The following is a 113,508-nucleotide window of genomic DNA, read 5'->3' as shown; positions in this document are numbered from 1 at the left end:
CACCACCGTCGCGCTGGCCGTGAAGCCGAAGCTGCCGGCGCTCGTTGTCAGCGCGGCGCAGCCTGGTGCGAGCAGCAAGAAAAAACCATAGGTGAGCGAAGTCTGGCTCAAGGTCTGCGAGTACGTGGTGCTGGCGTTGCCGGTCGTGGGTACAGTTGGCTGATTGGCGGTGATCTGGCCGTAGAAGTTCACGGATGTCGTCGCGGTATTGCCGGTGACCGGCTTGTTGAGAGTCACCGAAATCGGTGTGGTGCCGAGCGTCGTCGAGCCCCATGGGAGCGAAAGGGCGGCGTCCTGATACAGGTTGTATTGCAACTGGTTGGCGCCGATCGTCAGCGCACGTGGGGTCGTGCCGCCCATGTTCAGACACACCTGCACGCTCGGCGTCAGCGTAACCGCAGGCCACGTGCACGAAATGCTGACTGTGCCGGTCGCAGCCACGGCGCTCAAGCCGATCGGGCTGACGTTGCCGAAGCTCAACGCCGACGGGCTCGCCGTACAGGTTTGCGCACTCGCACGCTGCGGCAACACGCCGAGCAGCGTGCATAGGGCGAGGAGCAGGACGAGCCGTCTCATCGCGTTGCCGCCGTGCCGGCAGCGGCTGTACTGCCGCACGTCAACGGTCCGAGCGTCGGCAGCGAGCCGTCGGCCGGACGCTGGTAGGCGAACTCGACGCTGCAATGGGTGGAGCCGGTGTCGATCTCGAGATGATTGTCGCGCTGCAGATTCTCGATGAAGGTCAGGCCGTCGTAGCCGACGATCGTATCGCCGCCGCTTTCGACGTGATGCACGCGTGTGCCCGGCGGTAGCAGCTTGCCGTCGGCGCCGCGCAGAATCACCGAAGCAGCGCTGTAGCGCGTCACGGGAAAATTCGCCAGCACGCCCGTCAGCGACTTCGGTACGAGATCCATGGAGGTCGTGGCGATGCGCGCGTCGGCAGGCAGGTTCATGCTGTCGATCGCGACTTGGTTGTGCTGGTACGCGTTCAGGTCCGGTATCAGCAGATGGCCGTTGCGGTCGGTCGTGCCGATCACGCGATTTTCGTGCAGCACCGGCACGCCCGCGACGCCGTCGGTGGACACCAGCGCGAAGCCGTCGTCGATCCGCCGCGCCGGCTGGATGCTGTGATCCATCAGCACGATCGCGCCGCTTACGTCGAGCGAGGCATTCGCATGCCGGTCGACGTCCTGCGCGAGCGCCGTCACCTCGCCGTAGTTGCCGAGATACTGCGCCTGCGCCTGGCGGTACGGCACCGCGCCCGAGCCGCCCGCCTGCACGCCCCAACCCCAGCCGCCGGCATAGTCGGGTGGGCGCTGCGCATTGAGGTTGTAGGTCGACTGGCCGTTCTGACGGCCGACACTGGCATTGATCGCGGTGTTGTTGCCGAGGCCGAAGCTCGCGGTCAGAAATACGCCTTGCGCGTTGTGCTGCAGAAAGTCCTTGTAAGTGCTGAGCGTGAGCGAGGCCAGATTGCCGAAGTTCAGCGTGTACGAGAGCGAGCCGATCCGCGAGGCAGGAATGCCCGGGAAACGGTAGCCGATGTAGCTGACCGACACAGTCTGGCGGCTGAAGAAGGGTAGCGCCAGCGTCACGCGGTCGGTCGCGGTGGGCACCGGTGTGCCGTCGCGCGCGGCCAGGTCGCCGTAGTTGCCATAGGCGCGCAGCGTCTGCGCATCGATCGAAAAGTGCGGCTCGATCAGCTGATAGCCGAGACCGAGCTGGGTGCCGGTCAGCTTGCCGGCGCTCGCGGACAATGAACCGTTGATCACGCCGGCCATGCCCATGCGCACCAGCGCACCGGCCCCCGCATTGACGAGGCCGCCGGTGGCTTCCGCATGCCCTTCGAGTGTCAGCGTGTCGCTCATGCCGCGCCGTGCTGTGGCGCTGACCGCCGGGCGCGGATCGTAGGAAAACGAATCGATGCCGTACGCGCGGCGCAGAAATCCCGCTTCGAACGAATAGCTCGACAGGCCCGCTGCCAGCATGCGCGTATCGACGTAGAGCGGCAGCGAAGTCGAAATGGTGCGGCCGAGCGCGTCGTGCGTAATGACCGTCGCCACGCCCGCGCCGGTGATGCCCGGCACGTTGTTGACGATGAACGGCCCACTCGGCACATTGCCGCTGAATTGCCGCACATTGTTGATGTACAGATCCACCGCAGACGGCACGACGGCCGTGCCCGAGAGTGCTGGTACCGGAAACGTCACAAGGTCGGGGCGCAGCGCAAAGTTGCTGCGCCACTGGAAGCCGCCGATGCGTATCGAACGGCTCCAGTCGAGCGAGGACGAAATGGTGTCGCCGAACTGCGTGGTGCTGAGCGTGGCCGGATTCGAGGTGCTCCACGCGGTGTCGTAGCGCACGTAGCGATGCAGATCGCGGTATAGATACGCGATACCGGTATTGCTCAGTACACCGGACGGGTCGAAGTAGCGCTCCTCGCTCCACAGGGCGAACTGCGCATTGGTGTCCGTTTGCACGAACGCGTCGTAGTTGATCAGAAAGCCGCGCGATGCGGCGGCGTTCGGCGTTTGCGCTAACTCGCGCGTATCGAACGTGTACGGCTTGCGGATCGCGTCGGGCACCTGCAGATCGATGGTCTGGAGCGACGCGTCGTATTCGTAGCGCAGGCCCGGGATCTGGTCGAGTTCGATCGATGCGGTGTCGGCGGCGCCGAGCTTGTCGGTGGCAATGCCGATTTCGCTCAGGTCTTTCCCCGTGGCGCTGAGCCGGCCGCCGATGTCGCGAAAGTGCGCGATCAACGAGGTGCGCTGGCCGTTGAGCATGACTTCAAGATACAGATCACGGCCTGCCGCGGCGTCCGGCGCGGTCTTTGCCGCGATACGTTCGGCAGAGGCCTGACCGGAGGCTGGCGGCGCCATCGCTTGCGCGCCCGCCCGATTCACGCTCAGCAAATTCAGCGTTGCCGCGAGCGTGACGGCATGCAGTCTCCATCCATGGCGTATTCGCCGTCGTGTCATTCTCATTGATTGCGTGGCGGTGCATCATGTGTGTTCCTGGCGACCCCGGCGCGATCTTGATCGGCCTTGCGTGCCTTTCGTCAGCACGTGTGTCGGCCCTTGAACCCTCGTGTGTTCACTCGACATTCACCGTCGCTTCAGCCGGCAGCGAATTGACCGCGGCACGTACCTTCAGCGGGCCGTTCTGGCCGGCGTTATCCGGCAGCGTGACCGGCCAGTGGCGTTCGCGGCCGGCCAGCGCGTAGCCAAGCAATCCTCTGTTGATCACGTAGGCGTTTCCTGCGTTGTCGATCAATTGCACGGCGGCGATCTGCGCGCGCTTTTTGCCCGCGTTGTCGACGCGCAGCAGCCAGCCTTGCGCGCCGCGTGACAGATGCCAGGACAGCTTCGGCTGACCGATGTCGACGGACGGCTCGACGAACACCGGCACCGAGTAGCGCAGACGGATCGTCACGCCGCTGGTGGGCGCGGCATCAGGCTCGGGCAACTCGTCGATCAGCACGCGGTAGCCCTGTTCAGCATTCGATGGCTGCGCAGTCGTGCGCACCAGCCTCACCAACTGATCGGCATGCGCGCCGATCTGGATCAGCGGTGGGCTTGCGACCAGATCCTGAGTGGGCGTGAGCGTGTCTTCGCCGCTTGCCTGATCCCAGCGGAACACGCGAACCTGGCCAAACAGCGGCTTCTCGCCGGGGTTCTTCAACGTGATGCCGGTCGCGTTGGCATCCGCCGACATGTCGACCATCACCGGCGAAATTTGCAGCGTCGCGGCCTGCGCGGGTGGGGCCGTCAGACACCATGCGAATGCGCTTGCCGTCAGCAGGCGAAGAGGTCCGTTTATGGCGCCCGCGAAGGGCGTGTTTGCAGACCACGTCCTTGCGAATCGCGTCCGTGCAGACCGCGTCCTTACTGACCGTATCAAAAGTAGACCGTGGCAGTGATGGTGGTCTGATAGGTGTCAGGTTTCGGGGTAGTCTGCGCCGGCACCTGGCCGTACACGACAATCGATTGCGCCGAGCCAGTGCCGGTGCCGCTGGCTGTGTTGGTGCCTTGCGTGTTGCCCCACAGGGTCGTATGGCCCGCATCCTGATACAGCTGGAACCCGACGGTGGTGGCGGTATTGCCGGTGGCCGTGCCGGCCATCAAACGGCTCGTTACGGTGGAGCCGGTGACCGTACCGGCGTCGAGCCCGACGTTGTACGGCGTGGTGTTGGTGCAGGTCACGGCGACCGTGGTCTGCTGGTTGATCGCGGTGCCGAGCACACCGTTGCTGCCGAAGTTCAGCGGGTTGGCGCTGATCGAGCAGTTGGCGTTCAACGTGAGCGTGACGGTGAAGGTGGTGACGGCGGTGCCGTTCGAATAGGTGGCGGCGCGCGCGAGCTGTAGAGGCAAACCGAACATCAAAGCGACGATGAGGCTGGACGACAGCAGTTTTTGTTTCATTACGAGACCTCGCAAACCGACAGGACGCGGATTTTCCAATTGCGCGGGCAGTTTGAAATTTCACTGGCTAGATTGTCGGTCTATTTGCCGGATATTTCAGTGGAGCGTAATTGTGTTATGCAATGACCATCGCAATTGATGAAATTAAGTCTACACCAGACTTTCTTCATAATACAAATTGTTGTGTTGGGAAATTTATTCGAAATATCTGGCGTGGGCAGTGTGGGCGAAGCAGGGAAATTGAGGAATTAGGAAATTATTTCTATGTGCAGGTTCGGGAAAATACCTAATTCAGGTAGTTTTTTCTAATAAATGCGAATATTTTTTGATGTGCGGAATTTGCATGATTGTGTGCGTTGAGTGGCCTATTTAATGCTAATTGACTTATTTGAAATTCGCGCGATTAAATCTCCGGCTGGTGTAAATGTCACGCAATGTTAATTATTGCTTTCAGTCAGCGCGTGCGCGGCGTCATTCGCCAAGCGCGAGCACGCGCTTGCGCCGCAACAGCGCCGAGCCGATCGACACCGTCACGCCGATGCAGCCCATCGCGACCGAAAGCGCCACGATCAGCAGGCCGGTTTGTGCCCGTGCGGAAAACACACCGACCAGCAAGCCCGCGAGTGGTTGCGTCATGTTGTTCAACAGGATCACCACGCCGGTTGTCTTGCCGTAGTCCTCGGGCGGAATGATTTTCTGCCGTGCGCTGCGGATGTAGACGTTGAACATCTTGTCGAAGCCGACAATCAGCAGGAAGCCGAGCGCATAACCCCAGGGCGCGGCGCTCGCGCCGGCGATCACGCCGCCGGCACAGATTGAAATGAAGGCGACCCGGCCGAGTGTCTGCGCAGGCCAGGCGTTGCGTGCGATCGTCAGGAGAATCAACACCGTCGCCACGGCGCCCGCGGTTTGCAGGCCAGCATAGTAACGGTTCGATTGTGCGTGAAAGCCGGTCACCATCGCGGCGGATGTCGCGAGCGTCACGCCGATCACCAGGTTTTCGGCGGCGGCGAGCAGCACGACTTTTTTCAGACCGGGCAGCATCAGCACATGGCGCAACGCGGTGCGCAGGGGCATCGTCCAGTGACCGGGTGCAGCGCGAGGTGGATCGCCGGCGCGGAAACCGCTGGTGCGTTGCCACAGCAGCAGCGCCCCATCGGCAAACAGAAACAGCACGCCGGTTGCACCGACCACCCATTCCCAGCGCCACAAGCCGAGCAGCAGTGCGGCCAGCATCGGGCCGAGTACGAAACCCAACTGGTCGGCCAACTGCGAGTAGGCGAGGACACGCTGGAATTGCTGTGTGCTGAAGATTTGCGGCAGCATCACTTCGCGTGCGACCAATCCTTGGCTCGTGAGTACACCGCACAAGGCCGACAGCGCGATCAACCAGCCGATGCCGCCAAACAGCACATACGCCAGCACGCCACCGAAACACACCAGTGCCCGTACGGTCTGGCTCACGCGCATCAGCTTGAGCGGCGAGATGCGGTCGCACAAGGCGCCGAAGAAAGGAAAGACCAGGTAGCGCGGCAGGGTTTCGATAAAAAACGCGAGCCCCGACCACGAGACCTGGTGCGTCGTCTGAAACACGACGAGTGGAACGAGGAACAGCAGGACCTGATCGGCGAGACGCGCGACAAACAGCGAGCAGAAGAAAGCCTGATGGTTGACACGCACCGTTCATGTCCCGCCGTTTATGGGTCGAGACCGATCCTATCAAAGATCGAAGGGCCCCAACTTATTGCTTGCCGCACTCCGCGCCTTGCATCCCCTGCATGCCTTCCTGAATCTGTTCCGGCGTCAGGTCGCGCTTGTGCGTGGCGAGCGACCAGCTGTGGCCGAACGGGTCCTTCAACTGACCGTAGCGGTCGCCCCAGAACATGTCGGCAGGCGGCATGACGACGGTCGCGCCGGCCTCGACGGCCTGCTTGAAACTGGCGTCGACATCCTCGACGTAGTAGTGAATCGTGACCGGCGTGCCTTTCAGCGCGTTCGGGCCCAGCGCGTTGTGGTCGGGCCATTCGTCGGTCAGCATCAGCATGGAGTCGCCGATCTTCAGGCTGGCGTGCATCACTTTGCCGCCGGGACCGGGCAGACGGTGTTGCTCGACGGCGTTGAAAGCCTTGATGTAGAACGCGATGGCTTCCGCGGCGTTGGCGCAAATCAGATACGGGGTAAGCGAGTGCATCCCGTCCGGGATCGGTTTGACAGCAGGGCTGGACATGACGGCGACTCCTTGAATTAACAGGTTCGTGAGTTGAAAGACCGGCTGCGCGAGCCAGGCCTTCAACGTTACGACGAGTGGATCACCGTCGAATCGACACTCCGGGAAAAATATTTTTTGAGCACGCCCGTGCGGTGTGGTGCGATGAGTCAGCCGGCCGGATTGTCGTCGTCCGGCGGTGCGGCGGGTGAGGAAGGGGTCGCCGGCGTCGCCGCGCCGCCGCCCGGCGCGCCGAGAATGCTGATCTGGAACGTCGGCGTGGCCGCGAGCGATTGCAAGGTCGCGTCTTCCGGGATGTGCTCGAACAGCGGCAGGATCACCGAGCCGCCGATCACCGCGCGCCGGCTATTGTCGGCCGGACGCAAGCCCCACACGTCCTGGTAGACCACCGGCACGGCCATGCCGTTGCGGGTCGTGTTGCCGATGTACAGCATCACATGCCCTCCAATGTAAATCAGCGTGCGTAGCGGTTCACCATGCTGGGCGAGGTAGTCGAGCCGTTGCGCCGGCGTCGACGCGGATAGATCGATCATGCGTCCGGCGCTCATCTGCGTCGACGAATGGCGCGGCAGCCACACGCCGAACGCCGCGAAGATGCTTTGCAGTTCCGACGAACAGTCGTTGTAGAGGCCGCTATTGCCCCAGCCGTACGGCCGGCCGATCAGCGTTTTCATCAGCATTGCCAGATGCCGCGGGGTGGCGGCGAGTGGCGTCGGAGCGATCTGGGCATCGCTCAGTTGGGCGGTGCGGATGATCGCGTGGCCGTCCACATCGCGGGCCGGGACGAGGAGTTTGCGTGCGGCGGTGGCGCTGGCAGCTTCGCTCGCGGGTTTATTTGCCTGAGGTGCCAGCCGCATGGCGTTGTCCGGGGCGAGCGGCAGCAGCGTACCGGCGGGCGCGTCGAAACGGAACACACCGCGGCTGTCGCGCACCGGCGCTGAGGCGACTATCACGGCGCCCAGAGACTTCGCGGTGGCGGCGCGCCACGTGTCGACGAAGGCGTCGTCAGTCAGGCCGACGCCTTCTGTGCGCACCCAGCCTTGCACGTCGGGCGTCTGCACGTAGCGCCACGCGCCGTCGACGCTGCTGCCCAGCACATACAGCGGCGTGCCAGGGCGGACGGCGGAGATCTGCAGGTTGTCGAACGGATAGCCTTCGCCGGCGAGGTGGTGATCGTAGAACGACGGGTCCGTGGTTGGCAGTTCGCGCACCATCAGGTTGCCGGTGGCGATCGCGCGGCGCTCGGGCTGGTAGACGGCCTTCTGCGTGAACTGGCCGACGTCCATGTTTTGCGCAATGGCGTCGATCCATGCCTTATCGTGCGGACGGAAATTCTCGCCGTAGCCGAGCGCCGCACCGCTCTTGCCGGTGTTGTCGAACTTGTCGATGCGGCGCTGCTGCAGCGCGACAATGTCCGCGCCTTGCTGGCGATAGACGCGCATCGCCACGTAAGCGGAATTCCATGGCGACGGCGCGCTCGTGCCGGTGCCGAAATAGCGCGCGTAGAGGGCGCTGAAGTGTGCCTGCTGATCCGCGGGACTCAGGAACGGCTGGTCGTAGCCGGGGTTATCCGGTTCGAGCCAGTGGTCGACGTTCTGGTCGTAGTTGGCGATCGGGAACAGTGCGACGGTGTCGACGCTGGTATGGGCATCTCGGGTCGGCGCTGGATTGCTGCAGGCGGCGAAGGTAGCGGCGGCTGCGAGCGCGGCGCATAGCGTGGCGGCACGGCGGGCCTGCGGCAAGCGGGCGGCGAGGCGTGCGGCAAAGCGGGGCAGAACAGCGACAGGCATGGAGTTCGACGGTGATGGTCCAAGGGCCCGATGATACGGTGTCGCGCGGTGGCCGCGGCGCTATGAGTGTATTTACACAACGCTTATGTGGTTTCATTGGGGTTCGAATCGTCAATAGCGGCTGTGCCATACCGCACTTCACGTGCGAGCGACCACACATGCCGAGCGTTTCCTTACACTCGACACATTGCCTCGAAGCGTCTTTCACGAGGCTCCACAACCAGGAGAACAACATGCAAACCAGCGCACGCAATCAATTCGCCGGCGAAGTCGCCGAAGTCAAACACGGTGCCGTGAACGACGAAGTCACGTTGCGCACCCCGGACGGTCTCGAGATCGTCGCAATCATTACGCACGGCAGTGCGACGTCGCTCGGCCTCGCTGCCGGCAAGAAAGCTTTTGCGCTGGTCAAGGCGTCGTCGGTGATCGTGATGGTCGACGTCGCGAAGAGCCAGGTGTCGGCGCGCAATTGCATCGCCGGTACGGTGTCGGCAGTGACCAAGGGCGCGGTGAATTCGGAAGTGACCATCAGCGCGGGCGGCGCGCAGATCGCCGCGATCATCACCAATGAAAGCGTCGACCGCCTCGGCCTCGCGAGCGGTAAGGCGGCGACGGCGATCTTCAAGGCATCGAGCGTGATCATCGGCGTCGAATGACGATCGATGCATGGCGTTGTTTGCAGGCTTGACGTCTGGACAACGCTTTATCAGGGCGCTCGTGGATCGAACGGAAAGAGGGCAGCATGCGCAGCGCGGCGCGCCGTGAAGGAAACGGCGGCTTGATTTACACTGCACGCCTCGCTCTTCCTCTTTCCGCTTTCATTACGGACGCCGTCATGTTCGAAGTCTCCTCCGCCTCGCATCTCCCCAAAGCCGCGCAATACGAAGAACTGGTCGCCCAGGCGCGCGCGCTGCTCGCCGGCGAAACCGACTGGATCGCCAACGCCGCGAATTTCTCCGCGTTCGTGTTCCATTCCCTGAGCGATCTGAACTGGGCCGGCTTCTACTTCCACGACGGCCGCGAACTGGTGGTCGGACCTTTCCAGGGCAAGCCCGCTTGCGTGCGCATCGCGCTCGGCAAGGGCGTGTGCGGCACGGCGGCGCAAACCCGTCAGACGCAAGTGGTGCGCGACGTGCATGAATTCCCCGGTCATATCGCCTGCGATTCGGCGTCGCAATCGGAAATCGTCGTGCCGCTGGTGGCGGCGGATGGCACGCTGATTGGCGTGTGGGATGTCGACAGCCCGGTCGTCGCGCGCTTCGATGAAGAAGACGCGAAGGGCATGGAAGCACTGTGCGCAGTGTTTATCGAAGCCGCGCTGCCGCGCGCAGCATAGGCGTTTCAGGCGGCGCTGATCCAGTGGTGCGGTGGCACCCTATGCATTTTCATACATAGACTAGATGCATTTCAGGGGATGGGTCGGCGGACCTCATCCCGCTATCGTTCTCTCCACGCGCTCAGGAAAACACATGAGCGCGACGAACCCCCACCAGGTTTTGGAGACATGCATGAGTTCCGCCACCGCTACTGCCACCGCCGCCACCACCAGGCCGCTGACATTCCAACGTTCCCCCGCTTTACCCCGCAATTGCACCTTCGATAGCCACGACTGGGAGATTCTCAGCCGCTACTGGCATCCGGTGGTGTTCGCTGCCGAGGTGACTGACAAACCCATCAGTGTGACGCTGCTCGACGAGCCTCTGGTCGTATTCCGCTCGAACGGCCAGTTGGTAAGCGCGCGCGATATCTGTCCGCATCGCGGCGCGCCGCTCAGCCAGGGGTGGGTCGATAACGGCAATATCGTGTGCCCGTATCACGGCCTCGCGTACGGCAACGACGGCAAGTGCAAGCACATTCCGTCGCAAACGGACGGCCCGATTCCCGAGCGCCTGCATCTTGTCACGTATGCGACGCAGGAAGCGTACGGCCTCGTGTGGGTCTCGCTGGGTGGAGGCACCGAAGCGTTGCCCGCGTTTCCCAACTGGGACGATCCCGACTTCCAGCAGATCCTGCCGCCCTCTATCGATATCAACGCTTCGGCGGGACGTCAGACCGAAGGCTTCATCGACGTCGCGCATTTCGCGTGGATCCACCACGACAGTTTCGCAGACCGGCATAACCCGGTGGTACCGCAGTATTCGGTCGAGCGGCGCGAACGCGGCATGCACGCGGAGTACGTAAGCACGGTCAGCAACTTCCCGAAGTCGATGCAGCATCGCGCACCTGAGGGCTATCTGTGGCATCGCTTCTTCGACGTGGACGTGCCGTTCTTTGCGCGCCTGACCGTGCACTTTCCCGACAACGGCCGCCTGTCGATCCTGAATGCCGCGAGCCCGGTGTCGGCGCGCAAGACCCGTCTGTTCGTGCCGATCGTTCGCAACTTCGATAAGGATTTACCGCTCGAGGACGTCTACGCGTTCAACCGTCAGGTGTTCGAAGAAGACCGTGCGATCGTCGAACAGCAGCGCCCGGAAGATCTGCCGATCGATCGTGCGGCGGAAGCGCCGATTCTCGCGGACCGGTCGTCTGGTGCCTACCGTCGGGCGTTGGCCGAGATCGGCCTCGGCCAGGCCTATGTGCGCTAGTTCGCGGTGCGGGCTCGTGATGGGTGATTGGTGATTCGGGAGAGAAGTCATGAAAGTATGGGAATGCGTGATCTGCGGCTTTCGCTATGACGAAGCACTGGGTCTGCCGGAAGCGGGCATTGCGCCGGGCACGCGTTGGGAAGATGTACCGGACGACTGGTTGTGCCCCGACTGCGCGACCGGCAAACACGACTTTGAAATGCAGGTGATCGCATGACGGCCGCTCAGCATGAAGACAAAGGACAGCCGGTGGTGATCGTCGGTACGGGCATGGCGGGCTATACGGTTGCGCGCGAATTGCGCAAGCTCGATAGCACGGTGCCGATCGTGATGATCAGCCGCGACGACGGCAGCTTCTATTCGAAGCCGATGTTGTCGAATGCACTGGCGATGAAGAAAGAGCCGCAGGCGTTGGCGAGTTGCGACGCCATGGCGATGGCGGCGCAACTGGGCGCGTGGATTCGTGTCAATCAGCGTGTGGAGCGCATTTTGCCGGCCGAGCACACGCTGGTGGTCGACAACGCGTTGCTCGGCTACAGCAAGCTGGTGCTGGCCATGGGCGCGGACCCTCGGCGCCTGAAGGTGGCGGGTGATGGCGCGGCCGACGTGATGTCGATCAACGACCTTGGCGATTACGCGCGCTTCAGATTGGCGCTCACGCGTTGCCGCTCGGTGGCGATTCTGGGCGCGGGTCTGATCGGCTGCGAGTTTGCCAACGATCTGGCCGCCGCCGGTTATGCGGTCAACCTGATCGATCCGGCTTCCACGCCGCTGGCTCGCTTGCTTCCGCAAGATGTGGGTGAGATTTTCGCCCGCGCGCTTGACGATGGCGGCATCCGTTTTCATCCTGGCCGCAGTGTGGATCGTATCAATCGCTTGTCGGACGGTTATCGGCTGACGTTCGCCGACGGTGAGCCGATCGTTGCGGATCTGGTCGTGTCGGCAGTCGGCCTTGTGCCGCGTACGGCGTTGGCGGCTGCTGCGGGTCTCGAGATCGATCAGGGCATTCGAACCGATGCGTGGTGCCGCACCAGCGCACCGGATATCTACGCACTCGGCGACTGTGCCGCGATCGACGGCAAGGTGCAGCCGTATATCCTGCCGATCATGCACGCCGCGCGAGCGCTCGCGCGCACCCTGGCCGGGCAGCCGACCCGCGTCGCTTTTCCGGTGATGCCGATTACCGTGAAGACGCCCGCGAGTCCCGCCGTCGTCGTGACGCCCGAGGGCGAGGGCGCGTGGTCGATCGAAACCACCGGCGACGCCGTGAAACACGCGGCGCGCGCCGTGTGCCGGCATGCCACCAGCGAGCGTCCGTTGGGCTTCGCCTTGCTCGGCGCGGCGATCGAGGGCAAGGCCGCCCTGATCAAGGCCATGACAGAGGGGCCATTAGCGACTAGCTGACCCATAACAACGTTCCGTCTGACCGACCTCACTTTGTGATCGCTCGGTGTTTTAAGGGCCTGTCACCTGCAACACATCCGATGATCGCATTCGCGCCGCAAGCTCTGCTTGCGGCGTTTTTTTGTCTGCTCGAAAGAGGTGCGCGCCCTTGGCGAACGCTTAGGAAGCCAGATCTTTCGCGACGTTGGCTATCAGCCTGCGCAACCAGATCGCGGCGACGCTGCGATGCGTGCGGTCATGCCAGAGTTGATAGTAGGTGAGCGCCTGTGGTTCGCCGGGAATCGGCTCGATCCGCAGCGGCAGCATCCTGGTGTAGTGCGTGGCGAGCGCACGCGTGGTAGTGAACAGCAGATTGGATCGCGCTAAAACGTAGGGCGCCATGCCGAAGTAGGGTAGCGTCGTAGTGACGGTGCGCGACAGACCATTGCGCGCGAGTTCGACGTCGACCGTGCCCCACGACGTCGTGTTGTACGTCATCACCGCCAGATGTTCGGCCTCTTCGTAGACAGGCTTGCTAAGCCGTCCCGGTTTGATGGGATGACCGTTGCGCATCAGGCACACCAGTTCGTCCTTGCACAGCGGCTGCAAATGCAGATGCTCAGGTGGCGTGCGCCAGTTGCCGATCACCAGATCGAGAAAGCCGCTTTCCAGGCCGTGTTCATAGCCGCCGTCCACCATCATCAGATGCCGGAACTCGAGCTTTGCACCCGGCGCTTCGCGATGAAACGCATCGACCACGGCGGGGACGAAGAATGCATCGAGATAATCGGGCGAACCGATCCGAAAGGTCTGGCTGGTGGTGGCCGGATTGAAGGACGAGGTGGGATGCAGAATGGCCGCGATACTGTTTAGCGCCTGCGCCGTGGGTTCGATCAGCGTGAGTGCGTGCGCGGTGAGAACCATCCGGCTGCCGCTGCGGACGAGCAGCGGATCGCCGGTCATGTCGCGCAGTTTGCGCAGCGCCACGCTGACGGTCGGCTGCGATTGTCCGAGCAGCGTTGCGGCGCGCGAGACGCTCGATTCGGTCAGTAGCGTGTGCAGCACCTTGAGAAGGTGCGAATCGATGACTTCCTTGGACATGAAAAACGGGACCCTGTTTCGTGCGGATCCATGCAGTGGGGCAGTGGTTTTGTCGAAGGATCGCGAGCGAAATATATCGACGGATATAGCGGTCGTCAATCCGGCGAAGCCCTGTGCGAAGGCGTCGAAGGCCGGCGCACGTTGAGTCATAGGGCGCGGAGTATCCCGGTAATAGCCAGCGCTTTATGATGCACGCGATGACGGGCGTGCCGCTGCCCGAATCGGGGAATACACCAAGGGAAACGATTGCCGCGAAGAACGTGCGGCTGGTGCGGTGGACCCGGCCAGGAAAGCCGCTATCATACGAACGTTACCCGGCGGATCGGACCGAAACCGCCGGGTTTGCCGGTTGCGCGGTGCGCGTCAGGAGAGACGCTCATCCGCTTTCCTCATTCGCTTCTAATATCCAGGAAATTCAAAGGCCGGCGCGATGCAAGTTCACCCCTACGCCGAGACGCGCACACGCGACGCCGCGCTTGCGGCGGCGCCTTACGGCATGTTCATCTGCACAGCCGACGGCACGTTCGACTCCGTCAACGCAGCTTTCGAGAAGCTGACCGGTTTTACCGCCGAAGAATTGATCGGCCGGCGCACTTTTGAGTCCTTGCTCGACCCGGCCGAACTCGCGAGGCGGCGCGCCGAATTGCCGCCGCTGTCGGCGCTAGGCTCACGCTATGAAGACGAATGGTCCTATGTGCGGCGCAACGGCACACCGATTCGCGTGGTGTTCGCGCTGGCGCCGCTCGCCGCCGAGCCGGCACATCCCGGTGGTGTAGACACGGGGCCGGCCCGTTATGTCGGCATTGCCATCGACATGACGCGCTACGCGCAGTCCGAGGCGCGCCTGTGGTACGTCTCGCATCACGACGGCGTGACCCGCCTGCCCAATCAGACGCTTTTCACCGAACGCCTCGAGTTGACGATCGCGCGCTGCCAGCGCAACGGCGATGGCTTTACCGTGTTGATCGCGGAACTCGATCATTTGCGCAAACTGCGCGATGCGCTCGGTTTGCATGCGGCTGAACTGGTGTTGCAGATCGTCGGCGAACGGCTGCGCGGTCTCTTTCCCAACGACGGTACGATCGCCTCGATCGGCGGCACGCAATTCGCGCTGCTGATCAACGAAACCGGCGCGGCGGCCGATGCTTTTGCCGCTGAGGCGCTGGGCCGCATCGCCGAATCGATCGACTACGCGGGTACCGCGCTGAACATCACGGCGAGTATCGGCGTCGTCGCCTATCCTGCGGACGGCGCCGATGCCCCGACGCTGATGCGTCGCGCGGGTGTGGCGTTGTCGGCGGCTTCGGCGGTGAACGGCAATGCAGTGCGGCGCTTTTCCACCGCGCTCGAAGGCCAGGCGGCGCGACGCTTCGAACTGGAGACGATGCTGCGCGAAGCGCTCGAGCGTCAGCAATTGCACCTCGTGTATCAGCCGCAGGTGACGCTTTCCAATGGCCGCATCGCGCAGGTGGAGACGCTGCTGCGCTGGAATCATCCGCAGCGTGGGCTGATCAGTCCGGTCGAGTTCGTACCGGTTGCTGAAGAGTCGGGCCTGATCGAGCAGATCGGCGAGTGGGTGATCCGTACCGCGTGCCGCGACGCCGGCAAATTGTTGCGGCTCACCGGCACCTTGCCGCGGGTCGCGGTGAACGTGTCCCCGCAGCAGTTCCAGCGGCACAATCTGTTCGAGACGATCCGCGAGGCGCTCGAAGATGCCGCGCTCGACCCTTCGTACCTTGAAGTGGAAATCACCGAGGGCGTGCTGCTGGGCGACACCGAGCTGGCACTGCAGACGCTGCATGCGTTGCGCGAATTGGGCGTTGAAGTCGCGGTGGATGATTTCGGCACCGGCTATTCGAGTCTCGCTTATCTCACGCGCTTCCCGCTGAATCGCCTGAAAATCGATCGCTCGTTTGTGATGCGCATGAGTACCGATCCGCAGTGCGCGGCGCTCGTTGGCGCCATTATCGCCATGGCTCATGCGTTGAAATTGCGGGTGACGGCTGAAGGTGTGGAGACAGCCGAACAGGCTGCGCAACTGGAAGCGCTCGGCTGCGACGAGGCGCAGGGATTCTGGTTCTCGCGACCCATTACCATCGCAGCGTTGCGCAACTTGCTGAAGCCGTTGGGCACGGGTTGACGATCGGTGGTTGATGTCGGCATCCCGTTGCCAACTTGAAGTCGGTCGCGGTCCTTCAGTCGCCGCAGCGCGCCGTACTTCGCGCAAGACGCGTGTCGCCAAAGCTAACCGGAAAAGAGAAAGGGGCCGAATGGCCCCTTTTCGTCTGCTCGCGTTACGACACGAGACTTATTTTGCTGCGTCGTCTGCGGTGGTGAGCGCTGTGCCGGCCATACCGGATGCGCGCTTGATGCTGTCCTGCACCACATTGCTCGAATGAATCATCGAGGCCATCACGGATTGCATTGCCCCGAATGCGCTATCCGAGCTGAACGGCGTGGTTTGGCCGAAGCCCGAACCGAGTTGCGCCACGTTGGCGCCGAACTCTTCGCGCAGTGATTCGCCTGCCTTGGTCAATGCGGCGGTGAATTGCGCGTCAATTTCTTTGACGTGCTGCGCGTACGACAAGGTACGTTGCACCAGTTGCTGCTGCAAATCGGACACGCCGGCGAACGGCGCGGTGTTGAACTGGCCGGCCGACAATGCGCTCTTGCTTTCGGTGACGGATGCCTTCAGTGCCGCGAGATTGAGTTCGCCGAGCTTTTGCAGACATGCCAGCCCATCGAGCTGCAGGTTGGTGAAGATGTCGAAAGTGCGTTGGCCGAAGGCTGCGCTATGTTCGATCGCGGGGCTGTGCATAAGTGATCTCCAAAGTGACCCGGGGCAGGCGCCCAAAGGATTTCGGAGGCCAGGTCTCACACGAGACAGCAGGTCGACGCGGCGCAGTGATTTTGCTGCGCTGCAACATGAGCCACTTTATACCTTTGCGGCAGGATGTACAGCGTTTTCGTCAAAATGATTCGTCAGTCGAATGGCGCTTACTGTGCGCCTTATGTACGCGGATGCGCGAGGAAGAAGCGCAGCATTTCGGCCGTCGCATCGGGGCCGGATGGGTCCGTGTACGTGCCGCGCTGACTGCCGCCGGCCCATGCGTGGCCCGCGCCATGGATCGACCAGTACTCCGCTTCGGCTCCGTTCGCCGCGACGAACCGTTGCACCGTGCAAGCACGCTGGCCGCTCGCCGTGCCTGCGGCGTGCGACAGCGGGTTGAGTGTCGTGACGCCGCCATCGAAGCCCGCTAAGAGCGCGGTGGCGTTCGAGGGATGCACTGTCGTGTCCGCGTCGCCATGAAACACGATGAGCGGGCGTTGCGGTTCGACGCGTGAGCGGCTGCGATGCGCTTTGCCGCCCTTCATGGCGGCGAGCGCCGAAGGCAGATCCTTCGCGCTTCCGTAGGCGAGGCCGGAATGCACACAGGCCGCGGCGTACAGATCGGGCGAGGTTTTGAGCATGACGTCCGCCATGGCGCCACCTGCCGACAGACCCGCCACATAAACCCGCGCCGGATCGACGCGATAACGCGCCATCACCTCACGCGTGATGCCCGCGATCAACGACGGTTCGCCGTGATCGCGCTGCTGGTCGGCCGGCTTGAACCAGTTCCAGCAGGTCGACGGATTGGCGGCTTGCGACTGATTCGGATACACGACGATGAAGCCATGACGCTCGGCCATTTCGTTCATGCGCGTACCGGCTGCGAAGTCGTCGGCGTTTTGCGTGCAGCCGTGCAGCATCACGATGAGCGGCAACGGTTCGCTCTTGTAGACGGCGGGGACGTAGAGTTTGTATTGGCGTTGGCCCGCGCTGTTGCTGAAGGTGTGGGTGCTGAATGTGCCGGGGGTGTCGGCGTCGAAAGTGCGCTCGGCAGGGGCGTGCGGTGCGGCGTTGGCGTGGGATTGCGGCTGCGTCCACGCTTGTGCCCATTCGTTGACACTCTGCGGCATGGGCGGAGTTTGCACCTTGCCTGCGTCGGCCTTGCTGCCTGCGAGTGCGCGCTGAACCGCGGCGGTCGCTTCCTTCGGCCCCTTTGTGCGCAGCAGGTCGAAGGCTTCTTTCATCGACTTCAGGAAATCTTCATTCATTTTCATGATCGGCAGTGACTGCGTTGACTTACATTGCGCGTGACGGAGTCAGGCGATGAGCTTCACGGCCTCAGCATGGCTTCAACCAACGAATCAGCCATGCCGGGCACGCCTACCTGATGCGTCCGGCGAGCGCCGCCTTGACCGCGGGCGACGCGTGAAACGCGCCGAGCACCATCACCGATGCGATCGTGGCCGCCGCAAGTTCCGGCGGCACATCGGCTGCGATGCTGGCGAGGCCGAGCACGTGAATGTCCAGCCGCTCGTTGGCGGCTTGAGCGGCTTCGAGGTCCTGTTTCGAGAAGTGTTGCAGGCCGAGCACCAGCGCGCGCCGGGTCACCGTTTCCGTGACGACCTGCGCGTGGATGGCGAGCTGGTTGCGGATCGCCGTGCGAATCAGGTCGGTGCGGTTCGAGTAAAAGCCTTCTTCGACGAGCAGGTCGATCTGGCCCAGGTCGATTGGGCCGAGATTGATGGTGATCTTTTCGGTCTCACCGCCTTTGGGGCGGGAGGTGTCGATGAGTTTGAGGTTGGCCATTTCCATTCCGTTCGGCGTTCGTTCAACATCCGTACGCCATCCAAATAACATCCAATGGGATGGTTATACGCGCATCGTTCGAACGGCGTCAATGAGGAAATTGAGGGCCGGGAGAGATGGGGAACAGAAATCCGAGGCTGTTTGCGCGGCAGGCACGGTTTGCGGAAGGGCGTGAGCAAAACCTCAGCCCCCAACGACCCGCGGTGACTGCCGGCTTCGAAGTGACGTGCAGACTATTTCGCCTACTCAAGCAACGTCGACGAGCGGCTGCTTTTGTGGATCGGGTGGGCCTCTGAACGGCAGATCTCGGGGAAGCGGTTTTGCCGGCGGCTCCAGCGGCGGTTCTGGAGGCGTGCTCGAGATGGGCCCGACAGGCGAATCGTCCTTGGCCGGATTGAACCTGACTTGCATGGCAACCTCCATGTGTACCGGAACGTTCAGGGCGCTCAAAGGCGCTTATTTACTATGCCCCTTGCTGGTCCGGGACCCGTGCAGGTATTCCGTGGGCGGAAACCAGAAGAAACATTGGTTTTGCTGGGTAGAAGGCATGCTGCGTATATCGATCGGTGCTGTTATTTTTATATCCTGGGTTTTCGGGAGATCTGCTTTATTCAGACCGCCTAAATAGAAGATCGAGAAAGCGGCTGCGGTTAGCAGGGCCTCAACTACGACGAGGAGATTGATGTTGGAAATATTCTTCGCGCGTTCGTCGTTGATTTTTGCGTTGGTTTCTTGGCGCGCGAGATAATTTTCTATTAATAGTTTTTTAAGCTCGTCTGCCGATGTTATCCCTTGCGCCTGTGCCGCCTGGGGCGATCTGGCTATCGTAGCGTCCCATCCGCGCTTGTATCTATCCAGCTCCGTCGACACTGGAAGGGTTTTGTACGTGTTTCTGTGGAAGAGCGAACCCACTGAGGATCTGAAAAAGTAAAACCCGGATAAAAACAGTAACGCAAAGGTGATCGCCAGAAGCGTAAAAAACAAATAGTCTGCGAGACCATGCGTGTGCCCGATATCGACGTTAGTCAGCAGAAAACTAAGCGCGCCAATAATCGCAGTAACAAGCGTGAGGGATGACTGCAGTCGCGAGTCGATCTTGTCGCGTAAGTCGAGTTCCCGCCAATGCTGGCTTTCGTAGAGATCTTCAGCGTTCAACATGCTGCGCCCCCTTAAATCCGGCACGTTATGACGTTCTTTCCAGACGATCAAGCAGCAGTGCAACGTTCATTGTAGTGAGAGGTTTTCGGTTTTGAATCAACCAAAACCCGGAGAAAGCGCCGCGCCAGGCGTTGAATATCTGCGCGGAAGCTGGACGAGCGTCGCGAGACTCCTTTAAGAAGTCCCGCGAGTGGAGGGGGTTAAATCATTGAGCCGGGAGGCTTCGATCAGGTGGGCTATGAGGCGCCACGGAGCGCCTCGACCGACGTCACATCAACACAATGTCGTACTGCTCCTGGCTCAAATTCGACTCCACCTGCAACGATACCGGCTTGCCGATGAAATCGATCAGCATCGCCAGATGCTGCGATTCTTCCTCGAGGAAAAGATCGATCACCTGCTGCGACGCCACCACGCGAAACTCGCGCGGATTGAACTGCCGCGACTCGCGCAGAATCTCGCGCAGCACGTCGTAGCACACCGTGCGCGAGGTCTTGACCTGTCCCTTGCCCTGGCAAACCGGGCAGGGCTCGCACAGCACATGCGCTAACGATTCACGCGTGCGCTTGCGTGTCATCTCCACGAGTCCGAGCTGCGAGAAACCGTTCACGGTCACGCGCGTGCGATCGCGCGAGAGTGCCTTCTTCAACTCACCAAGCACCTGATCGCGATGCTCGATGTTCTCCATATCGATGAAGTCGATGATGATCACGCCGCCCAGATTGCGCAGCCGCAATTGCCGCGCGATGGTGTGCGCGGCTTCGAGGTTGGTCTTGAAGATCGTATCGTCGAAGTTGCGCGCGCCGACGTAGCCGCCGGTGTTCACGTCGATCGTGGTCATCGCTTCGGTCTGGTCGATCACCAGATAGCCGCCCGACTTCAGATCGACCCGGCGTGACAATGCGCGCTGGATTTCCGCCTCGATGTTGTACAGATCGAAGAGCGGCCGCTCGCCGGTGTAGTGATGCAGCTTCGACGACACCGCCGGCGTGAACTCCGCTGCGAAGTCCGCGAGCATCTGATAGGTCTCGCGCGAGTCGACCTGAATGCGCGAGGTCTCGTCGTTGACGAAATCGCGCAGCACACGTTGTGCGAGATTCAGGTCCTGATATAGCAGGCTGGTCGGCGGCATGCGCTGACCTTGCGAGATGATGGTCGCCCACGTCTTGCGCAGATACGCGACGTCTCCGGCCAATTCTTCGCTGGTTGCATCTTCAGCGATGGTGCGCACGATGTAGCCGCCCTTTTCGTCGGCGGGCAGCACGGCGGTCAAACGCGCACGCACGGCCTCGCGTTCGGCTTCGCTCTCGATCTTCTGCGAGATGCCGATGTGCGGCTCCTGCGGCAGATACACGAGCGTGCGCCCGGCGATACTCACTTGCGTGGACAGCCTTGCACCCTTGGTGCCGATGGGATCCTTCACGACCTGCACCATCAGCGTCTGACCTTCGAAGACGATTTTCTCGATGGGCTGATGCGGCGTTTGATGCTGCGGTTCGCCCGCAATGCGCGGATGCCAGATATCCGCTACGTGGAGGAACGCGGCGCGTTCCAGACCGATGTCGATGAAGGCGGATTGCATGCCCGGCAACACGCGGACGACTTTGCCGAGATAGACATTGCCGACGCGTCCTCGCGACAGCGTTCGTTCGACGTGAAGTTCCTGGACGGCGCCTTGCTGGACGAGCGCGACGCGCGTTTCCTGCGGCGTGACATTGATCAGGATTTCTTCATTCATGGTGTTATTTTAGAAGTCGATGCGCGCTGCACGCAGGAGGGCAGCGGTTTCAAAAAGCGGCAAACCCATGATACCTGAATAGGACCCGTCGATATGTTCGATAAACTCCGCGGCGCGTCCCTGCACGCCGTACGCGCCCGCCTTGCCGAGCGGCTCGCCGCTTGCGGCATAGCGGCGCACGGCGTCCGCTTGCAGTGCAGCAAAACGCACCTTCGATACCGATAGTGCGGCCGGCAGCAACGTGCCCTCCGCGTCGACCACCGCGATGGCCGTCAGCACTTCGTGATCGCGGCCCGCGAGACGCGTGAGCATCGCGACGGCATCGTCGGCATCGACGGGCTTGCCGAGGATCGCGTCGTCGATCGTGACGGTTGTGTCGGCAACCAGGATCGGCCGTGCCGCATGGCCGCCTGCCACGAGACGTGCGCGTGCTGCGTGCGCCTTCGCGATGCACACGCGCTGCACGTAGTCGCGGGCCCGCTCGCCGGGTAGCTCGACTTCGAGCGCTTCGGCATCTTCATCGGGACGCGGCAGGAGCAATTCAAAACGCACGCCGAGTTGTTGCAGCAACTCCTGGCGGCGCGGACTTTGGGAAGCGAGGTAAACGAATGGATGCAGCGAAGGGGCGGACGTGGGCATGAACAGGTCTCGATGAGGCGGGTTGCGTCAATGCGCGAGGCGCGCGCGATGAGCGTATCAGTCAGGCGACGATGAACGAGCCGAAGGACACGATGAAAAGCGCGTCGATCAGCGTATCGATGAACGCGCCTGCAAATGCGCCCACAAGCACGTCCACAAGCGCGTCAATCAGCGCAGGCAACAGGACCGGCAAACACGCGATCCGTCAGCCGCCTCGTTCGCTCACACGCGGTGATAGGGGTGATTTTGCGTGATGGTCCACGCGCGGTAAAGCTGTTCGGCGAGCAGCACGCGCACCATGGCGTGCGGCAGCGTCAGGCTGGAGACACGCAGCAGCATATCGGCGCGTGCTTTCAGATCGGGATCGAGCCCGTCGGCGCCGCCGATCAGAAACGCCACGTCGCGGCCGTCCTGCTGCCAGCCGGGGAGGGCGCCGGCGAGCTGCATCGTGGTCCAATCCTTGCCGCGTTCATCGAGCGCGACGATGCGCGCGTTCTTCGGCAACGCGGCTTCGATTTTCTGCCGCTCGGCCGCCATCACACTTTCGGCCGGACGCCCCGACGAACGCTGCTCGGGCTTGATCTCGCGCAGCTCGATACGCAGCTCGGGCGGCATGCGCTTCGCGTATTCGTCGAAGCCGGTGGCGATCCAGTCCGGCATCTTGTGGCCGACGGCGAGGATGTGCAGTTTCATGACGGATGTAATCGGGGGCGCAAGCGCTGCAATCGCTTCAATCGCGCACGCATGCTCTGACTTTGCGTCGCGGACTTCAGCGGTTTGCCCGCCGCGTACTTACTTGCGGCGTACCGGCGTCTTGCGTGCAGGCTTTTTGACAGCCGGCGCTTCGTCTTCTTCGTCCTCGTCATCCGGCTCGCTTGAGCGCGCGCCGCCGAACGGATCCGGCGTGGACAGCTTGAGGCGCACCGGCTTGTCGCCCCAGATTTCTTCGAGGTTGTAGTACTGGCGCAGCGCCGGTTGCAGGATGTGCACGATCGCGTCGCCGCAATCGACCAGCACCCATTCGCCGACGTCGTCACCTTCGGTGCTGATGACGTCGCCGCCGTTTTCCTTGACGCTCTCGCGCACGCTCGAAGCGAGCGCCTTGGTCTGGCGGTTCGAGGTGCCGGAGGCGACGATCACGCGATCGAACAGCGCGGTCAGGTGGCTGGTGTTGAACACCTTGATGTCTTGCGCTTTGACGTCTTCGAGAGCGTCGACAATCACGCGTTGCAGTTTGCGAATATCCATGGGGTTACCGGTGGTACAGATGATGTTGAAGAATATAGTCCCACACCGCAGTGGGGACATGGCTTGCGGCCCGGGCCTGGTTCCTGTCTTGCGGTTCGCCGCCTGCGAGGGCGAGCCGCTGGGTCACCTGTTCGCGCAGATGCGCGCGAATGTCGGTGGCCGAGACGTTGAACGCAAGCGTCGTATCGATCAGCAAGTGCCCGCAGGGGGTGGCTTGCAGAACGTCGGCGCGGGCACGGCGCGCGTCGATTTCTTTAGCGACCACGGGCGGAATCGATGCGAGGTCGAAACCGGGGCGCGTGGCCGCGCAGATGTGAGCAAACTCGAACAGGCGCCGCCAGTCGCGCCATGTGTCGAGATGCACCAGTTGATCCGCACCGATCAGAAGCGCAATCGACGCATTCGGACCTTCGCGTTCACGCCATAACTGCAGCGTGTTGATCGTGTATGTCGGACCGTCGTGTTCGATCTCGTCGGTCGCCACCCGCACGGTCACGCCCGGCAGCACCAACGCAGTGGCGGCGGCGCGGGTCATGGCCAGCCTGTGAACAGCCGCTGACACGTCTGTTTTCTGCCAGGGCTGTCCGGCCGGCAGCAGCACCAGCTCGGTCAGGTTCAGCACCTCGGCGAAACGCCGCGCGAGCGCGAGGTGGCCGTCGTGGATCGGATCGAAAGTGCCGCCGAGCAGTCCAATCCGGCGAGGCAGGGCGACAGGATGAGCGTTCGGCTTCAGGTGAAGATCCTTTGTCGTGGTCACGTGGTGTGCGGTGTGGGCTTAAAGCCTCACACCCACTCGCGCGGCACGAGAAAATCGGTGTAAAGACGCGCTTCCGGCGTGCCCGGTTCGGGATGCCAGTTGTAGCGCCAGTTCACCACAGGCGGCATCGACATCAGTATCGATTCGGTGCGTCCGCCGCTCTGCAGCCCAAACAGTGTGCCACGGTCGAAGACCAGATTGAACTCGACGTAGCGGCCGCGCCGGTATGCCTGGAAGTCGCGCTCGGCTTCGCCGTACGGAATGTTGCGGCGCTTTTCGATGATCGGCATGTACGCTTTGAGGAATCCTTCGCCGACGCTTTTCAGCATCGCGAACGATTGATCGAAGCCCGGCGCCGAGAAATCGTCGAAGAAAATCCCGCCGATGCCACGCGGTTCATTGCGGTGTTTGAGGAAGAAGTATTCGTCGCACCAACGCTTGAAACTCGGGTAGAGGTCGGCGCCATAAGGCTGCAGCGCGTCGCGGCACACCCGATGGAAATGCTGCGCGTCTTCCTCGTAGCCGTAGTACGGCGTCAGATCCATGCCGCCGCCGAACCAGAACACCGGCTCTTCGCCGGCCTTGGTCGCGATCAGCAGACGCACGTTCATATGCACGGTCGGGCAGTGCGGATTGTGCGGGTGCAGCACGAGCGAAACGCCCATGGCTTCGAAACCACGGCCGGCCAGTTGCGGGCGTGCGGCGCTTGCCGAACCCGGCAACGCGTCGCCTGCTACGTCCGAAAAGCCGATGCCGGCCCGCTCGAAGAAGTTGCCGCCTTCCAGAATCCGTGTGTAGCCGCCGCCGCGCAGCTTTTCGCCGGGGGCGCGCTGCCATGCGTCGGTCGCGAACGGCTTACCGTCGAACGCGCCGAGCGTGTCCGCGATATGCGTTTGCAGGCCTTGCAGCCAGCTGCGCACGGCCTGTGCGTCATAGCTCGAATCGGTCATGAATGCAGATGCAGAGGGCGGCACGCCTGTCGTGCCGCGGGTTTTTCTTGAAGGGCGAGCGCCGGGCCTTCGTCCGGATATTCCTGAAGGCGCGGTGCTACGGTCGTTCGCGCCGGGTGAAATGCCGCTCAACCGGGGTGAGCCCACATGGAGCGGTGGGCGCCGTGATGACCGCGATGGCCGCGAAAACCCGCAGTGTAGCGCCGTTGGCGCCGCACGCGGGCGAGTGGGGCGGGCTTAGTGCTTGCCTTCGGTCTTGGCGTCGTGCTTGCGGTTCAATGCGCGGTAGCCGATGTCGCGGCGATATTGCATGCCGTCGAACGAAATCTGGTTGATCGTCTCGTACGCGACCGACTGTGCGCTGCGCACCGAATCCGCCAGCCCGACCACACACAGTACGCGGCCGCCCGACGTGGTCAGCTTGCCGTCCGCCAGCGTGGTGCCGGCGTGGAAAGTGACCGAATCGCCGGTTTCCGCCGGGATATCGCTAATCCGGTCACCCTTGCGCGGCGTGTCCGGATAGTTGTATGCGGCGAGCACCACGCCGAGCGCGGTACGGCGGTCCCATTCGAGTTCGATCGTATCGAGCGTGCCGGCGATGGCCTGTTCGACCACCTTCGAAAAGTCGCCCTTCAGGCGCGCCATGATCGGCTGCGTTTCCGGGTCGCCCATCCGGCAGTTGAATTCGAGCGTCTTCGGGTTGCCTTGCGCGTCGATCATCAGGCCGGCGTACAGGAAGCCCGTGAAACGGATGCCTTCTTTCTCCATGCCGCGCACGGTCGGCTGGATGATTTCGCGCATCACGCGTGCATGCAGTTGCGGCGTGACGATCGGCGCGGGCGAATAGGCGCCCATGCCGCCAGTGTTCGGACCCTGGTCGGCGTCGAGCAGGCGCTTGTGATCCTGGCTCGAAGCAAGCGCCAGCACATGCTTACCGTCCACCATCACGATGAAGCTGGCTTCTTCGCCGGCGAGGAATTCCTCGATCACGACGCGCGCGCCGGCATCGCCCAGCTTGTTGTCCGACAGCATCATGTCGACGGCGGCGTGCGCTTCTTCCAGCGTTTGCGCAACCACGACGCCCTTGCCGGCGGCGAGGCCGTCGGCCTTGATCACGATCGGCGCGCCCTTGGCGTCCAGATACGCGTGCGCGGCGGCGACGTCGGCGAAGGTTTCGTACTCGGCGGTCGGGATCGCGTGGCGCTTCATGAACGCCTTGGCGAAATCTTTCGAGCTTTCGAGCTGCGCGGCTTCTTTGCTCGGTCCGAAAATCTTCAGACCGCGCGAGCGGAACAGATTGACGATGCCCGCGGCGAGCGGCCCTTCCGGTCCGACCAGCGTGAACGCGATCTGTTCTTTCTCGACGAAATCGGCGAGTTCGGCCGGATCGGTGATGTCGATATTGCGCAGACGCTCGTCCTGGGCGGTGCCGCCATTGCCGGGCGCAACGTAGACGAGCTGAACCCGCGGCGATTGCGCGAGCTTCCATGCCAGCGCATGTTCGCGACCGCCGGAACCGACGACGAGTAACTTCATGTGAATCCCCGAGACTTAAAAACCATAAACGGCTGAAGCATCACGCCCAGCCGTGGAAAAACAGCGAGGTTTGCAATGGGCCCGCAGCCAGGCAGCGGCGCAGGGCACATAGCGAACCCGGGTGGTGGCGGTGCGGAAGGCCCCAACCAACGCCCGCTCTGCAGCAACGCGAGTGCTAACCGGCGGCGCGGGCGTGTGGTTCGCTGCAGAGCCACGCGCCATGTGCCGCCGGGACACGCTCATTCGTCGGCGATCGCGGCGTTTGTATAGACTTCCTGCACGTCGTCCAGACTCTCCAGCGCGTCGAGCAGCTTCTGCATCTTCACCGCGTCGTCGCCCGTGAATTCGACTTCCGTCTGAGGTTTCATCGTCACCTCGGCCAACTCGGCCTTGAAGCCCGCGGCTTCGAGCGCGGTCTTCACCTTCGGGAAATCGTTCGGCGGGCACAGCACTTCGATACTGCCGTCTTCGTTCGTGACAACGTCTTCAGCGCCGGCTTCGAGCGCGGCTTCCATCAGCTTGTCTTCCGGCGTGCCGGGCGCGAACAGGAACTGGCCGACGTGATCGAACATGAACGACACCGAGCCGTCCGTGCCCATGTTGCCGCCGTTCTTCGAGAACGCGTGACGCACGTCCGCCACCGTACGGGTGCGGTTGTCGGTCATGGTGTCCACGATCACTGCCGCGCCGCCGATGCCATAGCCTTCGTAGCGGATTTCTTCGTAGTTTGCGCCATCGACACCGCCCACACCGCGCTGGATCGCACGGTTGACGTTATCTTTCGGCATGTTGGCGTCGTACGCCTTTTCGACGGCGAGCCGCAGACGCGGATTCGAGTCGATGTCGCCGCCACCCATGCGGGCTGCCACTTGGATTTCCTTGATGAGCCGCGTCCAGACCTTGCCGCGCTTGGCGTCTGCCGCTGCTTTTTTATGCTTGATGTTGGCCCATTTCGAATGACCCGCCATACTTTTCTCCGTCGCGCGCGCCAGTGGGGCGCACGCATAGTGCAATTGTCGTTGCGATGTCGGGCGCGCGGCGCTGCTGATTGCGGCCTTGCGCCTCGATGTCAAACCGCTCGGCGCCGGACCGCCCGGTGTCAGGCTTTCCTCAGCTGGATCGCGCCCGGCCGGACCCGGCTAGCGGAACCAAAGGTTGGCAGCGCGGTTGGGGCGGGGCAGGACGGTCAGCGGGCGGCTCAGCGGCGCCCCAGGTGCGCCGGTCCCGGCAGACCCGGCGTGAAGGCGTGATGCACCGCGTGGCAGTGCAAGTCGAGCCGCTCTTTGAGCGGATTCGAATTTTATCACGGCGCAGGGGTGCGGCAGAGGAGAGCGTAGTCGGAAATCACGGGGAAACTGCGCGGTGGCGGCGCGTTGCGCGCACCACCCCGCTGCTTTCTTCAGTCCGCTGTCAGTTTTTCGTGCCGAACAGGCGGTCGCCGGCGTCGCCGAGACCCGGCACGATATACGCGTGTTCGTTCAGGTGCGAATCGAGCGACGCCACGTACAGTTTGACGTCCGGATGCGCGTCCTGGAACACCTGCACGCCTTCCGGCGCGGCCACCAGCGCGAGGAACATGATGTTCTCGCCGGCCACGTTGCGGCGCTTGAGCACGTCCACCGCATGCACGGCCGAGTAGCCGGTCGCGACCATCGGGTCGCACAGAATGAACACGCGGTCTTCCAGATCCGGCAGGCGCACCAGATACTCGACCGGGCGATGGTCTTCGGCGCGATACACGCCGATGTGGCCCACGCGCGCCGACGGCACCAGCTCCAGCAAGCCGTCCGACATGCCGATGCCGGCACGCAGAACCGGCACGATCGCCAGTTTCTTGCCGGCGATCACCGGCGCGTCGATCTCGACCAGCGGCGTGGTGAGGCGGCGCGTGGTCATTGGCAGATTGCGGGTGATCTCGTAGCCCATCAGCAGCGTGATCTCGCGCAGCAGTTCGCGGAACGTGCGAGTCGAGGTGTCCCGGTCGCGCATATGCGACAGCTTGTGCTGGATCAGCGGGTGATCGAGGATGAAAAGATTGGGAAAACGGCTGTCCTGGGTCATGGCGGGGGCGCAAGCGGCGGCTAGAGGGATCGGTTTGGCGCTCCGCACGGCCTGAAACCGGCAGGCGGGCGCGCCACGGCGCAAGTTTACCGAAAGAGTGGCGCCGGAAGATACCGGAGATTGCAGTGGCCCGGCGCAGTCCGGCACCGATTCTTCTAGAATCGGGGGATTCTTTGCCACGATTGGGCAACCGCGGGACCATCCCCGCGCCACGAGTACGTCATGAGGATAGGCACATGGACATGGGAATCGCAGGACGCACCGCGCTGGTTTGCGCGGCCAGCAAGGGTCTGGGGCGCGGCTGCGCGGAAGCGCTGGCAGCCGAAGGCGTCAACCTGACGATCGTCGCGCGCACGGCTGAGACGCTGGAGGCGACCGCCGCCGAGATTCGCAACCAGAGCGGCGTCGAAGTGAAAACGGTGGCGTGCGACATCACCACGCCCGAAGGACGCGCCGCGGCGCTTGCCGCCTGTCCGCAGCCGGACATTCTGGTTAACAACGCGGGCGGCCCGCCGCCGGGCGACTTCCGCAACTTCACGCACGAAGACTGGATTCGCGCGCTGGAGAGCAACATGCTGACGCCGATCGAGCTGATCCGCGCGACCATCGACGGGATGAGCGAGCGTGGCTTTGGGCGCATCGTCAACATTACGAGCTCGGCGGTCAAGGCGCCGATCGATGTGCTCGGTCTCTCTAACGGTGCGCGCTCGGGGTTGACCGGTTTCATTGCGGGACTGGCGCGCAGCAAGGTGGCTGCCTCGGGCGTGACGATCAACAGCCTGTTGCCGGGCCTGTTCGACACCGACCGCATCGCCACCACCTTTGCGGCGCAAGCCAACGCGCAACACATTTCCGTCGATGATGCGCGCAAGCAGCGCATGAAGACGATTCCCGCCGGCCGTTTCGGCACGCGTGACGAATTTGGCCGCGCCTGTGCGTTCCTGTGCAGCGTGCATGCCGGCTACATCACCGGGCAGAACTGGCTGATGGACGGCGGCGCTTACCCCGGTACGTTCTGAGCGTGTACGTTCTGACACACCAGCAGCACCTTCACTACAACAACGACAATCACAACGGTTTCAGGAGTCTTACGTCATGAGCACCCGCATTGCGCTGATCGCGCACGATCACAAGAAAGACGACATCGTCAAACTGGCCGGCGAATACGTCGATACGCTGAGGCGTTGCGAGATCGTCGCGACCGGCACGACCGGCACGCGCATTGGCGATGCGCATGGCCTCACGGTCGAGCGCATGTTGTCCGGCCCGCACGGCGGCGACCTGCAGATCGGCGCGCAGCTTGCGGAAGGGCGGGTGGACATGGTGATCTTCCTGCGCGACCCGATGACGCCGCAGCCGCACGAACCGGATATCAACGCCTTGGTGCGTGCCTGCGACGTTCACAACATTCCATGCGCCACCAATATTTCGACCGCGCGAATGATTCTCGACGTACTGACCTTGCGCCTCACGCAGCGGGTCTAGGCGAACGCGGTGGTGTTTCAAGATCGAACGAAACCACAAACCAGGGAGACATGATGGTCAAAGCAATCCGATTCGACAAAACCGGCGGCCCGGAGGTGATGAAATGGGTCGACGTCGAAGTGGGCGAGCCGGTCGCGGGCGAGATCCGCATCAAACAGACTGCGGTCGGGCTGAACTATATCGACGTGTATTTCCGCAAGGGCTTGTACCCACTGCCGTTGCCGGGTGGACTCGGGATGGAAGCGGCGGGTGAAGTCACGGCGGTCGGCCCTGGCGTGACCGGCTTCAAAACGGGCGATCGCGTAGCCTACGTGGCGCGCCCGCCTGGCGCATACGCCCAGGAGCGTGTGTTGCCGTCGGCGCTAGCCGTCAAGGTGCCGGACGCGTTGAGCGACGAGCAGGCAGCCTCCGTGATGCTGCAAGGGCTGACCGCGCAATACCTGCTGCGCCGCACGTATCCGGTGAAGGCCGGCGACACGATCCTGATTCAGGCCGCGGCCGGTGGCGTTGGCCTGCTGGTTTGCCAGTGGGCGAAGGCGCTCGGCGCCACGGTGATCGGCACGGTCGGTTCCGACGAGAAAGCCGAAATCGCCAAAGCACACGGTTGCGATCACCCCATCGTCTATACGCGCGAAAACTTCACCAAGCGCGTGCGCGAGATCACCAATGGCGCAGGGGTGCCGGTGGTGTACGACTCGATCGGCAACGACACGTTTACGGCTTCGCTCGATTGCCTCGCACCGCTTGGCATGTTCGTGAGCTTCGGCAATGCCTCGGGACCGTTGCCGCCGATCGATTCGTCGGAATTCGCCGGACGCGGTTCGCTGTTCTTTACGCGTCCCACGCTCTTCACGTATATCGCCAAACGCAGCGACTACGAGGCGATGTCCTCGGAGCTGTTCGACGTCCTGGTGTCGGGCAAGGTGAAGGCGAGCATCAATCAGCGCTATGCGCTGGCTGATGTCGGGCAGGCCCATGCGGATCTCGAAGGGCGCCGCACCACCGGTTCGACGGTTCTGCTGCCGTAAACCCGAAAGACCGCAAACCCATACCCAGCGGGTCAAGGCCGTTCCATCTCCCGATGGAACGGCCTTTTCCGTTTACGCGATTTTTACATCCCATCCCAGATCTTTGACCAGCCCTTTACGCGGATCGGCATAACGTTGCACCTATCCAAAGTCCGTGAATGGGGAATAGAAATGGATGTGCTGTATGTCGGGGGGATGGTGCTGTTTTTCGCGCTGACCTTTGGGTTGATTGCCGGCTGCGAGAAGTTGATGCAGTTCCGGCGTGGCCAGGGAGCTCGCTCATGACCTGGATTCTCTGGTTGTCTGGTGCGGCGACCGCGCTGCTGTTTGTGTACCTGGTCTATGCGCTCTTGCGCGCGGAGGACATTGAATGAACTCGAACAATGTCCTGCAAGCGGGTTTCTTCATCGTCGTGCTGCTGGCTGCCGCGGTGCCGATGTCCCGTTATCTGAGCAATGTGATGGACGGCAGCTCGCGCGTGGTCCGCTTCGGCGGTCCTATCGAACGTTTGCTGTATCGCATCGCGGGCGTCGATCCGTCGGCGGAAATGGGCTGGAAGCACTACGCCATCGCCACGATCGCGTTCAACGCGCTCGGCACGCTGTTTCTTTACCTGTTGCTGCGCGTACAAGGCTGGTTGCCGGGCAACCCGCAGCAGTTCGGCCCGATGACGGTCGACGGCGCGTTCAATACAGCTGTCAGCTTCGTGACCAACACGAACTGGCAGGATTACACGCCTGAGCAAACCGTTGGCTATCTCGCGCAGATGCTCGGCTTCACTGTGCAGAATTTCTTCTCGGCCGCCACCGGCATCGTGGTGGTGATCGCGCTGATTCGCGGCTTTGCTCGTCACACTGCGCAAACCATCGGCAACTTCTGGGTCGACCTGACGCGCGTGACGCTCTACGTGTTGCTGCCGATGTCGGTGATCATCGCTGCGATCCTGATGAGCCAGGGTGTGATCCAGAACTTCAAGTCGTATCAGGACGTGCCGACGTTGCAAACCACTACGTACGCCGCCCCGAAGCTCGATGCACAAGGCAATCCGGTGAAGGACGCCAAGGGCAATGCGGTGACGGTCGATACGCCGGTGAAGACGCAGACCATCGCGATGGGCCCGGTTGCTTCGCAGGAAGCGATCAAGATGCTCGGCACCAACGGTGGCGGCTTCTTTAACGGCAACTCGGCGCATCCGTACGAAAACCCGACGCCGTTCTCGAACTTCGTCCAGATCTTCTCGATCCTGATCATTCCGGCGGCATTGGCACTCGTATTCGGCCGCATGATCATGGACCGCAAGCAAGGCGTGGCCGTGCTCGCGGCAATGACGATCGCTTTCGGCGTATGCGTGTTCGGCGAAATCGGCGCCGAGCAATCGGGTAATCCGGCGTTGACCGCGTTGCACGTCGATCAATCGGCGAATGCGATGCAGTCGGGCGGTAACGCGGAAGGCAAGGAAACGCGCTTCGGTATCGCGCAGTCGGGCATCTTCACGGTGGCGACCACGGCGGCTTCGTGCGGCGCGGTAGCGAATACGCACGACTCGCTGACGCCGATCGGCGGCCTCTATCCGATGCTGCTGATGCAACTCGGCGAAGTGATCTTCGGCGGCGTGGGTTCCGGTATGTACGGCATGCTCGTGTTCGCACTGCTGGCCGTATTCGTGGCAGGCCTGATGATCGGCCGCACGCCTGAATACGTCGGCAAGAAGATCGAAGCGTACGAGATGAAGATGGTGTCGATCGTGGTGCTGCTCACGCCGCTGCTGGTGCTGGTGGGCACGTCGATCGCGGTGCTCAGCGATGCGGGCAAGGCCGGCATTCTGAACCCCGGCGCGCACGGCTTCTCCGAAATCCTTTACGCGTTCAGCTCGGCTGCGAATAACAACGGCAGTGCGTTTGCAGGCCTCACGGTCAGCACGCCGTTCTACAACTGGCTCACGGCTATCGCGATGTGGTTCGGCCGCTTCGGCACGATCATTCCGGTGCTGGCAATTGCCGGTTCGCTGGCTTCGAAGAAGCGCATCGGTGTGACCGGCGGCACGCTGCCGACTCACGGCCCGCTGTTCGTCGTGCTGCTGCTCGGCACGGTGCTGCTGGTCGGCGCGCTGACTTATGTGCCTGCGCTTGCGCTCGGACCTGGTGTCGAACATCTGATGATGATGGGCGCCCATTGAGGCGGCCCATTGAGATGACACCAGCGACCAACGAGTGAACAGGCGCAAACGGGAAATTCGAGGATTCAATGACTGAACATAATGCAACCAGGTCCATGTTCGACCCGGCGCTGCTGCGCCCGGCGATCGTGGACTCCTTCAAGAAGCTCACGCCGCGCACGCAGTTCCGTAACCCGGTGATGTTCTGCGTGTACGTCGGCAGTATTCTGACGACCATTCTGTGGATCGCCGCGCTCGGCGGTCAGGCTGAGGCGCCCGCGGGCTTCATTCTCGCGGTCACCTTGTGGCTGTGGTTCACGGTGCTGTTCGCGAACTTCGCGGAAGCGCTTGCCGAAGGCCGTTCCAAGGCCCAGGCAGCGTCGCTGCGCAGCGCGAAGAAAGACGTGATGGCCAAGAAGCTCAACGAGCCGCATCCGAAGTCGCCGATCCGTATTCTGACGGCGTCCGATCTGCGTAAAGGCGACGTTGTGCTGGTCGAAACCGGCGACGTGATTCCGGCTGACGGCGAAGTGATCGACGGTGTTGCGTCGGTCGACGAATCGGCGATCACGGGTGAATCCGCACCGGTGATTCGCGAGTCGGGCGGCGATTTTTCGTCGGTGACGGGCGGCACGCGCGTGCTGTCGGACTGGATCGTCGTGCGTGTCACGGCGAATCCGGGTGAGGCCTTCCTCGACCGCATGATCGCGATGGTCGAAGGCGCCAAGCGTCAGAAGACGCCGAACGAAATCGCCCTGACGATTCTGCTGGTCGCGCTGACCATCGTGATGTTGCTGGCTACCGCCACGCTGCTGCCGTTCTCGATGTTTTCGGTCGAAGCTGCAAAAGCGGGTCACGTGGTCACGATTACCGCGCTGGTCGCGCTGCTGGTGTGTCTGATTCCGACCACCATCGGCGGACTGTTGTCGGCGATCGGTGTGGCCGGTATGAGCCGCATGATGCAGGCCAACGTGATCGCCACCTCGGGCCGTGCTGTTGAAGCCGCAGGTGACGTCGACGTGCTGTTGCTCGACAAGACCGGCACGATCACGCTCGGTAACCGCCAGGCTTCGCAGTTCGTGCCGGCGCCGGGCTTGACCGAAGAAGCACTGGCCGACGCCGCCCAGCTTTCGTCGCTCGCTGACGAAACGCCGGAAGGCCGCAGCATCGTCGTGCTGGCCAAGCAGCGCTTCAATATCCGTCAACGCGATATGGCTTCGCTGAAGGCGGAATTCCTCGCCTTCACGGCGCAAACGCGGATGAGCGGTGTCGATCTGCCGGGCCGTGAAATCCGCAAGGGCGCGGCCGACGCAGTGAAGAACTACGTCGAAGCAAACGGCGGCCGTTTCCCGAACGAAGTCAGCACGGCAGTGGCCGAAGTCGCACGCCGCGGCAGCACGCCGCTGGTGGTCGCCGAGAAAGGCGAGCAGGGCGCACGCGTGCTCGGCGTGATCGAGCTGAAGGACGTGGTGAAGGGCGGTATCAAGGAACGCTTCGCCGAACTGCGCAAGATGGGTATCAAGACCATCATGGTGACGGGCGACAACCGCCTGACCGCAGCAGCGATCGCAGCGGAAGCAGGCGTCGACGATTTCCTCGCCGAAGCCACGCCGGAAGCGAAGCTCGCCACGATCCGTTCGCACCAGGCCGAAGGGCGTCTGGTGGCGATGACCGGCGACGGCACCAACGACGCCCCGGCGCTGGCACAGGCCGACGTCGCGGTGGCGATGAACACCGGCACGCAGGCAGCGAAAGAGGCCGGCAACATGGTCGACCTTGATTCGAATCCGACCAAGCTGATCGAGATCGTCGAAATCGGCAAGCAGATGCTGATGACGCGCGGTTCGCTCACGACGTTCTCGATTGCGAACGACGTGGCGAAGTACTTCGCGATCATCCCGGCGGCGTTCGCGACCACGTATCCGGCACTGAACGCGCTGAACGTGATGCATCTGGCTACGCCGGCCTCGGCGATCATGTCCGCGGTGATTTTCAACGCGCTGATCATCGTGCTGTTGATTCCGCTGGCGCTCAAGGGCGTGCGTTATCGCGCGCTGGGTGCGGCGATTCTGCTGCGCCGCAATCTGCTGATCTATGGTTTGGGCGGGATCATCGTGCCGTTCATCGGCATCAAGCTGATCGATATGGTGCTGGCCGCGTTCGGCTGGGTTTGAGCAGCGGCTGTTTAAGAGGAATTACTCATCATGAAAAATCTGTTCCGTCCGTTAATCGTGATCTTCGCGGTGCTGACCGCGGTCACCGGCCTCGCTTATCCCGCCGTGATGACCGCGGTCGGTCAGGCGGCCTTCAACAACCAGGCCAACGGCAGCATGCTCGAGAAGGACGGCAAGGTGGTCGGCTCGAAGCTGATCGGCCAGCAGTTCGATGCGCCGCAGTACTTCTGGGGCCGTCTGTCGGCCACCAGCCCGATGCCGTACAACCCGCAGGGCTCGAGCGGTTCGAATCTCGGACCGACCAACCCGGCGCTGCTCGATGAGGTCAAAGGCCGCATCGACGCGTTGAAGGCTGCCGGCACGGATATGTCGAAGCCGGTGCCGGTCGATCTGGTGACGTCCTCGGGCAGCGGTCTCGATCCTGAGATCAGCCCGGCGGCTGCCGCGTATCAGATCGAACGCGTTGCCAAAGCGCGCAAGCTTGCCGCCAACGATGTGCAGGCACTGGTCGATCGTTATACGAGCGGCCGCCAGTTCGGCATTTTCGGTGAGCCGCGCGTGAACGTGCTGCAACTGAATCTGGCGCTCGATGAGATGAAACAAGGTTGAGCGTCGCTGACGTCGAAAAGCGTCGATGATGGCTATGCTTCAAGGAGGCGGCGTCCATGCGGGGCCGCCTTCGCCATTTGCGGCGCGGCCGCTGCCGTGCCACCATGCAGGCACTATCGCTCGCCTTACTATGAAAACCATTGAGCATGAACCGCCCCGATCCTGATGAACTGCTCGACAAGCTGCAACGTGACGAAGAAAAGCGTCAGCGAGGCAGGCTGAAGATTTTCTTCGGCGCGTCGGCGGGCGTCGGCAAAACTTATGCGATGTTGCAGGCCGCGCGGCGCCGTGCCGATGAAGGCGCGGACGTGGTGGTCGGCATTGCCGAAACGCATGGCCGCAGCGAAACCGCTGCGCTGCTCGAAGGCCTCGACGTGCTGCCGCTCGCGCATATCGAGTATCGCGGCCGCAAGCTCGGCGAGTTCGATCTCGACGCCGCGCTCGCCCGCAAGCCGCAACTGATTCTCGTCGACGAACTCGCGCATTCGAATGTGCAGGGCGCCCGACATCTGAAGCGCTGGCAGGACGTCTATGAACTGCTCGACGCGGGCATCGACGTCTACACCACAGTCAATGTCCAGCACCTCGAAAGCCTGAACGACGTGGTCGGCCAGATCACCGGCATCCGCGTCTGGGAGACGGTGCCCGACCGCGTGTTCGATCGCGCTGACGAAGTCACGCTGGTCGACCTGCCCGCCGAAGAACTGCTCGACCGGATGCGCGACGGCAAGGTGTATTTGCCGCAGCAGGCCGAGCGCGCGGTGCGCAACTTCTTTCGCAAGGGCAACCTGATCGCGCTACGCGAGCTGGCATTGCGCCGCACCGCCGACCGCGTCGATGCGCAGATGCGGGAATATCGCGCCGATCGTTCGATCCAGCGGATCTGGCAGGCGCGGGAGCGCTTGCTGGTGTGCGTCGGCCCTGGCCCGGAAGCACCGATGCTGGTGCGCGCGGCGGCGCGTCTCGCTGCCAGCCTGAAGGCCGACTGGATCGCCGTTTATGTGGAAACGCCCGCGCTGCAGCGCTTGCCCGACGCGCGCCGCGAACGCACGCTTAATGCCTTGAAGCTCGCCGCCGAACTCGGCGCTGAAACTGCGACGCTCGCCGGCACCGATGCGGTCGCGGCGCTGATCGGTTACGCGCAGGCTCGCAACGTCTCGAAGCTGGTGGCCGGCGCATCGGCGCGCACCGGTCTCAAGCGCTGGCTGCGCCGGCCGCTCGGTGAACGTATCGCCGAACGCGCGGGCGATCTCGATCTCACACTGATCCGCGCGTCGTCGGAACGTGATGGCGCTGAACATCGGCGCTTACTGAACACTACCGCCAACGCGTGGCGCGAGGCGTTGAGCACGGCGCGCGAACGCCGTTCGCCGCCGCGCGCCTACGGCATCGCGCTGGCGATTTGTGCGGCCATTACGCTGCTGTCGAGCCAGTTGATCGACCATATCGATCTGACCAACCTCGTCATGCTGTATCTGCTCGGCGTGATCTTCACGGCCGTGAAGCTGGGGCGCGGGCCGGGCGTCGTGCTGTCGTTCATGAGCGTGGCCGCGTTCGATTTCTTCTTCGTGCCGCCGCGCATGTCGTTGTCGGTGTCCGATACGCAGTATCTGCTGACCTTCTTCGGCATGCTGCTGACGTCGCTCGTCATCAGCCATCTCACGTCGAGCTTGCGCCGCGAGGCGAGTGTTGCGCGGCGTCGGGAGCAACGCACCGGCGCGATGTATGCGATGGCGCGTGAGCTGGCGGCGGCGCTCACCATGGAGCAGATCGTCGGCATCGGCAGCCGGCACGTGAGCGAAGTGTTCGGCGCGCGCGTCGCGATTCTGTTGCCGGACAGCGCCGATCAGGTGAAGCAGAAGATCGAGGACCCGGACGCTACGATCACGCTCGAAGGCGAGATGCTCGATATCGACGTCGGTCAATGGGTCTACGACCAGCAGAAGCCTGCCGGGCAAGGCACTGATACGCTGCCGGCCGCCGCCGCGCTGTATCTGCCGCTGAAGGCGCCGATGCGCACGCGGGGCGTGCTCGCCGTCGTGATGCGCGATGAGCGCGAGCTGGACGTGCCCGAGCAGCAGCGCATGCTCGACGCATTCGCCGCGCAAATCGCGCTGGCTCTCGAGCGTGTGCACTACGTCGACATCGCTCGCGATGCGCTCGTCAATATGGAATCCGAACGCTTGCGCAATTCGCTCCTCTCGGCGATTTCGCACGACCTGCGTACGCCGTTGACGACGATCGTCGGCTTCTCGTCGATGCTGGCGCAATCGCGCGAGGCGCATCCCGATGCGCAACCGGGCGACGATCTCGTCGAAGCCATTCACGAAGAAGCGCTGCGCATGACCGGCATCGTCACCAATCTGCTCGACATGGCGCGCTTGCAAGCCGGCAGCCTGCAGTTGAATCAGCAGTGGACGCTCCTCGAAGAAACGGTGGGCGCCGCGTTGCGGGCCTGCAAGCGCGTGCTGGCCAATCATCCCGTACAGGTGAAGCTGCCCGCGGATTTGCCGTTGCTGCATCTCGATGCTGTGCTGATGGAGCGGCTCTTCTCGAACCTGTTCGAGAACGCGGCCAAATACACGTCGCCGGACACGCCCCTGACAATCAGCGCGCAACGTCTCGACGCGGACGGCAAATCGTTCGTACGCGTCGCGGTCGACGATAACGGACCGGGTCTGCCGGCCGGCATGGAAGCGCGTGTGTTCGAGAAATTCACGCGCGGCGAGAAAGAGTCGGCCAAGCCGGGCATCGGCCTTGGCCTCGCGATTTGCCGCGCAATTGTGGAAGCGCACGGCGGTACAATCGGCGCGCTCAATCGGATGTCCGCGGACGGCCGTGTCGAAGGCGCGCGCTTCTGGTTCACGCTGCCGGTGGAAACGCCGCCCGAGGCACCGGATGCGCTGGAAGACGAAGGCGCCGATGCCTTGCCGGACCACGATTTAACTCTTAACCCGCGTTCCAAGCCTAGCCATGAGTGACCCGAGCATCACAGTCGTCCTGATTGAAGACGAAAAGCAGATTCGCCGCTTCGTGCGAACCGCGCTGGAAGGCGAGGGCATCGTTGTGCACGACGCCGAGACCGGCAAGCAAGGTCTCGTCGAAGCCGCGACGCGTAAGCCCGATCTCGTCATCGTCGATCTCGGCCTGCCCGACACCGACGGTCTCGACGTGATTCGCGAGCTGCGTGGCTGGAGCGAGTTGCCGGTCATCGTGCTGTCGGCGCGCACCCAGGAAACCGAGAAAGTCGCCGCGCTCGATGCCGGTGCGGATGACTACCTCACCAAGCCGTTCGGCGTTTCGGAACTGCTGGCGCGGATCCGAGCGCATATGCGGAGGCGCAATCAGGGCGGCGCGAATGAATCGCCGGTGGTGCGCTTCGGCGCGGTGACGGTCGATCTGGCCTTGCGCCAGGTGAGCCGCGACGGCGTGGCCGTCCATCTCACGCCGATCGAATACCGCCTGCTCGCGACACTAGTGCGCCACGCCGGCCGCGTCTTGACGCACCGGCAATTGCTGCGCGACGTGTGGGGGCCGTCACATGTGGAGAGCCACCACTATCTGCGTATCTACATGGCGCATCTGCGCGGGAAACTGGAGCGCGACCCGGCGCAGCCGGAGCATATCGTGACGGAAACGGGCGTGGGATACCGGCTGGTGGGCGCGGTTTGAGCCTGCCCGAGGCGTCCGCCGCGGCCCTTGCGCGTCCTTGCGGCTTGTCGCCGCAGTAAGGCGGCGGCCTATTTTGATATAATTACAGTTCGTAAGGACGACCTTGCGCACTGCTACAAACGGGGACGGCCCCATCTGACCATGGAGCTGTCTCATGTCCTGGATTCTTCTGTTGATTGCCGGTTTGCTTGAAGTCGCATGGGCGGCCGGTCTCAAAACCTCCGAAGGTTTCACCCGGCTCTGGCCGTCCGTGTTCACGATCGTGACCGCGCTCGGCAGCTTCGTTCTGCTCGCCATGGCGATGCGCCAACTGCCGCTCGGCACGGCCTACGCCGTGTGGACGGGGATCGGCGCGGTCGGCGCATTCATCTTCGGCATCGTCATGATGGGTGAGGCCCTGACGGTCGCGCGGGTCGCGAGCGCTGCGCTGATCGTGATCGGATTGATCGGTTTGAAGCTGTCATCGGGGCATTGAGCCCTGTTGGCGGGCCCGAATATCGTGTCCGCGTGCGCTCGAACCGTGCGCCCATACCCTGCCGTTAGAGTCCGCCATTTGTTAGTCACTCTGCGTTCTGCGAATTAACGTGGCTATAATGAGATCGAATCCAACCTGAATTTGCCCGCGGCCTATTTGGCGCGGCCGGCTTGGCGCGGGTCTGACGACTTCGGTGCGGCTGCTCCCTTTCCAATGCCCGTCGAAGCGCCCGGCACGCACAGCGCGCCTGGAGGCGGCCATGCTTGAATCACTTTCGCTCGCTGCGGGCCTCTCATGGGGCAGCGGTCTGCGCCTCTATCTGACAGTCCTGCTGGCCGGCGTGTTCGCACGTCTCGGCTTCATTCATCTCCCCGATACGCTGTCCGCGCTGTCTTCGCCGTGGGTCATCGGTGTCGCCGGCGTGCTGACGGTCACCGAATTTCTCGCCGACAAAATCCCCGCGTTCGATTCCCTATGGGACGCGGTCCATACCTTTATCCGCATTCCCGCCGGCGCCGTGCTGGCGGCCGGCGCGCTCGGCCATGCCGATCCTGCGCTGTTGACGGTCGCCGCGCTCGCGGGCGGCACGCTGGCGGGCACCGCGCATCTGGCCAAAGCGGGTACGCGCGCGCTGATCAATCTGTCGCCGGAACCAGTGTCGAATGTCGTGACCTCGACCGCTGAAGACGGTCTCGTGTTCGGCGGCATGCTGCTCGCGCTGTTCGTGCCGCTTGTGTTCCTGGTCTTGATGGTGGGCTTCCTGATGCTGGCCGCCTGGGCGTTGCCGCGTTTGTGGCGCGGGGTGCAGGGCGGTTTTCGCGGGATGGCGACGCACATGGTGTCGCGCTTTGCCAGGAGCAGGCACGATTGAGCGATACGGGACGCGGGGTAACGGCGCACGCCAAGGCAGCGCGCCGGTTGGGCAGTATGGATCTGTTGCGCCAGGCTATCCGCATGACGGCACGCGACTGGCGCGCCGGCGAATTGACGATGCTGCTGCTGGCGCTGGTGCTGGCCGTCGCGGCGCTGTCGAGTGTCGGCTTTCTGGCTGACCGCTTACATCAGGGGCTCGAACGCGATGCGCGGCGCATGATCGCTGCTGATTTCATCGTTCGCGCCGATCATCCGGTCGATCCGCAGTTCGCGCAGCAAGCCGGCGCGCTCGGTCTGAACACCGCCAGCACGGCGATCTTTCCCAGCATGATCAACTCGACCGGCGCGCAGCCGGTCTCGCGGCTAGCCGCTATCAAGGCGGTGTCGCCGGGTTATCCGTTGCGCGGCGCGTTGCGGATTGCTTCGGCGCCGGGCGCGGCGGACCATCCCACCCAATCGATTCCCGCGCCTGGCACGGTATGGGTCGATCAGGCATTGCTCGACGCGCTGAAGCTGCACGTCGGCGATACCGTGAAGGTCGGGTCCCGCAGCTTCGCGATCGCTGCAGTGATTACGCGCGAACTCGACCGCGGCTTCTCGTTCGTCAATTTTTCTCCGCGCTTGATGCTGCGTGCCGACGATGTCCCGTCGACCGGCCTCATCACCTTCGGCAGCCGCGTGACTTATCGCTTGCTGGTGGCGGGTTCGGATGCGTCGGTGGCGCGCTTCGCGCAATTTGCGCATGACAAGGTGGACGGCGGCAAGATGCGCGGCGTTGCGCTCGAGTCGTTGCAGGACGGCCAGCCGCAAGTGCGTCAGACGCTCGACCGCGCGAGTCACTTCCTCACGCTGGTCTCGCTGCTCACCGCGTTGCTCGCGGCGGTGGCGATCGCCATGGCCGCGCATCGGTATATGCGCCGGCATCTGGATGGCTGCGCGGCGATGCGTTGTCTGGGTGTCAGTCAGGCCACGCTGCGCACGCTGTTCACGCTTGAATTCGTAGGGCTGGGTTTGATCGGTGGCGCGCTCGGCGTGGCGCTCGGTTACCTGGGCCACATGGCGTTGCTGACGTGGCTCGGCAGTCTGATCGACGTCGTGCTGCCGTACCCAACCGCATGGCCCGCGCTCGAAGGTATCGCAGCCGGTCTCGTGTTGTTGCTTGGGTTTGCGTTGCCGCCGCTGTTGCCGCTGACACGCGTGCCGCCGGTGCGCGTGCTGCGCCGCGAATGGGGCGAAGCGGGGCGCACTGCCTGGGCCGCCTACGCGCTCGGCATCGTGCTGTTCGCCGCACTCCTGATCGTCGCCGCGGGCGAGTTGAAGCTTGGTGGCATTGTGGCGGGCGGCTTCGCCGGCGGACTGCTGGTATTCGCGTGCGTCGCGCGGCTGGCGCTGTGGGGCGCGTCGCGTGTAGTGCGCAGCGAGCGCGTGAATGCGGGCATCGGCTGGCGTTACGCGCTGGCGTCGCTGGAACGGCGTAGTGGCGCGAGCGCGCTGCAGATCACCGCGCTCGGCATCGGCCTGATGTGCCTGTTGCTGATTGCGATGACGCGTAACGACCTCGTGGCCGGCTGGCGCAAATCGACGCCGCCCGATGCGCCGAATGAATTCATCATCGATATCCAGCCCGACCAGCGCGACGCCGTCACGCAGTATCTGGGCGCGCACGGCGTGCCTGGCACGGTGCTCGCGCCGATGGTGCGCGGCCGCTTGATTGCGATCAACGGCAAGCCGGTCAATCCGGATTCGTTCAAGGGCGACGATGCGAGGCGTCTCGTCGACCGCGAATTCAATTTGTCGTACACGACCGAGCTGCCTGACGACAACCGTCTCTCTGCCGGCACATGGTATGGCGACACGAAGACGCCGCAGATTTCGATCGAGCAGGGGCTCGCGAAGCTGATCAACGTGAAGCCCGGCGATACACTGCGCTTCGACGTGACGGGTCTGCAGATCGATGCGCCGGTGACGAGTGTGCGCAAGCTCGACTGGGGTTCGTTCAAGGTCAATTTTTTCGTGCTGATGCCGCCGGCCGCCTTGCAGGATTTCCCGGCGACGTTCATCACGAGTTTCCATTTACCGCCCGACAAGCAATCGACCATAGACGGGTTGATCGCCGCCTATCCGAACCTCACGGCAATCGACACCGGTCCGATTCTGGCGCAGGTGCAGCGTGTCCTGCAGCAGGTGATCGGCGCGGTGCAGTTCCTGTTCGCGTTCACGCTCGCGGCCGGCGTGCTGGTGCTCTACGCGGCGCTTGCCGGCACCCGCGACGAGCGTATGCGAGAATCCGCGCTGCTGCGCGCGCTGGGGGCCTCGCATCGCCAGGTGCGGGCGGTGCAGGTTGCCGAGTTCGTGGCGGTTGGCGCGCTCGCCGGTTTGATGGCGGCGCTCGGTGCGCAGGTGATCGGCTGGCAACTGGCGACGCGCGTGTTCGAGTTTTATCTGGCGTTCGATCCGTGGTTGTTGCCGGCGGGTATCGCAGCCGGCATCGCTTGCGCGGGCGTGGGTGGCTGGCTCAGCTTGCGGCATGTGCTGGCACGGCCGGCGTTGCAATCGCTGCGAGACGCGTGATTTTTCTTTTCTGTTTCTGTGATTGGGTATGAGCGATCTTAACGACGAAGTGTCCACGGCACAGCCGACGGCCTTCGAACTGGTGGGCGGTGAAGCGCGCGTGCGCGAACTGGTCGACCGGTTTTATGACTTGATGGATCTCGAAGCGGAATTCGCCGGGATTCGCGCCTTGCATCCCGAGTCGCTCGACGGCTCGCGCGACAAGTTCTTCTGGTTTTTGTGCGGATGGATGGGCGGCCCCGATCATTACATCAGCCGCTTCGGTCATCCGCGGCTGCGCGCCAGACATATGCCGTTTCCGATCGCGTCCAGCGAGCGGGATCAATGGCTTCGCTGCATGGCGTGGGCGATGGAAGACGTTGGGCTTTCGGAGGTATTGAGGGAGCGCTTGCTGGCGTCGTTCTTCGAGACCGCGGACTGGATGCGCAATCGCAATGGTTGAGCGGGTAGCGGAGCCGGAAGCAGCAGATGCGCGGGCGGTCCTGGAGTGCTGGTTCGGCGCTCCGAATACGCCCACCTTCGGTGAGGCGCGCAAGCTCTGGTTCTCCCGCGACGCAGCCTTTGACGCGATGCTGCTGGAACGCTTCGGGGCACTGATCGATGCGGCGCGCGCAGGGTCTCTCGACAGCTGGACAGAGACTCCGCTCGGCGCGTTAGCGCTGGTCATCGTTCTGGATCAGTTTTCGCGCAATTGCCACCGCAACACGCCGCGCGCTTTCGCCGCCGATCACCACGCGCTGCACATCGCGCAACAGATGGTCGCCAGCGGCGCTGATCTTTTATTGCCGACCGCGCATCACCGCGCGTTCGCGTATCTACCGTTTGAACACGACGAAACGCTCGCCAGCCAGCACGAATCGCTGCGCCTGTTCAAGCAGCTGAAGGCGGAGCCGGGTGGTGCGTCCTACTATTCCTCCGCGGTCAGGCACGCCAGAATCGTCGAACGTTTCGGACGCTTTCCCCATCGCAATGCGGTACTTGAGCGCCTGTCGACGGATGAAGAAAAGGCTTTTCTGAAAGAGCCCAGCTCGTCGTTCTAGGTGTGACGACAACGCGCAGGCGCAGTTCGGGCGCGCCATGCGCTGCCACGTGCTACTCGCCGCGCGTGGGTATTGCCGGCGTTCGCACGAATACTCGCAACAGCTCGTCGGTGTCGCCTGGGCGCGCGCCCGACCAGAACAGTCGCCAATCTCCACCTGGCGCGCGCGGATTGTCACGGCGGCCCTGCTGGATCAGCCACGTACACTCGGTCGCCGCGGGATTCGAGGTCGGTTGATGCTCGATGCCGGTGTAGTAGTACAGCATCGGCGCTTCCGATTCGCCGAGGTCCATACTGGCCATGCAATCCCCATCGTTCCACTCGATATTCATTCTGGCGCCGAGGTTTTCGAACACGGAGCGGTAGCTCTTCGCGTAGTCGAGCCATGGCAGCAGGAGCGTACTCACCAATCCCCATGCGAGAATTGCGCCCGCACACCAACTCAGCACACCGCGCCATTTGCCGGTGTACTTGAAGACCGGCAGGAGCCACAGCCAGCCGAGCGTCATCAGCAGCGCGGCTGCGATCAGCCCGGGCTTGACCGGCAGCACCCAGTCGAGCGGTAACCAACGGCCGAGCCGGTGCAGCGACGCATGCGTATTGGCCGGATCGCTCATGATCGACCAGATGATCCACGCGAGCGCGGCCGTGCTGCCGAACAGCACGCGGCTTGCCATGTCCCAGCTTGCGTGCAGACGCCGCGGCAGCTTTTCGATGCCTTGCATCGCCAGCAAGGCGAGCGGGGCGATGAACGGCAGGATGTACAGTTCGCGCACCGTTGCCGAGCTTTGCAATACGGCGAAACCGGTGCCCGCGAAAATCACCGGCAGAGCGATCCGCGGATCGCGCCAGCGGCGCCATCCGCCGCCGGCGAGCGCGGCTAAGGCAAGTGGTACGACCGGAAAGCCGACGCTCAGCACGGTGCGCAGCACGAACCAACGGCTTTCGTTTTCAGAGCCGAGTTCCGCCACCGAAAAACCGAAGAAGCGGCCGACGTTGTTGTCCCACAGCCAGATCTTGAAGAGCGCTTCGGAGCGCAGATAGAAACAGATCGGCCAGATCAGCGCGAGGGGTGCGCAGACCAGCGCGGCGATACCGAGCGCGCCCGCAAAGCTGCGCGTGCGGCAGGCGGGATACAGCACCAGTACTGCGACGGTGGTTGCGCCGAACACGAGCGGCACGAACAGGCCCTTGGCCAGCAACGACACGCCCACGCCCGCACCGAACATCGCCGCACCGCTCAGAATCGCGTGGCGCCTGTGGCGCGCATCGCCCCGTAGCAGGCGCGCTTCGTCGCGCAGATGCACGAGGACGAGTTCGAATAGGCCGCAAAAGCCGATTGCGGCGCCAGCCATCAGCGCGACGTCGGTCATCATGTCGTGCACGTGCTTGATGACGACGAGCGTGCTCGCGAACAAGGCCAGCGTGCCGATCACGCGGATATCGAACCAGCTCGAGGCAGCCACCGCACGGCGGGCGACGCGTGCCGTGTAGTAGACGGTTAGGCCAGCGAAGAGCGCGCTCGCGAGGCGTGCGGCGTCATGCAAGGGCAGGTAGCGGCCGAACATCCACGCGAGGCCTGCGGCGACCCAGTCGTAGATCGGCGGCTTTTCGACGAACGGCTGGCCGGCGTTGGTCGGCACGACCAGATCGCCGGTGTCGAGTATGTGCTGAATGATCCCGAACGTGTAGGTCTCGTCCTGCTTCCAGGGCTCGTGGCCCAGAGTGCCAGGCAGGAGCCACGCGCACAGGATCGCCAGCGCGACCAGCCACCTCAACGGACGAGCCGCCGTGAGCGCGCGCAAGCGCCGGGCGCCGCGCGAAGCGGGAGCGGCCGGATCCGTGGGGCCGGCAGGGGCGGGCCTTGCGGGCGCTGCGGCTTCGGTCGCGTGTGCCGAGCCGGGATGCGTGTCCGGTGCGCCGTCGGCAGGGCCGGCCGGCGCTGGCGTCGCAATCGCGACCTTCCCCGCGCGCCAGGGCGCGGATGGCTTTTCGAACATTGGAATCTCTGATCGCGGTACGCGGCGACTTGGGCCGCGGACTTATGCTTTGGCTATGCGTCGCATGCGGTTGCATACGAACGCTGCGATTGTAGTCCCAGTTTATTACGGCCGATTACAGAAAAGGTGTGGAATAGGGTGTTCAGCCGAACGAATTGAGCCGATTCCTCGTCAGATTGACGGGAATGGAATGTGGGGAAAGGGGATTGCGGCCGTGCGAAGCCGCCGGCCGCGGGAACAGAAGAGCGGTATTCAGCGTCCGCCGGCGACGTCGAGCAATGCGCCCGTCACGTACGAGGCAGCGTCGCTTAGCAACCAGACGATCGACTCGGCGACTTCGTCGGCGTGGCCGGGGCGGCCTAGCGGCGTGGTCGCGCCGAGTTGGGCGGCGCGCTCGGGCTTGCCGCCGCTGGCGTGGATTTCGGTATCGATCAGGCCAGGGCGCACTGCGTTCACGCGCACGCCCTGCGGACCGAGTTCCTTGGCGAGGCCGATCGTCATGGTGTCGACTGCGCCTTTCGAGCCGGCATAGTCGACGTATTCGTTCGGCGAACCCAAACGCGAGGCCGCCGACGAGATGTTCACGATCACGCCACCCGCGCCGCCGCGCGTGGTCGACATGCGGCGCGCGGCTTCGCGTGCGCAGAGATACGCGCCAAGCACATTGACGTCGAACATGCGCTTCAGGCGCGCGAGGTCCATATCCGCGAGCTGGCTCGAAGGCGCGACGATCCCGGCATTGTTGACGAGCGCATCGAGCCGGCCGAACTTTTGCTGGAGCGCGTCGAACATCGCTATCACATCGGCTTCATTGGCGACGTCGCCGGCAATCGGAAGTGCCTGGCCGCCGGCGCGTTCCACTTCAGCAGCGGTGTCCTGCGCGGCCGCGAGGTTCTGCGCGTAATTCACGCCGACCGACCAGCCACGTGCGCCCAGCAGACGCGCGGTTGCGCGGCCAATGCCGCGGCTGCCACCGGTGATCAGAACGGTTTTCGTCATTGCAACCTCATCGTTCGGGCGGAGCCGCGGGAGCGTGCGGCGGGTGTTCGTTCAGACAGTCGGAGAAGCGTGGCAGGCGATGATCAAACAGCGTCGCGTTTGACAGCCCATTTGTCGCTGACGGGCGGCTTGTAGCGTTGCAGCTTGTCGATCAGCGCGACCGGATCGGACTCCCTTTGCAGGATGTCGAAATAGGTCTGCCGCATGAAGCCTTCGTCTACCGTGTGCTTGAGGAGCGCGATCAGCGGATCGTAGAAGCCGTCGATGTTCAGCACTGCCACCGGCTTCTGGTGATAGCCGAGCTGCGCCCACGTATAGACCTCGAAGAGCTCTTCGAGCGTACCCACGCCGCCCGGCATCGCGACGAACGCGTCGGACAGGTCGGCCATCATCTTCTTGCGATGATGCATGTCGGGCACCACGTGCAACTCGGTCAGCCCGTTATGGCCGACTTCCTTGTTGACCAGCAACTCGGGAATCACGCCGATTGCACGACCGCCTTCGGCCATCACCGTATCGGCGATCACGCCCATCAGGCCGACCTTGCCGCCGCCGTAGACCAGCGCGAGATCGGCCTGCACCAGCGCACGGCCGAAGGCGCGCGCGGCCTCGGCGTACAAGGGTCTGGCTCCGTCGGAGGAGCCGCAATACACACACACCGACTTCATACTCAAACGTCCTTCGGTTCGTTGCGGGGCGCGGCGCCTTCCTTGGGCGGCAGGTAGTCGTAGAACTCGCGCTTGGGCAGCTTGCCCGAGACGAGGTCGTCGAAAATCTGCCGCGAGCGGCCGCGCAGATAAGGCGCCATCAGCGAGACGATCTGCACGCTCACCTGATGCAGTTCCGCGCGAATCGTTTCCTGCTCGTTGTACTTGCGCGGGTTCATCACGAACTGATACGACAGCCAGTACGTGCCGATTACGCCGACGTTGGTGGCGATCACGTGCAGTTCTTCGGGCGTGGCGACCATTTCGCCGTCGGCCACGAGTTGCTCGCAGAACTGGCTTGCAAAGCGCACCTTGTGGCTGATGATCTGCTTGAAGTGCGTCTCGAGCGTGCGGTTACGGGCCAGCAGATCGTTCAGATCGCGATACAGGAAACGATAGCGCCAGGTGAAATCGACCATGTACTGCAGGTACGACCACATCTCGTCGATCGTCGCGCGGTGGTCGTCGGGAAAGCGCAGACGCTTTTCGATCTCCTGCTCGAACTGGCTGAAGATGCTGTTGATGATGTCGTCTTTGTTGCGGAAGTGGTAGTACAGATTGCCTGGACTGATTTCCATTTCCTCGGCGATCGTCGTTGTTGTGACGTTCGGCTCGCCGATTTCGTTGAACAGCTTCAACGATAGTTCGAGTATCCGTTCGCGGGTGCGGCGGGGAGGTTTGGCTTCCATGTCGTCCGGCCCTGGTTACGCCGGGTTGGGCGCGTGGCGGCTTGCCGCTCTAGCGTGATCCACCCGGACGCGGTTGGTATTTTGATTGAGCGCCTCAACGGTTTCCCGTGAGACTGTCGGACGATTATAAACCGACCGTTCTTATACCAAACGGATACTCAGGGTTTTCATTCTTTGGGACGCCGGGAAAGGGCGTCAGGCGGTGCTGCGGGTGAATTCCATCACCACGCTCAGAGCAACGCTTTGACCCAATGCACGACGAGCGGCCCGACGATCAGTCCCCATGTCATCACACACATGCCGAGCGCGACCATGACCGCCGCGCTGCCGAGGTCCTTCGCACGGCGCGACAACTCGTGGCGCTCGAGCGAAATCCGGTCGATGGCCGCCTCGACGCTCGAATTGAGCAGTTCGACGATCAGCACCAGCAGTACCGAGCCGAGCAGCAATACACGCGACACGGGATCGACCGGCACCAGCACGCCGCACGGAATCAGAATCGCGGCGAGCGTGAGCTCCTGGCGAAACGCGCTTTCCTCGCGGATCGCCACGCGAAATCCGGCCAGCGAATTTTTCATCGCGTGCCACGCGCGGGTCACGCCGCGATTGCCCTTGTATGGATTGAAGGGGAGCGGTGCGAATGGATCGTCGGGGCTGAGCGGTTCGTTATGCGGCTCGCTTTCGGGGTTCGCGAGACCCTCGAGGCTTGCACCGTTCATGCCGTGAAAACCATTCGCGTGATCGACATGATTCGGCGTGTCGTGCTCGCTCACGTCGTCGAACGGCTCGATGCCGGCGGCCTCGGTGTCGACAGCGCGCAGCGCGCCTTTCGACGCGCGTGCGGCGGTGGAGTTTCGGGTTCGCATAGACGGCTCGGCGCGTCGCTTCACGCGGCGGCGCTTTCCTCGCTATACGACGTGCGCGGCAACGGCTTCAAATGTGCCGCGAACTGTTCCGACGCGGCTGCCCACGAGAAGCGTTCGGCCCAGGCGCGCGCATGGCTGCGCTCGATCTTCAGCGCTTCGAGGCAAGCCTCGCGCAAGTCTTCATGCATGGCGCCCGCGCCGCCGTCGCCGAGCACGTCGATCGGACCGGTCACCGGATACGCCGCGACCGGCGTGCCGCAGGCCAGCGCTTCGAGCAGCACGAGCCCGAAGGTATCGGTGCGGCTCGGGAACACGAATACGTCGGCGGCCGCGTAGACCTTGGCCAGTTCGGCTTGCGTCAGCACGCCCAGGTAATTCGCTTGCGGATAGCGCGATTTCAGTTCGGCGAGCGCCGGGCCTTCGCCGGCCACCCACTTCGAGCCGGGCAGATCGAGCTTGAGAAACGCCTCGACGTTCTTCTCGACTGCTACACGTCCCACGTACAGAAAGATCGGCCGCGCGGTGTTGAGCACCTTCGAGTCCATCTGGTGAAAAATGTCGAGGTCGACGCCGCGAGTCCACAACACCACGTTGGTGAAGCCGAATTTTTCAAGGTCGGCCTTGACCACGGGCGTGGGCGCCATCACCGCCAGTGACGGCTTGTGGAACCAGTGCAGAAACTTGTAGGTGGCCGCGATCGGAATGCCGAAACGCGCCTGCACATATTCGGGAAAGCGCGTGTGATAAGCGGTTGTGAACGGCAGCTTGTGCTTGATCGCGTAGGCGCGTGCGGCCATGCCGAGCGGGCCTTCGGTGGCGATGTGCAGCGCGTCGGGCGTGAATTCGTCGATGCGCTGATGAAGCTTGCGACGCGGCAGCAGCGACAGGCGAATCTCAGGATAGGTCGGGCACGGAATCGTCTTGAATTCGAGCGGCGTCAGCAGATCGACCTGGTGGCCGAGCGCGGTGAGTTCGCGCGTGGTGTTCTTCAGCGTGCGCACGACGCCATTGACCTGCGGTTCCCATGCATCGGTGACGATCATGATCTTCATCGGTTTCGGCCCAATAGAAGTGGAGAGGGACTACGCGGTCGCCCGGGCCTTTTGCACGCCGACTTCCGGTGCGCGCATCACGGTCCAGTAGATCACCTTGAGTTCGCCTTCATACGTCTCGACGAGTGCCGACAGGCTTTCGACCCAATCGCCGTCGTTGCAATACAGCACACCGTCGATGTCGCGGATTTCGGCTTTGTGAATGTGCCCGCAGACCACGCCGTCGCAACCGCGGCGGCGCGCTTCGTCGGTCATCACGCGCTCGAACGACGAAATGAAATTCACCGCGTTCTTCACCTGATGCTTCAGGTATTGCGACAGCGACCAGTACGGAAAGCCGAGCCGGCTGCGGATCCGGTTGAACCAGCGGTTCAGGATCAGGATCATCGTGTAGAGCGTGTCGCCGAGATAGGCGAGCCACTTCGCGTGCTGGATCACGCCGTCGAACAGATCGCCGTGCACGATCCACAGGCGCTTGCCGGCGAGCGTCGTGTGGAACGCTTCGCCGCGCACGTGGATGTCGCCGAACGCGAGGTCGCAGAACTGGCGCGCGGCTTCGTCGTGATTGCCCGGCACGTAGATGACCTGGGTGCCTTTGCGTGCTTTGCGCAGCACCTTCTGCACGACGTCGTTGTGCGCCTGTGGCCAGTACCAGCCTTTTTTCAACTGCCAGCCGTCGATGATGTCGCCCACGAGGTACAGGTATTCCGACTCGTTGTGACGCAGGAAGTCGAGCAGATACGGCGCCTGGCAACCGCTCGAGCCGAGGTGGATGTCCGACAGCCAGATGGTGCGATAGCGGTGTGGTTCGGCGTGGTCGTCGTCGTGATGGCCGGCTTGCGCGTCGAGCGGCAGTGACGGCACAGGCAACGGCAAGCCGTGGCTAGGGTTGGGTTCCGGGCGGAACGCGACAGGGTCGACGCTCGGGCCGGTCTGGCGGAACAGGGAAGTCGCGGACGTTTTGGGGTCCATGGCTCACGCGTCGAGTTGCGGTGCCCGTATTGCGCCAGTCGCGCGTGACCGTGCCGTGACAGTCACGAGAAGTTCTTATTACTGTGGCGGGAGAGGGAGGGTCAGCGCTCGACGCTGATCACTCGTGTTCCGGCGAGGCGGTCGTGCAGGAATTGACGTTGCGGATCGAAACGGCCGGTGGCGGCCCACAGCACGAACCAGATCGCGGCGATCACCAGCGTCTGTGGTACAGAGAGGCCCAGCAACGGATGCAGCGCGAGCGGCGGCAAAAACCACAGCCACGCCAGCACGTAACGGACGATCGCCCGGCCCGTGGACAACGGCGCGCCGTTAGCGGCGACGACGCGCAGGCGCCAGGTTTTCATCGGCAGCGTCTGGCCGCTGTGGGTCCAGAACCAGACGAAATACAGACCGACCACGAGGCCGATCCACGCGGCGAGCAGGTTGTGATGGGTGAGACCGTTGCGCTGCTGCGTCAACGTGCTGAACAGATAGCCGGCGATGAACACGACGCCGAACAGGATCACGGCTTCGTAGAGCAGTGCGGCAAGGCGCCGGCGAACGGTGGGCGCGGTGCCGGATGATTCGGCGGGCAGTGTCGAGGTGGCGAGCGGCTGGGACACAGTGGGGCGCGGATCAGGAGCCGTTGAAGATCGACGGCGCCTCGGCCGGCGAAACCGGCACCGGCGTGGCGGGCACGAAGCTGCCCGCAGCGGGAATCGCCGGCGTGACGGCCGGGCTCGGCAATGCAGCTGCCGCCGCGGCACTCGCCGCTGCGGCACCGCTCGCGCCGTGCTCGCGGGCATTGACCAGACGGTCGAGGCCCTTGATCTCGGTCTTGCCGGACGGCGGTGCGCTCACGACGCTCGGGCGCCGCTTACGCTCGCTCGCGGCGAGCCGCTCCTTCTGCTCTTCCGGCAATTGCTGATAAGTCTTCCACGCGTTCTGGCGGGTTTCGCGCGGCAACTCCTTCGACACCTGGTAGTTTTCGCGGGCAACGCGCCGCTGATCGGGTGTCATGCGCACCCATTCAGTCATTCGGTCATGCAGGCGTTTTTGCGCATCAGGCGATAACTTCGGATAACGCGCGGCGATCTTGATCCATTTTCGCTTGCGTTCGTCGCTGAAGGAATCCCATGCTTCGGCGAAGGGCGCGAGCGCAAGGTGCTCGGCCGAGCTCAGGCGCGACCATGCCAACGGGCTATTGTTGCTGGACAGGCCCGGCAGTTCGACGGCGAGCGTTGGCGCGGGCGCCTTGGCGGTTGCGTTGCCGCCCGCGGCAGGCGCACTGGCGGTCGACGGGCTCGGATAAAAGCGCGGATACGTCGCGGCAAACGACACGAGGGCCGCGATCGCGCATCCGAAAACAACGGCCAAGCCGCGCTTGTAACTCACCCGAAGAATCTCCCGCTCAGTGGGCGCGTGATAGGTACGCGTTGAAACCGTGATCGAGATAGGCATTGAGCGGCAAGTCGTCGCTTAGCATGGCTGCATCGATATCGGCGAGTTCGGCGGTGCGTTGCTGGTCTTCCCAGTAGGCGATGCCCACGAGGCTGACGACCAGCGCGACGAGCGGCCAGGCGAGCGCAAAGCGGCGCAGCGGCGAGCGGCGGCGCTGCGGCATCTCGACCTGCGGCATACCGGAGGGCATGCCGGCACCGGCGAAGGCGGGTACGAACACCGGCGCGCTCACGGACTCGGGCTTCTTGCGAGCGAGCGCGGCACGGCGCGCCACAGCGAGCCGGTCGACGGTGGCGGGCGGAATACTGGCGGCGGTTTCGTCGAGCGCGCGGCGCACCTGGCGGGCGAACTCGAGTTCTTTGGTTTCTAGGGAGCTCATAGCGTGATTCCTTTAGCCTTGAGCGCTTGCGCCAGCGTGTGGGTGGCCCGCGAGCAGTGTGTTTTCACACTGCCTTCGGAGCAGCCCATCGCGGCGGCAGTCTCGGCGACATCCATATCTTCCCAATAACGCATGAGAAACGCCTCCCGTTGACGTGCCGGTAACTTTTGGATCTCGTCGTCGATTAACTGTAAGACTTGTTCGCGTTCGAGTTTCTGTTCGTTGCTTTCTGAGCCCGCTGAACCTTGCTGCGCCTCGAATGTTTCGAGTGGGTCGAATTCGTCGTCGTCGGCGTTGCCGAGCGAGGAGAACAGGCTAACCCAAGTATTGCGCACTTTGGCACGACGGAAATAGTCGTGCATCGCATTCTGGAGAATACGCTGAAACAGGAGCGGAAGTTCGGCGGCCGGACGGTCGCCGTATTTTTCGGCGAGCTTGATCATCGCGTCCTGCACGATATCGAGCGAGGCGTCGTCGTCCCGCACGGCGTAGACCGTCTGCTTGAATGCGCGCCTTTCGACGCCCGCCAGAAAATCGGCGAGTTCCTTGTCTGATGCCATCCGTTTGGGGGTCGGCGCAGCGTGCGTGCGCGTAATCGGTCGAAAAATGTCGTAAAACTCGCGGATGCTAACAAACTTTCGCTCCGCTGGGGCGAAACCCGTCCTACCTTGCATTTTTATAACGCGATCTCGGTCGTTTTTGACCCATTGCGGGATTCAGGGGCAGGGCGCCAGGGCAATATTTGCTTGACCGCGCGAACATCTGCAGATATCTTCGCTGGTTCGCAACATAAGTGACTTGTCTCAATTGAGGTGTGGCCCAAGAAGCTCGCCTGTCAACTGGACGCGCCGCTTGAACCCGAGCCACAAGCCCGGCAGAGAGCACCCGATCAATTTTTTGCCGAAAATTCGAAAGGTGAATAAATGAATATGCCCAGCGCGGAATTCTCCACGTCGGATACGACCCCCCATCCTGAAGCTGACTCTATCGGCGCCACCGTGCTCATGCGCGCTTTGGCCGACGAAGACGTCGAGTTTGTGTGGGGCTATCCCGGCGGCTCGGTACTCTACATTTACGACGAGCTGTACAAGCAGGACAAATTCCAGCACATCCTCGTGCGCCACGAACAAGCCGCAGTCCACGCCGCCGACGCCTATGCGCGTTCCACCGGCAAAGTGGGTGTGTGCCTCGTGACTTCCGGCCCCGGCGTTACCAATGCGGTGACCGGCATCGCCACGGCCTACATGGATTCGATCCCGATGGTGATCATCAGCGGCCAGGTGCCGACTGCTGCGATCGGTCAGGATGCGTTCCAGGAGTGCGATACGGTCGGCATCACGCGTCCCTGCGTGAAGCACAACTTCCTCGTGAAGGACGTGCGCGACCTCGCCGCTACCGTCAAGAAAGCTTTCTACATCGCCCGTACCGGCCGTCCCGGCCCGGTGCTGATCGACATTCCGAAAGACGTGTCGAAGATGCCGTGCCAGTACGAACCGCTCAAGACCGTTTCGCTGCGCTCGTACAACCCGGTCACGAAAGGTCACTCCGGCCAGATCCGCAAGGCTGTGGCCTTGTTGCTGTCGGCCAAGCGTCCGTATATCTATACCGGCGGCGGCATCATCCTCGCGGATGCGTCGCGTGAGCTGAACCAGTTTGCCGATCTGCTCGGTTACCCGATCACCAATACGTTGATGGGTCTGGGCGGCTACCGCGCGAGCGACAAGAAATTCCTCGGCATGCTCGGCATGCACGGCACGTACGAAGCCAACATGGCGATGCAGCACTGCGACGTGCTGATCGCGATCGGCGCGCGCTTCGACGACCGTGTGATCGGCGATCCGGCGCACTTCGCATCGCGCCCGCGCAAGATCATCCATATCGACATCGATCCTTCTTCCATCTCCAAGCGCGTCAAGGTCGACATTCCGATCGTCGGCGACGTGAAGGAAGTGTTGAAGGAGCTGATCGAGCAGTTGCAAACCGCCGAACATGGCCCGGACACCGCGGCGCTCGCCGACTGGTGGAAGGACATCGAAGCCTGGCGCGCCAAAGACTGCCTGAAGTTCGATCGCAAGAGCGACATCATCAAGCCGCAGTACGTGGTGGAAAAGGCGTGGGAACTGACCGACGGCAATGCCTTCGTGTGTTCCGACGTCGGCCAGCACCAGATGTGGGCGGCGCAGTTCTATCGCTTCAACAAGCCGCGCCGCTGGATCAATTCCGGTGGCCTCGGCACGATGGGCTTCGGCCTGCCGGCGGCGATGGGCGTGAAGATGGCGCACCCGGACGACGACGTGCTCTGTATCACGGGCGAAGGCTCGATCCAGATGTGTATCCAGGAACTCTCGACCTGCAAGCAGTACGAGACGCCCATCAAGATCATTTCGCTGAACAACCGCTATCTGGGCATGGTGCGCCAGTGGCAGCAGATCGAATACAGCAAGCGCTATTCGCATTCGTACATGGATGCGCTGCCGGATTTCGTGAAGCTCGCCGAAGCGTACGGCCATGTCGGCATGCGTATCGAACGCACTGCCGATGTCGAGCCGGCGCTGAAGGAAGCGCTGCGCCTGAAAGATCGCACGGTGTTTCTCGATTTCCAGACCGATCCGACCGAAAACGTCTGGCCGATGGTCCAGGCCGGCAAGGGCATCACTGAGATGCTCATGGGTTCGGAAGATCTATAACGACGGTTTTTAGCGTTGGCTTCGTCATGCGCGCCTTCAAAAAGGGCGAAGGCGGACGAAGCGGCGCGAAACCGCTCGCATACATCGACAAAACATCTGGAAGAAGCGAAACATGAGACACATTATTTCTGTCCTGCTGGAAAACGAACCGGGCGCGTTATCACGCGTGGTGGGGCTGTTCTCGGCACGCGGCTACAACATTGAAACCTTGACGGTGGCTCCGACCGAAGACCGTTCGCTGTCGCGCATGACCATCGTCTCCATTGGCTCGGACGACGTGATCGAACAGATCACGAAGCATCTGAACCGCCTGATCGAGGTGGTGAAAGTGGTCGACCTTACCGAGGGCGCCCACATCGAACGCGAGCTGATGTTGATCAAGGTAAGGGCGGTCGGCAAGGAACGTGAGGAAATGAAACGGATGTCGGATATTTTCCGCGGCCGGATCATCGACGTCACAGAAAAGACCTACACGATCGAACTGACGGGCGCGAGCGACAAGCTCGATGCCTTCATCGAAGGGATCGACGCGACTGCGATTCTCGAAACCGTCCGTACGGGCAGTTCGGGCATCGGCCGCGGCGAGCGCATTCTGAAGGTTTGACGCGCGCTTATCGACGATTCGCTAACGTTTCGATCGGGGCCGGGCAGTGCCTTCAAGAGCCCGGCCAAGCAACACACCATTCGCAGTATTTGTATTTCACTGATTTCACCGAATTTAGCCAAGGAACCGACATGAAAGTTTTCTACGACAAGGACGCCGACCTCTCCCTCATCAAGGGTAAGCAAGTCACCATCATCGGCTATGGCTCGCAAGGCCATGCTCACGCGCTGAACCTGAAGGAAAGCGGCGTGAATATCACGGTCGGTCTGCGCAAGGGCGGCGCATCGTGGAGCAAGGCTGAGAACGCCGGCCTGCAAGTCAAGGAAGTGGCGGAAGCCGTCAAGGGCGCGGACGTCGTCATGATGCTGCTGCCGGACGAGCAGATCGCTGAAGTCTACGCAAAGGAAGTGCACGCCAACATCAAGCAAGGCGCAGCGCTCGCCTTCGCACACGGCTTCAACGTGCACTACGGTCAGGTGATCCCGCGTGCTGACCTCGACGTGATCATGATCGCGCCGAAGGCACCGGGCCACACGGTTCGCGGTACGTACTCGCAAGGTGGCGGCGTGCCCCACCTGATCGCCGTTGCACAAGACAAGTCGGGCGCAGCACGTGACATCGCGCTGTCGTACGCAGCAGCGAACGGCGGCGGCCGTGCCGGTATCATCGAAACGAACTTCCGCGAAGAAACGGAAACCGACCTGTTCGGCGAACAAGCCGTGCTGTGCGGCGGTACGGTCGACCTGATCAAGGCCGGCTTCGAAACGCTGGTGGAAGCGGGTTACGCGCCGGAAATGGCGTACTTCGAATGCCTGCACGAACTGAAGCTGATCGTCGACCTGATCTACGAAGGCGGCATCGCGAACATGAACTACTCGATCTCGAACAACGCCGAATACGGCGAGTACGTGACGGGTCCGCGTATCGTGACGTCTGAAACGAAGAAGGCGATGAAGGCCGTGCTGACGGACATTCAGACCGGCGAGTACGCAAAGAGCTTCATCATCGAAAACAAGGCCGGCGCACCGACGCTGCAATCGCGTCGCCGTCTGACGGCCGAGCACCAGATCGAAACGGTTGGTGCCAAGCTGCGTTCGATGATGCCGTGGATCGCCGCGAACAAGCTGGTCGACCAGTCGAAGAACTAAGAAGCCAGTTTTATCGCATGTGACCGGCGCGGCGCCTCGTCGCAGCAGCCGGTAATGCAAAAAGCCGTCCAAGGGTGCTGAACCCTGGGCGGCTTTTGCTATCCTACGGTTTTACGTGCGACACGCACGCTCGTGTCCGTCAGCCCCACGTTACGGGGCATCGACTAGAGGGTTATTGAGGAAGGTCTCGACTGAACTCACCATGCCCTCCGCAGGCGGCTCCCTTGTGAGCCGCACTTTAAGCAGTAGATGTGTCCTTAGGGGCACACCTTAGTAGTGAACACGGGACACGGTGCATTCCGCCGTCAACCGTATTGCATTGACCTGATTACCGTCAGGTCCCGCCCAGTCAGCGGCTTCATCTCCGCCGACAGGGCGGGGTGATGTTTGCAATTCCTGCGCCTCAGGGCAACGGAGTCGCTAAACGATACGAGCGAAAAGCTCGGTGTGTCATTGTTCGGCCTCGCTGGCTGCATTGGCGAGGGTAGTGAACCTGCTGTACGACCAGCAGTAGCCTAGGAAGACATGAGTCACTGGCAACGGTGAGGTGTGAAGCTCTTCTAACAATGTACCCCCCGGAAGTTCGGGCGGATGGTGGTTGCGAGATGACCATCCGGAGACTCCCAGCAGCAACGGGGTTGAGGGGCTAGGCTGGCTGATATGGTTAATGCAAGTGAACTGCTGATAAACCTCGTAAGTAGGACGGTGCCAAAGCTGCTGACAGGCATCAACCAAACAGGTGTGCGGTCGGATAACCCGCTGTAAATTCGGGTTACGTCGTCATCGGACCGCCGGGGAATAGGCAGAACCTAAGTCAGTCGTGTGACATGCCGGGAACGTGGTAAGCCTGTATGGTTGCCGGTCGTAGTTTGACTGGCAGGCGAACCGTGAGGGACGCTGTTGATTGTGCAGGTATGGGACGACGGAGAAAGCGAAAGCCGGTCTGTAATGGGTCGGATAGGGGTTGGAACATTACCCCACGCGAAAGCGGGCAGACTTCCGTCTGGTCTACCGTCGCAAGATGGCTGACTAACCCTTAGCTGGAAGATGATTGCTGTCGGGCTTCTGGACCGTCAGCATATGTTTTTTAACCCCCCTTGCGGGAGCAGATCGCTCCCGCAAGGGGCGATCTGTTCTTCGCTCGGGATTCACTTCTTCGAGTAGGAGAGCAGCATGAGAGTATCTGTCCGAAAGGACGGATCTGCGCTTTCCCACGCGCCGGACAACTGGTACGCCGTAGATTGGCGGCGGGTTGAACGGAACGTGAGAGGGATGCAGATTCGAATTGCGAAGGCGACGCGGGAAGGCAACTGGCGCAGGGGGAGAGCCCTGCAACGGATGTTGACCCGCACGTTGTCCGCAAAGCTGTATGCGGTACGACGTGTTACGCAGAATCAGGGTGCGCGAACGGCTGGAGTCGATCGCGAACTTTGGGACTCGCCTGAGAGCCGATGGCTTGCTGTCGGCAGGTTGAAGCGGCGTGGATATAAGCCTCTGCCTTTACGGAGAGTCTTTATCCCCAAGGCCAATGGAAAGGAGCGCCCTCTGGGCATTCCGACCATGCGGGACAGGGCGATGCAAGCCTTGTATCTGCTGGCCTTGGAGCCGGTGTCGGAATCGACGAGCGACCCGAACTCTTATGGGTTCAGGTTAAACCGCTCGACGGCTGACGCCATGTCACAGATATTCGTCGCCATGTCCCAGAAGGGCTCAGCCCGTTGGGTGCTGGAGGCGGATATCAAGGGATGCTTCGACCATATTAGCCATAACTGGTTGGAGACCCATGTCCTGATGGACAAGGAAATCCTCCGGAAATGGCTGAAAGCTGGCCTGATTTACAAGGGGCAGCTTCAGGCGACAGAGGCCGGTACGCCGCAAGGAGGGATCATTTCTCCGACGCTGGCGAATGTGACGCTGAACGGGCTGGAGCGAGAACTGCTAGCGCACCTTAGTGCGAAGTTTGGGATCGCAAAAGCCAACAAGCTTAAAGTCAATGTGGTGCGGTACGCGGACGACTTCGTGATCACCGGTGACTCGCAAGAGTTGCTGGAGCAGGAAGTTCGACCTTGGGTGGAAACATTCCTTGCCGTTCGAGGTCTGCAACTGTCCGAGGAGAAAACGCGGATCACACACATTGACCAAGGCTTCGATTTCCTGGGGTGGAATTTCCGTAAGTACTCGGGGACGCTACTCATCAAGCCGAGCAAGAAGAACGTGAAAACGTTCTATCGCAAGGTGGCGGATACGATCAGCGGTCATAAGACGGTAAAGCAGGAGAATCTGATTCGACTGCTGAACCCGATGCTACGGGGCTGGGCGCAGTATCACAGTCCTGTGGTCGCCAAAGAGGCATACAGCCGCATGGAGTCTTTGATTTTCCGAAGGCTTTGGCGGTGGTCGAAGAGGCGGCACCTGAACAAGAGCGCCGAATGGGTGAAGAAGAAATACTTTCACTCGGAGGGCAATCGACACTGGGTGTTCGCTGTTCCTGTAGCTCGTGACGACGATGGTAAGGGGTTGCTTAGCCTGTACCAGATCAGCGGTACGGAAATTAAGCGACACAGAAAGGTCAAAGGAGCATTCAATCCCTTTGATCCTGAGTGGGAGCAGTACGGCGAACAGTTGCGACAGGCGCGCATGGAACACTCAATGCGTTATCGGAAGCAATGGGTTTCGCTGTATATGTTGCAAGACGGGCTTTGCTCGCATTGTGGCTGTGCCCTGACAAAGGAGACCGGCTGGCATGACCATCATCTAGAGTATCGGATGCACGGTGGCACGGACGCTCTCTCGAACAGGGTTCTGCTTCACCCACACTGCCATCAGCAGGTGCACGCAGGTAAAATTGCGGTAACTAAGCCGGCCCGGTCCTAAGACCGGGCTTTGTTTGTAGATTTGAGCCGTATGCGGGGAAACTCGCACGTACGGTTCTTAGGGGGCCCTTCTTCCGCGAGGAAGGGGGGCTACCCTCCAAAAATACAGAAGCCATCCATGAATTACCCTCATCCGATCATCGCGCGAGAAGGCTGGCCGTTCATCGCCATCGCGGCCGTCGTTGCATTACTGGTTCATGCCTTCGCGGGATTCGGCTTTGCATGGCTGTTCTGGCTGATCCTGATCTTCGTCGTGCAGTTTTTCCGTGATCCGGCACGCCCGATTCCGACTCAGGCGAACGCCGTACTGTGCCCGGCCGACGGCCGTATCGTCGCAGTCGAGACAGCGCATGATCCGTATGCCAACCGTGAAGCGCTGAAGATCAGCGTGTTCATGAACGTTTTCAATGTCCATTCGCAGCGCTCACCGGTGGACGGTGCGATCTCCAAGGTCGAATATTTCCCGGGCGCGTATCTGAATGCCGCTGTGGATAAGGCTTCGCTCGAAAACGAGCGCAATGCCGTGGTGATCCAAATGGCCGGCGGCCAGACGGTGACGTCGGTGCAGATCGCCGGTCTGATTGCGCGGCGCATTCTTTGCTACGTACGCTCAGGTGAGCCGCTCACGCGTGGCCAGCGTTATGGATTTATCCGTTTTGGCTCGCGTGTCGACGTGTACCTGCCGGTTGGCAGTCGTCCGCGTGTGTCGATCGGTGAGAAGGTTTCCGCGTCGTCCACGATCCTCGCTGAACTATAAAGCGGCACCAAGGAGGTTTTCCGAATGGCCGCATTCAAACCGCGTCGACCCCGCAACAGCGGGCAGCTCCCGCGCCCGTTCCGCCGTAACAAGCCGATCGTTGCGGAGACAGGCGCAGTCGAGAGCCGGCGCGCTCAGCGTCAGCAGTTCCTGAGGAAACGCGGCATTTACCTGCTGCCGAACGCGTTTACCACCGCCGCGCTCTTTTGCGGCTTCTTCGCCGTGGTGCAGGCGATGAACGTGCGCTTCGAAATCGCGGCAATCGCGATCTTCGTGGCGATGGTGCTGGACGGCATGGACGGCCGCGTCGCCCGCATGACGCATACGCAAAGCGCGTTCGGCGAACAGTTCGACAGTCTCTCGGACATGGTGTCGTTCGGTGTGGCGCCGGCGCTTGTGATGTACGAGTGGATTCTGAAGGATCTCGGTCGTTGGGGCTGGCTTGCGGCGTTCGTCTACTGTTCGGGGGCGGCGTTGCGTCTCGCGCGTTTCAACGCGAACATCGGCGTGGTCGACAAGCGTTTCTTCCAGGGTATGCCGAGCCCGGCGGCCGCGGCGCTGATCGCCGGTTTCGTGTGGCTCGCCACCGACAACCGCGTGCCGCTCAAGCTGGTGTGGTTGCCGTGGGTCGCCTTTGTGCTGACCATCTACGCCGGTGTGACGATGGTGTCGAACGCGCCGTTCTACAGCGGCAAGGCGCTCGACGTGCGGCACCGCGTGCCGTTCGGCGTGATTCTGCTCGTGGTGGTGGCGTTCGTGCTGGTGTCGTCCGATCCGCCGCTGATGCTGTTCGGCCTGTTCGTGCTGTACGGTCTGTCGGGCTATGTGTTCTGGGGCTACCAGGCGCTGCGGGGCAGGGCGAATCCGGCTCGGTCCGTGGCGCGGGACAGGTAATGGCGCAGCTTCGTTACATGAACGTGACATGAGAAAACGGCAGCCTTCGCAGGCTGCCGTTTTTCGTTGTCGAGCCCGTCCGACGGCGCGCGGCAGGCAGGTCCGACGCCAATTGCACGGCGACGGGAATGCCGCTATAGTCGTTGGATAAATGCGTTCAGGTTCCCATTTGAGCTGCAGCACGAGCCTCAACAAGCTGGTGCGCCGCGGGTGCGCTAGTGCTGGCGCATCTGGCGCGCTGATCGCCTATCGTTTTCCGCCCTCCGTCTGCCTCGTCTGCGGCTTATAGCGTCGCCAACGGTGGCGCAAAACGCCCGAATTCCAATATCCGATCCCCACAATTGAACGACTCCCCAGGAGACCCGACATGGCCGACAAACTGATCATATTCGACACCACGTTGCGTGACGGCGAGCAATCGCCGGGCGCGTCGATGACGAAGGAAGAAAAAATCCGTATCGCGAAGCAACTCGAACGGATGAAGGTGGACGTGATCGAAGCGGGCTTCGCGGCCAGTTCGAATGGCGACTTCGATTCGATCCACACCATCGCGGGCCTGATCAAGGACAGCACGATCTGCTCGCTGGCCCGTGCGAACGACAAAGACATTCAACGCGCTGCTGACGCACTCAAGCCGGCCGATCATTTCCGCATCCACACGTTCATCGCAACGTCGCCGCTGCATATGGAAAAGAAGCTGCGCATGACGCCGGATCAGGTGTTCGAACAGGCAAAGCTGGCGGTGCGTTTTGCCCGCAAGTTCACGGACGACGTCGAGTTTTCGCCGGAAGACGGCAGCCGCTCGGACTTGGATTTCCTGTGCCGCGTGCTGGAAGCGGTCATCGCGGAAGGCGCGACCACCATCAACATCGCCGATACGGTCGGCTATGGCGTGCCGGAGTTGTACGGCCAGCTCGTGAAGACGCTGCGCGAGCGGATTCCGAACTCGCATAAGGCGGTGTTCTCGGTGCATTGCCATAACGACCTCGGCATGGCGGTGGCGAACTCGCTGGCTGGTGTGCAGATCGGCGGCGCGCGTCAGGTCGAGTGCACGATCAACGGTCTCGGCGAGCGTGCAGGTAATACGTCGCTCGAAGAAATCGTGATGGCGGTGAAGACGCGCAAGGATTACTTCGGCCTTGAAATCGGTCTCGATACCACGCAGATCGTGCCGGCTTCGAAGCTGGTGTCGCAGATCACCGGTTTCGTCGTGCAGCCGAACAAGGCGGTGGTTGGTGCGAACGCGTTTGCGCACGCATCCGGCATCCACCAGGACGGCGTGCTGAAAGCGCGCGACACGTACGAAATCATGCGTGCCGAAGACGTGGGCTGGAGCGCGAACAAGATCGTGCTGGGCAAGTTGTCGGGCCGTAATGCGTTCAAGCAGCGTTTGCAGGAACTGGGTATCGCGCTCGATAGCGAAGGCGAATTGAACACGGCGTTCGCACGCTTCAAGGAATTGGCCGACCGCAAGTCGGAAATCTTCGACGAAGACATCATCGCGATCGTCACCGAAGAATCGGCTGAAGCGCAGGAGCGGGAGCACTACAAGTTCCTGTCGCTGTCGCAGCATTCGGAAACCGGCGAGCAGCCGCACGCGAAGATCGTGTTCTCGGTCGAAGGCAAGGAAGTGACCGGGGAAGCACGTGGCAACGGTCCCGTGGATGCCACGCTCAATGCGATCGAAACGGAAGTGGGCAGCGGTTCGGAGTTGCTGCTGTACTCGGTGAATGCCATTACAACCGGTACGCAGGCGCAAGGCGAAGTGACCGTGCGGCTGTCCAGGAGCGGGCGCATCGTCAACGGTGTGGGCACCGATCCGGATATCGTCGCGGCCTCGGCTAAGGCGTATATCTCGGCGCTCAACAAGCTGCATTCGAACTTCGATAAGTTGAATCCGCAACGTTCGGAGTAGTAGAAGCAGGCGCGCTGATTGCGTGCCCGCTGAACCGGATTGTCAAGAAGCCCTGTGCTCCCAAAAGCACAGGGCTTCTTGCTTTTGTGGTGTCTCCTCCTCGAGTGTCGCGCTGAAGTACCGCGCGCTGAAACTACTCCGTAGCCGCGCGCCGCATCGACCACCCGCGCGCCGCGCGTGCCTGCGCCTGGACCTGATGCCGCACTTCGACTGCGATCTCGCGGCGCGGCGCATCGGCGACAAACGTATCCAGCAGTTCGCGCACATCGTGATCGACGAAATCGGCACGCGTTGCGTCGACGATCAAGGTCGCGCCGTCGGGAATCTGCTGCAGGTAGTGCTTGAGCGGCACCTTGCCGAGAAACGACACGTCCTTGCGAAACGACAGCAGGTAGTGATCGCCGTGCTGCGCGAGCACGATTGGGCTGCGCAGGTTCGCATACAGCGCGAGCAGCACGCTGCACAGAATGCCGAGCACGATGCCGATCAGCAGATCGGTGGCGAGTACGCCGACCAGCGTGACGATGAACGGCGCAAACGGCGCGAAACCCTGCTTGGCGATGGCGACGAACAACGACGGTTTGGCGAGCTTCACGCCGGTGAAGATAAGAATCGCCGCGAGGCACGCAAGCGGAATCAGGTTGATGACGCTGGTGAGCGCGAACACGCTGACCAGCAGCAACACGCCATGAATGATCGCGGACAGCCGGCTTTGAGCGCCCGCATGCACATTGGCGGAGCTGCGCACGATGACCGAGGTGATCGGCAGGCCGCCGATCGCGCCGGCGATCAGGTTACCCACGCCCTGTGCCTTCAATTCGCGATCCGGCGGCGCGGCACGTCGGGCGGGATCGATCTGCTCGACCGCTTCAAGGCTCAGCAGCGTTTCGAGACTCGCGACGATCGCCAATGTAATGGCGACGCGCCAGACATCAGGATTGACCAGTTGCGCGAAGTGTGGCCCGAAGTCGGCCCATTGGAGCGCGACTTGCAACGCAGCGAACGACTCGAGCGACGGCAGCGCGACACGATGCTCGGCGGGCGGCGCGAGCGACGGGGCGAGCAACCCGAGCAGCAGCGTCGCGCCGATGCCCAGCAGCACCGCCGCGAGCGGTGCGGGTACAAGGCGCACCAGCGCAAAGCGACGTAACGCGCGCGTTTCCCAGCCCACCAGAATCGCGAGCGACAGCAAAGTGATCACGCAGGCCGCGAGTGATATCGAGCCGAACGGCGTCGATACGCTGCCGGCCATATGGGCAGCGGCTTGCGATCCGGCCGACGCATTCGCGCCGGATAGCCCAAGCGCGAGCGGAAACTGCTTGACGATCAGCAGCACGCCGATCGCCGCGAGCATGCCCTTGATCACGGGCGATGGCACATAGGCCGCAAATCTGCCGGCCTTCAGCATGCCGAAGCCGAACTGAATCGCGCCGGACAGCAAGACGGCCAGCAGGAACGCGGAGAAGCTGCCGAGTTGCGCGATTCCGTCGACGACGATCACGACGAGGCCCGCCGCGGGCCCGCTGACGCTCAGCCGCGAACCGCTCAGCACGGCCACCACCAGGCCGCCGACGATGCCCGATACAAGCCCGGCAAATGGCTCGACGCCCGAGGCGTTGGCGATGCCCAGACATAGCGGCAGCGCCACCAGAAAAACGACCGTGCCTGCCAGCAGATCGCGCTGAAACGTGGAAAAGAAAGCTCGAAGGTTCATGGTGTCGGTGCAGTAGTGGGTGGAGCCCTGTGTGCTGCGAAGGCAAAGGCGAAGGCCATGCTGCGGCCGGTTTCATAAGAGCTGCGCACTAGGCGGCGCTATGGGCGGCTGTGGTGCAGGTCATCGCGTCGTCGGCTTCGTAGCCGGACGTGAGTACCTTGATGCGCCCGTCCTCGAGCGCGAAGATCCAGCCGTGAACGAGGGGTGCCGGGTCAGCATCGCGCACGATCGCACTCGCGCGTAACTGGCGCACTTGCTCGAGCACGTTCAACTCTGCGAGGCGGTCGATACGCTCACGCTCGCTTGCGTGACTCCGGAGTTCGTCGCCATGCGCCTTTGCCAACGCGCACAGAGGTGCGATCCGTCGATTCACACGCGGCAACGTTGGTTCCGGCGGCAGCAGGGCGGCGCGCACACCACCGCAGCCATAGTGGCCGCAGACGATCACGTGCCCCACCTTCAGCACACGTACTGCATATTCGAGGACGCTCGCGGTGTTGTCGTCGTCGGGATGAAAAAGGTTGGCGATGTTGCGGTGAACGAACAGATCGCCGGGCTCGCAATGCGTGATGGTTTCTGCGGGCACGCGGCTGTCCGAGCAGCCGACCCACAGCACATGCGGATTCTGGCCGCGCACCAGATCACGGAAAAATTCGGGGTTGCGCGCGGCGGTTTCATGCGCCCATGCGACGTTGGCGACCAGCAGGCGTTTCGGACGGTTCATCGATAGTGGCTCCGTAAGTAGGGCGCACAGACTCGTCGCCGATTCCACGGCTGTGCCCGGACGGCGCAGCGGGTGCAATCGGTACTGAATCAATGCTTACGAAAACCTTTCTATCAAAAAATAAATCTGCTGTGCGCGAAATAAAATTCGCGGGCATGCGCAATAAATAAAAAAAAGCCGCCTGAAGAGGCGGCTTTGCAGATCCATGCGCAATGGGTTCGAGCGAGCGCTCAGAACAGGCTGCGGCGATCCGGGTCGTGCAAGGGATCAGGCGTTTTTTGCGTGAGCCGCACGATGCCCTGGTCGTCGAAATAGAAGCTGTACATCATGTACCAGACGTTGTCTTCCAGATAGCGATACGTCCAGACCTCGCGCTTCATCAACGGGAAGTACGACGTTTCGACGGGGCGGCCGAAGTTCACCAGCACGTCGCTCTTCGTCCACTTGCCGATCTCCGCCCGGTAGAACTCGTTGGGCTGAAGCACCTGACGCACGGTGACGATCTTGCCGGATGCGTCGATGTCGGCGGCGGTAGTGGTTTCGCCCATCGGCTGGGTCGGCCACATCAGCCGCTTGCCGCCGTTGGGCAGGTCGTAGCTTTCACGCGGCGCGCCAAGGCGGGCGACGATGGTCGATTCGTCCGCGCCTTGTTGGTATTGCTGCCATGGCTGCACGCAGCCGGCGAGCGTAGCCGTGAGCGCGAGTGCGCTCACGCAGACGAGCGCGGCGCGGCGCAGGCGTGCTGCGGGCGGCGCTTCGATCGAGGCCGCCGTGGATGGGTGGCGGTTGAACATGAATTCCTCCGATGGCATTTGTGTAGCGGTTTTTATCATCGAGACGCATTATTTTGACACGGGCGGCGGCAAAAGATTTGCGCGTCGTACAGGCCCTCGCTGTTATTACGATAACGGCTTTGCCGGCTTGCTTATTCCATCTGGAACGCCCTATGATCCGCGCTTCGACGAATCCAGCGGGGCAATGACGATGGCGAAGTGGCAACGGGCGGCAGCAGCGGCAGTCGTGGCGCTGGCGGCGATTTCGATGGCCGCGGCGGCGCTCGCCGCGGGAGAAACGGTGCCGGGTCCGGCAAGCAAGCCGGTCAATAAGCCGATGGGTGCACCGATCCAGTTGGCGCTGATCGAAGGCATGTCCGGCCCCTTCGCCAATGCGGGCGCGGCGGTGGAGCGCAATCTGCGCTTCGGTGTCGAGCAGGTGAATGCGGAAGGCGGCGTCAAGCTCGCCGACGGCGCGCATCCGCTCGAACTGGTTGTGCTCGACAGCAAGGGCAGTGCCGAGGAGGCGCTCGTGCAACTGCGCGCTGCCGCTGACCGCCATATCGGCTACATCATGCAGGGCAATAGCTCGGCGGTCGCTGCGGCGCTGATCGGCGCGATCGAGAAACAGAACAGCCGCGAGCCGGGCAACCGCGAACTGTTCCTCAATTATTCCGCCGACGATCCCGCCCTGACCAACGCCAGCTGCAGTTTCTGGCACTTCCGTTTCGATGCGCACGCGGGCATGCGCATGGATGCACTGGCGGACGTGATCCAGCGCGACAAAGCCGTGAAGAAGGTCTATCTGCTGAACCAGGACTACAGCTTCGGCCACGACGTCAGCAGCCTCGCGCGTTCGACCCTGGCGACCAAGCGCCCTGATATTGCGGTTGTCGGCGACGAATTTCATCCGATCGGCCGCGTGAAGGACTTCGCGCCGTACATTGCGAAGATCCGCGCGAGCGGCGCGGATGCGGTGATCACCGGCAACTGGGGCAACGACCTGACCCTTCTGGTCAAGGCGGCGCGAGAGCAGGGCCTGGACACCCGGTTTTACACTTTCTACGGCAACAGCCTTGGGGCGCCTGCCGCGTTGGGCGACGCCGGCGTCAAACACGTGATCGCGGTGGCCGACTGGCACCCGAACGCCGGCGGCGCGGCCTCCGACGCCTGGTATGCGGCGTTTCGCGCCCGTTTCCCGGCTGCACAAGACGACTACCCGGTGCTGCGCATGCCGCTGATGATCGAGACCTTGGCCGTGGCGATGAACCGCGCCGGCAGTGCCGACCCGACGGCGGTCGCCCGGGCGTTGGAGGGCATCAAGTTCGACAACGGCTTCCACGCCTCCTGGATGCGCGCCGACGACCATCAGCTGATCCAGCCCCTTTACGTGATGGAAATGGACAAGGCCGGCACGCCGGGCATCAAGTTCGACAACGAAGGTTCGGGCTATGGGTTCCGCACGGTGCTGGCTTTGCCGCCCGAGCGGACTGTGCCGCCGACTGTATGCAAGATGAAACGGCCGTAAAACGGCCATGAACAAACCCGGGCCGGCCACGATCCCGCCCGGCACAGCAGGGTTCGCGGCCGGATTAGGCTGTGCTACAATACGCGTCCCGTTGTGAGGCATGGCTGCAAGTGATTGCAGATATGCGCCCACGGGTAACCCACGGCACGGCCTTTCTTCCGTGACCGCCTGTCTAGTTCTCAAGGAAATCGACATGTCCGCAGTTGAAACAAGCAAGAAGTCCGAAGTCGTTGCGCAATTCGCACGCGCAGCTAACGACACCGGCTCCCCCGAAGTTCAGGTCGCGCTGCTCACGACCCGCATCAACGAACTGACCGTTCACTTCAAGGCACACACGAAGGATCACCACAGCCGCCGCGGTCTGCTGCGCATGGTGAGCCGCCGTCGTAAGCTGCTCGACTACCTGAAGGGTAAGGACGCGGATCGTTACCGCGCACTGATCGAGAAGCTGGGTCTGCGTAAGTAATCGGCCAGTCGTTCAGCAAGATGCCTGTGTCAGTTCCACTGATACAGGCATTTTGTTTTTGCACGGTGCGCTTCATGTGATGTGCACCGCCTGCCGGTCGCGGTAGCGTGACGATTCATGCGGCGCCTAGCAGGAAAACAGCAGTAAGAAAAGCAGCAAAAAGCAGAAATACGGCCGGGCTTCAGGGCAGAGCTTTGTGTCATTCCAGCGGTTCGCGCGCGTACATAACGTAGGGCGTGGTTCTCTGGAATGGCATAACACTACTCTTCCCCTGTGGCGCCGGTCCTGGCGTTGCCGCGCCGCTTCTGGTCCGCGCGGCATAACGAAGAGGAAAAGCAATGACTATGTTCAATAAGATCGTCAAAGAATTTCAGTGGGGCCAACATAAGGTTCGCCTCGAAACGGGCGAAATCGCTCGTCAGGCGAGCGGTGCGGTGATCGTCGATGTCGAAGACACCGTTGTGCTGGCTACTGTGGTCGGCGCCAAGACCGCCAAGCCGGGTCAGGACTTCTTCCCGCTGACCGTCGATTACCTCGAAAAGACCTACGCTGCAGGCAAGATCCCCGGTGGTTTCTTCCGCCGCGAAGGCCGTCCGTCGGAAGGCGAAACGCTGATTTCGCGCCTGATCGACCGTCCGCTGCGTCCGCTGTTCCCGGAAGGCTTCTACAACGAAGTCCAGGTCGTGATCCACGTCCTGTCGCTGAACCCCGAAATTCCCGCTGACATCCCCGCGCTGATCGGCGCGTCGGCGGCGCTCGCTATTTCCGGTCTGCCGTTCAACGGCCCGGTCGGCGCAGCACGCGTGGCCTACATCAACAACGAATACGTGTTGAACCCGACGCGTCCGCAAATGAAGGAATCGGCGCTCGACCTGATCGTTGCGGGTACGGAACGCGCGGTGCTGATGGTGGAATCGGAAGCACAACAACTGACCGAAGAAGTGATGCTCGGTGCAGTGGTGTTCGGTCACGAACAAATGCAGGTCGCGATCGACGTAATCCACGAGCTGGTTCGCGAAGGCGGCAAGCCGGAATGGGACTGGAAGCCGGCCGCCAAGAATGAGCCGCTGATCGCACGCGTGTCGGAACTGGCGCAAGCCGATCTGCTCGCCGCTTATCAGATCCGCGACAAGCAAGCCCGTTCGACCAAGCTGAAGGAAGTCTATGCAGCGACGTCGGCCAAGCTGGAAGAAGAAGCAGCGGCAGCCGGCACGGTTGCAGCAGACAAGGCTAGCGTCGGCAATGTGCTGTTCGACATCGAAGCGAAGATCGTCCGTACCCAGATCCTGAACGGCGAGCCGCGTATCGACGGCCGTGACACGCGCACCGTGCGCCCGATCGAAATCCGTACCGGCGTGCTGCCGCGTACGCACGGCTCGGCACTGTTCACGCGTGGCGAAACGCAGGCTATGGTTGTCGCAACGCTGGGCACCAAGGGCGACGAGCAGAACATCGACGCGCTCGAAGGCGAGTACCGCGAACGCTTCATGCTCCACTACAACATGCCTCCGTTCGCGACCGGCGAAACGGGTCGCGTCGGTTCGCCGAAGCGCCGTGAAATCGGTCACGGCCGTCTGGCCAAGCGCGCGCTGGCTGCGTGCCTGCCGAGCGCCGACGAATTCGGCTACTCGATCCGCGTCGTGTCGGAAATCACCGAATCGAACGGTTCGTCGTCGATGGCTTCGGTGTGCGGCGGCTGCCTCGCACTGATGGACGCCGGCGTGCCGATGAAGGCGCACGTCGCCGGCATCGCGATGGGCCTGATCCTGGAAGGCAACAAGTTTGCCGTGCTGACCGACATCCTCGGCGACGAAGATCACCTCGGCGACATGGACTTCAAGGTGGCGGGTACCGAGCAAGGCGTGACTGCGCTGCAGATGGACATCAAGATCCAGGGCATCACCAAGGAAATCATGCAGGTCGCTCTCGCGCAAGCGAAGGAAGGCCGTATGCACATCCTCGGCAAGATGACCTCGGCTGTGTCGGGCGCGAACACGGTGCTGTCGGACTACGCACCGCGCATGATCACCATCAAGATCAATCCGGAAAAGATCCGCGACGTGATCGGCAAGGGTGGTTCGGTGATCCGCGCGCTGACGGAAGAAACCGGCACGACGATCGATATTTCGGACGACGGCGTCGTCACCATCGCCAGCACCAGCAGCGAAGGGATGGCCGAAGCGAAGAAGCGTATCGAGAACATCACGCTGGAAGTCGAAGTGGGCCAAGTGTACGAAGGCACCGTGCTCAAGCTGCTGGACTTCGGTGCGATCGTGAACATCCTGCCGGGCAAGGATGGTCTGCTGCACATCTCCGAAATCGCTAATGAGCGTATCAAGGACATCAACGACTACCTGAAGGATGGCCAGCAAGTGAAGGTCAAGGTCATCCAGACGGACGAAAAGGGCCGCGTGCGTTTGTCGGCCAAGGCGTTGCTGAACGACGCCGCAAACGGCGCGCCGCAAGGCGAACCGACGCCGCAGTAATGCGGTAGCAGGGCGACGGCCGGCAGCGCGAATGCGCGCCGGCCGTTTTTCATGAAGGGCGCAGGGTGGATTGCGTTGTCGGCAAGCAGGTGCGAACCGGCGCAAACGGGTACTCTCTCTAAGCGAGGCATGTCGCCTCGGTTCAGACGATTTCCGACGGTAGGCAACGCAATCCAATCTTGGAGTTGACGCAGATGAAAGCGATCGAAATCACCGAATTTGGCGCGCCGGAAGTCCTCAAGCTGGCGGAGCGGCCCACGCCGCAGCCGAAAGCGGGCGAGGTGCTGATCAAGGTGGCGGCATCAGGCATCAACCGTCCGGATGTGTTCCAGCGCAAGGGTGGCTATGCGCCGCCACCGGGTGCGTCGGACCTGCCGGGGCTGGAAGTGGCGGGTGAGATCGTCGGCGGCACTATCGACGAGAAGAACAATCCGTTCGGTCTGAAAATCGGCGATCGCGTGTGCGCGTTGCTTGCGGGCGGTGGCTATGCGGAATATGCGACCGCGCCGCTGTTGCAGTGCTTGCCGGTGCCCGCTGGCTTGTCGGATGTCGAGGCGGCTTCGCTGCCGGAAACATTCTTCACGGTGTGGAGCAATGTGTTCGACCGTGCGCAGCTCGGCAAAGGCGAGGGCGCCCCGAACGAGACGCTGCTGGTGCAGGGCGGCTCGAGCGGCATCGGCGTGACGGCGATCCAGATTGCGCATGCGCTGGGTTTTCGCGTGTTCGCCACGGCCGGGTCGGACGAAAAGTGCCGCGCCTGCGAAGCGCTCGGCGCCGAACGGGCGATCAACTACAAGACTGAAGATTTCGTCGAAGTCATCAAGTCGCTGACGAACGATCGTGGTGTCGACGTCGTTCTCGACATGGTGGCGGGCAGTTATGTGCCGCGCGAGCTGACCGCGCTGGCCGACGGCGGCCGCATCGTGCTGATCGCCTTGCTGGGCGGCGCGAAGGCCGAGCTGAATCTGAACGAAGTGCTGCGCCGCCGTCTGACGGTGACGGGTTCGACGTTGCGTCCGCGGCCGATCGAGTTCAAGGCGAAGATCGCCGCGCAGTTGAAAGAGCGTGTGTGGCCGCACCTCGAAGATGGCCGCATTAAGCCAGTGGTGCATCGTGTGTTTCCGGCAGCGCAAGCCGCCGAAGCGCACGCGCTGATGGAAAGCAGCACGCACGTCGGCAAGATCGTGCTGACTTGGGGTCAGGACGCTTGACACGGTTGGTTTGACCCGATCCACCCCACGCAGTAAAATTGCGCGTTTTGCGCACGCCGCATGAATACGAAAGGCGGGCTGTAAGCGCAAACCAAGTCCGCCGCCAATACACGAGACGACGAGACGATGTCGAAACAACGAGCCAAGCTGGTAGTCGGTAACTGGAAGATGCACGGGCGCCTCGCCGAGAATGCAACGCTGTTGCAGGCCGTGGCGCAAGGCGCGGGAGAATTGCCGGCTGATGTGCGCGTCGGTGTCTGTGTGCCGAGCCCTTACCTCGCGCAGACTCAATCGTTGCTGGAAGGCGGCAAGGTCGTGTGGGGCGTGCAGGATGTCTCCGCGTTCACGCATGGCGCCTATACCGGTGAAGTGGCGGCGCAGATGGTGGTGGATTTCGGCGCCACGCTTGCGATCGTCGGGCACTCGGAGCGCCGTGCTTACCATCGCGAAAGCGCAGAGCTGGTCGCGGTGAAGACACAGCGCGCACTGGAAGCAGGTTTGACCCCGATCGTGTGTGTCGGCGAAACGCTTGAAGAGCGTGAGGCTGGTTCGACGGAGCAGGTGGTCGGCGCGCAGCTGGATGAGGTGCTGGCGAAGCTGTCGGTAGCGGATGCGGCACGCATCGTCGTCGCGTACGAACCGGTCTGGGCGATTGGCACCGGTAAGAGCGCTACATCGGATCAGGCGCAGGCAGTGCATGCTTTCCTGCGTTCGCGTCTGGCGGCAAAGGGCGCGGCAGTGGCGGATGTGCCGGTGTTGTACGGCGGCAGTGTGAAGCCGGAGAACGCGGAAGAATTGTTCCGCGAGCCGGATATCGACGGTGGCCTGATCGGCGGCGCGTCGTTGAAAGACCAGGATTTCCTGGCGATCTGCAAAGCGGCGGCCGCGACGAGCGTCGCCGGTTAAGCAGGGCGCCTTGGCGAGGATGACCCAATCCCGCGCGGCACACTTTGTGTGGTGCGGTTAAATAAAGACTCAGGTGAGTGTGATGCTGTATTTGAAAACATTGATTATCGTCGTTCAGCTGTTGTCGGCACTCGGGGTCATTGGCCTTGTCTTGCTGCAGCACGGCAAAGGCGCCGATATGGGCGCTGCTTTCGGTAGCGGCGCGTCGGGCAGCCTGTTCGGCGCGACCGGTTCGGCAAACTTTTTGTCGCGTACCACGGCCGTCCTCGCAGCCGTGTTTTTTGTAACGACATTGACGCTGACGTACCTCGGCGCGTATCGTGCGAAACCGTCCGCAGGCTTGCTGGGCGCGGCTGTGACCGCGCCGGTCGCGGCCTCTGCTGCGGCCGCGCCGGCTGGTGGTTCGGCAGTGTTGCCGGCGTCGGCTGCGTCCGTCCCGGCTACGGAAGTGCCGAAATAAATTTTTCGTTCAAAGTGCTTTTGTGCGTTGAACAAACTGTTTAGACCAGTTACAATCTAAGTCTTGAAGCGATTCGCGGGTTTTATAAGTTGTTTTCCCGGATTGCAGTTAGTGCCGACGTGGTGAAATTGGTAGACACGCTATCTTGAGGGGGTAGTGGCGAAAGCTGTGCGAGTTCGAGTCTCGCCGTCGGCACCAAATGTTATCTAATGCCAGCCGCTTGCTTCGCTTCGGCTGGCATTTTCACTTCTGACGCGCGGCTTGCGTTGGGCTTGCGGCATGTACGTTGCCGAAGTGATTTCGCGTCAGGAGTGCTATGCTCTTGGCGGCATTCAGAACCAACCGATAGAGGATAGTCTTGAACCTCGCAGCCTATTTCCCCGTCTTGTTGTTCCTCATTGTGGGCACCGGTTTAGGCGTAGCACTGGTCAGCATTGGCAAGATCCTCGGTCCCAACAAGCCCGATACCGAGAAAAACGCACCATACGAGTGCGGCTTCGAAGCATTCGAAGATGCGCGCATGAAGTTCGATGTGCGTTACTACCTCGTCGCCATTCTCTTCATCATTTTCGACCTTGAAACCGCGTTCCTGTTCCCGTGGGGTGTAGCCCTGCGCGACATCGGCTGGCCTGGCTTCATGGCGATGATGATTTTCCTGCTCGAATTCCTGTTGGGCTTTGCCTATATCTGGAAGAAGGGCGGCCTCGACTGGGAATGATGGATTAATCGCCGGTTTGCGTGGGTGGCCAAGGCTTGCCGCCCCGTCTGGAGTGGAAAGCAAATGAGTATCGAAGGGGTCTTGAAGGAAGGGTTTGTCACCACGACGGCTGACAAACTGATCAACTGGACGCGCACCGGCTCGTTGTGGCCGATGACGTTCGGTCTCGCGTGCTGCGCGGTCGAGATGATGCATGCGGGCGCTGCCCGTTATGACCTTGACCGTTTCGGCGTGGTGTTTCGTCCGAGTCCGCGTCAGTCGGACGTGATGATCGTCGCCGGCACGCTGTGCAACAAGATGGCGCCGGCTCTGCGCAAGGTCTACGATCAGATGGCCGAGCCGCGCTGGGTGATTTCGATGGGCTCGTGCGCGAACGGCGGCGGCTACTACCACTATTCCTATTCGGTGGTGCGCGGCTGCGATCGGATCGTGCCGGTCGACGTCTACGTGCCAGGTTGTCCGCCTACGGCGGAAGCGCTGGTGTATGGCGTGATCCAGCTGCAGGCCAAGATCCGCCGCACCAACACAATCGCCCGTCAATAAGGCCAACGCCTCCCCCACAATATGGCAAGCAAACTCGAGACCCTGAAAGCGAACCTCGAGGCGGCCTTTGGCGGCCTCCTGTTGAGCACCACCGAGGCAATCGGTGAGTTGACGATCGTCGTGAAGGCGAGCGACTACATCAATGTGGCAACGCGTCTGCGCGACGACCGCTCGCTCGGTTTCGAGCAACTGGTCGATCTATGCGGCGTCGACTATCAGACCTACGCCGATGGCGCCTATGACGGCCCGCGTTTTGCGGCCGTTCTGCATTTGTTGTCGGTGCAGAACAACTGGCGTCTGCGTCTGCGTGTATTCGCACCAGACGACGAAATGCCGATCGTCGCGTCAGTCGTCGATATCTGGAGTTCGGCCAACTGGTACGAACGCGAAGCATTCGACCTGTACGGCATCGTCTTCGAGGGGCACCCGGACCTGCGCCGCATCCTGACCGACTACGGTTTCATTGGTCACCCGTTCCGTAAAGATTTTCCTGTCTCCGGATACGTCGAAATGCGTTACGACCCGGAAGAGAAGCGCGTCGTCTATCAGCCTGTGACGATCGAGCCGCGGGAAATCACGCCGCGCGTGATCCGCGAGGATCGCTATGGCGGTCTGAAACACTAAGAGAACGCCATGGCAGAGATCAAGAACTACACGCTCAACTTCGGTCCTCAGCACCCGGCCGCGCACGGTGTGCTGCGCCTCGTGCTCGAACTCGACGGCGAAGTCATCCAGCGCGCCGATCCGCACATCGGCCTCCTGCATCGCGCGACTGAAAAGCTCGCGGAAACCAAAACGTTCATCCAGTCTGTGCCGTATATGGACCGCCTCGACTACGTGTCGATGATGGTCAACGAGCACGGCTACGTGATGGCGATCGAAAAGCTGCTCGGCATCGAAGTGCCGATTCGCGCGCAGTACATCCGTGTGATGTTCGACGAAGTCACGCGAGTGCTGAACCACCTGATGTGGATCGGCGCACACGCACTCGACGTCGGCGCGATGGCGGTCTTCCTGTACGCGTTCCGCGAACGCGAAGACCTGATGGACGTGTACGAAGCGGTGTCCGGCGCACGGATGCATGCAGCTTACTACCGTCCGGGTGGCGTGTACCGCGACCTGCCTGACGCAATGCCGCAATACAAAGCGTCGAAGATCCGCAATGCGAAGGCATTGTCGAGGATGAACGAGAACCGTCAAGGTTCGCTGCTCGACTTCATTGACGATTTCTTCACGCGTTTCCCGAAGTGCGTCGACGAATACGAAACGCTGCTCACCGACAACCGGATCTGGAAGCAACGTCTGGTCGGTATCGGCGTGGTCAGCCCGGAACGCGCGCTGAACCTCGGCATGACCGGCGCGATGTTGCGCGGCTCGGGTATCGAGTGGGATCTGCGCAAGAAGCAGCCATACGAAGTCTATGACAAGCTCGATTTCGACATTCCGGTCGGCGTGAATGGCGACTGCTATGACCGATATCTGGTTCGCGTCGAAGAAATGCGCCAATCCACACGGATCGTGAAACAGTGCATTGAGTGGTTGCGCAAGAATCCAGGTCCGGTGATGGTCGACAATCATAAGGTTGCGCCGCCGTCGCGAGTCGGCATGAAGTCGAACATGGAAGATCTGATTCACCACTTCAAGCTCTTCACGGAAGGCTTCCATGTGCCGGAAGGCGAGGCATATGCCGCGGTCGAGCACCCGAAGGGCGAGTTCGGTATCTACCTGATCTCGGATGGCGCGAACAAGCCGTATCGCCTGAAAATTCGGGCGCCGGGCTACGCGCACCTGTCCACGCTCGACGAAATGGCGCGCGGTCACATGATCGCCGACGCTGTGACGATCATCGGTACGCAGGACATCGTGTTCGGCGAAGTCGATCGCTAGGACGTATTCATCAGCGCGTGCCTTCAGATTGCACCGAAGCGCGCGTCAAGCAAAGGAACGCCGGGTCTGTCGCAACATGCAACGCGCGACGGGTTTTCGTTCGGTAGGAATTGAAAGAGTCGTGTCTGAAAATGATCTCAGCTGAAGGCCTGAAAGAAATCGATCGTGCGATCGCGAAGTATCCCGCCGATCAGAAACAGTCCGCCGTGATGTCGGCGCTGGCTACTGCTCAGGAAGAGCATGGCTGGCTGTCGCCCGAACTCATGCAGTTCGTCGCGGACTATCTCGGCATGCCGGCGGTCGCCGTGCAGGAGGTGGCTACCTTCTACACGATGTATGAGACCTCGCCGGTCGGCAAATACAAGATCACGCTCTGCACGAACCTGCCGTGCCAGCTCGGCCCGGACGGCGGCTCAGACAGCGCCGCTGAATATCTGAAGCAGAAGCTCGGCATCGACTTCGGCGAAACCACGGCTGACGGCAAGTTCACCTTGAAAGAAGGTGAGTGCATGGGCTCGTGCGGCGATGCGCCGGTGATGCTGGTGAACAACCATCGCATGTGCAGCTTCATGAGCCGCGCGAAGATCGACCAGCTGCTCGAGGAACTTTCGAAATGACGTCTTTACACGATCGTCACATCAAACCGCTGATTCTCGCCGGCCTGAACGGCGACAACTGGCATCTCGAAGACTATGTGGCGCGCGGCGGTTACGCCCAGCTGCGCCGCATTCTGGAAGAAAAGATTCCGCCCGAGCAGGTGATCGCTGACGTCAAGGCGTCGGGTCTGCGCGGCCGTGGCGGTGCTGGCTTCCCGACCGGTCTGAAGTGGAGCTTCATGCCGCGTCAATTCCCGGGGCAAAAGTACCTCGTCTGCAATTCGGACGAAGGCGAACCGGGCACGTTCAAAGACCGCGACATCTTGCGTTTCAATCCGCACTCGCTGATTGAAGGCATGGCCATCGGCGCATACGCGATGGGCATCACGGTCGGCTACAACTATATCCACGGCGAAATCTGGGAAGTCTACAAGCTCTTCGAAGAAGCGCTGGAAGAAGCCCGTCGCGCCGGATTCCTTGGCGACAACATCATGGGTTCGGGCTTCTCGTTCGAACTGCATGCGCATCACGGTTACGGCGCCTACATTTGCGGCGAAGAGACAGCGCTGCTCGAATCGCTCGAGGGCAAAAAAGGCCAGCCGCGCTTCAAGCCCCCGTTCCCGGCGAGCTTCGGCGTGTACGGCAAGCCGACCACGATCAACAACACCGAGACGTTCGCTGCGGTGCCGTTCCTGCTCGCGATCGGTCCGCAGAATTACCTCGAAATCGGCAAGCCGAATAACGGCGGCACGAAGATTTTCTCGGTTGCAGGCGACGTCGAGCGTCCGGGCAACTATGAAGTCCCGCTCGGCACGCCGTTCGCCACGTTGATGGAACTGGCTGGCGGCATGCGCGGCGGCAAGAAGATCAAGGCCGTGATTCCTGGCGGCTCGTCGGCGCCGGTGATTCCGGGCGACATCATGATGCAGACCGACATGGACTACGACTCGATCGCCAAGGCTGGCTCGATGCTCGGCTCCGGTGCGGTCATCGTGATGGACGAGACGCGTTGCATGGTGCGTTCGCTGCTGCGTCTGTCGTACTTCTATTACGAAGAGTCGTGCGGTCAGTGCACGCCGTGCCGCGAAGGCACCGGCTGGCTGTATCGCGTCGTGCATCGTATCGAACACGGGCTCGGCCGTCCGGAAGATCTGGATCTGCTGAACTCGGTTGCTGAGAACATCATGGGCCGCACGATTTGCGCGCTCGGCGATGCAGCGGCCATGCCGGTTCGCGGCATGCTCAAGCACTACTGGGACGAATTCGAATACCACGTCGCCCACAAGCATTGCCTCGTCGGCGGTCACGCCGGTGCGGCAGCGGCGTCAGAAACAGTGGCTGCCTAAGTACGCGAAATAGCGCACCAGAACACGTCATCCGCGGGATTCATCGCCTGAAACGGGCGCTGAACAGGGCGAACGATTGAGCGGTAACAGGTTAAGGAAGATTGACCATCATGGTTGAACTTGAAATAGACGGCAAGAAAGTAGAGGTGCCTGAAGGCAGCATGGTGATCCAGGCTGCGCATAAGGTCGACACGTACATTCCTCACTTCTGCTATCACAAGAAGCTGTCGATTGCGGCCAACTGCCGGATGTGTCTGGTCGATGTCGAAAAGATGCCGAAGGCCGTGCCCGCATGCGCCACGCCGGTGTCGGCAGGCATGATCGTGCGCACCAAGTCGGACAAGGCTGTGAAAGGCCAGCAAGCCGTGATGGAATTCCTGCTGATCAACCACCCGCTGGATTGCCCGATCTGCGATCAGGGTGGCGAGTGTCAGCTGCAGGATCTGGCGGTTGGTTACGGCAAGTCGTCGTCACGCTATAGCGAAGAAAAGCGCGTCGTGTTCCACAAAAACGTCGGTCCGCTGATCTCGATGGAAGAAATGTCGCGTTGCATTCACTGCACGCGTTGCGTCCGCTTCGGCCAGGAAGTTGCCGGCGTGATGGAACTCGGCATGCTGGGCCGCGGCGAGCACTCGGAAATCACGTCGTTCGTCGGCAAGACGGTCGACTCCGAACTGTCGGGCAACATGATCGATCTGTGCCCGGTGGGCGCGCTGACCAGCAAGCCGTTCCGCTACAGCGCCCGCACATGGGAACTGTCGCGCCGCAAGTCGGTGAGCCCGCACGATTCCGTCGGCGCAAACCTTGTGGTGCAAGTGAAGAACAATCGCGTGATGCGTGTTCTGCCGTTCGAAAACGAATCCATCAACGAATGCTGGATTTCGGACAAGGACCGCTTCTCGTACGAAGGTCTGAACAGCCCCGAACGTCTCACGCAGCCGATGCTCAAGCAAGGTGGCAAGTGGGTCGAGACCGACTGGCAATCCGCGCTTGAATACGTGGTCAAGGGTCTGAAGGGCATCAAGGGCGACCACGGCGCGAACGCGCTGGCCGCACTCGGCAGCGCCCACAGCACCGTTGAAGAACTGTTCCTGCTGAAGCAGCTGGCCCAGGCGGTCGGCACGCCTAACGTCGACTTCCGTCTGCGTCAGTCGGATTTCTCCGCGCCAGTGAACGGTTCGCCGTGGCTCGGTACGGCGATCGCCGATCTCTCGAACCTCGACGCCGCATTGGTGATCGGTTCGGATCTGCGCCGCGATCATCCGCTGTTTGCCGCGCGTCTGCGTCAAGCCGCCAAGAGCGGCACGAAGCTGACGTTGGTGCAGGCCACCAACGACGATGCGCTGATTCCGCAAGCGCAACGCGTGGTTGCCGCGCCGTCGGCATGGCTCGACGCACTGGCTGGTATCGCGGGCGCGGTGTCGGAAGCAAACGGCGTTGCACTGCCGGAATCCTTCGCCGGAACGCAGCCGACGGACGCCAACAAACAGATCGCGAAGTCGCTCGCCACCGGCGAACAGCGTGTGGTGTTGCTCGGCAACGGCGCGGTCCGTCATCCGGAGTTCGCGGCGATTCACGCCGCGGCGCAATGGATTGCAGACGCGACCGGCGCAACGTTGGGTTTCCTCACGGAAGCGGCCAACACGGTCGGCGCGCATCTCGTGAACGCATTGCCGGGCGAGGGTGGTTTGAACGCTCGCGAAGTGTTCGAGCAACCGCGCAAGGGTTATGTGTTGCTGAACGTCGAACCGGAATTCGACACGGCCAATCCGGCGCAGGCTTTGGCCGCGCTGAAGCAGGCTGAAATGGTCGTCGTGATGTCGCCGTTCCAGATGGGCGCTGAATACGCTGACGTCCTGCTGCCGATCGCACCGTTCACGGAAACGGCCGGCACGTTCGTCAACGCCGAAGGTACCGTGCAGACGTTCAACGGCGTCGTGCGCCCGCTCGGCGACACGCGTCCGGCATGGAAGGTCTTGCGCGTCCTCGGCAGCCTGCTCGGCGTGCCGGGCTTCGAATTCGACACCTCGGAAGAAGTGCGCACGGCCGCTCTTGGCGATGGCGAGATCAAGTCGCGCCTGTCGAACAAGACGGGCGCCACGGTTGCACGCGGCAAGGCAGCGAAGGCAGCAGAAGGCAAGTTCGAGCGTATCGCCGATGTGCCGATCTACCACGCGGACTCGCTGGTACGTCGTGCCGAATCGCTGCATCTGACGGCGGCGGCGCGCGCAGCGAATTCGGCCGGTCTGCCGGCTGCGCTGTTCGACAAACTGGGTTTGAAGGAAGGCGACGCAGTGCGCGTGCGCCAGGGCGAGCAATCGGTGCAGTTGCCGGCCGTGCGCGACGCAAATCTTGCGGAGACGGTCGTCCGCGTATCGGCGGCTACGCCTGCCGGTGCAGCGCTGGGCAGCCTGTTCGGTGAACTGGTGGTGGAGAAGGCGTAAATGAGCTTGTTCGATACGATCAACTCGGGCGGCACCCAGCTTCTCGGTGTGGCATGGCCCACGGTGTGGGCACTGGTGCGCATCCTGGTGGTGGCCGTCGTGATCCTGCTGTGCGTGGCTTACCTGATTCTGTGGGAGCGCAAGCTGATCGGCTGGATGCACGTGCGTCTCGGTCCGAACCGCGTGGGCCCGGCAGGTTTGCTGCAGCCAATCGCCGACGTGCTGAAGCTGTTGCTGAAAGAAGTGATTCAGCCGGCTCAGGCGAGCCGCTGGATCTACATGATCGCGCCGATCATGGTGGTGGTGCCAGCCTTCGCGGTCTGGGCGGTGATTCCGTTCCAGGCAGGCGCGGTTCTCGGCGACATCAATGCAGGTCTGCTTTACGCGATGGCGATCTCGTCGGTCGGCGTGTACGGCGTGATTCTGGCGGGCTGGGCGTCGAACTCGAAATACGCGTTCCTCGGCGCCATGCGCGCGGCCGCTCAAATGGTCTCGTACGAAATTTCGATGGGCTTCGCGCTCGTCGTCGTGCTGATGACGGCGGGCAGTCTGAATCTGTCGGAGATCGTCGGTTCACAGGAACGCGGCATTTTCGCCAGCTACGGCCTGAACTTCCTGTCGTGGAACTGGCTGCCGCTCCTGCCGATGTTTGTCGTGTACTTCATCTCGGGCATCGCCGAAACGAACCGTCACCCGTTCGACGTGGTGGAAGGTGAGTCGGAAATCGTCGCGGGCCACATGATCGATTACTCGGGGATGGCGTTCGCGCTGTTCTTCCTCGCCGAGTACATCAACATGATCGTGATCTCGGCATTGGCTGCAACACTGTTCCTCGGCGGTTGGAGCGCACCGTTCGGCTTCCTGTCGTTTGTCCCGGGCATCGTATGGCTCGTCGCCAAGGTTTTCTTCCTGCTGTCGGTATTCATCTGGGCGCGTGCCACGTTCCCGCGCTATCGCTACGACCAGATCATGCGTCTGGGCTGGAAAATTTTCATTCCGGTTTGCGTGGTGTGGCTCATCGTGGTCGGCTTCTGGATCATGTCGCCGTTGAATATCTGGAAATAAAGGGCGGATGAACCCATGACCGCAATCCAAAACTTTTTCAAGACCTTCTTCCTGACGGAACTGCTCAAAGGCCTCGCGCTGACCGGACGTTACACGTTCCAGCGCAAGGTGACCGTGCAGTTCCCGGAAGAGAAGACCCCGATTTCGCCGCGTTTCCGGGGCCTGCACGCGCTGCGCCGCTATGAAAACGGCGAAGAACGCTGCATCGCCTGCAAGCTGTGCGAAGCGGTGTGCCCGGCACTCGCTATCACGATCGAATCGGAAACCCGTGCGGATAACACGCGCCGCACGACGCGTTACGACATCGACCTGACCAAGTGCATCTTCTGCGGTTTCTGTGAAGAGAGCTGCCCGGTCGATTCGATCGTCGAGACGCACATTCTCGAATATCACGGCGAAAAGCGCGGCGATCTGTATTTCACGAAAGACATGCTGCTGGCGGTGGGCGATCGCTACGAAGCGGAGATCGCTGCGAGCAAGGCAGCCGACGCACCGTATCGTTGAAGCACTTCAGTTGAAGCGGTAATTGCGGCAAAAAGCGCGGCAGTAAATGCAGCAGTAAATGCAGCAGTAACACGGCCTGTTGTCGGGCCGAGCGCCGCGGCCTGAGCGCCGCGGCACGGCGCACCTGCGCGGATGTTCTGGCGGTTTCGGCCGCTTTACCCGCCACGTGCCAAAGAACAATGCCTGACGATGGCCTAACGATGAACCGGTAATCATGGAATTCACGACCGTACTGTTCTACATCTTCGCGCTGCTCCTGGTGGTTTCAGGGCTGAAGGTGATCACCTCGCGCAACCCGGTTTCGTCCGCACTGTTTCTGGTGCTGGCGTTCTTCAACGCAGCCGCGATCTGGATGCTGCTGCAGGCCGAGTTCCTCGCGATCCTGCTGGTGCTGGTGTATGTCGGCGCGGTGATGGTGCTGTTCCTGTTCGTCGTGATGATGCTGGACATCAACATCGACGTGCTGCGCAAAGACTTCAAACGCTTCGTGCCAATGGCCACGCTGGTGGGCGCAATCATCGTGATCGAGACCGCGCTGATCCTGTGGCACGGCTACGGCGCGACCGCCACGGCGCTGCGCGACACCACGGCTGCCGCGAACGGTATGGCCGACTGGTCGAACACGCGTCTGATCGGCAAGGTCATCTACACCGACTACATCTTCGCGTTCGAAGTCGCCGGCCTCGTGCTGCTGGTGGCGATCATCGCGGCGATTGCGCTGACCACGAGCCACAAGAAAGACAGCAAGCGCCAGAACGTCAGCGAGCAGGTCAAGGTGCGTGCCCAGGACCGTGTGCGTATCGTGAAGATGGCATCTGAAAAGACCGCGGCAACTGTCGCGGCAGAAGAAGCCGCCGCAGCGGCAGCCGCAGCGGCCGACTCGGCACCTGCTAAAAACAGCTGAGCGGACAGGAGATAGAAATCATGTTGACCCTTGCTCATTACCTTGTCCTTGGCGCGATCCTGTTTGCGATCAGCGTCGTGGGCATTTTCCTGAACCGCCGCAACGTCATCATCATCCTGATGGCGATCGAACTGATGCTGCTGGCGGTGAACACCAATTTCGTCGCGTTCTCGCATTACCTCGGCGACGTGCATGGTCAGATCTTCGTCTTCTTCGTGCTGACGGTTGCAGCAGCTGAAGCGGCGATCGGCCTCGCAATTCTGGTGACCCTGTTCCGTAGCCTCGACACGATCAATGTCGAGGACCTCGATCAGCTCAAAGGTTAATTTCAGGTAAAGCGGTTATGTCAACGACACTCAATGAAAACCTGCTGCTGGCGATCCCGCTGGCACCGCTGGCCGGCTCCCTGATTGCGGGGCTGTTTGGGAAAGCGGTAGGGCGAGCGGGCGCGCATTCGGTCACGATCCTCGGCGTCGCGATCTCCTTCATCCTTTCGGCTATCGTCTTTTTCCAGGTGATGGACGGCGCGAGTTTCAACGCGACGGTCTATGACTGGATGCAGATCGGCCAGACGAAGTTCGAGATCGGCTTCCTGGTCGACTCGCTGACGGCAATGATGATGTGCGTGGTGACCTTCGTGTCGCTCATGGTGCACATCTACACGATCGGCTACATGGCCGACGACGACGGCTACCAGCGCTTCTTCTCGTACATCTCGCTGTTCACGTTCTCGATGTTGATGCTCGTGATGAGCAACAACTTCCTGCAGCTGTTCTTCGGCTGGGAGGCGGTGGGTCTGGTGTCGTACCTGCTGATCGGCTTCTACTTCACGCGTCCGACGGCGATCTACGCGAACATGAAGGCGTTCATCGTGAACCGCATCGGCGACTTCGGGTTCCTGCTCGGTATCGGCCTGCTGTTCGCGTTCGCCGGTTCGATGAACTACGGCGACGTCTTCGCGAAGCGCACTGAACTTGCAGCCCTGAGCTTCCCGGGTACGGACTGGGGTCTGCTGACGGTCGCCTGCATTTGCCTCTTCATCGGCGCAATGGGTAAGTCGGCGCAGTTCCCGCTGCACGTCTGGCTGCCGGATTCGATGGAAGGCCCGACGCCGATCTCCGCACTGATTCACGCGGCAACCATGGTGACGGCCGGCATCTTCATGGTCACGCGCATGTCGCCGCTGTTCGAACTGTCGGATACGGCGCTGTCGTTTGTGATGGTGATCGGTGCGATCACGGCGCTGTTCATGGGCTTCCTCGGGATCGTCCAGAACGACATCAAGCGCGTGGTGGCTTACTCGACGCTCTCGCAGCTCGGTTACATGACGGTCGCACTCGGCGCATCGGCCTACTCGGTCGCCGTGTTCCACCTGATGACGCACGCGTTCTTCAAGGCGCTGCTGTTCCTCGGCGCGGGTTCCGTGATCATCGGCATGCACCACGATCAGGACATCCGCAACATGGGCGGCCTGCGCAAGTACATGCCGATCACGTGGATCACGTCGCTGGTCGGTTCGCTCGCGCTGATCGGCACGCCGTTCTTCTCCGGCTTCTACTCGAAAGACTCGATCATCGACGCAGTGAAGCTGTCGCATCTGCCGGGTTCGGGTTTCGCTTACTTCGCAGTGGTGGCGAGCGTGTTCGTCACCGCGCTGTACTCGTTCCGTATGTACTTCCTGGTGTTCCACGGCAAGGAGCGCTTCCGCGATCCGAAGCATCCGGAATCGCCGATGGGCATCGAAGCGGCAGCGCACGCGCATGACGGTCACGGCCATGACGCACACGGCCATGGCCATGGTCACGACGACCACGCGCATGAGCCGCATGAAACGCCGTGGGTGGTGTGGGTGCCGCTGGTGCTGCTGGCGATTCCGTCGGTGGTGATCGGTGCGATCGGTGTCGGTCCGATGCTGTTCGGCGACTTCTTCCAGCACGGCGTGGCGTTCGACAAGGTCATCTTCATCGGCGAAAACCATCCGGCGCTGCATGAGATGGCGGAAGAATTCCAGGGCTGGGCCTCGATGGGCCTGCACTCGGTTTCGGGTCTGCCGGTGTGGCTGGCACTCGCGGGTGTCGTGGTCGCGTGGTTCCTGTACCTGGTTCGTCCTGATCTGCCGGCTGTCATCAAGCGTGCGTTCGGTCCGATCTACACGCTGCTCGACAACAAGTACTACATGGACAAGATCAATGACGTCGTGTTTGCGCGGGGCGCGGTGGCAATTGGCCGTGGTCTCTGGAAGGAAGGCGACGTCGTGGTTATCGACGGCATCGTCAACGGCAGCGCACGCTTTATCGCCTGGTTTGCCGGCGTGATCCGCTTCCTCCAATCCGGCTACATCTACCACTACGCGTTTGCCATGATTATCGGCATGTTGGGGCTCCTGACCCTGTTTGTAACGCTCGGCGGCAAATAAGGCGAGGGACACTAATGCACGCTTATCCGATTCTCAGTATCGCGATCTGGTTACCGATCCTCGTAGGTCTACTGGTCCTGGCTATTGGTTCCGACCGGAACCCGGCTCCGGCGCGCTGGATTGCGCTGATCGGCTCGGTCGTCAGTTTCATCGTGACGATCCCGCTGATTACGGGTTTTGATTCGAGCACCGCCGATCTGCAGTTCGTCGAAAAGGCGAACTGGATCGAGCGCTTCAACATCACGTACCACCTGGGTGTCGACGGCATCTCGATGTGGTTCGTCGTGTTGACCGCATTGATTACGGTGATCGTCGTGATCGCCGCGTGGGAAGTCATCACGAAGAACGTGGCGCAGTACCTCGCTGCATTCCTGATCCTCTCCGGCATCATGGTCGGTGTGTTCAGTTCAGCGGACGGCATGCTGTTCTACGTGTTCTTCGAAGCGACGCTGATTCCGATGTACATCATCATCGGCGTGTGGGGTGGGGCGAACCGCGTGTATGCGGCGTTCAAGTTCTTCCTGTACACGCTGATGGGTTCGCTGTTGATGCTGGTTGCGTTGCTGTACCTGTACATCCAGACCGGCACGTTCGATCTGGCTACGTGGCAGAACGCGCAGATCGGCATGACCCCGCAGATATTGTTGTTTATCGCGTTCTTCATGGCCTTCGCCGTGAAGGTGCCGATGTGGCCGGTTCACACGTGGTTGCCTGACGCCCACGTGGAAGCGCCGACTGGTGGCTCGGTCGTGCTGGCCGCGATCATGCTGAAGCTGGGCGCCTACGGTTTCGTGCGCTTCTCGCTGCCGATCGCACCGGATGCAAGCCACTTCCTCGCGCCGGTCGTCATCACGCTGTCGCTGATCGCGGTGATCTACATCGGTCTGGTCGCGATGGTGCAGACCGACATGAAGAAACTGGTCGCGTATTCGTCGATCGCGCACATGGGTTTCGTGACGCTCGGCTTCTTCATCTTCAATCAGCTCGGCGTGGAAGGCGCGATCGTACAGATGATCTCGCACGGCTTCGTGTCGGGCGCGATGTTCCTGAGCATCGGTGTGTTGTACGACCGTATGCACTCGCGTCAGATCGCCGATTACGGCGGCGTCGTCAACGTGATGCCGAAGTTCGCGGCGTTCGTGATGCTGTTTTCGATGGCCAATTGCGGCTTGCCGGGTACTTCCGGTTTCGTCGGCGAGTTCATGGTGATTCTGGCTGCTGTCCAGTACAACTTCTGGATCGCAGGCGGTGCGGCTGTCACGCTGATTCTCGGCGCGGCCTACACGCTGTGGATGTACAAGCGCGTGTACTTCGGCGCGATCGCCAACGATCACGTGAGGGGTCTCGTCGACATCAACCGTCGCGAATTTTTCATGCTGGCAGTGCTCGCCGCACTGACGCTGTTCATGGGCCTGTATCCGAAGCCCTTTACCGATGTGATGCACGTATCCGTGGAAAACCTCCTCTCCCACGTCGCGCAGTCCAAACTGCCGTTGCCACAGTAATGCAGAGCGGAGGAATTTAAAGATCATGCAAAACGCCCCTATGACTGCCCTGTTGCCCGACGCACTGGTGATGCTCGCCGTTGTGGTCGCGTGGCTCAACGACACGTTCGTCGGCCAGGCCGGTCGCCGTACCACGTATTTCATCGCGTTCTTCTCGACGCTGATTGCCGGCATCTGGTTCGCGGTGAACGCGTTCGACCCGCAGGTTCACTACTTCTTCGGTCACATGTATGTGGTGGATTCGTTCGCCAGCGTGATGAAGGCGGTGGTGACGCTCGGCTATGCCGTGTCGATCGTTTATTCGCGCCGGTACCTCGAGGATCGCGGGTTGTTCCGCGGTGAGTTCTTCCTGTTGGGCATGTTCTCGTTGCTCGGTCAGCTCGTGATGATCTCGGGCAACAACTTCCTGACGCTGTACCTCGGTCTGGAATTGATGTCGCTGTCGCTGTACGGTGCGATCGCACTGCGCCGTGATGCGGCGCCTTCGAACGAAGCCGCAATGAAGTACTACGTGCTCGGCGCGCTGGCTTCCGGCTTCCTGCTGTACGGCATTTCCATGCTGTACGGTGCAACCGGTTCGCTCGACCTGAACGAAGTGTTCAAGGCGATCGGCACGAGCCACTACGATCCAAGCGTGCTGCTGTTCGGCGTGATCTTCATCGTGGCAGGCGTGGCGTTCAAGATGGGCGCGGTGCCGTTCCACATGTGGGTGCCTGACGTGTATCAAGGCGCTCCGACGGCCATGACGCTGATGGTCGGCGGCGGTCCGAAGGTGGCGGCATTCGCGTGGGGCCTGCGCTTCCTCGTGATGGGTCTGCTGCCGCTGGCGGTCGAATGGCAGGAAATGCTGGTGATCCTGGCAGCGCTATCGCTGATCGTCGGCAACATCACCGGTATCGTGCAACGCAACGTCAAGCGGATGCTTGCGTATTCGGCGATCTCGAACATGGGCTTCGTGCTGCTGGGCCTGCTGGCCGGCGTGGTCGACCACAAGACCACGGGCGCCGCCAACGCGTACGGCTCGGCGATGTACTACAGCATCGTCTACCTGATTACGACGATGGGCACCTTCGGCATCATCATGCTGCTGGCACGCCGCGATTTCGAAGCGGATACGCTCGAAGACTTCAAGGGTCTGAATCAACGCAGCCCGGTGTTTGCGTTCGTCATGATGGTGATGATGTTCTCGCTCGCCGGTATCCCGCCCGCGGTCGGCTTCTACGCCAAGCTCGCGGTGCTGCAGGCAACCATGAATGCCGGCTTGACTTGGCTGACCGTGCTGGCCGTGATCACTTCGTTGTTCGGTGCCTTCTACTACCTGCGTATCGTCAAGCTGATGTACTTCGACGAACCGCAAGACAAGTCGCCGATCCTCGCCGACACGAGCACGCGCGCTTTGCTGGCGCTAAACGGTGTTGCCGTGCTGGTGCTCGGTATCGTGCCGGATCCGCTGTTGAAGGCCTGCCTGCAGGCTATCCAGCACACGCTGCTGCTCTGATGTCGGCTGCGGGTTGGTTTATCGTGTTGTTGGCGCTGGTCGGCGCCAACCTGCCGTTCCTGAATCAGCGCCTCTTCGCCGCCGTGCCGTTGAAAGCGGTGAAGAAGAGCGCGTGGATCCGGATTGCCGAGTTGATCGTGCTGTATTTTGTGGTCGGTGCGCTCGGTTTCCTGCTGGAAGCGCGCGCGGGTAACCGCTTCGAACAGGGGTGGCAGTTCTACGCGATCACGTTCGCGCTGTTCGTCGTATTCGCATTTCCTGGCTTTACCTTCCAGTATCTCGTCAAACGTCGCTGACGGCGTCTCGCCGTCGCGCACCACGCTGTCCAGAGGTCGCATATGGCTGAACTTCCCGATCACGACGCTGCGCTCACCGAGACCTGTCTCGAGAGCAAAACGATCCATCAAGGGCCATTCCTCACGCTCAAGTGCGATACGGTCCGCTTGCCCGACGGTAAGAAGGCCACTCGCGAGTACGTTCAGCATCCAGGCGCCGTGATGGTGATTCCGCTATTCGACGACGGCCGCGTGTTGCTGGAAAGCCAGTATCGCTATCCGATGGGCAAGGTCATGGTCGAGTATCCTGCGGGCAAGCTCGATCCGAACGAAGGCGCGCTGGCCTGCGCGAAACGCGAGTTGCAGGAAGAGACCGGCTATACGGCGCGCGAGTATGTTTATCTGACGCGCATTCATCCGATCATTTCCTACTCGACCGAATTCATCGATATTTACCTGGCGCGCGGGCTCACTGCCGGCGAGCGCAAACTCGACGACGGCGAATTCCTCGAACTGTTCACGGCCAGCGTCACCGATATGCTGGAATGGGTACGCACGGGCAAGGTGACGGACGTGAAAACCATCATTGGCACGTTCTGGCTGGAAAAAGTTTTGGCGGGTACCTGGCCAATGGCCGCGCCGCAATAGCGCGCACGGTTCAGAACGCAAGAACGCTAAACGGGCGCGGCTCACACGCCGGTTAGAAAATCCGCAAAAAGCCCCTGTTGGTCTACGACCGGCAGGGGCTTTGTCATTGTGGGCACGATATTGACTCAATGCGTAACCCCCGTGTCTGAAAAACGGGCTCCAGTCCTATGCCATTTGACAGTCTCGCCCCGTAGCCGTTGTCACTCTAGTATCGACATCTGGCAACGAGGTTTGTTATCGCACTTATTTTGGATAACGAAGGGTGTGGGACATATTTGGTTATGACCGTGCTCGTATGGTTGTCACTTGACAACCATACGAGCACGGGCTAAATTGGAGGGCATAGATGGTTCGTGGAGTCCATTCAAAGAAAGAGGTCGAGGCCGCGCTGGTTTACGCTGAAAGAAACGGCTGGCGCGTGCAAGGCGGCGGCAAAGGTCACGCGTGGGGAAAGATTTACTGTCCGTACAACGACGCGGAATGCCGTTGCGGCGAGTTTTGCATCTCGAGTGTGTGGAGTACGCCAAAGAATCCCGGCAATCACGCAAAGCACCTCAGGCGCATTGTCGACAATTGCACGACACGTCGGCAGTAAAAGTGTTCGAAGGGCAAAGGCCCGCAGTTGAATGAAGGTAGGAGTAGCTTATGGAATATGTGTTCACCTTGAAGTACCGGCTCTCGGCCGAAGACTGCGATCTTGATGAGATCGTCGAACGACTGGGCGAAGCTGGATGCGATGACGCTACGATCGGCGTGGGGCAACCGGGGCGCATGGCACTCGTTTTTGCTCGCGAAGGCACGTCGGCGTTCGAAGCGCTCGTCAGCGCACTCAAAGATATCAAGCAGGCAGTGCCGTCTGCGCGCCTTGTCGAGGCGGGGCCGGATTTCGTCGGCCTGACGGATGTCGCTGAGGTCGCGGGCGTGTCACGGCAGAACATGCGTAAGCTGATGCTGAGCCACGCAATCGACTTTCCGCCGCCGGTTCACGAGGGCAGTGCGTCGGTGTGGCATCTGTCGGACATCCTGGGTTGGCTGACCGAGCGTGGCGGGTATGACATCAAGGCGGACGTATTCGATGTCGCGAAATCGGCCAAACAGATCAACCTTGCCAAAGAGGCGCGTGAAATCGAACCGCAACTTAACCGCCGGCTCGAATTTCTGGAGGCTTAAAAGGTGCGCAGCGGCCAGCTGCGCGAACCTATGAACTCCATACAACCAGCGTGCTTTTTTATTGACGGGTTCGGTGTGCCGCTCACCGATTGAGCGACCTTCGGCAGCCCACTGCGCAAAGCGTTAAAATCGCGCACCGCGTTCGATTTGTCAGCGACGCCTGGTGTCAACGCGCCGTCCGTAAAAATTTACGAACGACCGTTCACAAATTTCCATTTTGCGCTAAACTGGCACGCAAGCCCTGATTCCACATGAAGGTCCTCGATTTACAGTGTCCGCATGGCCATCGGTTCGAAGGCTGGTTTGCTTCGGCTGATGACTTCGAGTCGCAGCAGTCCCGCAAGCTCGTCGAATGTCCGATCTGCGGTGCGAACGAAGTGAGCCGTCTGCCGTCGGCGCCCCGACTGAATCTGTCGGGAGCGACCGAAGCGAAAGTCCCTGCGGATACGGGAGAAATGCAGGCGCGCGTCATGCGTGCCTTGCGCGAGGTACTGGAAAAGACTGAGAACGTGGGTGACCGCTTCGCCGAGGAAGCACGGCGCATTCACTACAACGAAGCGCCTGCACGCAATATTCGCGGTGTCACGACACCGGAAGACGCGAAAGCTTTGGTCGAAGAAGGCATCGAAGTGATGCCGTTGCCGGTCCCGGCTGCCTTGAAGGAACCGCTGCAATAGCGCAGTGGCTCACTGGCGGCGGGCGGTTGCGGCCAGGAGACACGACGCATGAATCTGGACTATTCCCCCGCTGACGACGCATTCCGCGCCGACATCCGCGCCTGGCTCGAAGCGAATCTGCCTCGCGAGCTGAGCGACAAAGTACTCAACCATAAGCGTCTGAACCGCGAAGACTTCGCGGATTGGCACAAGCTGCTCGGCACGCGCGGCTGGTCGGTCGTCGCGTGGCCGAAAGAATACGGCGGCCCGGGCTGGGACGCGACCCAACGGCATATCTGGGACGAAGAGTGCGCGCGTATCGGCGCGCCGTCCGTGCTGCCGTTCGGCGTCTCCATGGTGGCACCCGTGCTGATGAAGTACGGCAATGAGGCGCAGAAACGCCACTATTTGCCGCGCATTCTCGACGGCACGGACTGGTGGTGTCAGGGCTATTCCGAACCGGGCTCCGGTTCCGACCTGGCCTCGCTGCGCACCCGCGCCGAGCGCGTTGGCGATCACTACGTGGTCAACGGCCAGAAAACCTGGACCACGCTCGGCCAGTACGCCGACATGATGTTCTGCCTCGTGCGCACCGATAGCGGCGCGAAAAAACAGGAGGGCATCTCGTTCCTGCTGATCGACATGAAAACGCCCGGTATTACCGTGCGCCCGATCATCACGCTGGACGAAGAGCACGAAGTCAACGAAGTCTTTTTCGAAGACGTGAAAGTGCCGGTCGAGAATCTGGTCGGCGAAGAGAATCGTGGCTGGACCTACGCGAAGTACCTCCTCGGGCACGAGCGCACCGGCATTGCGCGCGTCGGGCAATCGAAGCGCGAACTGGTATTCCTGAAACGCCTCGCGCTGGATCAGAAGAAGAACGGCAAGCCGCTGCTGCAAGATCCTGTGTTCGCCGCGAAAGTCGCAAGCCTCGAGATCGAAATGATGGCGCTCGAAGTCACCGTGCAACGCGTGGTCGCCAATGAAACGGGCGGGCGTGGGCCGGGTCCGGAAGCCTCGATGCTCAAGATCAAGGGCACGGAAGTGCAGCAGGCGTTGACCGAACTGATGTTCGAAGCGGTCGGGCCGCTCGCCGCGCCATTCGACGTGCCGTTCCTTGAAGGCGAACGCGAACATAGCCTCGCCGGCGACGATGACGCCGCGCCGCTGGCCGCGTACTACTTCAACTTCCGCAAGACGTCGATTTACGGCGGCTCGAACGAAATTCAAAAGAACATCATCGCGCAGATGATTCTTGGACTCTGAGGAGCGGCGCATGGACTTCACTTTCAACGACGAACAACAGCAATTCGCTGACGCGCTGCGCCGCTACCTTGACAAGAGCTACGGGTTCGAGGCGCGCCAGGCGATCGTGCGAACGGAAGCCGGTGTGTCGGACGCGCACTGGACAGCTTTCACCGAACTGGGCTTGACTGCGTTGCCGGTGCCGGAAGCGCAGGGTGGCTTCAACGGCAGCCCGATCGACATGCTGGTGGTCATGCAGGAGCTCGGGCGCGCTCTGGTGGTCGAGCCGTACTGGGCGACCGCTGTGGGTATCGAGGCGCTGCGGCTGGCGGGCACCGGGCAGGGCGAAGACGCATCGCTGCTCGAACGTGCGGCCCAGGGCGAGATCAAGCTGGCAGTGGCATTTCACGAGCCGCACGCTCGCTACGATCTGTTCGAGGTCGACACGGTTGCGAACGGCCAAGACAATCAGCAGACGTTGACCGGCACGAAATCGGTTGTGCTGCACGGTGCGCAAGCGGATTACTGGATCGTGCCGGCTCGGCTGAATGGCGAGATCGCGCTTTTTGTCGTCGCCCGCGATGCGGCCGGCGTCAAAGTCACCGACTACCGCACAATCGACGGCCAGCGCGCCGCGACGCTCGAGTTCGATGGCACGCCTGCACGCCAGCTCGCCGGCAAACACTCGGGTGCCGCAGCGCTCGAGCACATTGCAGACTACGGCACGGTGTTGCTGTGCGCGGAAGCGGTCGGCGCGCTCGACGCACTGAACCATGCAACGGGCGAGTACACCAAGACGCGCCAGCAGTTCGGCCAGCCGATCGCACGTTTCCAGGCGCTACAGCATCGCATGGTCGAGATGTTGATTCACGCCGAGCAGGCGCGTTCGATCACTTATCTCGCGGCCGTGCGTTACACCAGCGCAGACGCCGACGAACGTCGCAGCGCCGTCTCCGCAGCGAAGACGCGGGTCGGGCAGGCCGCCCGTTTCGTCGGTCAGCAGGCGGTGCAGTTGCACGGCGGCATGGGCGTCACGAACGAGGTCGCCGCGGCGCATCTGTTCAAACGCCTTGCTATCATCGAAACCACATTGGGCGATGTCGATCACCATCTCGCGCGCTTCGCCGCGCTGCCCGGTTTTGTCTCGACCGAAGCCTGATCAGCCGGTCGAATCGGATAAGAAAGAGGTGTGCGATGGGTCTGAGTTACGAGGACATGGTAGTCGGCACGACTACAGAAATCGGCAAGCATACTTTCACGCGTGAAGAGATCGTCGAGTTCGCGGAGAAGTTCGATCCGCAGCCATTCCACGTGGACGACGCTGCAGCCGCAGCATCGCCGTTTCGCGGACTGGTCGCAAGCGGCTGGCATACCTGTTCGGTCATGATGGGCATGCTGGTGCGCAACGCGATCGCGGGTTCCACCTCGATGGGCTCGCCCGGTATCGACGAGATTCGCTGGCTGAAGCCGGTACGTGTCGGCGACACGATCACGATGATGAACGCGGTACTCGACAAACGTGTTTCGGAGAGTAAGCCGGATCGCGGCATCGTTTCGACGCAGTGGGAAGGCATCAACCAGCACGGCGAAACCGTGATTACGGTGCGTTCGAAAGGTTTGTTCGGACTGCGCAATCCGGGCGCCGCGTCATGACGGGCGGCAACGCGGTAGCCGCCGTAACGTTTGGAGACGCAGCGGCGTTGCGTGCGTTGATTGGCGCTGAGCCGCTCGTTAGCGACTGGCTGACGGTCGATCAGGCAAGCGTCGATCGTTTCGCTGAGGCCACCGGCGATCATCAGTGGATTCACGTCGACCCCGAACGGGCGCGGCGTGAGTCACCGTTTGGTGGGCCGGTCGCGCATGGGTTCATGACACTGTCGTTGATTCCGGCGTTGCTCGGCAAGACGGTGGCGCTTAAGCAGCGTATGGGCGTCAACTACGGATTGAATCGTGTGCGGTTCACGTCGCCGGTGCTGGTCGGCTCGCAGTTGCGCGCCCGGTTTGCGGTGGAATCCGTTACCGACGTCGACAACGGCGGTGTGCAGGTCGAGTGGAGTGTGACGCTGGAGCGGCAGGGCAGCGAGCGGCCGGTCTGCGTCGCGGAGTTCATTACGCGACACTATTTCTAACCGTTCACAGCCGACCGGGTGGCAAAAAAGCGCGAGTGGCAGTGATGCCGCCTCGCGCTTTTTTATTTCGATGCCTCAACAGATGGCAATGCCGCAGTCGTTGTCAGTGCGAACGAGCGCGCCGATGCTATGGATCGGCGGCACGACGACTACCGCTTCGCGTACTGCGTCGCGCCGAACAGCATCTCCTTAGCCTTGTCGTCCATGAGCGGCTTGCGGGCTGACGCCAGCACCTCGACACCGCGTACCACCGCCGGACGCGCGGCAATTTCTTCATGCCACCGCTTCACATTCGGGAGCGTATCCAGCTCGATGCCCTGGTTTTGCCACGAGCGCGTCCACGGAAATGCGGCGATGTCAGCGATCGTGTAGTCGTTGCCGGCCAGATATCGAGTCTTGCCGAGCTGCGAATCCATCACGCCATAGAGACGCCGCGTTTCGTTCGTGTAGCGATTGATTGCGTATTCGATCGGCTCCGGCGCGTAGATGCGGAAATGATGCGTTTGCCCAAGCATCGGACCGATGCCGCCCATCTGGAACATCAGCCACTGCAGGGTGGCATAGCGTGCGGCCGGATCAGTCGGCAGGAATTTGCCGGTTTTCTCCGCCAGATAAATCAGAATGGCACCCGATTCGAATAGCGCGAACGGCTTGCCGTCAGCGTCTTTAGGACCTTCGGAATCGGTGATTGCCGGAATCTTGTTGTTCGGGCTAATCGCGAGGAACTCGGGTTTGAACTGGTCGCCCGCGCCGATATCGACGCCGTGCGCCGTGTACGCGAGGCCCGTTTCCTCGAGCATGATGTGAACCTTATGGCCGTTCGGGGTTGCCCAGCTATAGACGTCGATCATCCTGGCTCCTTCGTTTCGTGAAAGCGGCGCCACAATGGGCGCCGCTGTTGACGAAAATTAGAGCATAGATCGGCCAATGCTGCTGGCGGTGAACCCGCGCGCGGTCGGCTGCCGCCCCGACCTCGATCTCAAACTCGCGTAATCGGCGTTTCCACTTGGGCCGCAGCACCCGCATCCATATAACGCGCCAGTTCGAGCTTTGCGATCGCGTTGCGGTGCACTTCGTCGGGGCCATCGGCGAAGCGCAACGTTCGCGCGTTGGCGTACGCATACGCCAACGGGAAATCGTCGCTGACGCCGCCACCGCCGTGCGCCTGAATCGCCCAGTCGATCACCTGGCATGCCATATTCGGCGCGACCACCTTGATCATGGCGATCTCGCCGCGCGCGCCCTTGTTGCCGACCGTGTCCATCATGTACGCGGTCTTCAACGTCAGCAGGCGCGCCTGTTCGATCATGCAGCGCGCTTCGGCCATGCGCTCCTGCGTGACGCCTTGTGCGGAAACCGGCTTGCCGAAAGCGACGCGTTGCATGGAACGTTTGGCCATGAGTTCGAGCGCGCGCTCGGCGAGACCGATCAGGCGCATGCAGTGGTGGATGCGGCCCGGTCCGAGGCGCCCTTGGGCGATTTCGAAGCCGCGCCCTTCGCCAAGCAGCATGTTGGTAGCCGGCACGCGCACGTTTTCGAGCGTGATTTCCATGTGGCCGTGTGGCGCGTCGTCATAGCCGAATACGGTGAGCGGGCGGTGCACGGTGATGCCTGTGGCATCGGCGGGAACGAGGATCATCGACTGCTGTGCATGACGCGGCGCCTCAGGATCGGTCTTGCCCATCACGATGTAGACCTTGCAGCGCGGGTCCCCCGCACCGGATGACCACCACTTGTGGCCATTGATCACGTAGGTGTCGCCATCGCGCACGATGCTCGTCTGGATATTGGTCGCGTCCGACGACGCCACCTCTGGCTCGGTCATCAGAAACGCCGAGCGGATCTGCCCTTGCAGCAGCGGTTCGAGCCATTCGCGCTTGTTGTCGTCGCTGCCGTAGCGCTCGATCGTTTCCATGTTGCCGGTGTCGGGCGCATTGCAGTTGAATACTTCCGGCGCCCAGGGCACACGACCCATGATCTCGCAGAGCGGTGCGTATTCAAGATTTGTCAGACCGGCGCCGCGTACCGATTCAGGCAGGAACAGGTTCCACAAACCCGCGTCGCGCGCTTTCTGTTTCAGTTGTTCGATCAGTTCGGTCGGCAGCCACGCGTTGCCGTTCTGACGGTTGCGCGCGATCTCGGCATAAAACGCCTGCTCATTCGGATAGATGTGCTCGTCGAAGAAGGCGAGCAGTTTCTCGCGCAGCGCCTGCACCTTCGGGGTGTAATCGAAATTCATGTATGACCTCGCGGATGACGAATGACGTTTGTTCAGGAACGCAATCTGGTGCGCCGATTTGCCTAACGTACTTTCTGTGCGTAGCGCCAGGCGAGTTCGGCCATCGGCTTCGCGCGACGGCCGGCATCGAGCGCCTGAGCGCTGGCCGCGGTGCCGTCGACTACACGCTTCATGATCCCTTGCAGGATCGCCGCGATGCGGAACATGTTGTACGCGAGATAGAAATTCCAGTCGCCGTGGATCTCGAAGCCGGTGCGCTTGCAATAGCGCTCGACGTACTGCGCTTCGTCGGGAATGCCGAGTGCCGCCCAGTCGAGGCCCGCAATGCCGCGGAATTGCGCCGGGTCGACGTGCCACGCCATGCAGTGATAGGCGAAATCGGCGAGCGGGTCGCCGAGCGTCGATAGTTCCCAGTCGAGTACGGCCAGTACGCGCGGCTCGGTGGGATGGAAGATCAGGTTGTCGAGCCGGTAGTCGCCATGCACGACCGAGGCGAGCTCGCCCGTTTCCGCCGGCATGTGTTGCGGCAGCCATTCGATCAGACGCCGCATTGCGTCGATCGGTTCGGTTTCTGATGCGACGTACTGTTTGCTCCAACGGCCGATCTGGCGTGCGAAGTAATTGCCCGGTTTGCCGTAGTCGGCAAGACCGATTGCCGTGACGTCGACGCTATGCAGCGCGGCGATCACGCGATTCATTTCGTCGTAAATCGCGGCGCGCTCAGCGGGTGTCATGCCGGGGAGAGACTGGTCCCACAGCACGCGGCCTTCGACGAACTCCATCACGTAGAACGCCCGGCCGATCACACTTTCGTCTTCGCACAAGGCGAGCATGTTCGCGACCGGCACGTCAGTGGCGGCGAGCCCATGCATCACGCGGTATTCGCGTTCGACAGCGTGCGCCGAGGGCAGTAACTTCGCGGCTGGCCCGGGCTTCGCGCGCATCACGTACGAGCGCGACGGCGTGACGAGTTTGAAGGTGGGGTTCGACTGGCCGCCGGCGAATTGCTCCAACGTGAGTGGCCCGGCAAAGCCGTCGACATGCTGGCTTAGCCACGCGGCGAGCGCGTCGCCGTCGAAACGTTGCCGCTCGTTGACCGGACGCGTGCCCTCGAAGGCCGAGTAATCCGGTTGCTGTTCTGGTTCGCCGGTCTGTGTGCCTTGCACCATGTGTCTCCTCCAGTTCGGGTTCAGCTACGCTTGTATTGAATGAATTGTGCGTAGAGCATTTCCATCGTGGTATTGCGAACGTCGCGATGGAGCGGCGACGGCGGTGAATAGTTGATCTCGCGCAGCACCCAGTCGCGTGGCTCGGCGCCGACGTCGAGCGCGTTGATGCAGCCGGTGGCCTGCGCCAGGTGGCCGAAGAAAGTACGGCCGCCGGCGGTGAGCGCGTGCGACAGAATCGCGCGATTTACGCCGCCGTGCAGTACCAGCAACACGGTGTCCCACGATGTGTCCTCGCGCAACGCCTCTACCGCGGGCAACACGCGGTCGAACAACGCGCCGATGGTTTCGCCGTCGAGAAAGCGTGTGCTTTCCGGCACGACACCATCGAACACGCCGAGAAATGCCGCTTCGATATCCTGCGGCGGAATGTTGCTGAGCTTGCCGCCGCGAATTTCCTGCCATGCCGGCTCGATGTCGAGTTCGATCTGCTGACCGGTCTCGGCCAATACGCGCTGCGCCGTTTCGACCGTGCGCGGCAAGCCGCTCACGATCACCCGATCGAACCGGACCTGCTGCTCGGCGAATACGCGGCCTGCCGCGCTGGCCTGTTCGCGGCCATTCGTATTCAACGGCACCGTTTCCGGATCGATCGCGCGGCCGCTGTCGTCGAAGTAGGTTACGTCGCCGTGACGCATCAGGAAGATGCGGCGGCGTTTGGGGAGTTGATAGTCAGGCATCGTCCCTTCGTTCGCTTATGTTTACTTGTAGACCGGAGCGCGTTTTTCGAGGAACGCTGAAATGCCTTCGAGACCGTCGCGATGGTGCAGTGAGGCGACGAAGCTGTCGCGTTCAGCGACCAGATGTTCAGCAAGCGGTTGTGCACCGGCCGCGCCGATGAGCCCTTTGATGCGCGCGACCGAATTCGGCGAAATCTTGCCGATCTCGTCGGCCCAGGCGACAGCGGTGTCGCGCACGGCGCCGGTCTTCGCTAGCTTGTTGACGACACCGAGATCGTAGAGACGCGAGGCGCCGATCGGTTTGCCTTCGATCAGCACTTCGGTTGCCAGTTGACGTGGCAGGGCTTGCGCGAGAAACCACGAGCCGCCGCCATCGGGCGTGAGACCGACGCGCGCATACGACATCACGAACTTGGCGTCTTCCGCGGCGACGATCAGATCGCACGCGAGTGCTAATGAAAATCCCGCGCCGGCAGCGGCGCCATCGACGGCGGCGATCACCGGCTTCGACGATAAACGCAGTGCCGAAATCCATTCGCCGAGCAGATCGATGCTTTCGGCCTGCACCGACGGATCTTTCGCGCGGTTTTCCAGCAGACGGTTCAGATTGCCGCCGGCACAAAAGAAGTTGTCGGCGCCGGTAATCACAACAGCGCGGATCGACGGATCGCGCTCCACCGATTCGAGCGCCTCGATGCCCGCGGCGTACATGTCCGGATGCAGCGCATTGCGTGCGCCGGGGTTCGACAGCGTGAGGACCAGCGTCGATTCGCTTTCGGTCGGGCGTGAGGTCAGCAGTTCGGCGCTCATTGTTGGGTCTCCGTTTGAGTGTCGGCAGCGTCGCGCTGCGTCAGCGACAGGCCAAGTTGCGCGCGCCGTGCAAGCCAGGGCGACGGACGATAGCGTGGATCGCCGAGCACGCTGAAGATATTGCGCAGGATGGTAAGGATCGTTTTCGAGCCGAGTGCATCGCCGAGTGCGAGCGGTCCGCGCGGGTAGCCGAGGCCTAGCGTCACTGCGAGGTCGATGTCGTCCGGCGTCGCGATCTGTTTTTGCGCGATGTCGCAGCCGATGTTGACGATGGTCGCCACGACGCGTTGCGCGACGAAGCCGGTCGAATCGCGAATCACGGTGACGGGAACGCCATCCGCGGCAAACAGTGCGTGCGCGGTTTCGCGTGCAGTGCGGCTGGTGGCGGGTGTTGTCATCAGCGTGCGGCGCTGCGCGGCGGCCAGCGGGAAGAGGGCGTCGATAGCGACAACGCGAGTTGCATCGAGGGCTTCGTCGACGGCGGCGGTAGTCGCGTCATGACCGAACGGTGTCACGACGATCAGCGAGTCCGCTGCGGGTGTAGCGCCTTCGTCGAGCTTTACGCCGGCCTTGGCGATGAGTTGCACGACGGCTTGATGCGCCTCCGGATAGCGCTTGCTGACCCACACGCTGTGCGGCAGCTCAGTGGGTGCGGGCGCTTCTGCGGGCACTTGCTGCTTGCCGTCTTCATAGCGATAGAAGCCTTCGCCCGTTTTGCGGCCGATTAATCCGCCCGCAAGCCGGGTGCCCGTGATCGGCGAGGGCGTGAAACGCGGTTCTTCATAGAACTGGTGATAGATCGATTCCATCACCGGATGCGATACATCGAGCGCGGTCAGGTCGAGCAGTTCGAACGGCCCGAGACGAAAGCCTGCCTGCTCACGCATGATGCGATCGATGTCGGCGAAACTCGCCACGCCTTCACCCGCTACGCGCAGGCCTTCGGTATTCATGCCGCGGCCGGCGTGATTGACGATGAAGCCGGGCATGTCTTTCGCACGCACTGGCGTGTGGCCCATGCGGCGCGCGAGTTCCATCAGCGCGTCGCCGACGGCGGGATCGCTGCGCAGGCCGTCGATCACTTCGACGACCTTCATCAACGGAACCGGATTGAAGAAGTGATAGCCGGCTACGCGCGACGGATTCGTGCAGCCCGCCGCGATCGCGGTAATCGACAACGACGACGTGTTCGACGCCAGCACGCATCGCCCGCTCACCACCGTTTCGAGTTCGCGAAAGAGCGCTTGCTTCACATCGAGCTTTTCGACGATCGCCTCGACGACCAGATCGCAATCGGCCAGATCGCCGATAACTTGCGCGCCGCTCACGTTCGCCAGTGCGGCGAGCGAGCGGGCCTGGTCGAGCTTGCCTTTGGCAGTCAATTTGGCGAAAGTCTCGGCAAGGTAGTCGCGCGCCGCACCGATTGCAGCAGGGTTCGTGTCGTACAGACGCACGGTGAGGCCCGCCAGCGCGGCAATCTGGGCGATGCCACGGCCCATTGCACCGGTTCCGACAATGCCGATAGTCTCGATGCTGAAATTGCGAGAGGTCATTGTGATGCTCGACTCCATGGTTATTTTAGAATAGCACGATCGTGCAATTTACTGGATGATTGATCGAAGGCCGCCGCGTTGATTTTGACGGGCGGTCTCAAACAACCCGAAGAAAGGAGACACCCGATGATCAAGCTGTGCGGTTTCGCGCTCTCTAACTATTACAACAAGGTGAAGTTCGTGCTCCTCGAACATGGCATTCCGTTCGAGGAAGTGTTCGTGCTGCCGAGCCAGGAAGAAACCATGCTCGAGCATTCTCCGCTCGGCAAGGTGCCCTATATCCAGACCGAACACGGCGATCTGTGCGAATCGCAAGGCATCGTCGAGTACCTGGCCGCGCGCTTTCCCGACAAGGCAATTTTCTCCGCGGACCCGTGGGAAGCGGCCAAGGAGCGCGAACTGATCATGTTCGTGGATGTGCATCTCGAACTGACCGCGCGCAATCTCTACAAGGAAGCATTCTTCGGTGGCACTGTGACTGACGCGACCAAGGGGCGCGTCGAGAAACTGCTCGCGCATCACATTGCCGGCTTCAAGCGGATCGCGAAGTTCGGGCCGTATCTGCGCGGCGAACGCTTCAGTGTCGCCGACGCAGCGGGTTTTGTGAGTTTGCCGCTGGTGGGCATGGCGACGCAGACCATCTACGGCCGCGATTTCCTGCTCGATGCTGGCGTGGACTGGAAAAGCTATGTAAAGGCGATCAATGCCCGGCCGGCCGCGCAGCGCGTGACCGACGATCGCAAGGCTTATATCGCGGCCTCGCGCCCGGCTTGAGGCGTGGCGGTGGCGTTGCGGTTGAAATGAACCCGGGCGTGCAACGCACGCATGGGCCGCTGCGCGCGATGGCGAGGAACGTGGGTTCGTTCGCAGCATCGCGCGGGGCGTCCTAGAGCCGCGCCAGCCGGTCGAGCGCCGTAGCGAGGGTGGCTTCCTGTTTGGCAAAGCAGAAGCGCACCACGCCCGATTCATGCGCCTCGTGATAGAACGCCGAAACGGGAATTGCCGCGACACCGATCTCGCCCGTCAGCCATTGCGCAAATTCGGCTTCGGGCAAATCGCTGATTGCCGAATAGTCGACGCACTGAAAGTAGGTGCCCGTGCAAGGCAGCAGCCTGAAGCGTGAATTCGCGAGGCCGGCGCGGAAGTAGTCGCGTTTCTTCTGATAAAACGCGGGGAGATCCAGATACGGCGCCGGATCCTTCATGTATTCCGCGAGGCCGACCTGCATCGGCGTGTTGACCGTGAATACGTTGAACTGGTGCACTTTCCGGAATTCAGCCGTGAGCGCGGCGGGCGCGGCCACGTAGCCGATCTTCCAGCCGGTGACGTGGTAGGTCTTGCCGAAGCTCGACACCACGAAACTGCGCTGCGCCAGTTCCGGATAACGCGCCACGCTCTCGTGCGGTGCGCCGTCGTACACCATGTGTTCGTAGACTTCGTCGGACAGAATCAGTACGTTGGTGCCACGCACGATTTCTTCGAGCTTGCGCATGTCTTCCGCGCGCCAGACCGTACCGGTCGGGTTATGCGGTGTGTTGATCAGCAGGAGCCGCGTTTTCGGCGTGATCGCGGCGGCGAGCTTGTCGAACGGGATTGCGTAGTCAGGTGCGTCGAGCGTGACGAATACCGGCTTGCCGCCGGCCAGTTCGATCGACGGCAGGTAGCTGTCGTAGGTCGGCTCGACCACGATCACTTCGTCGCCCGGATGCACGGTGCAGAGAATCGCGGTCAGCAGCGCCTGGGTGGCGCCTGCCGTCACGGTGATCTCGCTGGTGGCGTCGTAGCGGCGGCCGTACAGGTTCGCGATCTTGTCCGAAATCGCCTGACGCAGCGGCGCGGCGCCCGCCATCGGCGGGTATTGATTGTGGCCGTCGCGCATGGCGTTTGCGACCGCGTCGACAATGCGGGGGTCGCAGCCGAAGTCGGGAAAGCCCTGGCCGAGGTTCACTGCGCCTTTTTCGGCAGCGAGCGCGCTCATCACGGTGAAAATCGTCGTGCCGACGTCCGGCAGGCGGGACGGAAACGAGGGACTCATGGGCGTGTCGTGCGGTGCATTCATGGCGCTGTCCGGAGCGTGGTCGAGTGAGTTGGCGAAAGACGTCGTTCGAAAAGGACGAAGCCTGATTGTAGGGAATCGCGGCCCTGCGTGCGCGCAGTCGGCCCGACGTTGGCCATCCGGCCAGGGGTCATACCGATGCGGGCTCGTCCGCGATTGCCATACAGGCGCTAACGAACGGCGCCGGCTGCGCAATCTGGAAACCGAAGTCACGCGCAATCCGCTTGGCCAGTTTCAGCACCGCGCGGTCTTTCGACACCAGCCAGTCGGCCTGTGCGGCGTGCGCGAGTTCGAGGAATTTCTGGTCGTCGCGGTCTTTGCATTTCGGCAACGGCCTGGCATTTTCCGCGGGTGCAGCGGGTTCGACCAACTGCGCGAGGCGTGCAACGACGGCAAGCGCCGCCGCCTTGTCCACATTGCGATGCACGAATTGCGGGTAGTCGAGCACGTAGGTGAGTTCGGCGAGGCAGCGCGCGTCGATCAGCGCGGCGAGCGCGCCACTTTCGAGCGCGGCGCGAATCGGCCGCGTGTGCGGATCGTCGAACACGAGAATGTCGATCCACACATTGGAATCGAGGACGACGCGCAAAGCGCCGTGTGAGGCATGGGAACCGGGCATTCGTTACAATCTGGCTTTCGTCTTTGACCGCCAGGCACGGCGTGCCTGCAAGCCTCTATGATAATCGTTCTGTCGCCGGCGAAATCGCTCGACTACGAAACCCCTCCGCACGTCAAAAAGCACACGATCCCCGATTTCGTCGACGATGCGGCCGAATTGATCGGCGGATTGCGTCTTTTGTCGCCGCAGCAGATCGGTTCGCTGATGAGCATTTCCGACCAGCTCGCGCACCTCAATTTCCAACGGTACGCGCAATGGTCGCCCAGTTTCGGCACGCACAACGCCAAGCAGGCCGTGCTCGCGTTCAACGGCGATGTGTATGAAGGCTTCAATGCCAGGACGTTGTCGTCGGCCGATCTGGATTACGCGCAGAATCACGTGCGCGTGCTTTCCGGCCTGTACGGATTGCTGCGCCCACTTGATCTGCTGCAACCGTACCGCCTCGAAATGGGGACGCGCTTTGCCAATACGCGCGGCAAGGATCTGTACGCGTTCTGGGGCGAACGGATCACGCAGGCTTTGAACGCACAATTGAAGAAGCGCGCTGCCGCCTCGCGCGTGCTGGTCAACTGCGCGTCGGGTGAGTACTTCAAGTCGGTCAAACCCAAGGTGCTCGAAGCGCCGATCATCACGCCGGTGTTCGAAGACTGGAAGGGCGGCCGCTACAAGATCATCAGTTTTCACGCAAAGCGCGCGCGCGGCCTGATGGCGCGCTACGCGGTCGAAAACCGTCTCGACAAGCCCGAGCAACTGAAGTCCTTCAACGTCGAAGGCTATGCGTTCGACGCCGAAGCCTCGAACGATTCCACCTACGTATTCCGCCGCCGCATCGCTGACTGAGCGATTGCCGCGCACACAAGCAGGGAAGAACATCATGACGTTATCGATTACGAGCAACTTCGACGCGGGCGCGATCGAAGTGCTGGCCTGTGAAGACGCCGGCAACATCCGTTTGCGCGTGCGGCCCGACAGTCACGCCGAGTTCGCGCAATGGTTTTACTTCCGGTTGTCCGGCGCGGCCGGCGAGCGCTGCGTAATGACCTTCGAAAATGCTGCAGCGTGCGCGTTCGCCGAAGGCTGGCGCGACTACCAGGCGGTAGCAAGCTATGACCGCGTGAACTGGTTCCGCGTGCCGACTTCCTACGACGGCCGCGTGTTGACGATCGACCACACGCCGGATTTCGACCGTATTTACTACGCTTATTTCGAGCCGTATAGCGAGGAACGTCACTCGGAGTTTCTCGGCGCGATTCAGCAGATGCCGCAGGCCACGCTCACGGAGTTGGGCAAGACCGTCGAAGGCCGGCCGATGTCGCTGCTGACGCTTGGCACGCCGCAAACCGGCGACACACCCAAGAAGAAGATCTGGCTGATCGCGCGTCAGCATCCTGGCGAGACGATGGCCGAATGGTTTATCGAAGGTCTCGTCAAGCGTCTCGCGGGTTGGGGCGATTGGGCGGGCGATCCGGTGGCGCGCAAGCTTTACGACCACGCAGTGTTCTACATCGTGCCGAACATGAATCCGGACGGCAGCGTGCACGGCAATCTGCGCACCAACGCGACGGGCGCGAACCTGAACCGCGAATGGATGGAGCCGGACGCAGCGCGCAGTCCCGAGGTGCTCGTGGTGCGTGATGCGATTCACGCGACCGGTTGTGACCTCTTTTTCGATATCCACGGCGACGAGGCGCTGCCGTATGTGTTCGTGGCCGGCTCCGAAATGCTGCCGGGTTTCACCGAGCGGCAGGGCGAGGAGCAGAAAGCGTTCATCGAAGCATTCAAGCATGCGAGCCCGGATTTCCAGGACAAGTACGGCTACGCCGCGAGCAAGTATCGTGAGGACGCGCTCAAGCTGGCTTCGAAGTACATCGGAAACGAATTCGGCTGCCTGTCGTTGACGCTGGAGATGCCGTTCAAGGACAACGCCAATCTGCCGGATGAGCGGGTGGGTTGGAACGGTGAACGTAGCGCGTCGCTGGGCGCCGCCATGCTGCAGGCTATTTTGCGACACGTGGAGACGTTCGCGTAACTGGACGCCGCATAGAGAAACGGGGCACACACTCTGGAAGTGTGTGCCCCGTTTTTTTGCTGGGTGCGAGCCCGGTCAGTAGTGCGGACTCGTTGACGCGGCCTTCGCTCTTGTCCGCTATTGAGTCTTCTTCGCTGGGGACTTCTTCGCAGTCGTTTTACCCGAAGACTTGCTGGAAGTTGCTCGCGAAGATTTTCCCGAGCTTGCCTTCGAGGACTTGCCGGTCGCTTTCTTCGTAGTTTTGCCGCCGGCGGAGTGCTTGCCCTTCACATTCTTGTGCTTGCCCGAGGACACTCGCGATCCCGTTGACCCGGTGCTGTGCGCACGGGCCGGCGGTACCGGATCGTTCCAACTGAACGCCAGCATCTGGGCGCCCACATAGCCGCAACGGAATTTGAGATCGGCTGGATCTCCACCGCCGCTCTGGCGGATACCGAGACCCTCGACGGTAACGATGTTGTCCACCTTGACGCGCTGCTTGCCCTCGTCGAACGAATCGTTCCAGGGCGTGACCGCGGCATGCGCGCTATCGAAGGAGCTGGGTGGAAATTCGACATGGTCGAAGGCGGTCGATGTGCTCGCAACAAAATTGCCATGGGCAGCGCAGTCCGCGACTAGCGGGTCCGCATGCATGTCATTGACAAATTTGTTGACGAGATCGTTGTGCTGTTCGAGTTGATCGGCGTATGCGGGAGCAGAGCAAATGAGCGAGAGACTCGCTGCAAATGTTGCTAACCGGCCGACCAACCGCAGCAATCGGCGCGGTACGTTGGTGCGATCCATCTAGTTCGTTAGACGCTAATAAGACATGAGGCACGTAAGATGCCTGGCGAGAGGGATGAGTTCAATCCTGACACAAATATTTTGTCCTGTCGTGGTGCGTGGACTCAGGCGCTTTATGTGCCGGGATGGCTGATTGCCGTCGATACGTGCTCGATGCCGCGCTCGTGTCAGGTGCGTGGTCCGCCCAAGCGATACCGACGCACATCATAAGTGGTAACCCACGCCGGGCGGTAGACCGCGATCAACGCCGTCGACATGCCCGTGAACCAGGCTTCGCCAGTGGCGAGCAGAAGCACGCTGAACGCGTAGCCGACCGGCACCACGGTCATCGAACCGTCTGCGAGTGTGATGTGAACGCCGAGCGCCGCGGCCGCGGTAAGCGACACGGCAATGGCGGGTGAAACAAAACCCTGGCCGAAGATGAACATGAAGAGGTTGCGCGGCAGCCAGGCGATGCTGGCGCGCTGGATGAGGGTGGAGATACCGACAGGCAACGCACCGAACACGAGGAAGGTCAGCGCAATACCCTGCCAGGGGGCGTCGAAGACGACAGCGGCGAGACCGGTGACGATCGCCATTGCGATCAGCGCCAGCGCCCAATCGAATAATGTGACGACCAGCGTGGCGCCGAGCAGATGCATGACAGTACCGTCGTCGAGCCACGCGTTGCTCGCCCACAGCACGGACACCGCAACGATGATTGCGAGCCAGACATGCTGGAGTGTGCCGTCTTGAAGTCGTTTGAAAGGATTTTTCCACAGCGCGAGCGCGACCACTATCGCAGTGGCGATCCAGCCACCGACAGCGACCCAGAACGGAAGCGGTGTGTAGAGGAAACCCATGTATTCCATATTACTCGTTGGACGAGAAAAGGTGTGAGCGGATTCCATGCCAGCCGGCGCGAACGCTGTGAGAAAACGCGCGTTTCGATTCTGGCGCGCGCGCCGGCTGACGTTATGCCGAACCCTGCGTGACCTGTTCCGCCGTCAATTCGGCGGGCGCATCGCCGTACGGCGTGGTCGGTTCGGCCGCCATTGGCAGCGCGTCGGCCGTGTCGTTCGCGGGCAACGGATACTGGAAGCGCCGCAGGGTGCGGCGCCGCAATGGCACGACTCCGGCTTGCCCCATTACCGGACGAACCTGACCTCCTCCATCGTTGCGCAGTACTTGCAAATGAGCCGACAGCCAGCCGTTGTACAGCGCGACTGCGGCGGCGCGATTAGGCGCTCCGAGTTGCTGAAATATGCTGGTCAGATGGATCTTGACGGTGCCTTCACTGATGCCGAGCGTGCGCGCGATCATCTTGTTAGTGCTGCCCATGTGGACGCAGCGCATGATCTGCTCCTGGCGGGGCGACAGGCCGTTGGAAAGTTTGGCCCGGCGCGGTGGTGGACTCTTTTCATCGAACGGTCGGATGGTGGCATCCGGCGGTAGCGGAGGATTGAGCGCCAACGCGCCGGGCGGCACATAGTGACCGCCCAGCAGAACCATCTCGAAAGCGCGCACGATCAGGCATGGGTCGGTTTCGCGCGGAATCACGCCGAGCACACCTTCGTCCATGAGGTCCCGTACGACAGTTGGAGAGACCTTGTCGGTCAGCACTGCAATGCGCAGGTCCGGGTAGTGGCTGAGCAGATGACGGGTGTCGTCAACCGACATCCAGTCCTGCCAGTCGATCACGAGCAGGTCGGGCAGCAGACGCTTGAGCGTACGCTCAACCTGACGCCAATCCTGTGCTTCGTTAAAGCGCGCTAGCCGGTCGATTTGCCGCAGCAGTGCTTTGAGTCCATCGCGTCGTTCCGCGTCTGTGTTGAGTATTGAGAATCGCATGCCGTGTCTCCAGATGAATCGGGCGAAGTGGCGCGATGCGCGCGGGCCGGCGAAGGTGCCGGGCGCATTGCGATGCACCACCGGCACTATGATGACAAATTCCCTTCGGTTTGACCCCCTGTCCAAAAGGCATAGGAGGAATGACATAAAAAAAGCCCCGCGCGTGGCGGGGCTTTTTGATGTCGACTGCGGCGCAATGACGCCGACGCTGGCGGCTCAGTGGAAATGCGGTTGCGCGGGCTCCGCGTCCTCCGGCATTTCGGCGTGGACGATTTCGCCGAGCGGGTCCGCATAGAGCGGCACACCGCAGTCATCGCAATATTCCGGCTCGAAGCGGCCCGAGTGGCGGCGCACGTCTGTCACGCCGGTTTCCTTGAGCAATGCGACGATTTCTTCGAGCGGGTCATCCGACGCAGCAGTCTCTTGCGGTTCTTCATCGATGCCGGGCTCACCGTTCTCGCGGCCGTAAAGCGGCCATACAACGCCGTAGATCACATCATTGCTGCCGCGGCGTGTGAAGCCGACGCGGTATTCGTCGATACGGCGCTCGCCGAAGCCTGCGACAACCGCGCGCAATTCCTGTGGCGCCGCGCCGATTGTGTCGAACAGGTAGCGCACGGCAGTGCGTACCGTATGCGGGCGCACGCGTTCGTCGGCGTCGCGGCAGGCCGAATAATAGGCATCCGGCAGCAGACACTCGAACTCACATCCGGGCAGCACCAGCGAAAGATTGGCGCCCCCTTGCGTTGCCCATTGTTCAAGACATTGACCACGCTCAATCCGGCTGCCGTTTTCTTCTTCCTGCCAGCGAAACGCCGGCTCGCCCACCGGCGCCGCGACCACAGCCAGCAGAAAGCGCGGGTCGGCCAGGATGGGCGATGTTTCCGGCAGTTCGCCGAAATTGAGTTTGACGTTGCCACCCGCCATGGCTGCTTGAGCGAGTTGCTGGGCGATACGCCAGGTCTCGACGTGGTGACGCGGCAGCTGGTCGATGCTGTACAGGAACGGCACCATGGCCACACGCGTATTGGCCGCGAGCACGTGCGCCTGCAGGTGCGCGCGCAGCGCGTCGGCCGCGTCCACTTTGAGCGGGCCGGAAGGAATCATGTAGCGAGTCCAGGCCAGCACGGGCGCGGCAATCAGCAGCGCTTCATAAGGAGCGCCCTCATGGTCGATGATGAACGACTCGCTGTGCGTTTCCGCCATGTCGGCGAGTGCGCCGTAAGCATCGGGATGATTCTGCTGCAGATGATCGAGTGCGGCGTCCAGCGTAGTCTGGTTGGCGTTACGGACGATCTTGGTCAGCAGCGCATCGAGCTTCGCTTCCCAGAAGCGGTCTTCGGTGCGGCTGCCCGACGCGAAAAGCGCGAGCGAGAGACCGACAAGCTTGTCGGCATCGGGGGGGAGACGTTTGGCGATTCGCGAGCGCATAAATCCGGAAATTGGGAGGCACAGAACCTTATATTCTAGTCTTTTCTATGCCGCCATATTATTTGCCTGACTATGCCGGATGGATTGGGACGTTTCCACATTAAAAATAAGCCCGTTGCAGGGGGCGCCGGATGCGTTGCGCGGCGTCCTGGCCGGATGATATAAGACATGCCCAGGGGCGCGGCCCACTTCTATACTGACCACCGTCGGTCGGCGCCTGGCAAGCGTATGTCTATTCGTCGCTGTGGTCTGGCACAACAGGAGATTCATAGTGAAATCGGACCAACTGATTGAACGTCTCGCCGCAGTGTTCGCGTTGATCATATTGGTAGGTGGCTCCCTGCTGGTGCTTGCGCCTTTTACGACCGCGCTGTTGTGGGGCGCCATTCTCAGTTATAGCTCGTGGGGCTTGTACCGGCGGCTCACTGCGGCAGTCGGTGGGCGCCGAAAGCTCGCCGCGACGTTGATCGTGCTCATCATCCTGATTGTGGTGCTCGGTCCGTTCGTCTATGCGGGCTTTGCCTTTGGCGCGCACGTTCACGACATCGTCGCGTTGGTACAAAGGCTCTTCGAGGCTGGCTTGCCGGATTTGCCGCCGTGGGTCGGACGAATCCCGCTGGTTGGCTCGAACATCGAGACGTTCTGGGCGAATGTAACGAGTAGCAACTCTGAACTGATCGCGCAAATGCGTGCGCTGGCGGCGCCGGCCGGCAAGTGGATTCTGGCGGCTGCGATTGCCGTTACGCATGGTTTGGGTTTGCTCGCGCTGAGCATCGTGCTCGCGTTCTTCTTCTACACCGGAGGGGAGGGCGCGGCGGCCTGGTTGAGGGCGGGCATGCGCCGCATCGCCGGCGAACGCGCTGATTACTTGCTGGCGCTGGCGGGCAGTACGGTGAAGGGCGTGGTCTACGGGATTCTCGGCACGGCGCTTGTGCAAGGCATTCTTGCCGGCTTCGGTTGCTGGATTGCGGGCGTCCCGGCGCCGGCGCTGCTCGGGCTGGCGACGTTCTTCCTGTCGGTGATACCGGGCGGCCCGGTGGTCGTCTGGTTGCCTGCGGCAATCTGGCTGTATCACGGCGACTCAACTGGCTGGGCGATCTTTCTGGTCGTGTGGGGCGTGTTGGTCGTCGGCATGTCCGACAACGTCATCAAGCCGATCCTGATCGGCAAGAGTAGTGATATGCCGCTGATCCTGGTGATGCTGGGTATTCTGGGCGGGGCGTTTGCCTTTGGCTTCCTCGGTGTGTTCATCGGCCCGACGTTGCTGGCGGTTGCTTATACCGTGCTGCACGATTGGACGATCGGTGCCCCAGTAGTGGACGCTCTGGCGCCCGACATGAAAGTGCCGGTTGTCGATGAGCCGGGGCGCATAGAAAAGGCGCCTTGAAATAAATTCCAGATATGGCTTGCAAGGGGCCGTGCGGCTCGCTAGAATCTCGCTCTTTCGTGCTTCGGACACCGGAGCACGGGAAGCGGGAGAGCCAGCAGTGGCAAGGCTTTGCGCGATGCGGGCAGGTTCAGGGAGTTAGAAAAACCTGTTGACGGCGTAGCGAAAGTTCTCCATAATCTCGTTTCTCTGCTGCTGATGCAGCGACGCAGAACGAAGCGGTGCCGGGTGGTTGAAGTGGGCGGCGCTTCGGTAGTGAATGCGGACTCGATCTTTAAAAATTAACAGCCGATAAGTGTGGGCGCTTGATGCGCGACGCGACGCTGGGCTCTTCGGGGTCTGGCATAAGCGAAAGTATCAAGTCTCACACTAGTATTAAAGGAAGGTTTTCCCGTCTTCGGACGGGATGATCATTCGTCAGTACGTTGAGTGAGCGACCGGTTCGTAACAGACCGAAAAACAGTAACAGGTTTGAACTGAAGAGTTTGATCCTGGCTCAGATTGAACGCTGGCGGCATGCCTTACACATGCAAGTCGAACGGCAGCACGGGGGCAACCCTGGTGGCGAGTGGCGAACGGGTGAGTAATACATCGGAACGTGTCCTGTAGTGGGGGATAGCCCGGCGAAAGCCGGATTAATACCGCATACGCTCTACGGAGGAAAGGGGGGGATCTTAGGACCTCCCGCTACAGGGGCGGCCGATGGCAGATTAGCTAGTTGGTGGGGTAAA

Annotated in this window: 109 protein-coding genes, 1 tRNA gene and 1 rRNA gene (1 of these 111 only partly in view); 63 read left to right on the top strand and 48 right to left on the bottom strand. The window is 61.9% G+C overall.

Features of this window, described 5'->3' with window-relative positions; all coding sequences use genetic code 11:
* From M0D66_RS18580 to M0D66_RS18550, 7 genes are all read right to left on the bottom strand, one after another.
* Positions 1 to 576, bottom strand: partial view of a spore coat U domain-containing protein gene (locus M0D66_RS18580; RefSeq protein WP_200651605.1) — the 5' portion only. Its footprint begins 381 nt before the window's first position; only the first 576 of its 957 coding nucleotides appear in the window; it begins with the start codon at positions 574 to 576; its stop codon lies beyond the left edge, outside the window.
* Positions 573 to 2,984, bottom strand: coding sequence for a fimbria/pilus outer membrane usher protein (locus M0D66_RS18575; protein WP_266211101.1), 2,412 nt, complete (start codon positions 2,982 to 2,984; stop codon positions 573 to 575). Before M0D66_RS18575 ends, M0D66_RS18580 begins: the two co-directional genes overlap by 4 nt.
* A 109-nt stretch (positions 2,985 to 3,093) precedes the next feature.
* On the bottom strand, positions 3,094 to 3,801 hold the full coding sequence (locus M0D66_RS18570; protein WP_266211163.1) for a molecular chaperone: 708 nt from the start codon (positions 3,799 to 3,801) through the stop codon (positions 3,094 to 3,096).
* Positions 3,802 to 3,896: 95 nt separating this feature from the next.
* A complete protein-coding gene (locus M0D66_RS18565) occupies positions 3,897 to 4,379 on the bottom strand; it encodes a spore coat U domain-containing protein (protein WP_093639731.1) in 483 nt (160 codons plus the stop codon).
* 513 nt (positions 4,380 to 4,892) lie between these two features.
* Entirely contained in the window at positions 4,893 to 6,101 is a 1,209-nt protein-coding gene (locus M0D66_RS18560) for an MFS transporter (RefSeq protein ID WP_200651606.1), read from the bottom strand.
* A 61-nt stretch (positions 6,102 to 6,162) separates the two neighbouring features.
* Entirely contained in the window at positions 6,163 to 6,648 is a 486-nt protein-coding gene (locus tag M0D66_RS18555) for a VOC family protein (RefSeq protein WP_093639737.1), read from the bottom strand.
* A gap of 149 nt (positions 6,649 to 6,797) precedes the next feature.
* Positions 6,798 to 8,438: an SH3 domain-containing C40 family peptidase gene (locus M0D66_RS18550; protein ID WP_200651607.1), complete on the bottom strand. Its 1,641-nt coding sequence runs from the start codon at positions 8,436 to 8,438 to the stop codon at positions 6,798 to 6,800.
* Positions 8,439 to 8,671: 233 nt separating this feature from the next.
* On the opposite strand from M0D66_RS18550, the gene M0D66_RS18545 reads away from it, so the two are divergent.
* From M0D66_RS18545 to M0D66_RS18525, 5 genes are all read left to right on the top strand, one after another.
* Positions 8,672 to 9,094, top strand: a complete 423-nt coding sequence (locus M0D66_RS18545) for a molybdopterin-binding protein (protein ID WP_093639496.1) — start codon at positions 8,672 to 8,674, stop codon at positions 9,092 to 9,094.
* A 179-nt stretch (positions 9,095 to 9,273) separates the two neighbouring features.
* Positions 9,274 to 9,774 (top strand): GAF domain-containing protein, encoded by a 501-nt coding sequence (locus tag M0D66_RS18540; protein WP_200651608.1) that lies wholly within the window; start codon positions 9,274 to 9,276, stop codon positions 9,772 to 9,774.
* Positions 9,775 to 9,946: 172 nt separating this feature from the next.
* Positions 9,947 to 11,023 carry an aromatic ring-hydroxylating dioxygenase subunit alpha gene (locus M0D66_RS18535; protein ID WP_200651609.1) on the top strand — a complete coding sequence of 359 codons (1,077 nt, stop codon included), beginning with the start codon at positions 9,947 to 9,949 and terminating at the stop codon, positions 11,021 to 11,023.
* 49 nt (positions 11,024 to 11,072) lie between these two features.
* The gene (locus M0D66_RS18530) at positions 11,073 to 11,240 is read left to right on the top strand and encodes a rubredoxin (protein WP_093639504.1); all 168 of its coding nucleotides are present in this window, start codon (positions 11,073 to 11,075) and stop codon (positions 11,238 to 11,240) included.
* Complete coding sequence (locus M0D66_RS18525) at positions 11,237 to 12,427, top strand: NAD(P)/FAD-dependent oxidoreductase (RefSeq protein WP_266211100.1); 1,191 nt, start codon at positions 11,237 to 11,239, stop codon at positions 12,425 to 12,427. The genes M0D66_RS18530 and M0D66_RS18525 overlap by 4 nt, the downstream gene beginning before the upstream one ends.
* 159 nt (positions 12,428 to 12,586) lie before the next feature.
* Here the strand turns inward: M0D66_RS18525 and M0D66_RS18520 are convergent, their stop codons facing one another.
* Positions 12,587 to 13,507 carry a LysR family transcriptional regulator gene (locus M0D66_RS18520; protein WP_200651611.1) on the bottom strand — a complete coding sequence of 307 codons (921 nt, stop codon included), beginning with the start codon at positions 13,505 to 13,507 and terminating at the stop codon, positions 12,587 to 12,589.
* Positions 13,508 to 13,937: 430 nt separating this feature from the next.
* Between M0D66_RS18520 and M0D66_RS18515 the strand changes: the two genes are divergently transcribed.
* Complete coding sequence (locus M0D66_RS18515) at positions 13,938 to 15,647, top strand: bifunctional diguanylate cyclase/phosphodiesterase (RefSeq protein ID WP_200651612.1); 1,710 nt, start codon at positions 13,938 to 13,940, stop codon at positions 15,645 to 15,647.
* A 168-nt stretch (positions 15,648 to 15,815) separates the two neighbouring features.
* Here the strand turns inward: M0D66_RS18515 and M0D66_RS18510 are convergent, their stop codons facing one another.
* The 14 genes from M0D66_RS18510 to upp form a co-directional block, all read right to left on the bottom strand.
* The gene (locus M0D66_RS18510) at positions 15,816 to 16,325 is read right to left on the bottom strand and encodes a phasin family protein (protein WP_093639516.1); all 510 of its coding nucleotides are present in this window, start codon (positions 16,323 to 16,325) and stop codon (positions 15,816 to 15,818) included.
* A gap of 191 nt (positions 16,326 to 16,516) precedes the next feature.
* Positions 16,517 to 17,614, bottom strand: coding sequence for a PHB depolymerase family esterase (locus M0D66_RS18505; protein WP_200651613.1), 1,098 nt, complete (start codon positions 17,612 to 17,614; stop codon positions 16,517 to 16,519).
* 106 nt (positions 17,615 to 17,720) lie between these two features.
* Positions 17,721 to 18,146, bottom strand: a complete 426-nt coding sequence (locus M0D66_RS18500) for a CopG family transcriptional regulator (RefSeq protein ID WP_093639522.1) — start codon at positions 18,144 to 18,146, stop codon at positions 17,721 to 17,723.
* Positions 18,147 to 18,602: 456 nt separating this feature from the next.
* Entirely contained in the window at positions 18,603 to 19,304 is a 702-nt protein-coding gene (locus M0D66_RS18495; RefSeq protein ID WP_093639525.1) for a hypothetical protein, read from the bottom strand.
* A 268-nt stretch (positions 19,305 to 19,572) separates the two neighbouring features.
* On the bottom strand, positions 19,573 to 21,042 hold the full coding sequence (gene rng / locus M0D66_RS18490) for a ribonuclease G (protein ID WP_093639528.1): 1,470 nt from the start codon (positions 21,040 to 21,042) through the stop codon (positions 19,573 to 19,575).
* Positions 21,043 to 21,051: 9 nt separating this feature from the next.
* Positions 21,052 to 21,681 (bottom strand): nucleoside triphosphate pyrophosphatase, encoded by a 630-nt coding sequence (locus tag M0D66_RS18485; protein WP_200651614.1) that lies wholly within the window; start codon positions 21,679 to 21,681, stop codon positions 21,052 to 21,054.
* 61 nt (positions 21,682 to 21,742) lie between these two features.
* A complete protein-coding gene (locus M0D66_RS18480) occupies positions 21,743 to 21,874 on the bottom strand; it encodes a hypothetical protein (RefSeq protein ID WP_266211099.1) in 132 nt (43 codons plus the stop codon).
* A gap of 29 nt (positions 21,875 to 21,903) precedes the next feature.
* The gene (gene rlmH, locus M0D66_RS18475; RefSeq protein ID WP_093639533.1) at positions 21,904 to 22,374 is read right to left on the bottom strand and encodes a 23S rRNA (pseudouridine(1915)-N(3))-methyltransferase RlmH; all 471 of its coding nucleotides are present in this window, start codon (positions 22,372 to 22,374) and stop codon (positions 21,904 to 21,906) included.
* A gap of 99 nt (positions 22,375 to 22,473) precedes the next feature.
* Positions 22,474 to 22,929, bottom strand: coding sequence for a ribosome silencing factor (gene rsfS, locus M0D66_RS18470; protein WP_200564433.1), 456 nt, complete (start codon positions 22,927 to 22,929; stop codon positions 22,474 to 22,476).
* A 4-nt stretch (positions 22,930 to 22,933) separates the two neighbouring features.
* Positions 22,934 to 23,686 carry a nicotinate-nucleotide adenylyltransferase gene (locus M0D66_RS18465; protein ID WP_200620048.1) on the bottom strand — a complete coding sequence of 251 codons (753 nt, stop codon included), beginning with the start codon at positions 23,684 to 23,686 and terminating at the stop codon, positions 22,934 to 22,936.
* A 26-nt stretch (positions 23,687 to 23,712) separates the two neighbouring features.
* The gene (gene hemF, locus M0D66_RS18460; RefSeq protein ID WP_093639540.1) at positions 23,713 to 24,636 is read right to left on the bottom strand and encodes an oxygen-dependent coproporphyrinogen oxidase; all 924 of its coding nucleotides are present in this window, start codon (positions 24,634 to 24,636) and stop codon (positions 23,713 to 23,715) included.
* A gap of 237 nt (positions 24,637 to 24,873) precedes the next feature.
* Positions 24,874 to 26,172 (bottom strand): phosphoribosylamine--glycine ligase, encoded by a 1,299-nt coding sequence (gene purD / locus M0D66_RS18455; RefSeq protein WP_093639543.1) that lies wholly within the window; start codon positions 26,170 to 26,172, stop codon positions 24,874 to 24,876.
* 239 nt (positions 26,173 to 26,411) lie between these two features.
* On the bottom strand, positions 26,412 to 27,140 hold the full coding sequence (locus M0D66_RS18450) for a YebC/PmpR family DNA-binding transcriptional regulator (RefSeq protein WP_054035139.1): 729 nt from the start codon (positions 27,138 to 27,140) through the stop codon (positions 26,412 to 26,414).
* A gap of 442 nt (positions 27,141 to 27,582) precedes the next feature.
* Positions 27,583 to 28,233 carry a uracil phosphoribosyltransferase gene (upp, locus tag M0D66_RS18445; RefSeq protein ID WP_012432337.1) on the bottom strand — a complete coding sequence of 217 codons (651 nt, stop codon included), beginning with the start codon at positions 28,231 to 28,233 and terminating at the stop codon, positions 27,583 to 27,585.
* A gap of 236 nt (positions 28,234 to 28,469) precedes the next feature.
* Between upp and M0D66_RS18440 the strand changes: the two genes are divergently transcribed.
* The 15 genes from M0D66_RS18440 to M0D66_RS18370 all read left to right on the top strand — a co-directional run bounded on the left by M0D66_RS18440 (position 28,470) and on the right by M0D66_RS18370 (position 44,315).
* Entirely contained in the window at positions 28,470 to 29,252 is a 783-nt protein-coding gene (locus M0D66_RS18440; protein ID WP_200651615.1) for an SDR family oxidoreductase, read from the top strand.
* 76 nt (positions 29,253 to 29,328) lie between these two features.
* Positions 29,329 to 29,718 carry a methylglyoxal synthase gene (locus tag M0D66_RS18435; RefSeq protein ID WP_093639549.1) on the top strand — a complete coding sequence of 130 codons (390 nt, stop codon included), beginning with the start codon at positions 29,329 to 29,331 and terminating at the stop codon, positions 29,716 to 29,718.
* A gap of 53 nt (positions 29,719 to 29,771) precedes the next feature.
* On the top strand, positions 29,772 to 30,746 hold the full coding sequence (locus M0D66_RS18430) for a quinone oxidoreductase (protein WP_200620068.1): 975 nt from the start codon (positions 29,772 to 29,774) through the stop codon (positions 30,744 to 30,746).
* A 171-nt stretch (positions 30,747 to 30,917) separates the two neighbouring features.
* Positions 30,918 to 31,031 (top strand): potassium ABC transporter ATPase, encoded by a 114-nt coding sequence (locus M0D66_RS18425; protein ID WP_093639552.1) that lies wholly within the window; start codon positions 30,918 to 30,920, stop codon positions 31,029 to 31,031.
* A complete protein-coding gene (kdpF, locus tag M0D66_RS18420; protein WP_007175651.1) occupies positions 31,028 to 31,120 on the top strand; it encodes a K(+)-transporting ATPase subunit F in 93 nt (30 codons plus the stop codon). Before M0D66_RS18425 ends, kdpF begins: the two co-directional genes overlap by 4 nt.
* Complete coding sequence (kdpA, locus tag M0D66_RS18415; RefSeq protein WP_200651616.1) at positions 31,117 to 32,922, top strand: potassium-transporting ATPase subunit KdpA; 1,806 nt, start codon at positions 31,117 to 31,119, stop codon at positions 32,920 to 32,922. Before kdpF ends, kdpA begins: the two co-directional genes overlap by 4 nt.
* A gap of 68 nt (positions 32,923 to 32,990) precedes the next feature.
* The gene (kdpB, locus tag M0D66_RS18410) at positions 32,991 to 35,075 is read left to right on the top strand and encodes a potassium-transporting ATPase subunit KdpB (protein ID WP_054034985.1); all 2,085 of its coding nucleotides are present in this window, start codon (positions 32,991 to 32,993) and stop codon (positions 35,073 to 35,075) included.
* 30 nt (positions 35,076 to 35,105) lie between these two features.
* Entirely contained in the window at positions 35,106 to 35,684 is a 579-nt protein-coding gene (gene kdpC / locus M0D66_RS18405) for a potassium-transporting ATPase subunit KdpC (protein WP_093639558.1), read from the top strand.
* A 146-nt stretch (positions 35,685 to 35,830) separates the two neighbouring features.
* Positions 35,831 to 38,665, top strand: coding sequence for a DUF4118 domain-containing protein (locus M0D66_RS18400; protein WP_200620053.1), 2,835 nt, complete (start codon positions 35,831 to 35,833; stop codon positions 38,663 to 38,665).
* On the top strand, positions 38,658 to 39,356 hold the full coding sequence (gene kdpE, locus M0D66_RS18395) for a two-component system response regulator KdpE (RefSeq protein WP_093639564.1): 699 nt from the start codon (positions 38,658 to 38,660) through the stop codon (positions 39,354 to 39,356). The genes M0D66_RS18400 and kdpE overlap by 8 nt, the downstream gene beginning before the upstream one ends.
* A 154-nt stretch (positions 39,357 to 39,510) precedes the next feature.
* Positions 39,511 to 39,831 carry a quaternary ammonium compound efflux SMR transporter SugE gene (gene sugE / locus M0D66_RS18390; protein WP_054034983.1) on the top strand — a complete coding sequence of 107 codons (321 nt, stop codon included), beginning with the start codon at positions 39,511 to 39,513 and terminating at the stop codon, positions 39,829 to 39,831.
* A 259-nt stretch (positions 39,832 to 40,090) separates the two neighbouring features.
* Positions 40,091 to 40,702 (top strand): DUF4126 domain-containing protein, encoded by a 612-nt coding sequence (locus M0D66_RS18385; RefSeq protein WP_093639570.1) that lies wholly within the window; start codon positions 40,091 to 40,093, stop codon positions 40,700 to 40,702.
* Positions 40,703 to 40,758: 56 nt separating this feature from the next.
* On the top strand, positions 40,759 to 43,275 hold the full coding sequence (locus M0D66_RS18380; RefSeq protein ID WP_234487659.1) for an ABC transporter permease: 2,517 nt from the start codon (positions 40,759 to 40,761) through the stop codon (positions 43,273 to 43,275).
* 28 nt (positions 43,276 to 43,303) lie between these two features.
* Positions 43,304 to 43,717, top strand: coding sequence for a group II truncated hemoglobin (locus M0D66_RS18375; protein ID WP_093639573.1), 414 nt, complete (start codon positions 43,304 to 43,306; stop codon positions 43,715 to 43,717).
* A complete protein-coding gene (locus M0D66_RS18370) occupies positions 43,710 to 44,315 on the top strand; it encodes a DUF924 family protein (RefSeq protein ID WP_200651617.1) in 606 nt (201 codons plus the stop codon). Before M0D66_RS18375 ends, M0D66_RS18370 begins: the two co-directional genes overlap by 8 nt.
* Before the next feature lie 52 nt (positions 44,316 to 44,367).
* Here M0D66_RS18370 and M0D66_RS18365 read toward each other — a convergent pair whose 3' ends face one another.
* The 11 genes from M0D66_RS18365 to M0D66_RS18315 form a co-directional block, all read right to left on the bottom strand.
* A complete protein-coding gene (locus M0D66_RS18365; RefSeq protein ID WP_200651618.1) occupies positions 44,368 to 46,314 on the bottom strand; it encodes a glycosyltransferase family 39 protein in 1,947 nt (648 codons plus the stop codon).
* Positions 46,315 to 46,566: 252 nt separating this feature from the next.
* Complete coding sequence (locus M0D66_RS18360; RefSeq protein ID WP_200651619.1) at positions 46,567 to 47,313, bottom strand: SDR family oxidoreductase; 747 nt, start codon at positions 47,311 to 47,313, stop codon at positions 46,567 to 46,569.
* Positions 47,314 to 47,396: 83 nt separating this feature from the next.
* The gene (locus M0D66_RS18355) at positions 47,397 to 47,981 is read right to left on the bottom strand and encodes a TIGR00730 family Rossman fold protein (RefSeq protein WP_093639586.1); all 585 of its coding nucleotides are present in this window, start codon (positions 47,979 to 47,981) and stop codon (positions 47,397 to 47,399) included.
* Between the two features lie 2 nt (positions 47,982 to 47,983).
* Positions 47,984 to 48,709, bottom strand: a complete 726-nt coding sequence (locus M0D66_RS18350) for a TetR/AcrR family transcriptional regulator (protein WP_054034977.1) — start codon at positions 48,707 to 48,709, stop codon at positions 47,984 to 47,986.
* 230 nt (positions 48,710 to 48,939) lie between these two features.
* Positions 48,940 to 49,575 (bottom strand): diacylglycerol kinase, encoded by a 636-nt coding sequence (locus M0D66_RS18345; RefSeq protein ID WP_200651620.1) that lies wholly within the window; start codon positions 49,573 to 49,575, stop codon positions 48,940 to 48,942.
* A gap of 20 nt (positions 49,576 to 49,595) precedes the next feature.
* The gene (locus tag M0D66_RS18340; protein ID WP_200651621.1) at positions 49,596 to 50,627 is read right to left on the bottom strand and encodes a glycosyltransferase family 1 protein; all 1,032 of its coding nucleotides are present in this window, start codon (positions 50,625 to 50,627) and stop codon (positions 49,596 to 49,598) included.
* A gap of 30 nt (positions 50,628 to 50,657) precedes the next feature.
* Positions 50,658 to 51,599: a UDP-2,3-diacylglucosamine diphosphatase gene (locus M0D66_RS18335; protein WP_154562269.1), complete on the bottom strand. Its 942-nt coding sequence runs from the start codon at positions 51,597 to 51,599 to the stop codon at positions 50,658 to 50,660.
* 101 nt (positions 51,600 to 51,700) lie between these two features.
* A complete protein-coding gene (locus M0D66_RS18330) occupies positions 51,701 to 52,222 on the bottom strand; it encodes an RDD family protein (RefSeq protein ID WP_200651622.1) in 522 nt (173 codons plus the stop codon).
* Positions 52,223 to 52,235: 13 nt separating this feature from the next.
* Positions 52,236 to 52,994 (bottom strand): DUF3106 domain-containing protein, encoded by a 759-nt coding sequence (locus M0D66_RS18325; RefSeq protein ID WP_200651623.1) that lies wholly within the window; start codon positions 52,992 to 52,994, stop codon positions 52,236 to 52,238.
* A 16-nt stretch (positions 52,995 to 53,010) separates the two neighbouring features.
* Positions 53,011 to 53,439 carry a DUF3619 family protein gene (locus tag M0D66_RS18320; RefSeq protein ID WP_200620059.1) on the bottom strand — a complete coding sequence of 143 codons (429 nt, stop codon included), beginning with the start codon at positions 53,437 to 53,439 and terminating at the stop codon, positions 53,011 to 53,013.
* On the bottom strand, positions 53,436 to 53,999 hold the full coding sequence (locus tag M0D66_RS18315) for an RNA polymerase sigma factor (protein ID WP_054034971.1): 564 nt from the start codon (positions 53,997 to 53,999) through the stop codon (positions 53,436 to 53,438). Before M0D66_RS18315 ends, M0D66_RS18320 begins: the two co-directional genes overlap by 4 nt.
* Positions 54,000 to 54,362: 363 nt before the next feature.
* On the opposite strand from M0D66_RS18315, the gene M0D66_RS18310 reads away from it, so the two are divergent.
* From M0D66_RS18310 to M0D66_RS18280, 7 genes are all read left to right on the top strand, one after another.
* Positions 54,363 to 56,126 (top strand): acetolactate synthase 3 catalytic subunit, encoded by a 1,764-nt coding sequence (locus M0D66_RS18310; RefSeq protein ID WP_054034970.1) that lies wholly within the window; start codon positions 54,363 to 54,365, stop codon positions 56,124 to 56,126.
* Positions 56,127 to 56,238: 112 nt separating this feature from the next.
* Positions 56,239 to 56,730, top strand: coding sequence for an acetolactate synthase small subunit (gene ilvN, locus M0D66_RS18305; RefSeq protein ID WP_011487482.1), 492 nt, complete (start codon positions 56,239 to 56,241; stop codon positions 56,728 to 56,730).
* A gap of 131 nt (positions 56,731 to 56,861) precedes the next feature.
* On the top strand, positions 56,862 to 57,878 hold the full coding sequence (gene ilvC / locus M0D66_RS18300; RefSeq protein ID WP_200651624.1) for a ketol-acid reductoisomerase: 1,017 nt from the start codon (positions 56,862 to 56,864) through the stop codon (positions 57,876 to 57,878).
* A 1,173-nt stretch (positions 57,879 to 59,051) separates the two neighbouring features.
* Entirely contained in the window at positions 59,052 to 60,752 is a 1,701-nt protein-coding gene (gene ltrA / locus M0D66_RS18295) for a group II intron reverse transcriptase/maturase (protein ID WP_266211098.1), read from the top strand.
* Positions 60,753 to 60,869: 117 nt separating this feature from the next.
* Entirely contained in the window at positions 60,870 to 61,508 is a 639-nt protein-coding gene (locus M0D66_RS18290; protein ID WP_093639600.1) for a phosphatidylserine decarboxylase, read from the top strand.
* 24 nt (positions 61,509 to 61,532) lie between these two features.
* The gene (gene pssA, locus M0D66_RS18285; protein ID WP_093639603.1) at positions 61,533 to 62,402 is read left to right on the top strand and encodes a CDP-diacylglycerol--serine O-phosphatidyltransferase; all 870 of its coding nucleotides are present in this window, start codon (positions 61,533 to 61,535) and stop codon (positions 62,400 to 62,402) included.
* 367 nt (positions 62,403 to 62,769) lie between these two features.
* Positions 62,770 to 64,317, top strand: coding sequence for a 2-isopropylmalate synthase (locus M0D66_RS18280; protein ID WP_200653028.1), 1,548 nt, complete (start codon positions 62,770 to 62,772; stop codon positions 64,315 to 64,317).
* A 133-nt stretch (positions 64,318 to 64,450) separates the two neighbouring features.
* Here M0D66_RS18280 and M0D66_RS18275 read toward each other — a convergent pair whose 3' ends face one another.
* The 3 genes from M0D66_RS18275 to M0D66_RS18265 all read right to left on the bottom strand — a co-directional run bounded on the left by M0D66_RS18275 (position 64,451) and on the right by M0D66_RS18265 (position 67,549).
* On the bottom strand, positions 64,451 to 66,031 hold the full coding sequence (locus M0D66_RS18275; RefSeq protein WP_200653029.1) for a SulP family inorganic anion transporter: 1,581 nt from the start codon (positions 66,029 to 66,031) through the stop codon (positions 64,451 to 64,453).
* 88 nt (positions 66,032 to 66,119) lie between these two features.
* Complete coding sequence (locus M0D66_RS18270; protein WP_200653030.1) at positions 66,120 to 66,755, bottom strand: carbonic anhydrase; 636 nt, start codon at positions 66,753 to 66,755, stop codon at positions 66,120 to 66,122.
* 230 nt (positions 66,756 to 66,985) lie between these two features.
* Positions 66,986 to 67,549, bottom strand: coding sequence for a hypothetical protein (locus M0D66_RS18265; protein WP_054034964.1), 564 nt, complete (start codon positions 67,547 to 67,549; stop codon positions 66,986 to 66,988).
* Between the two features lie 184 nt (positions 67,550 to 67,733).
* Here M0D66_RS18265 and M0D66_RS18260 point away from each other — a divergent pair, with 184 nt between their 5' ends.
* The 30 genes from M0D66_RS18260 (at position 67,734) to M0D66_RS18115 (ending at position 96,134) form a co-directional block, all read left to right on the top strand.
* Complete coding sequence (locus M0D66_RS18260) at positions 67,734 to 69,056, top strand: branched-chain amino acid ABC transporter substrate-binding protein (RefSeq protein WP_200653043.1); 1,323 nt, start codon at positions 67,734 to 67,736, stop codon at positions 69,054 to 69,056.
* A 193-nt stretch (positions 69,057 to 69,249) separates the two neighbouring features.
* Positions 69,250 to 69,522 (top strand): 30S ribosomal protein S15, encoded by a 273-nt coding sequence (gene rpsO, locus M0D66_RS18255; RefSeq protein WP_011487489.1) that lies wholly within the window; start codon positions 69,250 to 69,252, stop codon positions 69,520 to 69,522.
* 338 nt (positions 69,523 to 69,860) lie between these two features.
* Positions 69,861 to 72,008, top strand: a complete 2,148-nt coding sequence (pnp, locus tag M0D66_RS18250; RefSeq protein ID WP_171925034.1) for a polyribonucleotide nucleotidyltransferase — start codon at positions 69,861 to 69,863, stop codon at positions 72,006 to 72,008.
* A gap of 194 nt (positions 72,009 to 72,202) precedes the next feature.
* Positions 72,203 to 73,219: an NAD(P)H-quinone oxidoreductase gene (locus M0D66_RS18245; protein WP_154567532.1), complete on the top strand. Its 1,017-nt coding sequence runs from the start codon at positions 72,203 to 72,205 to the stop codon at positions 73,217 to 73,219.
* A gap of 126 nt (positions 73,220 to 73,345) precedes the next feature.
* Positions 73,346 to 74,125, top strand: a complete 780-nt coding sequence (gene tpiA, locus M0D66_RS18240) for a triose-phosphate isomerase (protein WP_093639624.1) — start codon at positions 73,346 to 73,348, stop codon at positions 74,123 to 74,125.
* Positions 74,126 to 74,207: 82 nt separating this feature from the next.
* Positions 74,208 to 74,585 carry a preprotein translocase subunit SecG gene (secG, locus tag M0D66_RS18235; RefSeq protein ID WP_200653031.1) on the top strand — a complete coding sequence of 126 codons (378 nt, stop codon included), beginning with the start codon at positions 74,208 to 74,210 and terminating at the stop codon, positions 74,583 to 74,585.
* A 113-nt stretch (positions 74,586 to 74,698) separates the two neighbouring features.
* Positions 74,699 to 74,783 (top strand) — tRNA-Leu (locus M0D66_RS18230).
* 160 nt (positions 74,784 to 74,943) lie between these two features.
* The gene (locus tag M0D66_RS18225) at positions 74,944 to 75,303 is read left to right on the top strand and encodes an NADH-quinone oxidoreductase subunit A (protein WP_007175615.1); all 360 of its coding nucleotides are present in this window, start codon (positions 74,944 to 74,946) and stop codon (positions 75,301 to 75,303) included.
* Between the two features lie 63 nt (positions 75,304 to 75,366).
* Positions 75,367 to 75,846 (top strand): NADH-quinone oxidoreductase subunit B family protein, encoded by a 480-nt coding sequence (locus M0D66_RS18220; protein WP_006052903.1) that lies wholly within the window; start codon positions 75,367 to 75,369, stop codon positions 75,844 to 75,846.
* A gap of 21 nt (positions 75,847 to 75,867) precedes the next feature.
* Entirely contained in the window at positions 75,868 to 76,470 is a 603-nt protein-coding gene (locus M0D66_RS18215; protein ID WP_093639627.1) for an NADH-quinone oxidoreductase subunit C, read from the top strand.
* Positions 76,471 to 76,479: 9 nt separating this feature from the next.
* Positions 76,480 to 77,733, top strand: a complete 1,254-nt coding sequence (locus M0D66_RS18210) for an NADH-quinone oxidoreductase subunit D (protein ID WP_093639630.1) — start codon at positions 76,480 to 76,482, stop codon at positions 77,731 to 77,733.
* A 131-nt stretch (positions 77,734 to 77,864) separates the two neighbouring features.
* Positions 77,865 to 78,350, top strand: a complete 486-nt coding sequence (gene nuoE, locus M0D66_RS18205) for an NADH-quinone oxidoreductase subunit NuoE (protein WP_054034960.1) — start codon at positions 77,865 to 77,867, stop codon at positions 78,348 to 78,350.
* A complete protein-coding gene (gene nuoF / locus M0D66_RS18200; RefSeq protein WP_093639633.1) occupies positions 78,347 to 79,675 on the top strand; it encodes an NADH-quinone oxidoreductase subunit NuoF in 1,329 nt (442 codons plus the stop codon). The genes nuoE and nuoF overlap by 4 nt, the downstream gene beginning before the upstream one ends.
* A gap of 110 nt (positions 79,676 to 79,785) precedes the next feature.
* Entirely contained in the window at positions 79,786 to 82,119 is a 2,334-nt protein-coding gene (gene nuoG, locus M0D66_RS18195) for an NADH-quinone oxidoreductase subunit NuoG (RefSeq protein WP_200653032.1), read from the top strand.
* Positions 82,120 to 83,184: an NADH-quinone oxidoreductase subunit NuoH gene (gene nuoH, locus M0D66_RS18190; RefSeq protein WP_054034958.1), complete on the top strand. Its 1,065-nt coding sequence runs from the start codon at positions 82,120 to 82,122 to the stop codon at positions 83,182 to 83,184. It begins immediately after the preceding gene.
* A 15-nt stretch (positions 83,185 to 83,199) separates the two neighbouring features.
* Positions 83,200 to 83,688, top strand: coding sequence for an NADH-quinone oxidoreductase subunit NuoI (nuoI, locus tag M0D66_RS18185; RefSeq protein ID WP_054034957.1), 489 nt, complete (start codon positions 83,200 to 83,202; stop codon positions 83,686 to 83,688).
* A 214-nt stretch (positions 83,689 to 83,902) separates the two neighbouring features.
* Entirely contained in the window at positions 83,903 to 84,592 is a 690-nt protein-coding gene (locus M0D66_RS18180) for an NADH-quinone oxidoreductase subunit J (protein ID WP_054034956.1), read from the top strand.
* 20 nt (positions 84,593 to 84,612) lie between these two features.
* Positions 84,613 to 84,918, top strand: coding sequence for an NADH-quinone oxidoreductase subunit NuoK (nuoK, locus tag M0D66_RS18175; protein ID WP_013339863.1), 306 nt, complete (start codon positions 84,613 to 84,615; stop codon positions 84,916 to 84,918).
* A 17-nt stretch (positions 84,919 to 84,935) separates the two neighbouring features.
* On the top strand, positions 84,936 to 87,008 hold the full coding sequence (nuoL, locus tag M0D66_RS18170) for an NADH-quinone oxidoreductase subunit L (protein WP_200653033.1): 2,073 nt from the start codon (positions 84,936 to 84,938) through the stop codon (positions 87,006 to 87,008).
* Between the two features lie 14 nt (positions 87,009 to 87,022).
* Positions 87,023 to 88,513 carry an NADH-quinone oxidoreductase subunit M gene (locus M0D66_RS18165; RefSeq protein ID WP_093639646.1) on the top strand — a complete coding sequence of 497 codons (1,491 nt, stop codon included), beginning with the start codon at positions 87,023 to 87,025 and terminating at the stop codon, positions 88,511 to 88,513.
* A 25-nt stretch (positions 88,514 to 88,538) separates the two neighbouring features.
* Positions 88,539 to 90,011 (top strand): NADH-quinone oxidoreductase subunit NuoN, encoded by a 1,473-nt coding sequence (gene nuoN, locus M0D66_RS18160; protein ID WP_093639649.1) that lies wholly within the window; start codon positions 88,539 to 88,541, stop codon positions 90,009 to 90,011.
* The gene (locus tag M0D66_RS18155) at positions 90,011 to 90,307 is read left to right on the top strand and encodes a DUF2818 family protein (protein WP_054034952.1); all 297 of its coding nucleotides are present in this window, start codon (positions 90,011 to 90,013) and stop codon (positions 90,305 to 90,307) included. Before nuoN ends, M0D66_RS18155 begins: the two co-directional genes overlap by 1 nt.
* Before the next feature lie 42 nt (positions 90,308 to 90,349).
* On the top strand, positions 90,350 to 90,934 hold the full coding sequence (locus M0D66_RS18150; RefSeq protein WP_200653034.1) for an NUDIX domain-containing protein: 585 nt from the start codon (positions 90,350 to 90,352) through the stop codon (positions 90,932 to 90,934).
* Between the two features lie 346 nt (positions 90,935 to 91,280).
* Positions 91,281 to 91,529 carry a hypothetical protein gene (locus tag M0D66_RS18145; RefSeq protein WP_234487091.1) on the top strand — a complete coding sequence of 83 codons (249 nt, stop codon included), beginning with the start codon at positions 91,281 to 91,283 and terminating at the stop codon, positions 91,527 to 91,529.
* Between the two features lie 50 nt (positions 91,530 to 91,579).
* Positions 91,580 to 92,104 (top strand): AlpA family transcriptional regulator, encoded by a 525-nt coding sequence (locus M0D66_RS18140; protein ID WP_200653035.1) that lies wholly within the window; start codon positions 91,580 to 91,582, stop codon positions 92,102 to 92,104.
* 251 nt (positions 92,105 to 92,355) lie between these two features.
* Positions 92,356 to 92,781, top strand: coding sequence for a DUF1178 family protein (locus tag M0D66_RS18135; RefSeq protein ID WP_093639658.1), 426 nt, complete (start codon positions 92,356 to 92,358; stop codon positions 92,779 to 92,781).
* Between the two features lie 48 nt (positions 92,782 to 92,829).
* Complete coding sequence (locus M0D66_RS18130; protein WP_200653036.1) at positions 92,830 to 94,026, top strand: acyl-CoA dehydrogenase family protein; 1,197 nt, start codon at positions 92,830 to 92,832, stop codon at positions 94,024 to 94,026.
* 10 nt (positions 94,027 to 94,036) lie between these two features.
* Complete coding sequence (locus M0D66_RS18125; protein WP_200653037.1) at positions 94,037 to 95,164, top strand: acyl-CoA dehydrogenase family protein; 1,128 nt, start codon at positions 94,037 to 94,039, stop codon at positions 95,162 to 95,164.
* 35 nt (positions 95,165 to 95,199) lie between these two features.
* Positions 95,200 to 95,658, top strand: coding sequence for a MaoC family dehydratase (locus M0D66_RS18120; RefSeq protein WP_093639668.1), 459 nt, complete (start codon positions 95,200 to 95,202; stop codon positions 95,656 to 95,658).
* Entirely contained in the window at positions 95,655 to 96,134 is a 480-nt protein-coding gene (locus M0D66_RS18115) for a MaoC family dehydratase (protein WP_093639671.1), read from the top strand. Before M0D66_RS18120 ends, M0D66_RS18115 begins: the two co-directional genes overlap by 4 nt.
* A 149-nt stretch (positions 96,135 to 96,283) precedes the next feature.
* Here M0D66_RS18115 and M0D66_RS18110 read toward each other — a convergent pair whose 3' ends face one another.
* From M0D66_RS18110 to M0D66_RS18085, 6 genes are all read right to left on the bottom strand, one after another.
* Positions 96,284 to 96,985, bottom strand: a complete 702-nt coding sequence (locus M0D66_RS18110) for a glutathione binding-like protein (RefSeq protein ID WP_200653038.1) — start codon at positions 96,983 to 96,985, stop codon at positions 96,284 to 96,286.
* Positions 96,986 to 97,113: 128 nt separating this feature from the next.
* The gene (locus tag M0D66_RS18105) at positions 97,114 to 98,373 is read right to left on the bottom strand and encodes an acyl-CoA dehydrogenase family protein (RefSeq protein WP_175052875.1); all 1,260 of its coding nucleotides are present in this window, start codon (positions 98,371 to 98,373) and stop codon (positions 97,114 to 97,116) included.
* A gap of 62 nt (positions 98,374 to 98,435) precedes the next feature.
* The gene (locus tag M0D66_RS18100; RefSeq protein WP_200653039.1) at positions 98,436 to 99,542 is read right to left on the bottom strand and encodes a phosphotransferase; all 1,107 of its coding nucleotides are present in this window, start codon (positions 99,540 to 99,542) and stop codon (positions 98,436 to 98,438) included.
* A 20-nt stretch (positions 99,543 to 99,562) separates the two neighbouring features.
* Complete coding sequence (locus M0D66_RS18095) at positions 99,563 to 100,279, bottom strand: histidine phosphatase family protein (protein ID WP_200653040.1); 717 nt, start codon at positions 100,277 to 100,279, stop codon at positions 99,563 to 99,565.
* Between the two features lie 21 nt (positions 100,280 to 100,300).
* Entirely contained in the window at positions 100,301 to 101,089 is a 789-nt protein-coding gene (locus M0D66_RS18090) for an oxepin-CoA hydrolase, alternative type (RefSeq protein WP_093639688.1), read from the bottom strand.
* Positions 101,086 to 102,642 carry a 3-hydroxyacyl-CoA dehydrogenase gene (locus M0D66_RS18085; protein ID WP_200653041.1) on the bottom strand — a complete coding sequence of 519 codons (1,557 nt, stop codon included), beginning with the start codon at positions 102,640 to 102,642 and terminating at the stop codon, positions 101,086 to 101,088. Before M0D66_RS18085 ends, M0D66_RS18090 begins: the two co-directional genes overlap by 4 nt.
* A 126-nt stretch (positions 102,643 to 102,768) precedes the next feature.
* On the opposite strand from M0D66_RS18085, the gene M0D66_RS18080 reads away from it, so the two are divergent.
* A complete protein-coding gene (locus M0D66_RS18080; RefSeq protein WP_154567309.1) occupies positions 102,769 to 103,416 on the top strand; it encodes a glutathione S-transferase family protein in 648 nt (215 codons plus the stop codon).
* A gap of 112 nt (positions 103,417 to 103,528) precedes the next feature.
* Here M0D66_RS18080 and M0D66_RS18075 read toward each other — a convergent pair whose 3' ends face one another.
* Positions 103,529 to 104,701: a pyridoxal phosphate-dependent aminotransferase gene (locus M0D66_RS18075; RefSeq protein WP_093639697.1), complete on the bottom strand. Its 1,173-nt coding sequence runs from the start codon at positions 104,699 to 104,701 to the stop codon at positions 103,529 to 103,531.
* A gap of 127 nt (positions 104,702 to 104,828) precedes the next feature.
* Positions 104,829 to 105,317 (bottom strand): putative toxin-antitoxin system toxin component, PIN family, encoded by a 489-nt coding sequence (locus tag M0D66_RS18070; RefSeq protein WP_093639700.1) that lies wholly within the window; start codon positions 105,315 to 105,317, stop codon positions 104,829 to 104,831.
* Between the two features lie 57 nt (positions 105,318 to 105,374).
* Between M0D66_RS18070 and yaaA the strand changes: the two genes are divergently transcribed.
* Both yaaA and M0D66_RS18060 read left to right on the top strand, forming a co-directional pair.
* Complete coding sequence (gene yaaA, locus M0D66_RS18065) at positions 105,375 to 106,157, top strand: peroxide stress protein YaaA (RefSeq protein WP_093639703.1); 783 nt, start codon at positions 105,375 to 105,377, stop codon at positions 106,155 to 106,157.
* 34 nt (positions 106,158 to 106,191) lie between these two features.
* Complete coding sequence (locus M0D66_RS18060; protein WP_093639706.1) at positions 106,192 to 107,346, top strand: M14-type cytosolic carboxypeptidase; 1,155 nt, start codon at positions 106,192 to 106,194, stop codon at positions 107,344 to 107,346.
* Between the two features lie 117 nt (positions 107,347 to 107,463).
* Here M0D66_RS18060 and M0D66_RS18055 read toward each other — a convergent pair whose 3' ends face one another.
* The 4 genes from M0D66_RS18055 to M0D66_RS18040 form a co-directional block, all read right to left on the bottom strand.
* Positions 107,464 to 108,129 carry a hypothetical protein gene (locus M0D66_RS18055; RefSeq protein WP_200653042.1) on the bottom strand — a complete coding sequence of 222 codons (666 nt, stop codon included), beginning with the start codon at positions 108,127 to 108,129 and terminating at the stop codon, positions 107,464 to 107,466.
* Between the two features lie 167 nt (positions 108,130 to 108,296).
* Positions 108,297 to 108,971 carry an energy-coupling factor ABC transporter permease gene (locus M0D66_RS18050; protein WP_093639753.1) on the bottom strand — a complete coding sequence of 225 codons (675 nt, stop codon included), beginning with the start codon at positions 108,969 to 108,971 and terminating at the stop codon, positions 108,297 to 108,299.
* Between the two features lie 112 nt (positions 108,972 to 109,083).
* A complete protein-coding gene (locus M0D66_RS18045; RefSeq protein WP_093639756.1) occupies positions 109,084 to 109,959 on the bottom strand; it encodes a response regulator transcription factor in 876 nt (291 codons plus the stop codon).
* A 216-nt stretch (positions 109,960 to 110,175) separates the two neighbouring features.
* Positions 110,176 to 111,390: a DUF2863 family protein gene (locus M0D66_RS18040; RefSeq protein ID WP_054034941.1), complete on the bottom strand. Its 1,215-nt coding sequence runs from the start codon at positions 111,388 to 111,390 to the stop codon at positions 110,176 to 110,178.
* 271 nt (positions 111,391 to 111,661) lie between these two features.
* Here M0D66_RS18040 and M0D66_RS18035 point away from each other — a divergent pair, with 271 nt between their 5' ends.
* Together M0D66_RS18035 and M0D66_RS18030 are read left to right on the top strand one after the other, a co-directional pair.
* Complete coding sequence (locus tag M0D66_RS18035; RefSeq protein ID WP_200655444.1) at positions 111,662 to 112,777, top strand: AI-2E family transporter; 1,116 nt, start codon at positions 111,662 to 111,664, stop codon at positions 112,775 to 112,777.
* 473 nt (positions 112,778 to 113,250) lie between these two features.
* Positions 113,251 to 113,508: ribosomal RNA gene (locus M0D66_RS18030) — 16S ribosomal RNA — on the top strand; the annotation flags it as partial.

It is taken from the genome of Paraburkholderia sp. SECH2, from assembly GCF_030464795.1.
GTDB classification, from domain to species: Bacteria; Pseudomonadota; Gammaproteobacteria; order Burkholderiales; family Burkholderiaceae; genus Paraburkholderia; species Paraburkholderia aspalathi.
This window is presented reverse-complemented; position numbering and strand designations above follow the sequence as displayed.

Excerpts from the sequence above, each read along its gene's own strand:
- M0D66_RS18485 (WP_200651614.1), bottom strand. The coding sequence starts at position 21,681 with ATGCCCACGTCCGCCCCTTCGCTGCATCCATTCGTTTACCTCGCTTCC.
- M0D66_RS18115 (WP_093639671.1), top strand. The coding sequence starts at position 95,655 with ATGACGGGCGGCAACGCGGTAGCCGCCGTAACGTTTGGAGACGCAGCG.
- nuoI (WP_054034957.1), top strand. The coding sequence starts at position 83,200 with ATGACCGCAATCCAAAACTTTTTCAAGACCTTCTTCCTGACGGAACTG.
- M0D66_RS18565 (WP_093639731.1), bottom strand. The coding sequence starts at position 4,379 with ATGTTCGGTTTGCCTCTACAGCTCGCGCGCGCCGCCACCTATTCGAAC.
- ltrA (WP_266211098.1), top strand. The coding sequence starts at position 59,052 with ATGAGAGTATCTGTCCGAAAGGACGGATCTGCGCTTTCCCACGCGCCG.
- nuoE (WP_054034960.1), top strand. The coding sequence starts at position 77,865 with ATGATCTCAGCTGAAGGCCTGAAAGAAATCGATCGTGCGATCGCGAAG.
- M0D66_RS18150 (WP_200653034.1), top strand. The coding sequence starts at position 90,350 with ATGGCTGAACTTCCCGATCACGACGCTGCGCTCACCGAGACCTGTCTC.
- M0D66_RS18450 (WP_054035139.1), bottom strand. The coding sequence starts at position 27,140 with ATGGCGGGTCATTCGAAATGGGCCAACATCAAGCATAAAAAAGCAGCG.
- sugE (WP_054034983.1), top strand. The coding sequence starts at position 39,511 with ATGTCCTGGATTCTTCTGTTGATTGCCGGTTTGCTTGAAGTCGCATGG.
- upp (WP_012432337.1), bottom strand. The coding sequence starts at position 28,233 with ATGACCCAGGACAGCCGTTTTCCCAATCTTTTCATCCTCGATCACCCG.
- M0D66_RS18400 (WP_200620053.1), top strand. The coding sequence starts at position 35,831 with ATGAACCGCCCCGATCCTGATGAACTGCTCGACAAGCTGCAACGTGAC.
- M0D66_RS18045 (WP_093639756.1), bottom strand. The coding sequence starts at position 109,959 with ATGCGATTCTCAATACTCAACACAGACGCGGAACGACGCGATGGACTC.
- M0D66_RS18245 (WP_154567532.1), top strand. The coding sequence starts at position 72,203 with ATGAAAGCGATCGAAATCACCGAATTTGGCGCGCCGGAAGTCCTCAAG.
- M0D66_RS18365 (WP_200651618.1), bottom strand. The coding sequence starts at position 46,314 with ATGTTCGAAAAGCCATCCGCGCCCTGGCGCGCGGGGAAGGTCGCGATT.
- nuoG (WP_200653032.1), top strand. The coding sequence starts at position 79,786 with ATGGTTGAACTTGAAATAGACGGCAAGAAAGTAGAGGTGCCTGAAGGC.
- pnp (WP_171925034.1), top strand. The coding sequence starts at position 69,861 with ATGACTATGTTCAATAAGATCGTCAAAGAATTTCAGTGGGGCCAACAT.
- M0D66_RS18380 (WP_234487659.1), top strand. The coding sequence starts at position 40,759 with ATGGATCTGTTGCGCCAGGCTATCCGCATGACGGCACGCGACTGGCGC.
- M0D66_RS18265 (WP_054034964.1), bottom strand. The coding sequence starts at position 67,549 with ATGTTCAACCGCCACCCATCCACGGCGGCCTCGATCGAAGCGCCGCCC.
- M0D66_RS18425 (WP_093639552.1), top strand. The coding sequence starts at position 30,918 with ATGGATGTGCTGTATGTCGGGGGGATGGTGCTGTTTTTCGCGCTGACC.
- M0D66_RS18495 (WP_093639525.1), bottom strand. The coding sequence starts at position 19,304 with ATGTTGAACGCTGAAGATCTCTACGAAAGCCAGCATTGGCGGGAACTC.
- M0D66_RS18510 (WP_093639516.1), bottom strand. The coding sequence starts at position 16,325 with ATGCACAGCCCCGCGATCGAACATAGCGCAGCCTTCGGCCAACGCACT.
- M0D66_RS18520 (WP_200651611.1), bottom strand. The coding sequence starts at position 13,507 with ATGTCCAAGGAAGTCATCGATTCGCACCTTCTCAAGGTGCTGCACACG.
- M0D66_RS18215 (WP_093639627.1), top strand. The coding sequence starts at position 75,868 with ATGGCAAGCAAACTCGAGACCCTGAAAGCGAACCTCGAGGCGGCCTTT.
- M0D66_RS18130 (WP_200653036.1), top strand. The coding sequence starts at position 92,830 with ATGAATCTGGACTATTCCCCCGCTGACGACGCATTCCGCGCCGACATC.
- M0D66_RS18360 (WP_200651619.1), bottom strand. The coding sequence starts at position 47,313 with ATGACGAAAACCGTTCTGATCACCGGTGGCAGCCGCGGCATTGGCCGC.
- M0D66_RS18165 (WP_093639646.1), top strand. The coding sequence starts at position 87,023 with ATGCACGCTTATCCGATTCTCAGTATCGCGATCTGGTTACCGATCCTC.
- rng (WP_093639528.1), bottom strand. The coding sequence starts at position 21,042 with ATGAATGAAGAAATCCTGATCAATGTCACGCCGCAGGAAACGCGCGTC.
- M0D66_RS18155 (WP_054034952.1), top strand. The coding sequence starts at position 90,011 with ATGTCGGCTGCGGGTTGGTTTATCGTGTTGTTGGCGCTGGTCGGCGCC.
- kdpA (WP_200651616.1), top strand. The coding sequence starts at position 31,117 with ATGAACTCGAACAATGTCCTGCAAGCGGGTTTCTTCATCGTCGTGCTG.
- M0D66_RS18440 (WP_200651615.1), top strand. The coding sequence starts at position 28,470 with ATGGACATGGGAATCGCAGGACGCACCGCGCTGGTTTGCGCGGCCAGC.
- M0D66_RS18540 (WP_200651608.1), top strand. The coding sequence starts at position 9,274 with ATGTTCGAAGTCTCCTCCGCCTCGCATCTCCCCAAAGCCGCGCAATAC.
- M0D66_RS18550 (WP_200651607.1), bottom strand. The coding sequence starts at position 8,438 with ATGCCTGTCGCTGTTCTGCCCCGCTTTGCCGCACGCCTCGCCGCCCGC.
- secG (WP_200653031.1), top strand. The coding sequence starts at position 74,208 with ATGCTGTATTTGAAAACATTGATTATCGTCGTTCAGCTGTTGTCGGCA.
- M0D66_RS18275 (WP_200653029.1), bottom strand. The coding sequence starts at position 66,031 with ATGAACCTTCGAGCTTTCTTTTCCACGTTTCAGCGCGATCTGCTGGCA.
- M0D66_RS18100 (WP_200653039.1), bottom strand. The coding sequence starts at position 99,542 with ATGGTGCAAGGCACACAGACCGGCGAACCAGAACAGCAACCGGATTAC.
- M0D66_RS18505 (WP_200651613.1), bottom strand. The coding sequence starts at position 17,614 with ATGAAAATGAATGAAGATTTCCTGAAGTCGATGAAAGAAGCCTTCGAC.
- M0D66_RS18355 (WP_093639586.1), bottom strand. The coding sequence starts at position 47,981 with ATGAAGTCGGTGTGTGTGTATTGCGGCTCCTCCGACGGAGCCAGACCC.
- rsfS (WP_200564433.1), bottom strand. The coding sequence starts at position 22,929 with ATGGATATTCGCAAACTGCAACGCGTGATTGTCGACGCTCTCGAAGAC.
- M0D66_RS18525 (WP_266211100.1), top strand. The coding sequence starts at position 11,237 with ATGACGGCCGCTCAGCATGAAGACAAAGGACAGCCGGTGGTGATCGTC.
- M0D66_RS18070 (WP_093639700.1), bottom strand. The coding sequence starts at position 105,317 with ATGCCCGGTTCCCATGCCTCACACGGCGCTTTGCGCGTCGTCCTCGAT.
- M0D66_RS18315 (WP_054034971.1), bottom strand. The coding sequence starts at position 53,999 with ATGGCATCAGACAAGGAACTCGCCGATTTTCTGGCGGGCGTCGAAAGG.
- M0D66_RS18260 (WP_200653043.1), top strand. The coding sequence starts at position 67,734 with ATGACGATGGCGAAGTGGCAACGGGCGGCAGCAGCGGCAGTCGTGGCG.
- M0D66_RS18350 (WP_054034977.1), bottom strand. The coding sequence starts at position 48,709 with ATGGAAGCCAAACCTCCCCGCCGCACCCGCGAACGGATACTCGAACTA.
- M0D66_RS18095 (WP_200653040.1), bottom strand. The coding sequence starts at position 100,279 with ATGCCTGACTATCAACTCCCCAAACGCCGCCGCATCTTCCTGATGCGT.
- yaaA (WP_093639703.1), top strand. The coding sequence starts at position 105,375 with ATGATAATCGTTCTGTCGCCGGCGAAATCGCTCGACTACGAAACCCCT.
- M0D66_RS18515 (WP_200651612.1), top strand. The coding sequence starts at position 13,938 with ATGCAAGTTCACCCCTACGCCGAGACGCGCACACGCGACGCCGCGCTT.
- M0D66_RS18535 (WP_200651609.1), top strand. The coding sequence starts at position 9,947 with ATGAGTTCCGCCACCGCTACTGCCACCGCCGCCACCACCAGGCCGCTG.
- M0D66_RS18320 (WP_200620059.1), bottom strand. The coding sequence starts at position 53,439 with ATGAGCTCCCTAGAAACCAAAGAACTCGAGTTCGCCCGCCAGGTGCGC.
- nuoF (WP_093639633.1), top strand. The coding sequence starts at position 78,347 with ATGACGTCTTTACACGATCGTCACATCAAACCGCTGATTCTCGCCGGC.
- M0D66_RS18120 (WP_093639668.1), top strand. The coding sequence starts at position 95,200 with ATGGGTCTGAGTTACGAGGACATGGTAGTCGGCACGACTACAGAAATC.
- M0D66_RS18385 (WP_093639570.1), top strand. The coding sequence starts at position 40,091 with ATGCTTGAATCACTTTCGCTCGCTGCGGGCCTCTCATGGGGCAGCGGT.
- M0D66_RS18530 (WP_093639504.1), top strand. The coding sequence starts at position 11,073 with ATGAAAGTATGGGAATGCGTGATCTGCGGCTTTCGCTATGACGAAGCA.
- kdpE (WP_093639564.1), top strand. The coding sequence starts at position 38,658 with ATGAGTGACCCGAGCATCACAGTCGTCCTGATTGAAGACGAAAAGCAG.
- nuoH (WP_054034958.1), top strand. The coding sequence starts at position 82,120 with ATGAGCTTGTTCGATACGATCAACTCGGGCGGCACCCAGCTTCTCGGT.
- tpiA (WP_093639624.1), top strand. The coding sequence starts at position 73,346 with ATGTCGAAACAACGAGCCAAGCTGGTAGTCGGTAACTGGAAGATGCAC.
- M0D66_RS18040 (WP_054034941.1), bottom strand. The coding sequence starts at position 111,390 with ATGCGCTCGCGAATCGCCAAACGTCTCCCCCCCGATGCCGACAAGCTT.
- M0D66_RS18110 (WP_200653038.1), bottom strand. The coding sequence starts at position 96,985 with ATGATCGACGTCTATAGCTGGGCAACCCCGAACGGCCATAAGGTTCAC.
- M0D66_RS18125 (WP_200653037.1), top strand. The coding sequence starts at position 94,037 with ATGGACTTCACTTTCAACGACGAACAACAGCAATTCGCTGACGCGCTG.
- M0D66_RS18290 (WP_093639600.1), top strand. The coding sequence starts at position 60,870 with ATGAATTACCCTCATCCGATCATCGCGCGAGAAGGCTGGCCGTTCATC.
- M0D66_RS18500 (WP_093639522.1), bottom strand. The coding sequence starts at position 18,146 with ATGGCCAACCTCAAACTCATCGACACCTCCCGCCCCAAAGGCGGTGAG.
- M0D66_RS18220 (WP_006052903.1), top strand. The coding sequence starts at position 75,367 with ATGAGTATCGAAGGGGTCTTGAAGGAAGGGTTTGTCACCACGACGGCT.
- M0D66_RS18335 (WP_154562269.1), bottom strand. The coding sequence starts at position 51,599 with ATGGACCCCAAAACGTCCGCGACTTCCCTGTTCCGCCAGACCGGCCCG.
- M0D66_RS18370 (WP_200651617.1), top strand. The coding sequence starts at position 43,710 with ATGGTTGAGCGGGTAGCGGAGCCGGAAGCAGCAGATGCGCGGGCGGTC.
- M0D66_RS18135 (WP_093639658.1), top strand. The coding sequence starts at position 92,356 with ATGAAGGTCCTCGATTTACAGTGTCCGCATGGCCATCGGTTCGAAGGC.
- M0D66_RS18050 (WP_093639753.1), bottom strand. The coding sequence starts at position 108,971 with ATGGGTTTCCTCTACACACCGCTTCCGTTCTGGGTCGCTGTCGGTGGC.
- ilvC (WP_200651624.1), top strand. The coding sequence starts at position 56,862 with ATGAAAGTTTTCTACGACAAGGACGCCGACCTCTCCCTCATCAAGGGT.
- M0D66_RS18270 (WP_200653030.1), bottom strand. The coding sequence starts at position 66,755 with ATGAACCGTCCGAAACGCCTGCTGGTCGCCAACGTCGCATGGGCGCAT.
- M0D66_RS18090 (WP_093639688.1), bottom strand. The coding sequence starts at position 101,089 with ATGAGCGCCGAACTGCTGACCTCACGCCCGACCGAAAGCGAATCGACG.
- M0D66_RS18375 (WP_093639573.1), top strand. The coding sequence starts at position 43,304 with ATGAGCGATCTTAACGACGAAGTGTCCACGGCACAGCCGACGGCCTTC.
- M0D66_RS18080 (WP_154567309.1), top strand. The coding sequence starts at position 102,769 with ATGATCAAGCTGTGCGGTTTCGCGCTCTCTAACTATTACAACAAGGTG.
- M0D66_RS18105 (WP_175052875.1), bottom strand. The coding sequence starts at position 98,373 with ATGAATTTCGATTACACCCCGAAGGTGCAGGCGCTGCGCGAGAAACTG.
- M0D66_RS18085 (WP_200653041.1), bottom strand. The coding sequence starts at position 102,642 with ATGACCTCTCGCAATTTCAGCATCGAGACTATCGGCATTGTCGGAACC.
- M0D66_RS18180 (WP_054034956.1), top strand. The coding sequence starts at position 83,903 with ATGGAATTCACGACCGTACTGTTCTACATCTTCGCGCTGCTCCTGGTG.
- M0D66_RS18340 (WP_200651621.1), bottom strand. The coding sequence starts at position 50,627 with ATGAAGATCATGATCGTCACCGATGCATGGGAACCGCAGGTCAATGGC.
- M0D66_RS18145 (WP_234487091.1), top strand. The coding sequence starts at position 91,281 with ATGGTTCGTGGAGTCCATTCAAAGAAAGAGGTCGAGGCCGCGCTGGTT.
- M0D66_RS18280 (WP_200653028.1), top strand. The coding sequence starts at position 62,770 with ATGGCCGACAAACTGATCATATTCGACACCACGTTGCGTGACGGCGAG.
- M0D66_RS18575 (WP_266211101.1), bottom strand. The coding sequence starts at position 2,984 with ATGAGAATGACACGACGGCGAATACGCCATGGATGGAGACTGCATGCC.
- M0D66_RS18430 (WP_200620068.1), top strand. The coding sequence starts at position 29,772 with ATGGTCAAAGCAATCCGATTCGACAAAACCGGCGGCCCGGAGGTGATG.
- M0D66_RS18555 (WP_093639737.1), bottom strand. The coding sequence starts at position 6,648 with ATGTCCAGCCCTGCTGTCAAACCGATCCCGGACGGGATGCACTCGCTT.
- M0D66_RS18545 (WP_093639496.1), top strand. The coding sequence starts at position 8,672 with ATGCAAACCAGCGCACGCAATCAATTCGCCGGCGAAGTCGCCGAAGTC.
- kdpC (WP_093639558.1), top strand. The coding sequence starts at position 35,106 with ATGAAAAATCTGTTCCGTCCGTTAATCGTGATCTTCGCGGTGCTGACC.
- ilvN (WP_011487482.1), top strand. The coding sequence starts at position 56,239 with ATGAGACACATTATTTCTGTCCTGCTGGAAAACGAACCGGGCGCGTTA.
- M0D66_RS18310 (WP_054034970.1), top strand. The coding sequence starts at position 54,363 with ATGAATATGCCCAGCGCGGAATTCTCCACGTCGGATACGACCCCCCAT.
- kdpF (WP_007175651.1), top strand. The coding sequence starts at position 31,028 with ATGACCTGGATTCTCTGGTTGTCTGGTGCGGCGACCGCGCTGCTGTTT.
- M0D66_RS18435 (WP_093639549.1), top strand. The coding sequence starts at position 29,329 with ATGAGCACCCGCATTGCGCTGATCGCGCACGATCACAAGAAAGACGAC.
- M0D66_RS18345 (WP_200651620.1), bottom strand. The coding sequence starts at position 49,575 with ATGCGAACCCGAAACTCCACCGCCGCACGCGCGTCGAAAGGCGCGCTG.
- kdpB (WP_054034985.1), top strand. The coding sequence starts at position 32,991 with ATGACTGAACATAATGCAACCAGGTCCATGTTCGACCCGGCGCTGCTG.
- hemF (WP_093639540.1), bottom strand. The coding sequence starts at position 24,636 with ATGACCGATTCGAGCTATGACGCACAGGCCGTGCGCAGCTGGCTGCAA.
- purD (WP_093639543.1), bottom strand. The coding sequence starts at position 26,172 with ATGAAGTTACTCGTCGTCGGTTCCGGCGGTCGCGAACATGCGCTGGCA.
- nuoL (WP_200653033.1), top strand. The coding sequence starts at position 84,936 with ATGTCAACGACACTCAATGAAAACCTGCTGCTGGCGATCCCGCTGGCA.
- pssA (WP_093639603.1), top strand. The coding sequence starts at position 61,533 with ATGGCCGCATTCAAACCGCGTCGACCCCGCAACAGCGGGCAGCTCCCG.
- M0D66_RS18055 (WP_200653042.1), bottom strand. The coding sequence starts at position 108,129 with ATGGATCGCACCAACGTACCGCGCCGATTGCTGCGGTTGGTCGGCCGG.
- rlmH (WP_093639533.1), bottom strand. The coding sequence starts at position 22,374 with ATGAAACTGCACATCCTCGCCGTCGGCCACAAGATGCCGGACTGGATC.
- M0D66_RS18060 (WP_093639706.1), top strand. The coding sequence starts at position 106,192 with ATGACGTTATCGATTACGAGCAACTTCGACGCGGGCGCGATCGAAGTG.
- nuoK (WP_013339863.1), top strand. The coding sequence starts at position 84,613 with ATGTTGACCCTTGCTCATTACCTTGTCCTTGGCGCGATCCTGTTTGCG.
- rpsO (WP_011487489.1), top strand. The coding sequence starts at position 69,250 with ATGTCCGCAGTTGAAACAAGCAAGAAGTCCGAAGTCGTTGCGCAATTC.
- M0D66_RS18210 (WP_093639630.1), top strand. The coding sequence starts at position 76,480 with ATGGCAGAGATCAAGAACTACACGCTCAACTTCGGTCCTCAGCACCCG.
- M0D66_RS18140 (WP_200653035.1), top strand. The coding sequence starts at position 91,580 with ATGGAATATGTGTTCACCTTGAAGTACCGGCTCTCGGCCGAAGACTGC.
- M0D66_RS18075 (WP_093639697.1), bottom strand. The coding sequence starts at position 104,701 with ATGAATGCACCGCACGACACGCCCATGAGTCCCTCGTTTCCGTCCCGC.
- nuoN (WP_093639649.1), top strand. The coding sequence starts at position 88,539 with ATGCAAAACGCCCCTATGACTGCCCTGTTGCCCGACGCACTGGTGATG.